We start from the raw sequence: 112,510 nt of genomic DNA, 5'->3' as shown, positions 1-112,510 counted from the left end.
GGGAACATCACTTTTTGCAGCGGCGCCAGCAGCATGCTGCTGGGGAACGCGATGCGCTCCGGATACAGGGCGGCAAAGGTTTTCGGCAGCACCTCGGCGAACAGCAGGACGGCGAAGGTGAGTACGCCGGTGGAAATGGCCACGCCCAGATCGCCGTACAGACGCATCCCGACGATGGTCGCCAACGCCGAGGCCAGAATGTTCACCAGGTTGTTGCCGATCAGCACTAGTCCGATCAGGCGGTCAGGCTTTTGCAGCAGCTTCTCTACCCGGCGGGCAGATCGGTTGCCCTGTTTGGAAAGGTGACGAAGACGATAGCGGTTGAGCGTCATCATGCCGGTTTCGGAAGCTGAAAAATAAGCGGAAACCACAATCATGATCACCAGAATGATGATTAGGGTGGCTGTCGAAACGTGCTCCAACGCGAGATTCCTTATATATGGAGAAAGATTGCCTCATGGGTGAATGAGGCATGGCGTGCTCAGCGCACCATGATTTCCTGAATGAGTCGGCTGCCAAAATAGGCCAGCGTGAGTAAGAACGCCCCGGCGAAACTGAACCAGACCACGCGGCGACCGCGCCAGCCTTCATGGTAATGGCCCCACAGCAGAACGATATAGACAAACCATGCCATGATCGACAGCACCGCCTTGTGCACGTTCTCTTTGCTGAACAGATTATCCATATACAGCAGCCCGGTGCACAGGGTCAGCGTCAGCAACACCACGCCGATCTGCGTGATATGAAACATTTTACGTTCAATGCTCATCAGCGGCGGCATATCTGCGCTGAAACTGAGCTTTTTGTTCTTCAGCAGATAATCGAGCCACGCCAGCTGCAGCGCGTACAGCGCGGCGATAATCAACGTGGCGTAGGCGAACAGCGCCAGGCCGATATGCACCATCAGTTCGGGGCTGGCCTCCAGGTGAGTGATAAACTCTCCGGGCAGCAGGCTGGCGAAGGCCAGATTAATCATGGCGAAGCTGTAGACGATCGGCAGCAGGAACCAGCCACGGTTGCGTGAAGCGACAATCGTCATCACGGTGCAGATGATCAGGCTGACGATGGATCCAATATTCAGCAGGCTCAGGTTTTGCCCGGTGCTGACGTCGAATACCCGCTGTTGCAGCGCAATGGCATGGCTGACCAGCGCCACCACGGCGGAAATGATGGCAAGCCGACGGTATGCGCTATTCTGCCGCAACAAGCTGGGAATGATCAGTCCAAGGCTGAGCAGGTAGGCTATCAAAGCCACGATGGAAAATACTGGCATAGCGTTATTTTAGGCATCGGCGTGGTTAATCGAACGGTCAGTATAGCGTTGAGCGCGCCGCACTCCAACCGATCTCCAACGCTGAGGCAGAGATCGTTAACGCTTCGTGTTATAATCGCCGCAATTGTGTCGCCATGGCGGCCTGTCATTACGTTGAGCCTGAGACGATGTTTGAAAATTTAACCGATCGATTATCGCGCACACTGCGCAATATCAGCGGCCGCGGGCGGCTGACAGAAGAGAATATCAAGGAAACCCTGCGCGAAGTGCGCATGGCATTGCTGGAAGCCGACGTGGCGCTGCCGGTGGTGCGGGACTTTATCAATCGCGTGAAAGAGAGCGCGGTCGGTCATGAAGTCAACAAGAGCCTGACGCCGGGGCAGGAGTTCGTCAAAATCGTCAAGGGCGAGCTGATCGCCGCGATGGGCGAGGTGAACACCGAACTGAACCTGGCGGCACAGCCGCCGGCGGTGGTGCTGATGGCGGGTCTGCAGGGCGCCGGTAAAACCACCAGCGTCGGTAAGCTCGGCAAATTCCTGAAAGAGAAACAGAAGAAGAAAGTACTGGTGGTGTCTGCCGACGTTTATCGCCCTGCGGCGATCAAACAGCTGGAGACCCTGGCCGAAAACGTCGGCATCGACTTCTTCCCGTCCGACGCCAAAGACAAGCCGATTGATATCGTCAACCGCGCGCTGCAGCAGGCGAAGCTGAAGTTCTATGACGTGCTGATCGTCGATACCGCCGGCCGTTTGCACGTCGACGAAGCGATGATGGACGAAATCAAACAGGTGCACGCGGCGATTAACCCGGTGGAAACGCTGTTTGTGGTTGACGCCATGACCGGTCAGGACGCCGCCAATACCGCGAAAGCCTTTAATGAAGCGCTGCCGCTGACCGGCGTGGTGCTGACCAAGGTTGACGGCGATGCACGCGGCGGTGCCGCGCTGTCCATTCGTCACATCACCGGCAAACCGATCAAATTCCTGGGCGTCGGCGAGAAAACCGAAGCGCTGGAGCCGTTCCACCCGGATCGCGTTGCCTCGCGCATTCTCGGCATGGGCGACGTGCTGTCGCTGATCGAAGATATCGAGAGCAAGGTTGACCGCGAGCAGGCTGAAAAACTGGCCAGCAAGCTGAAAAAGGGCGACGGCTTCGATTTGACCGACTTCCTGGATCAGCTGAAGCAGATGCGCAATATGGGTGGTATGGCCAGCATGCTGAGCAAACTGCCGGGCGCGGGCCAGCTGCCGGATAACGTCAAATCGCAGATGGACGACAAGGTGCTGGTGCGTATGGAAGCGATCATCAACTCGATGACGCAGAAAGAGCGCGCCAAACCGGAAATCATCAAAGGCTCGCGCAAGCGCCGCATCGCGATGGGTTCCGGCATGCAGGTGCAGGACGTTAACCGTCTACTCAAGCAGTTTGACGAAATGCAGCGCATGATGAAGAAGATGAAAAAGGGCGGCATGGCGAAGATGATGCGCAACATGAAAGGCATGATGCCGCCGGGCTTCCCGGGCCGCTAAGCGTCGCGATCTCCTGGAGATCTCGGCGCTGACCGTATTGCCGCTTGCGGCAAAAAAATGCCCGAAAGTGTGATGGCGCCAAAACGAATTAGCGGTGATCTACGCTTTAGATTGCTTTTTGCGCCAAAATGAGTAAAATTTTCGGGCTTTTTATATTGCAACCGGGCCCCGTCCCTCAATGGGGCCCGGCTGTTTTATTAACTAAAGAGGATGTTATGGTAACAATTCGTTTGGCACGTGGCGGCGCTAAAAAGCGTCCGTTTTATCAAGTAGTAGTGACCGACAGCCGCAACGCTCGTGACGGTCGCTTCATCGAGCGCGTAGGCTTCTTCAACCCGATCGCTTCTGGTCAGGCTGAAGCACTGCGTCTGGACCTGGACCGTATCGAACATTGGGTCGGCCTGGGTGCAACCGTTTCTGATCGCGTTTCTGCGCTGATCAAAGACGCTAAGAAAGCAGCTTAATCTGTCGCGGTGGTGGCAATGAGCAAGCAACATAAACCGCTGGTGCCTGAACAGCCGATTGTACTCGGCAAACTGGGTTCCAGTTACGGCATTCGTGGTTGGCTCAGAGTGTTTTCATCCACCGAAAACGCCGAAAGCATTTTTGACTATCAGCCCTGGTTTATCCAGAAGGCGGGTCAGTGGCAGCACGTTGAGCTTGAGAGCTGGCGTCGTCACAATCAGGATCTGATCGTTAAGGTGAAAGGCATTGACGATCGGGATGAGGCGAATCTGCTGACCAATTGCGAAATTGTCGTGGATTCCAATCAGCTTCCGCAGTTGGAAGAGGATGATTACTACTGGAAAGACCTGATGGGCTGCCAGGTAGTCACCGCCTCCGGCTACGATCTGGGCAAAGTCATCGATATGATGGAAACCGGATCAAACGACGTAATGGTCGTGCGGGCAAACCTGAAAGATGCATTCGGTATGAAGGAAAGGTTGATTCCGTTCCTTCATGGGCAGGTTATCAAGAAAGTCGATCTCGCTGCCAAGGTGATCGAGGCAGATTGGGATCCTGGTTTTTGACCTCCGGATCATGTGGTCGAAGCAAGCGGAATAACGGTACGGAGATTGGCTTGTGTTTATTGGTATTGTAAGCCTGTTTCCTGAAATGTTTCGCGCAATCACCGATTACGGAGTGACTGGCCGGGCAGTAAAGAATGGCCTGCTGAGCGTCCAGTGTTGGAGTCCGCGTGACTTCACCTACGACCGGCATCGTACCGTGGACGATCGCCCATACGGCGGCGGCCCGGGAATGCTGATGATGGTGCAACCTTTACGGGAAGCCATCACGGCTGCGAAGGCAGCGGCAGGCGAGGGTGCAAAGGTGATTTATCTTTCACCTCAGGGGCGCAAGCTGGATCAAACCGGCGTTTGCGAACTGGCGGCCAACCAAAAGATGATTTTGGTGTGTGGCCGCTACGAAGGGATCGATGAGCGCGTGATCCAAACCGAAATTGACGAAGAGTGGTCAATCGGCGATTACGTTCTCAGCGGCGGGGAACTGCCGGCAATGACCCTGATCGACTCTGTCGCCCGATTTATTCCGGGCGTGCTGGGACGTCAGGCGTCAGCAGAAGAAGACTCTTTTGCCGACGGATTGCTGGATTGCCCGCACTATACCCGGCCTGAGGTGTTGGAAGGGATGGAAGTACCGCCGGTTTTGCTGTCGGGCAACCATGCCGAGATACGTCGCTGGCGCTTAAAGCAGTCGCTGGGCCGAACCTGGCTTAGAAGACCTGAACTTCTAGAAAGCCTAGCTCTGACTGACGAGCAAGAGGTGTTGCTGGCCGAGTTCCAACGGGAACACCGGGCTTCGCAACAGGACTATGAAGGCAACGTCTAAGACGACGCCGATATATCAGTTTACCTAGGGTAAGAGACATATTATGAGCAACATTATTAAGCAACTTGAACAAGAGCAGATGAAGCAAGACGTACCTGCGTTCCGTCCGGGTGATTCCGTGGAAGTTAAGGTATGGGTCGTTGAAGGTAGCAAAAAACGTCTGCAGGCATTCGAGGGCGTGGTTATCGCTATCCGTAACCGCGGTCTGCACTCTGCATTCACTGTTCGTAAGATTTCCAACGGCGAAGGTGTTGAGCGCGTATTCCAGACTCACTCCCCAGTAATCGACAGCATTACTGTGAAACGTCGTGGTGCCGTTCGTAAAGCCAAACTGTACTACCTGCGTGAGCGTACTGGTAAGGCTGCTCGTATCAAAGAGCGTCTGAACCGCGTCGGCTAACGCTGCATCCGAAAGTTAATAGTGAATAAAGGGTCTGCCTTGCTGGCAGACCCTTTTTTTATCCTTGCATGAACACCACCTCCTATGGAGGTGATGTTCATGCAGGTTTTGGCTTTGCCTTATTGTCTTTGGAATTAAATCGTTCAGAACAGGCAGAGACTAATTGTAGGGCTTTTAGTACGCCCCTCTGGGGCGCTGTCAATGCCACCTGCTATGCAGGTGGTTTTTTTACGGATTTGGCGCATGAGGCCAGTCGATAGAGGGGGCATCCTGCGGATTGATACGCGCCAGCATCACGCGATATTTTCGCCATGCCGGTAGTGCGGTTTTTTCTTCCTCTGTTGCCATTTCCAGTTCTACGGCATCGCTAAGAACCTGTACCTGATAATTTGCCTGCTGCATTAATGAGTCTTTTTGATTAGCCGCCTGGCGTGCAACTGCGCCATCTGCCAGTTTTACGCTGCCATTTTGGTAAACCCAATCGCCGGAAATATCGCACCCGTCTGGCAATGTATCGATATCGACAACCGACAAGCCGTTTGGGAATAACGCAGAAACGTCTTCAGCTATGCAGCGGATGGTGCCGCTATCTGGACTGATCGCCAGTTTATAAGCTTTCGTGAACTTGTTTTGCGATGTGTACCAATCGTTCCCTTTATCGTCTTGTAAATAAAGCGCTGACGGGCCGAATGCCGGCTCTTTTGGTGTATAGCGGGTAAAGTGATTCATGCGCATGATTAAACTCCCATTGTGATCCAGTTGCCGCCGATGAGATATTGCAGTGGTGCAGCGTAGCCGTAACCGTTTGATGCCCCGAAGTCACCAAGACCGGTGACGACGTATCCCGATGGCGGGAATACATCGCCGTCACCGCCGCCAAATTTCACATTGGCACCAAGGCGCATCTGTCTGACAAATGTGTTATTAACGTAATCGACCGTGGCCCTTGTGTTAAGTTGGGCCACAATTTCATCCCATAACCATCCACCGTTGGGATTCCATCGTGTGCCCCATATATTGCCATCACCCTGTAAGCGTGCATTTGCAAGATAAATCAGCCCGGTAGACAATGTTTTCGCGTTGATATCGCCATTTACATCCATTTGCACACTGTTATCTTTACGTCTGTAAAGCGACATTAACCAGTTAACAGCATCGCCGAACTCTACAATGTTCGGTCGTTCCTCATTACCCCAAAAACCCAAAGTCATTTTATCCCGGTGCGAACCTGCTGAACTGACAGTTGCTGTCTTTTTTCGGGTATTAAGGATGAGTGAACCATTATTTAGATTTGCATTACCACCGATAGTAGCTTCTTTTGCTATGGACAGTGAGTTGGCACCGAGCGAACCGCCGATGCTTACCATGCCATCCACATCCATGTCGTTCTGTATGTGCAGTTTGCCGGTCATGGTATCGCCGTTTTTTGCGACGGCTCCTACATCACTGGCTGTTGGAGGATTATTCGGCGAATATACGCGTTTACCGGCTTCAATAATTTGTCCATCTGCGGTAATTCTCCCTGCCATTTGCAGGCTGCCGAAACGCACATTAATAAAACCCGATATCCCTTTGATGCCAATTGACGTACAGGTATTATAAAATCCGACTCCCTGCCAGCTCTTCAGCAATAAATTATTGCTGAGATAATTGGCGCCATCTTCTCCACCCTCAATACGCGTTATCTGTTCACCGAAATCGATCCCTGCATGAAAACTGGTTTTACCGGTTACTGAGCCGCCGCTGAGTTTTAGATAGCGCTTATCCCCTTCACTGGCTGCCAACAATTCTCCGCTGGCTGTACCTACGTTACGCGTTGCTGCCGTGCCCAGAGCCAGATTGCTGCGGGCTGCCTCTTTGTTTTGCAGGTCGCTCAGATTTGATGCTTTCTTTAATCCTGCATCACTGACCTGTTTCAGCGCTGCCGGTGTTACCGCCTTGCTTTCGCTCGGGCTGTTGGTTGCGTTTGACAACATCACGAAGCCTTTCACCGTGGTGGTGGCGTCAGGATGATTGCGTGAGCCTTCATGCTCCAATATGGCTTTTTCGACAAAGTCCCTGCTTGCCAGCACGGTATCACCACCGGCAATGATCTGGATGGCATTGATGCTGCTGACAACCAGGACCATGCGCAGCGTTTGCGTACGCCCGCTGCCTTCTTCCAGCTTGGGTTTGTAGCTTTCGGCCATATTGCCGACGGCGATCAGTTCGCCCGACTCATCGAACAGCCCCATCTCGCGCAGCCAGAAACCGCCGACGTTTGCCGGGATGATCAGTTCAGCGACAATATGGTTTTGTGACGCATTGGCAATATCCAATGCGTTTAGCGCAGCGCGGTATTGCTCGTTAATCAGCTGTGTCTGTTCTGGCGTTGGTTCGGGCAGTGTGCCATTGCCGTCGCCGACGGCCATGTGTGTAATCTTTAACTGTGCCCCGCCGGCCGTTGCTGCGGCAATTTTTGCCGCGCCGGCAGTGGTCACTATCGCTTTATATTTTGTCATACGGGTTATCTCTATCCGGGGTAAACGGTGGTGACATCACCGTCAATAGCCGCCGCGCCTGTATAGGCATATCCTGTCACGGCTTGTGAAATCGTCAGGCCAATCAAATGCCGGCTTACGGGTTTGGCATCGGCGATCATGCGTTCCATCTCAAGGTACATCTCTTCGCTGATGCCACTTTCCAATACGCCGATATTGAGCCGGAAAGTACCGGGTGGGTCATCGCCGCCGTGCCACCATTCGTCAACGTTAATCAGGTAACCCAGCGGTTCAACCACGCGGCGTATCGCGCCGATCGTTCCTTTATGCCGGTGGACAAAAAAGGATGATGCGATGACGCTGCGTTTTGTCTCCTCCGGCCATGCTTCATCCCAATGATCGACGGAAAAGGCCCAGGCCAAATAAGGCAATAAATTGGCTGGGCAGGTTGCCGGGTTCCATAAATCGCGCAGCGATACCGATATGTGTTCCAGTTCGGCGCAGGCCTGTGCGGCGGCGACTTCGAGCGGTGCTGAACCAACCGGCAGCAGCCGGTTGGTTGCCGGAGTCGGCAGTAAATCGGAGTCAAACGGCAGCATGGTTTACCTCTTGGCCGCAGTCTGCGCCGCTGGGCGTGCCTTGCCCGTGGCTACCCCCGCCGGCACTTGTGGATTATCACCGCGCTTAACGATGACACGTGCAACCGACTCATGCGTGGCAAACGTACAGCTGCAGTTGATGTTTTGACATTGGTGATAGCGTTCTTTGGTTGATTCGCTCAGGTAACGGCTGGAACGGGTGTGAGCGACGTTACCGCATACAGGACAGTGCATCATAATTAAATCCCTCTAGTGTTTATTCAAACAGTAATATTCATATTACACCTCAATCTTGTAAATGCAAGTTATGAGCTCAAATTTGAGTTCGCGTTTCTGTTGTGTGGTACGTGACGTCATCAAGCATCACCTGTAAGTCCAAGGTGCAGGTGTAGCCGCTGCTGCTCAGGTTGTGAGTGATTGCGTTGATGAGCCATCGCTGACTATCAATCTGTGATTTGAAGCCGCGGACGATGATTGGCGTGTCTGGCACCAGGTCTGGCCGCCCGATAGCCAGGTTGATGGTGAACTTGGCCAATCCTTGCTGTATTCGTTTGAATACGGACTCGGCGCCACGCATCGCAGCATTTTTATCCCGAAATAGTTTAGGGATATTGAATACATTGTCTGCAGCACCAAGCAGGTAGTTATTTGGCGATTTCTGAGCGTTTGACGTCGCCGGCGGTGATGCAGAGGCTGTTTTTTGAGCTCCGGGCAATTGACGGTCGAGACGAATTTTTTTACTCGCTTCGTCAGGATTGTCGGTGTTGAGCCAGACGGCGCTGACGCCGGTATAGGCGTTTTTATCCGCAATATTGAAGGTATGCCGATCGCCATCATTGCGGGTAAGAACGCTTACGGGCAGCGGCTGACCATTGCTGACGCCGCCCGCTCCCGGTTTGCTAAATGAAATTTTCTGGAAGCGAATACTCACCTTGGCGCCGTTGAGCGTCGCCAGCCGCACCAGGAACTGCAGGTCTGACTCATTGCTCTGATCGATATGCGGAATGGTTATTGTGCTTATCTCGGCATCTACATTAGGGGCGCGCAGTTGGTTGCGCTCCGATATTTGTTTAATGATGTCTCCCAGCTCGATATCTGAATAAGACTGGCTGCGTAATTGGTTAAGTGAGCGCCTAAAATCAGCGCTGTTAGCCGATATTGTCAGCTGGTCCGGTGCGCCGGTGTGGGTAATGGTGTCAATGACGAATGAGCCATGTCCAAATAACGCCGAACCTTGCCAGCCGATATAAAGTGTTAACAGCGCGCCGCGTCTGGGCATGATGAGCTGGCCGTCGCTATCGTCCAAAGTGATGCTCAGAGAGTCTGCGGCAAAGCCGCTGACGTCTTTCAACGTCAGCGAAATCAGCCGGGGTGCGATTGACGCGGTAATATCCTTGTCGTCCAGCGTGATAATAAAATCAGGGGCAATCTTGCCCCCCATTGGCAGAGAGGTGTCGGTTATCATGGATTAATCCCCGCTGCCTGCTGCGCCTTATCCAGCAACGCTCCGGCTTTGTGTAACACGCCTTCCATCTGCGTACGCAGGTCGCCAAACATGGCGTGCAGAGACTCATCCACGCGTTTCAGCGTGATATCAAAATTGATTTGTCTTGGCTGGCCATCAGGGAACAGCTGCGTACCGGTCTGACTTAATCGTTGAATCACAAACATGCCGTAAATCGTTCCGCTCCCTTCAATCAGCGGCCAGGCGCGCCCCTGATCCGCCATTGCCTGCAAAGCGGCGAGCGAGACGCGGCCTCCCGTCAGTTCCGGCATTAACTGTCCCGCCAGGGTGATGGTTTCGACGTCGGGGCCGAGAAACTGCGAGGTCGCACGTTGGCCCACGCGTTTGTTTTCCGGCCACTGATAGGCGACGTCACGTTTGATGGTTTGATAGGGGAGAGTACGCAGCATAAATACGTAGATCCCAAGGGTTAGCATCATAGTGTTGGTTCCTTAAATATTGGCGAATTGGGATTGCGCTACACGCTCCTGTTCCCGCTGCTGCTGTTGATTCAGTTGATGATAGATATTCTGTATTTCCTCGCGGTCCATGCCCGGCGTGGTATGGATCGTCACGTTATTGGTCACCGTTCGATGATTGGCCGTGACGGCGGCGCCGGGCGTTAGGGCCGGTTGATAAGCCGTCAACGGGGAGCTTTTCGATACGCTGAGTTGGCTATTGGTATTTTCTGGCTCTGATGTTGATGCCGTTGGTGGCGCGATGGCTGCTTCCTGTTCAGGCGTTTTTTTAATGATCCCGATACTTTGCAGTAGCTTGGAAACGGCGCCGCTAACTTGTTGCAAGACCCAAATTGAGCTCCTTAGCGTTATGGTCAGGACTTCTCCTACCTTTTTTCCCGCTGCTGAAACTTTATCTAAACCTTCTTGCGTCATTTTTACCGGAGTAAGGAACTCCTTGATTTTGCCAACCACGAAGCTGAACACCTGACCGATAGGCTCGAAGAGGGTTTTAAACGGCGCCAGCGCCTCAAGAACGCCGTCGATAATGCCGCCGATAAATGCAGAAATCGGCTGCCAATATTTATAAATTACCGCCGCGCCCGCGACGACGGCGGCGATGACAGCGATAATTGGGAGGCCAAGCGCGGCGAATGCGGCGGCGATGGCGCTGCCGACACCGGTGAAAATACCGCCGAGCAGTGCGGCGCCGCTCATCAGCATATTGATGGCGCCGAGGGCCGGAACAATAAAGGTACCGATGGAACCCAGGCCGCCTAGCAGCACGGATACGGCGCCGGCAACGGTTATCAGCGTTGCGGTCAGATCCGGATTATTGGTAACCCACTGCTGTAGCGTATCCAGCCACTTGGTCGCCGTTTGCGTTAGTGCCCGCAGCGCGGTGTTCTGTCCGTCAAAAAGGTTGATACGAATGCGGTCCCAACTGGCGAACAGCTTTTGGATATCGCCGTCCAGATTGTCGCCACGTACCGTCACGATGGCCTGAGCGGCGCCCGCGACGTTGCCCAGCTGTTTGTCGGCCGGAGCCAGCTGCGCCGCCGTTTGCTCCAGGCCTGTCCCTCGGCGGAGCGCGTCGGGCGCCGCCGATAACAGCTGTTTGTTCAGATCCGTCAGGGGAAGTGCATAGCTGTTGCTGGCTTTGGCCATGACATCGGCGATGTTGTTGGCCTGATCGACGGGCAGCTTAAAGGCCTGTTGCACGCCGGTGAGTGCTTTTACCGCATCTTTAATGCTGCTGCCGCTCGCCCTGGCCAAATTCAACGCGGCCGGCGTGGCGGCCAGCACGGCTTCGGCGTCATAACCGCTGTTTGCCAGCGCCGCCTGCGCCTGCTGTATATCGGCTGGCGTATTCGCGCCGTTTTGTCGTTGGCTGGCCTGCTGCTGTAGCGCCAGCAAGTGAGGATCGTTTTGCTTTAATCCCAACCGTGCCTGCAGAGCGGAAAGCTGCTGCTCGAATTGCGCGCCGGGCGTGAACAACTGCTTACCGCCGGCAAACAGCTGATTGCTGATTGCGGCGGCAGGTTCGGTAAATTTGCCCAGCGCATCAATACGGCCCTGACGACGGTCGTGATTGGCAAAAATTTGCGCACGATGTTGCTGGCGCAGGCGGCTTTGTTCAGCTTTGTTGGCGCCCAGAGATGCCTGCGCATTATTCAGATGCTGGCTTTGCTGTTGCTGCGCCTCGTCCAGCCGTGCGGTGTTGAAACCTTTTTTTTCGAGCTTTTTACTTAACTGCCCCTTTTGGAAGGCGAGGAGTTTACGGTGTGCCCGTTGGAGCACGTCGTCGAAGTTTAATTGTTGGACGGTTTGAATATCCTCGATAGAGGAAATCGCGGCGGGCAGCGATGTACGCACCGCCCGGTTGTTATTTAACTGTTGCTGAATATCGTCAGTCTGACGCTTCAGTGCCGCCAACTTTTTCAGCTGTGCGAGCTGTCGTTGCGCATAGTGGACCTGTTTGGTCGACAGGATCACATTACGATTGGCGGTCTTGATGGTGCTATCGTTGACTGCCTGTTGATTACTCATTGGTCTCTGCTCCACTACGTTGAAGGGCTCGGCGACGCCAGTCGATCAACTCCCCCAGCCCCATACCGTTCATCTCTGATGGCGGCCAGTGAAAAATCACTGCGATATCCGCCATCAGATCGTCCACGGTCAGCGCCGGGTCGATGCTTACTCCGCCGACTTCGGCGCTAAAAAACCGATCACCATGCCTGCCAGCGCGATCAGATCCGGCAGTTCCAGACGGGCGCACTCTTCTTTGGTCAGGTTCGGATAGGTGACGCGCGGTAAAATGGTGATCAGCGCATCCACGTCGGCATTGGCCAGCGCAGCCAGGCCGATGCCGCGCAGGCTGCCGGCGTTGGGCTTGGTGACCATGACTTCGCTAATTTCGCTGTCGCCGCGTTTGATTGGGGTATCGAGTACGACGCTGGTATCCTGAGAGGTGATCATTTCCATTGTTTTTTCCTTAACTGTGTTGGCTATGGGGTAAAGCGGCCAGCGTACGGCTGGCCGTGGGTATAACGATTACAGGCCGATGGCCTTGCGGTGTGCGGCCAGCAGGTCGACGCCGTCCACTTTCTCGATCATGTTGACGGTATCGATCTCAATCAGTTCTTTGCCGTCGATGCTCAGCTTGAAGTAGGTGCAGTCGGTCGAAACCTTGGTTTCAGTGTCTTCACCTTGCTTGAAATCGCCGCTGTCGATCTCTTTGTGGCGGCCGCGCATCACCACTTCCAGCGCGGAAACGTCGCCGCTGTCATCGCGTTGGAACGAGCCGGTGAAACGCAGCGGAACTGCATCGACCTGACCCCATTGCTTCAGCACCAGTTCATCGATACCGCCCATGGTCCATTCGACCACCAGCGCATCGTCGTCCAGGCCAAAGTCGACCGATGCCGCGCCGTTCATGCCGCCGCCGCGGTATTTCTCCAGCTTGCGGGTCAGTTTTGGCAGGGTCAGCGAGGAAACCACGCCCATATAGTTGAAACCGTCGTTAAACAGGTTCAGGTATTTCAATTTCTTTGGTAATGCCATTTTGTTGTTCTCCTTAGCCGTTTACGGACGCGGCGAAGTTCGCCAGGTAGCGGTCGGTGATGCGTTGACGCAGGGTGAGGTCTTCCAGCGGCGGCACCGGGGTGTAGTCATAATCGATAAACAGCTTGCCGGCTTTCAGGGTTTCCTGATCGTTGGCGCTTTCGTCGTACCAGCAGTCGCCGTCGATAATCAGACCGGCGGATTTCAGTTCGCGGAATTTGGCTTTGATGCCGTCGATCATGTCGCGGATCAGCGTTGGCGTCAGGGGGCGATCCACCGCCCACAGATGCGCTTCGGCCATGGTGTCCGCCAGAACCTGCGCGGTGCGGGTGTAGTTTTCAAACTGGAACAGCGGATCGTCGGCGCAGGTGCGCGAACCCCAGAATTTGAAGCCATCTTTGCGGATCAGCGTGGTTACGCAGGCTTCATTCAACAGATCGGCATCGGTGCCGGCAGTTTGCAGATCCCAGAATACGCTGGCGGAAATACCGCTGACGCCGTTAACGCCGACGTTGGACAGCGACTTATGCCAGCCGGTCTCCTGGTCGATTTTGGCGCGCAGGCCGAGCGCACGGGCGGTCGCGTAGGCAATATCGCTGCTGTTGGTGGCGGTGTTCCAACTGACGAAGTCAGGCCAAATCAGCATCAGTTCACGCTGGCTGAAGTTTTTACGGTAGGCAATGGCTTCCGTAACGGTTTTGCAGCCGTAAGCGCTGATGTAGCCGAAGGCGCGCAGCTGCTGGCAAATGGTTGCCAGCGCCGTTGCTACCTGCAGGTTATCGAGGCCGGGTACGCCGAGAATGCGTGGTTTTACGCCCAGTTCGGCCTGTGCTGCCAACAGGGCTTTCATGCCGGTGTATTTGCCGCTCTCATCGGCACCGCCGATGATATTGGTGGTGGTTTCCGCTTCGTCCTGACCTTCGGCGACGCGTACGACCACGGTGACCGGTTTGGCCTGTTCGGCGATGGCCAGCAGCGCGGCGGACAGCGTGCCTTTTTTACCGGCTTTGCCGCTGGCGGCCAGTACGTCGGTGATCAGCACCGGTTGGTTAAGTGGAAAAACGCTGGTATCGGCATCTTCTGCGGTACAAACCATGCCGATGACCGCCGTTGAGACGGTGGAAATTACGCGAGTGCCTTCATTGATTTCAAGAACACGTACGCCGTGGTGATAGTCACCCATAGTATTACTCCGTTTGTTGGTTGGTAGGAGTAGGATGCGCTTCTCAAGGCGGGCGTGCACGTCATTGGGTATGTACTAAATCTGACACAACATCAGGAAAAATAAGATAAAAAAACGCCCCAAAGGGGCGTGTCAGTAGGTGGTGTAGCGGTGGAAAAAGTAATTATTCATCCGACCCCCCGATTTTCAGTACGTAGCTGTTGCAGTAAGAAGCCTGAGTTTTGTCCAGCACGATGTCGTTTTTCGGGCTGGCCAGCTCGACGCGCTGTACCCCTTCGGCATGTAGCGCGGCGTAAATGGCCGACAGGCGGATATCGCGTCCCAGACGGTGTTGGGCGCTGATGTATTTTTTGAGCTTGGCTTCGGCCGCCTGACGAATCGGCTCGGCTTCCGGGCCGGGATACAGGTATAGCGTCGCGTCGATGGCGTAACTGACAATATCGGCGGAGCGCACCGTCACGCGGTCGGCGACCGGTCGCACGTCTTCGTCGTTCAGCGCGCGTTCGACAACGGCCAGCAGATCGTCGCTGGCGGTGCCGTCGCCTTCACGGGACAACACGGCGATAACGACGGTTGCCGGGCTGGGGCTGGTGGCGGAAACGTCGGCGATGCGCCCGTCCGCCGAGCGGCCGTGATATTCATAGGATCCGCTGGATCCCGCCACGCTCAATCCTTCAAATGCCTGCTGGATGCGAACGCGGAAATCGCTGTCGGACTCCATAATCGCCGGCACCGGCGGCACGACGCTGTTATCGGGTTTTTGCACCACTAAGCGCTCAACCTGGAAATTGGCGCCGATCTGATCTAGATCGCTGCCGGTGGCGTAGCCGAGCATTACCGCCTGTGCCGCTTCATTTACGCGTTGGCGCAAAATCATCTCGCGGTAGGCGTTTTCCTGCAGCAGTTTGACCAGCGGTTCCGATTCCAGCGCCAGGGTGCGGGCAATGGCGTCGCGTTGATCTTCGGGGTAAAGGGCGATCAGCCTGGCCTTACGTTCGGCCAGTAAACTTTCGTAATTTAACGGTTCCACCACCGTCGGGGCGGGCAATAAACTCAAATCAATCGTAGGCATAGCGTTAGCTCACTGAAACTGAAAGGGAAAAATTATCCGGGGTGTCGGTACGACTGCCGGTCAGGTCGACCACCATTTTTCCGTCGAAGGTGGTGTTGACCGCGATCTCGGTCAGACGGATCCTTGGTTCCCACTGCAGCAGGGCGCTGTAACAGGCGGCCATGATTTGCAGGCGCAGCGCATCGTTTTGCGGTTGATCCAGCAGTGCGGAAAGCAGCGATCCGTACTGGCGACGCATCACGCGTGAACCTATCGGGGTGACCAGAATGTCGCTCACCGACTGGCGAATATGTTCGATATCGTTAATGGCGCGGCCGGAGTTGCGGCCCATGCCAATATATTTTGCGTTGTTCATAAGGGTTTATCCGTTTGGCCTCCGCCGTTTTGTACGCCGCCGTGGGTGTGGGTATGCACCACAATGCCGTTAGACGTGATGCTGCCGCCGGAGTGGGTGACATCACCGGTCATTGAACCGCCCTGACGGACGGCGAGTGAACCGGTAACCAGGTGCTGGGTGCACTCCACTTCCGGGGCATCCAGGGTGATTTTGCTGCTGGCGCGGCAGACGATATTGGCGGCGCTGACCGTCGCCGTCTCCGTCGCCTCCAGCGTGGCGCTTTTCATGCCGCTGGCTTTCAAAGCGCCTTGCGCCGGCTCGTACTCAATGACTGCGCCGTCGGCAAAGGTAATATGCAGCGCCTCGGCCGAATGCGACGGCGGCGGGAAGGCATTGGAAAAAATGCCGGGCAGCACGAAAGCGGTATCCAACTCGCCGCCCAGCGACAGCACCAGCACCTGTTCGCCAAGGCTCGGCGCCCACCAGCTGCGGGCGCTGCCGGCACGGCTGGTCATCCAACACAGCCAGTCGGTATGATTGCCGCCGGTCCTCACGCGGCAGCGTCCGCGTTCGAGATCGATGTCGCTGACGGTGCCAATGCGGATTAGGTTGCGCACCAGGCGCTGAATATCAGGGTTATATGTGTTCATGTGGTTACCATGCCGGTAAGAGAAAAGGGCGGCAACGCGGCGGGGTTTGACGGCTGACAGCACAACAAAACCCGCCGCCTGCCCGGGGTTAAGAGCGTTGCCAGTGGCTGATCAACTCCCCATGCAGGTAGACGTCGGTAAAACGCAAAACGTCTTGCGGCTCCGGCGGTTCCGGCAGCGGCGTGATATGCAACGTCTCCTCACGCTGTTCCACCAAGATCCGTTCGGTGAGCTGCAACTGAATGTCGAGCTGGCCGTGCGCTTCGTCGTGCAGGGCAAAAGCAAAATCACCGTTGCGTTTTTCCACGTTAGCCAGCAGATCCGGCTGGTGGCTGCGCAGCCATGCCAATAGGGTGACCATCACCAGCTCGCAGTCGGCCGCGCGATCGGCCAGCGTTAACCTCAACGAGTAGCGGTATTCAAATGACAACGATGGGCCTGGCGTGGCGACGACGCGGCCGTCCGTCAGTTTCATCGTCAGTTTTTCCGGCTGGGCCTGTAGGTCCGGTAACGCCTTGAATAAGGCGTCACGCAGCTGGTCGGGTTTTAACATCGTGTTCCTCCTGACACTGTTTAATCGCTTCTATCTGTAATGCGCACTGTATGAGCGCATGCTCAAGCTGGCGGATGTCGGCGCTGAGATCGCCGTTGGTGGCGAGGTGATTACCGGGAATGGGGCAACTGCTGACTTTCGGACAGCCAGCGTAGGTAATCTCCGGGCCTGGCGAAGGCGGGGCGCTGCTGCAGCCGGATAACATCATCAGGCAACCCAGTGCGATACCAGTCGCGCAGTTTCTTGTTTTCATTGAGTAACTCCTGTAATCGTTTTTCTCGCTGCAGCGTTAAATCCTGCGCGCTGCTCAGCGCCTGACGCAGCGCCAGTTCAGCGCGTTCACGCCGTTGGCGCTGTTGTTTCAGTTGGTTGATCTGGGCGTCGCGTGTCGTTAGCGTGGCCTGCGCCTCGCCAAGGCGTTGCTGTTGATGCGCCAGCGTTTGTTGCAGACGCTGGTTCTGCCACTGCGACGCCGCGAGCAGGGTCAATAGCAGCGCGCCAAGGCTGAGCAGCCAGCGATTCATGGCGACACCCCCTGCAAACACAGCGCACGTTCGGCCTGACGACGACGCTCCAGCCCTTTGCTCTTTACGCCGTTGACGTATACCCAGCGCGGCAGTTGATCGCAGGCTTGTTGCCAGCGACGTTGTTTAATGAAACCGGCCAACGTAGAGCGGCAGGCGGCGCCGACGCCGACGTTAAAGGCAAAAGCGCTGACCGCGTCGTAAACCGGCTGCGGCATATCCACACTCATACAGCGCGCGATGCCTTTTTCCACATTGCGTACGTCGTCCAGCAGGTTGGCTGCCGCCTGACGCTCGGTGATCGCCGTATTGGGTTTCACGCCCGCGGTATGGCCGATGCCGTTGGTCCAGACGTTGGCGCTGCACTGGTAGGGGGACAGTTGGCAACCTTCGAAGTCGGCGATCAGGCGCAGTCCCCGTTCGGAGGTATGCAGTTGGCCAAACTGCGGCAGAGTAGCGGCCAGCGCCAAAATGGCGACGGCGCTGCAGCGTTTAAGGAGTGGGTTCATCGTATTTCCCCCGTTTGAGAATTTTCTTTCTGAGCGATTTCAGTAACTGGTAGCTCTTATGGCGGTAGTACCAGTTCACCGCAAAGGTGCCTACGCCTACCGCAGCGCCGACCATCATGGCTATGTCTTCCGTCGAGTGACGGCCGAACCAGGCCAGGCAGGCGGCGATAAGGTAGGAAAGTGTTGAGGTAAATTTTTCCATCGTTTAGTCCCACAGTTTCACCGTTTCCCGCCTGGCGGCGGCGTTGAGTTCGGGCATTTCTACCGGGCAGCCGTGCGGCAGCAGCGCTCCGTATGCCGCCAGCCCGCGATTGGCGCGATAAACCTGTTCCACCACGTTTTCTGTGCTGCCGTAATAGCGCCAGCACATCGCGTCAATGGTGTCGCCTTGTTGTGCATAAATTTTCATCATTACCATCCTGCGATGCGGTTGTTGGTTGAGGACGCGGGGAGTGCGCCCGGTTAGCAGTAGTTTCCTGATGACGGCCTGCCGCCACAATGCAATAGGGTTGTGGTCGTTGTGGCACAACGGATCGGGATAAATCCCCGGAAGGCGGATAAAAAAATACCCGCCGGATGGCGGGTAAAAATCGGTATTAAGAAGCGGGGGGCGGTGCTAGCGGGAGTGTTGTTGGTCTGCCGGATAGTAGACGGCTTGGTAGTCGTGCTCGGGGAGTTCCTGAGCGGCCAGATCGGAAATCAGTGACAGTGCGATCAGGTATTCGGACGGACTGCACTGGGCTGCCTGTGATACATCGGCGATGAACTGGATGCGTGACAGTGTTAGTTGTTGTTTATCCGTAATTTCCACCGTGTTTGCCCTCGCTTAAATATACTGTGTATTTATACAGTATTAAGCAAAACGCTAAATGGGTCAATGGTTCTCGACGCCATTTATTGGTATGGCCGAGCGGCACAAACGGACAAGCCTGGCAGGATAACGTCGGCTCGGCCCGTAGAGGGCGGCGTTGTTTGCTGCTATGCCTTGTGCGTCTGGGAAGGGGGAAATGTCATAAGTTTTTTATTTTTCTCGCAAATTCAAGTTTTGTATTTTTCCCTTAATTATCATTGTGAAGTAGATGCATCACGTGATTTTTCAGTGCTGAACAATGTTTGTGGCAGGTATCGGCATTTGTATTTTCGGCGACTATATTGCATCATTTAACCATAGGTTAAATAGCAGGCGAGCCTGGCGTTAATAACGAATCCTATGTGCGTTAAGTCGAAAAGTACGGCTTGCTTCTGCAAGTTTTAATGATGACCGGGGAAAATATGGCTGAAGATACTGTGAATGGGCGGGCTGCGGCGCATGGTAAGGCGTTGTATGAGCGCGTACTGGCGTCCGGCGGCAAGGGCGTGCTGCGTAGGATTCTGGATGCCTATGGTTTCAGCTTGCAGAAGGAGCTAGGGGATTTACTGGGTATTTCATCCGGCACCATGAGCACCTGGGTGCGCCGTAATTACTTCCCGGGGGATATTGTGGTGACCTGCGCGTTGGATACCGGCGTTTCTCTGCAGTGGTTGGCTACCGGGCAGGGGGAAATGCGCGCGTCCGATCCGCTGGATATGGTACCGCCAGCACGTGCCGTGCCGCTGTATCGACTGATTGCCGGCCAGCTGAAAGATGGCGGTGAATGGCTGGCCGATCGAACGTTGATTCCATCAACGGCCGAGCAGCCCGCATACGTGGACGGTGGGCGTGTAGCCTGGCTGGTGGATTTGTCGGTAACGAACATTGCCAACGGACGCTGGCTGCTCGATATCGACGGCAACCTGGACGTATATGATATTGCCCGTTTGCCGGGCAATCAGCTGCAGGTCAGCGGCAACGGGACAGATTTTCAGTGCAGTACCGATGCCGTAAAAGCGCTGGGTATGGTGTGGCTGACCTTGACGCCGCAGGCGTAAGCGGCCCGTGTCGGGCCGCAGCATCCTCTTACAGCAGGGTCGTAACCAGCAGGTAGCCGGTTACGCAGGCGGATGAAACGCCAATCAGCCCCGGCAGGATAAAACTGTGGTTGATGATAAATTTCCCGATGCGCGTCGTCCCTGAGCGGTCGAAGCCGATACAGGCCAGATCGCTGGGGTAGGTCGGCAATACGAAGTAACCGTAGGCCGCCGGAAAAAACGCCAGCAGCATTTTCGGCTCGACGCCCAACTGCAGCGCCATCGGTGCAACGGCGGTCAGCGCGGCGGCCTGGCTGTTAACCAATTTCGATACCAGAAACAGCACAATGGCGTAAGTCCAGGGCTGGCTTTTAACCACGTCTTCAAGCAGCAGTTTTAAATCTCCCATATGCGCCTGGAAGAAGGTGTCGCTCATCCAGGCGACGCCGAATACCGAGAAAATGGCGACCATACCCGCCTTGAACACCGCGCCGTTGGCGATATCGCCTGGCTTGACCTTACAGCCGATCAGCATGACGGCGCCGGCAATCAGCATCATCATTTGAATTACCAGGTTCATCGATAGCGGCTTCATCACGCCTTTGACGGCGAAGGCCGGACGCAGTTCAGAGAAGGCACCGAGCAAGACCACGACGGCGATTGCGGCAAAAAAGATCAGGGTTGATGCATAGGCAGATTTGGCAAAACGCTGGTCCAGTAGGGTTTCGCCGGCGCCGTAAATATAGGCGCGCTGTTCAGGATCGCTGATACGCGCCTGAAAATCGGCGTCGTGCTCCAGATCTTTACCGCGGCGCAGGCTCCAGAGCGCCGCGATCAGCACGCCAACCAAAGACGAGGGAATGGAAACCGCCAGGATTTCCACCAGGGAGTAGGCGCGGCCGATACCGTGCCCGGCGGCGATAATCGATACCAGAGACACGACGGCGACGGAAACCGGCGAGGCGGTGATGGCCATTTGTGAGGCGACCGAGGCCACGGCCATCGGGCGTTCCGGGCGGATGCCTTTTTTCAGCGCGATATCGCCGATGATCGGGAACATGGTGTATACCACGTGGCCGGTACCGCACAGAAATGTCAGCATCCAGGTGGTGAACGGCGCGAGCAGCGTAATATGCTGAGGGTGCCGGCGCAGAAGACGTTCGGCATATTGCATCAATACGTTCAGTCCTCCGGCGGTTTGCAGTACCGAGGCACAGCCGATTACCGCCAGAATGGTCAGCATCACATCAATAGGCGGCTTGCCCGGCTGCAGCCCAAAGACAAAGCACAGCACAAAGATACCGACACCGCTGATTAATCCCAGCCCCATACCGCCATAGCGCGTGCCGACCAATAAACAAGCAATGATGATGCCGAATTCCAGAGTTATCATGCGGGTTCCTTCGCTGAAAAAGAGAGGCCCGGCTTATTACCTTTGCCGCCGACGTTAGCGTTGACCGCAAGCTAACCGGAAAGAGGTATTGGCCGTTTCTGCCATCATTCATGAATTGCGCAGACAGAACCCTGAGATAGCTCAATATTTATAAGGGAATAGCGCGATTTTTATCAGTGTAATAATGTGTAATTATTGAAAATCAACGGGTTGTTGTTTGTGGCGCCAGTGTTTTTACATTGTCTGAAATGGCGTGGCGGGGCTATGGCATTTAAGTGCCGTCTGAGCGCTCGGTCTTAGAAAAGGTGTAATTTTTTATTTACATTATGGTGTTTTTATTCTTGTCCTATGTCATTTGTTGTTTTGTTTTTATTTTTTATTTTGTTGTTATTTATGTATTTTTTATTGATTATCTCGCGCCAATCTGGGTGGTAATTTTTTATTTACACGCAATGGATTGAAAACTTTACAATGCGTGGTAAGGTAGTCCTCGAAACGCTCAATGTTTTACTTCATTTATGCATAACGGCAAACGACAGGACATATCACCATGCAAAAAGACGCGCTCAACAACGTGCACATCAGTGCAGAACAGGTTTTGATTACGCCGGAAGAACTGAAGAATCAATTCCCGCTTAGCGTGGCGGATGAGGCCCAAATCGCCACGGCGCGCAAAACCATCGCCGATATTCTGCAGGGGCGCGACCCCCGTTTGCTGGTGGTCTGCGGGCCGTGTTCTATCCATGATCCTGATGCGGCGCTGGACTACGCCCGTCGTTTGCAAGCACTGGCGGCCGACTTGAGCGATCGGCTGTATATCGTTATGCGCGTCTACTTTGAGAAACCGAGAACCACCGTCGGCTGGAAAGGCCTGATCAACGATCCTCATATGAACGGTTCGTTTGACGTTGAAGCCGGTTTGCATATTGCACGTCGTCTGCTGTTGGATCTGGTGGAAATGGGATTACCGCTGGCGACCGAAGCGCTGGATCCGAATAGCCCGCAATACCTGGGCGATCTGTTCAGCTGGTCGGCGATTGGCGCACGCACCACCGAATCTCAGACCCACCGTGAAATGGCCTCTGGCCTGTCGATGCCGGTCGGCTTTAAGAATGGCACCGACGGCAGCCTGAGTACGGCCATTAACGCCATGCGCGCTGCTGCAATGCCGCACCGCTTTGTCGGCATCAATCAGGCCGGACAGGTGTGCCTGCTGCAGACGCAGGGTAATCCGGACGGCCATGTGATTTTGCGCGGCGGTAAAACGCCGAACTACGGCCCGGAGGACGTCGCCGCCTGTGAAAAACAGATGCGCGATGCGGGACTCCGCCCGTCCCTGATGATAGATTGCAGTCACGGCAACTCAAATAAAGATTACCGTCGTCAGCCTGCGGTTGCCGCTTCCGTGGTTGAGCAGATTAACGCGGGTAACCGCTCAATTACTGGCATTATGCTGGAGAGCAACCTGCATGAAGGCAATCAGTCCTCCGAACAACCGCGCGCGGAGATGCGCTACGGCGTGTCCGTGACCGATGCCTGCATTGACTGGGAAAGCACGGAAACGCTGCTGCGTGATATGCATCAGCAACTGGGCGCCGCGCTGATGGCCCGCACTGGAGAGTAGCAAGTTATGGTGGCTGAACTGACCGCATTACGCGATCAAATCGACGAGGTGGATAAGGCGCTGTTGGATCTGCTGGCAAAGCGCCTGCATCTGGTGGCGGAAGTGGGAGAAGTAAAAAGCCGCTACGGCTTGCCGGTCTATGTTCCCGAGCGGGAGGCGGCCATGCTGGCGTCACGCCGGCAGGAGGCGGAAACGCTCGGCGTACCGCCGGATTTGATTGAGGATATTTTGCGCCGCGTGATGCGTGAATCCTACACCAGCGAAAACGACAAAGGCTTTAAAACGCTGTGCCCGCAGCTGCGGCCTATCGTGATTATCGGCGGTAACGGGCAGATGGGGCGTTTGTTCAACCGCCTGCTGACGCTGTCCGGCTATCAGGTCAAAGTACTGGATCAGCAGGACTGGCCGCAGGCGGAAAGCCTGCTCAGCGATGCCGGGATGGTGATCGTCAGCGTGCCGATCCACGTAACGGAGCAGGTGATTGGCCGTCTGCCCAAGCTGCCGGATGACTGTATTCTGGTGGATTTGGCCTCGGTGAAAAATCCGCCGCTGCAGGCGATGCTGACGGCGCATAGCGGGCCGGTATTGGGATTGCACCCGATGTTCGGGCCGGATGTCGGCAGCGTAGCCAAGCAGGTGGTGGTGTACTGCGACGGCCGTCAGCCGGAGGCGTACCAGTGGCTGCTGGAACAGCTGCAGGTCTGGGGCGCCAGACTGCACCGCATCAGCGCGGTGGAGCACGACCAGAATATGGCGTTTATTCAGGCGCTGCGTCACTTCGCCACCTTTGCTTACGGACTACATCTGGCAGAAGAGAATGTGCAACTGGAGCAGTTGCTGGCGCTGTCATCACCGATTTATCGCCTGGAACTGGCGATGGTAGGGCGGCTGTTTGCGCAGGATCCGCAGCTGTACGCTGACATTATTATGTCTTCAGGCGACAACCTGCAGCTGATTAAACGCTACTACACCCGGTTTGGCGAGGCGATCAAACTGCTGGAGCAGGGCGATAAACAGGCGTTTATCGACAGTTTCCGCAAGGTTGAGCACTGGTTTGGCGATTACGCCCAGCGTTTCCTGGTTGAGAGCCGCTCACTGCTGCGTCAGGCGAACGACAGCCGTCGCTAAACATCTTGGTGAAAGAACAAGGTCTGGCATTCGCCAGACCTTTTTTATCCCTGCATGAACACCACCTCCTATGGAGGTGGTCAGCAACAGGTTTTGGCTTTGCCTTATTGTCTTTGGAATTAAATCGTTCAGAACAGGCAGAGACTAATTGTAGGGCTTTTAGTACGCCCCTCTGGGGCGAAATCAATGCCACCTGCTAAGCAGGTGGTTTTTTACGCGTATCAGGAAGGATTGACCGGTACCACGTTTTCGCTGGGGTAACAGCCGAGCACCTTCAGCGAGCGGGTGATTGGCGTCAGATCCTGCAGCGCTTTCTGCATCGCCTCTGAGCGGATATTTGCCTGCACATCAAGATAAAACATCTCTTCCCACGGATTACCGTTGATCGGGCGCGACTCCAGCTTGGTCATGATGATGCCGTTCTCGCGCAGCACCAGCAGCGCCTCCACCAAAGCCCCGGATTGCTGGCCGGTCGCCATGATCAGCGTGGTTTTCGCCGGCACCTGCTCGGAGACATCAATGGCCTTGCGCGCCAGCACGATAAAACGCGTGATATTTTGCTGTTGATTGGCCAGGTTATGTTCCAACACCTGCAGGCCATACAGCGCGCCGCCGGCTTCGCTGCCGAGCGCGGCGGCCGTTGGTGAATTGAGTTTGGCGACCTGCTCCATCGCCGCGGCGGTGCTTTCACAGTATTCGATTTTCCAGTGCGGATAACGGCTGATGAACTGGCTGCATTGCTGGAACGGCTGCGGGTGGCTGTAGACGGTTTCAATCTGATCCAACGTGCCGTTGCCGGTGGTCAGTACGCAATGGTCTATCGGATTGGTGAGTTCGCCGACGATCGACAAGCTGGTGTGCTGCAGCAAATCGTACACGTCGTTGATGGAGCCGGAGCTGGTATTTTCAATCGGCAGCACCGCGTAGTCCGCCTGGCCGGTTTCAACCTGGGTGAAGATGTCCTGGAATTTCTGGCAGCCGTGTTCGATTAACTGGTCGAAATGGCGCGCGGCGTACTGGCGTGCCGCCAGATGCGAATAGGAGCCTTTAGGACCAAGGAAGGCGATGCGCGCGGAATGCTGGCTGGTTTGGTTCAGCTGATGCTGCAACAGCGCCTGCTGGGTCAGCACCGAGTCTTCGATAATCAGCTGGAACAGGCGGGTGACGTAGAAGCCGTCGAGGTCATAAGGCTTGGCGGCGGCAATCAGCGCATCCAGCAGATCGCGCTCGCGTTCTTTATCACGGATCGGGCGGTGAGAGTGCAGTTTGCTTTTTCCTACTTCCAGTGCCAGCTCACGGCGCTCTGCCAGCAGCGCCAGCAGCTTCAGATCCAGCGCGCTGATGCGTTCGCGCAGCACCAGTAACGGGTTATCGGTCATAATCAGTTGTGCCTTATGTTTTTCTAATAGTCATAAAAAAAGCCCCCTGTCTCCAGGAGGCTTTGCTGTTCGTCTTCGCATTCTTTATCACACGACGAAACGCCTCCCAATCAGGGGAAGGTAAAAAAGAATGCGAAGAAAAACGGTGTGCGTTGCATTTGGGTATCCAAGTCTGTTGCCAACAGGTTTTAAAGTAACCGCAGGCTTTTCCCTGTGTCAATAAAAACCGGCAGACAAAAAACGCGCCGGGAGGCGCGTTTGATGTGGCACAGGCCTGATATTAGGATTCTTGCTCCGGCGCCGCTTCCGGCACGATATCTTTCACGCTGGCGTAGGCGCGGCGTGCTTCACCCTTGTGCTGCACCTTGTTCAGTTGGCGTTCCAGCTTGGCGATCAGCTCGTTGATGGCGGTATACATATCTTCATGTTTGGCGCTGGCAACCAGCGGGCCATTCGGCGTGGTGATGGTGGCGTCGGCCACAAACCCTTTCGGCTCTTTGGACAGCACGATATGCGGGTTAATCAGTTGGGCCTGCCATTTATCCAGTTTGGTGAGACGGTCTTCGACATGACTACGGATTGCGGGGGTGATATCCATTTGTTTGCTGGTAATGTTGATTGTCATATGACTTACCTCTCTTGTCTTTCCGTCTTTGGATAAATTCAGCATACCCCCGTTTTGGCGTAAATGGGCGACGAAAATCGCCTTTTTTTGTCACTTTTTGCAAAGTTAGTTCAATCTGTGATTTGCTTTCGGAAACTGTTAACTGGCGCTTGAGTCTTGGTGCGTAATGGCGCATTATCGATAGGTTAACCGATGAAAGTTCTTTGCTAACGCCGTGTTTTGACTGGCGTATTTGTCATCATCCGTTAAGAGTACGCCAAAAAAACGGCAGCCCTGGGCTGCCGTTTTGTCTTTCTGCTGTGCAGGAAGCATCAGGCGCGGTTGGCGGCGATGATTTTCGCCACTTTGTCCGCCTGGCTGTTCAGCTGCAGCTGCTTATACGCATTTTCCATCAGCGGCAACGCATCGCGGGTCGCTTTGGTATCCGGGTATTCACGCATCATCTGCTCGACGCGATTAACAACCGCGACGTACGCACCGCGTTTAGTGTAGTATTCCGCCACTGACAGCTCATACTTGGACAGACGGTTCTTCAGGTACACCAGACGCTTTTGCGCGTCGGTCGCATACTGGCTGTTCGGATACTGTTGAATCAGCTGGCTGAAGTCGCGGAACGCGGCACGGGCGTGCTGCGGATCGCGGTCTGAACGATCGACCCCGAAGAAGCCCTGCAGCGCGCTGTCATCCAGCGCCATATCCGTCAGCCCGCGCATATACATCACATAGTCGATGTTCGGGTGCGTCGGGTTAAGGCGGATAAAGCGATCGATAGACGCCTGCGCCAGCGGCAGATCGGCCGATTTATAGTAGGCATAGATCAGATCGAGCTGTACCTGCTGGGAGTAAGGCCCGAATGGATAGCGGTTGTCTAACGCTTCGAGTTGCGTAATCGCGCCCTTGAAGTTACCGTCCTGCAGTTTTTGCTGGGCGTTAGCATAGATTTCCGAAGGCGGGTTGTCGGGAACCGCATCCTTGGAACTGGAGCAACCTGCCAGCGCCAGGCTCAACGTGGCTGCAGCCACCAGATATTTCATACGCGTCATGACGTTTTGATTATCCTCAGGGTGTTATTCCGGGAGACTGTCCGTTAAGCTCCCGACAAAGACCAGTTACAATAGCACATTATATTAAACGGCATCGCCGTGAAAACCCAACGTTAACGAAGAAGCTGCATATGGCACAACAAGTACAACTCACCGCAACGGTGGCCGAATCTCAACTCGGACAACGTTTAGATCAGGCTTTGGCCGAATTGTTCCCTGATTATTCAAGATCTCGCATAAAAGAGTGGATTTTGGAAGATCGGGTGCAGGTCGACGGCAAAACGATAAACAAACCGAAAGAGAAGGTGCTGGGAGGAGAGACGGTCGCCATTGATGCGCAGATTGAAGAAGAAGCGCGTTGGGAGCCGCAGAACATCCCGCTGGATATCGTCTATGAAGACGGGGATATTCTGGTGATCAACAAGCCGCGCGATCTGGTGGTGCACCCGGGGGCAGGCAACCCGGACGGCACGGTGCTTAATGCCTTGCTGTACCACTATCCCGAGATTGTTGACGTACCGCGTGCTGGCATTGTGCACCGTCTGGATAAAGACACCACCGGCCTGATGGTGGTCGCCAAAACCGTCCCGGCGCAGACGCGCCTGGTGGAAGCGCTGCAGGCGCGTGATATTACCCGCGAGTATGAAGCGGTGGCGATTGGCACCATGACCGCCGGCGGTACGGTGGAGGAGCCGATTGCGCGCCACTCCACCAAACGTACCCACATGGCGGTGCATCCGATGGGGAAACCGGCGGTAACCCATTACCGCATTATGGAGCACTTCCGCGCGCATACGCGGCTGCGGCTGCGGCTGGAAACCGGGCGTACGCACCAGATTCGCGTACATATGGCGCATATCAGCCACCCGCTGGTAGGCGATCCGCTGTACGGCGGCCGTCCGCGTCCGCCTAAAGGCGCATCGGACGCGTTTATCCATACCCTGCGCGGTTTTGACCGTCAGGCGCTGCATGCCACCATGCTGCGTTTGTATCATCCGATCAGCGGCATCCAGATGGAGTGGCATGCGCCGCTGCCGCAGGATATGGTCGACCTTATCGACGCGCTGAAAGCGGATACCGAAGAATTTAAAGACCAGATGGATTGGTGATGGAGACGTTGATTCTGCCCGACTGGCCGTTGCCGCAAGGCGTTCAGGCCTGCAGCACCACCCGCCGGGGCGGAGTCAGCCTGCCGCCTTATGATTCCCTGAATCTCGGCATGCACGTCGGCGACCGGCCACAGTCGGTACAGCAAAACCGGGAATGCCTGGTGAGAGTCGCCGGCCTGCCGCAGATGCCGCACTGGCTGGACCAGGTGCATGGTACGCGGGTGGTACGCCTTAACGGGCAGACGCCGGACGATCTGCAGGCCGATGCGGTGTATACCCGTGAGCCGGGGCAGGTGTGTGCGGTGATGACGGCGGATTGTCTGCCGGTGCTGTTTTGCTCCCGTCGCGGCGACGAAGTGGCCGCCGCCCATGCCGGCTGGCGCGGGTTGTGCCATGGCGTGCTGGAGCAGACGATCGCCGAGTTTTATGCCGAGCCGGGCGAGATCAGCGCCTGGCTGGGGCCGGCGATCGGCCCGCGGCAGTTTGAGGTCGGTGCTGAGGTGCGGACGGCGTTTATCGCTGCGGATGCGCTTGCCGAGCGGGCCTTTACCCCATTCGGGGAGAAATATCTTGCCGATATTTATCTGCTGGCGCGCCAGCGACTGCAACGCGCCGGCATCAACGCCGTTTACGGCGGTGACCGCTGTACCGTTAGCGAAAAGAGCGATTTCTTTTCCTATCGGCGCGATGGCATAACCGGACGTCTGGCAAGTTTAATCTGGCTGATATAACCTATTGAATTAGGACGATCCACTGACGCATAACGTAGTACCGATAATATAGTGTCGAAATAACCTTGAAAATTTGAGGAATGACCTCATTTAATCTCCAGTAGCAATTTTGACCATATTGGAGGTGTTATGCGTCTGGATCGTCTTACCAACAAATTCCAGCTGGCCCTCGCCGATGCCCAGTCTCTCGCCCTTGGGCACGACAATCAATTTATCGAACCGTTACATCTGATGAGCGCGCTGCTCAATCAGGAAGGGGGCTCGGTTCGTCCTTTATTAACGTCTGCCGGTATTGATGCCGGTCGCGTGCGTGTTGACATCGAACAGGCACTATCGCGCCTGCCGCAGGTTGAAGGTACCGGTGGTGACGTACAGCCGTCCCATGAACTGGTGCGTGTACTGAACCTGTGCGACAAACTGGCGCAGAAGCGCGCCGACAAATTTATCTCTTCCGAATTATTCGTTCTGGCGGTGCTGGAAGATCGCGGCACCCTGACCGAACTGCTGAAAGCCGCCGGCGCAACGGGCGACAAAATCAGCAAGGCAATTGACCAAATGCGGGGTGGTGACAGCGTGGAAGACCAAGGGGCTGAAGATCAGCGTCAGGCATTGAAAAAATACACTATCGACCTTACCGAACGCGCTGAGCAGGGCAAGCTTGACCCGGTAATCGGCCGTGACGAGGAAATCCGCCGCACCATCCAGGTGCTGCAGCGCCGTACCAAAAACAACCCGGTGCTGATTGGTGAGCCAGGCGTGGGTAAAACCGCGATCGTCGAAGGGCTGGCACAACGTATTGTGAACGGTGAAGTGCCGGAAGGTCTGAAGAACAAACGCGTGCTGTCGTTGGATATGGGCGCGTTGATTGCCGGCGCCAAATACCGCGGCGAGTTTGAAGAGCGCTTAAAAGGCGTACTGAACGATCTCGCCAAACAGGAAGGCAGCGTCATTCTGTTTATTGATGAACTGCACACCATGGTCGGGGCCGGTAAGGCCGACGGCGCGATGGACGCCGGTAATATGCTGAAGCCGGCGCTGGCGCGCGGTGAGCTCCACTGCGTTGGGGCCACGACGCTGGACGAATACCGTCAGTATATAGAGAAGGATGCGGCGCTCGAACGTCGTTTCCAGAAAGTCTTTGTGGCGGAACCGAGCGTGGAAGACACCATTGCGATCCTGCGTGGCTTGAAAGAGCGCTATGAACTGCACCACCACGTACAGATCACCGACCCAGCGATCGTGGCCGCGGCAACGTTGTCGCACCGCTATATTTCTGACCGCCAGTTGCCGGACAAGGCCATCGACCTGATCGATGAAGCCGCTTCCAGCATCCGTATGCAGATGGATTCCAAACCGGAATCGCTCGACCGTCTGGAGCGCCGCATTATCCAACTGAAGCTGGAGCAGCAGGCGCTGAATAAAGAGTCGGACGACGCCAGTAAGAAACGGCTGGAAATGCTCAGCACCGAACTGGAACAGAAAGAGCGTGAATATTCTGAACTGGAAGAAGAGTGGAAAGCGGAAAAAGCCTCCCTCTCCGGCACGCAGAATATCAAGGCTGAGCTGGAGCAGGCGAAGATCTCGCTGGAACAGGCGCGTCGCGTCGGCGACCTGGGCCGGATGTCCGAACTGCAATACGGCAAGATCCCTGATTTGGAAAAACAGCTGGCGGCGGCAACGCAGGCTGAAGGCAAGACCATGAAGCTGCTGCGTAACCGCGTGACGGATGCGGAAATCGCCGAGGTGTTGGCCAAAGCGACCGGTATTCCGGTGGCGCGCATGCTGGAAGGCGAGCGCGATAAGCTGCTGCGTTTGGAGCAAGAGCTGCATTCACGGGTGATTGGTCAGGATGAAGCGGTCAGCGCGGTATCCAATGCGATTCGCCGCAGCCGTGCCGGCCTGTCTGACCCGAACCGGCCGATCGGTTCCTTCCTGTTCCTCGGCCCGACCGGGGTGGGTAAAACCGAACTGTGTAAAGCGTTGGCATCGTTCCTGTTCGACAGCGACGACGCGATGGTGCGTATCGATATGTCCGAGTTTATGGAGAAACACTCGGTCTCTCGGCTGGTGGGTGCGCCTCCGGGCTATGTTGGTTATGAAGAAGGGGGCTACCTGACGGAAGCCGTCCGCCGTCGTCCTTATTCCGTCATCCTGTTGGATGAAGTGGAAAAGGCGCACCCGGACGTGTTCAATATTCTGCTGCAGGTGCTGGATGATGGTCGCCTGACGGATGGTCAGGGGCGTACCGTCGACTTCCGTAATACCGTGGTGATCATGACCTCTAACCTGGGTTCTGATTTGATTCAGGAACACTTTGGCCAGATGAACTATGCGCAGATGAAAGAATCGGTGATGGAAATGGTGGGACATCACTTCCGTCCTGAATTCATCAACCGTATAGATGAGGTTGTGGTATTCCACCCGCTGGGGCAAAAACACATCGCCGCTATCGCCAAGATTCAGTTGGATCGTCTGTATCAACGTCTGGAAGAGCGCGGTTACGAAGTCACCATCACCGAGCCGGCGTTGGAGCTGCTTGGCAAGACCGGTTACGATCCTGTCTATGGCGCACGTCCGTTGAAACGCGCTATCCAGCAGGAGATTGAGAATCCGCTGGCGCAGCAAATCCTTTCCGGTGAGCTGGTGCCCGGCAAACCGGTGACGCTGGACGTGGAAAACGACCATATTGTCGCCAAACAGTAAAGGGCGTGAGTGGTATCTATAAAGAGGAGCGGGTAACCGCTCCTTTTCTTTTTGGCGGTTTTGTCGGGGTTGTCACTGAAGAGGGGCAAAAAAGTCCCTTTTTTGCCTAATAAATATCCTAAAATGGCAATATCGCGTGTTTTTTGTGCGGTTGGCATTTTTTTTGAAATTAGGGGTTGCGGCGTTCTGAGAACTCCCTATAATGCGCCTCCACTGACCGGGAACAACGACTGACAAGCCGCCGGGTCAGCGAGAAGAAAGCGAAATAAACGCTTGACTCTCCGGGCGAAAAGCGTAGTATACGCAGCCCGCGCCGATGAGAATTATCTCCGGCGATGCTCTTTAACAATTTATCAGACAATCTGTGTGGGCACTCACAAGGCGATATCCAGCATCCTCGGATGCAAAAAATATCAAGTCTTGAAGAGTGACTAACTGAAGTAAAATTCATGCAGTAAATCTTTGAGCAACAGCTATTAACTTAGCGAATCAAGCTTTTAATTGAAGAGTTTGATCATGGCTCAGATTGAACGCTGGCGGCAGGCCTAACACATGCAAGTCGAGCGGCAGCGGAAAGTAGCTTGCTACTTTGCCGGCGAGCGGCGGACGGGTGAGTAATGTCTGGGAAACTGCCCGATGGAGGGGGATAACCACTGGAAACGGTGGCTAATACCGCATAACGTCTTCGGACCAAAGTGGGGGACCTTCGGGCCTCACACCATCGGATGTGCCCAGATGGGATTAGCTAGTAGGTGGGGTAATGGCTCACCTAGGCGACGATCCCTAGCTGGTCTGAGAGGATGACCAGCCACACTGGAACTGAGACACGGTCCAGACTCCTACGGGAGGCAGCAGTGGGGAATATTGCACAATGGGCGCAAGCCTGATGCAGCCATGCCGCGTGTGTGAAGAAGGCCTTCGGGTTGTAAAGCACTTTCAGCGAGGAGGAAGGGTAGTGTCTTAATACGGCACTACATTGACGTTACTCGCAGAAGAAGCACCGGCTAACTCCGTGCCAGCAGCCGCGGTAATACGGAGGGTGCAAGCGTTAATCGGAATTACTGGGCGTAAAGCGCACGCAGGCGGTTTGTTAAGTCAGATGTGAAATCCCCGAGCTTAACTTGGGAACTGCATTTGAAACTGGCAGACTAGAGTCTCGTAGAGGGGGGTAGAATTCCAGGTGTAGCGGTGAAATGCGTAGAGATCTGGAGGAATACCGGTGGCGAAGGCGGCCCCCTGGACGAAGACTGACGCTCAGGTGCGAAAGCGTGGGGAGCAAACAGGATTAGATACCCTGGTAGTCCACGCCGTAAACGATGTCGATTTGGAGGTTGTGCCCTTGAGGCGTGGCTTCCGGAGCTAACGCGTTAAATCGACCGCCTGGGGAGTACGGCCGCAAGGTTAAAACTCAAATGAATTGACGGGGGCCCGCACAAGCGGTGGAGCATGTGGTTTAATTCGATGCAACGCGAAGAACCTTACCTACTCTTGACATCCAGAGAACTTAGCAGAGATGCTTTGGTGCCTTCGGGAACTCTGAGACAGGTGCTGCATGGCTGTCGTCAGCTCGTGTTGTGAAATGTTGGGTTAAGTCCCGCAACGAGCGCAACCCTTATCCTTTGTTGCCAGCGGTTCGGCCGGGAACTCAAAGGAGACTGCCAGTGATAAACTGGAGGAAGGTGGGGATGACGTCAAGTCATCATGGCCCTTACGAGTAGGGCTACACACGTGCTACAATGGCGTATACAAAGAGAAGCGAACCTGCGAAGGCAAGCGGACCTCATAAAGTACGTCGTAGTCCGGATTGGAGTCTGCAACTCGACTCCATGAAGTCGGAATCGCTAGTAATCGTAGATCAGAATGCTACGGTGAATACGTTCCCGGGCCTTGTACACACCGCCCGTCACACCATGGGAGTGGGTTGCAAAAGAAGTAGGTAGCTTAACCTTCGGGAGGGCGCTTACCACTTTGTGATTCATGACTGGGGTGAAGTCGTAACAAGGTAACCGTAGGGGAACCTGCGGTTGGATCACCTCCTTACCTAAAGATATCCTGACTGTGCAGTGTCCACACAGATTGTCTGATGAAAAGAACGAGCAAAGCGTCGATGCGTTGGGGGTACGGTGACAAATAACACTGTCGCTCGATTTTCCTGGGAAAATCTCGCCCTTACACGAAATTAGCGAATCAGTGATTCGCTAAGCAAATTTCGTGTCCCCTTCGTCTAGAGGCCTAGGACACCGCCCTTTCACGGCGGTAACAGGGGTTCGAATCCCCTAGGGGACGCCACTTGCTGATATCGGGTGAAAGACGGTATCAAACGATATCTCAAAACTGGCTTGCGAGTCATGTTTGAGATATTTGCTCTTTAACAATCTGGAACAAGCTGAAAATTGAAACATGGCAGCTGAAACTTGTCCCCCGTAGACGTTCGGGATGAGGAGTAACCTGTCATAGAGTCTCTCAAATGTAGCAACACGACGATGTCGGAAGACACCTTCGGGTTGTGAGGTTAAGTGACTAAGCGTACACGGTGGATGCCTAGGCAGTCAGAGGCGATGAAGGGCGTGCTAATCTGCGAAAAGCGTCGGTAAGGTGATATGAACCGTTACACCCGACGATACCCGAATGGGGAAACCCAGTGTGTTTCGACACACTATCATGTCATGAATACATAGTGGCATGAGGCGAACCGGGGGAACTGAAACATCTAAGTACCCCGAGGAAAAGAAATCAACCGAGATTCCCCCAGTAGCGGCGAGCGAACGGGGAAGAGCCCAGAACCTGAATCGGCTTGTGTGTCAGTGGAAGCGTCTGGAAAGTCGCACAGTAAAGGGTGATAGTCCCGTACACGAAGATGCACAGGTCGTGAGTTCGATGAGTAGGGCGGGACACGTGTTATCCTGTCTGAATATGGGGGGACCATCCTCCAAGGCTAAATACTCCTGACTGACCGATAGTGAACCAGTACCGTGAGGGAAAGGCGAAAAGAACCCCGGCGAGGGGAGTGAAATAGAACCTGAAACCGTGTACGTACAAGCAGTGGGAGCACCTTCGTGGTGTGACTGCGTACCTTTTGTATAATGGGTCAGCGACTTATATTTTGTAGCAAGGTTAACCGAATAGGGGAGCCGTAGGGAAACCGAGTCTTAACTGGGCGTCTAGTTGCAAGGTATAGACCCGAAACCCGGTGATCTAGCCATGGGCAGGTTGAAGGTTGGGTAACACTAACTGGAGGACCGAACCGACTAATGTTGAAAAATTAGCGGATGACTTGTGGCTGGGGGTGAAAGGCCAATCAAACCGGGAGATAGCTGGTTCTCCCCGAAAGCTATTTAGGTAGCGCCTCGTGAACTCATCTTCGGGGGTAGAGCACTGTTTCGGCTAGGGGGCCATCCCGGCTTACCAAACCGATGCAAACTCCGAATACCGAAGAATGTTATCACGGGAGACACACGGCGGGTGCTAACGTCCGTCGTGAAGAGGGAAACAACCCAGACCGCCAGCTAAGGTCCCAAAGTCATGGTTAAGTGGGAAACGATGTGGGAAGGCACAGACAGCCAGGATGTTGGCTTAGAAGCAGCCATCATTTAAAGAAAGCGTAATAGCTCACTGGTCGAGTCGGCCTGCGCGGAAGATGTAACGGGGCTAAACCATGCACCGAAGCTGCGGCAGCGACGCTTATGCGTTGTTGGGTAGGGGAGCGTTCTGTAAGCCGTTGAAGGTGTGCTGCGAGGCATGCTGGAGGTATCAGAAGTGCGAATGCTGACATAAGTAACGATAATGCGGGTGAAAAACCCGCACGCCGGAAGACCAAGGGTTCCTGTCCAACGTTAATCGGGGCAGGGTGAGTCGACCCCTAAGGCGAGGCTGAAAAGCGTAGTCGATGGGAAACAGGTTAATATTCCTGTACTTGGTGTTACTGCGAAGGGGGGACGGAGAAGGCTAGGCTAGCCGAGCGACGGTTGTCTCGGTTTAAGCGTGTAGGGGGAGTGACCTGGTAAATCCGGTTGCTTGTTAACCCTGAGGCGTGATGACGATGCACTACGGTGCAGAAGTAGTTGATGCCAAGCTTCCAGGAAAAGCCTCTAAGCTCCAGGTAACACGAAATCGTACCCCAAACCGACACAGGTGGTCAGGTAGAGAATACCCAGGCGCTTGAGAGAACTCGGGTGAAGGAACTAGGCAAAATGGTGCCGTAACTTCGGGAGAAGGCACGCTGGCGCGTAGGTGAAGTCCCTTGCGGATGGAGCTGAAGCCAGTCGCAGATACCAGCTGGCTGCAACTGTTTAATAAAAACACAGCACTGTGCAAACACGAAAGTGGACGTATACGGTGTGACGCCTGCCCGGTGCCGGAAGGTTAATTGATGGGGTTATGGGTAACCAGAAGCTCTTGATCGAAGCCCCGGTAAACGGCGGCCGTAACTATAACGGTCCTAAGGTAGCGAAATTCCTTGTCGGGTAAGTTCCGACCTGCACGAATGGCGTAATGATGGCCAGGCTGTCTCCACCCGAGACTCAGTGAAATTGAACTCGCTGTGAAGATGCAGTGTACCCGCGGCAAGACGGAAAGACCCCGTGAACCTTTACTATAGCTTGACACTGAACATTGAGCCTTGATGTGTAGGATAGGTGGGAGGCTTTGAAGTGTGGACGCCAGTCTGCATGGAGCCAACCTTGAAATACCACCCTTTAATGTTTGATGTTCTAACTCGGCCCCCTAATCGGGGGTGAGGACAGTGTCTGGTGGGTAGTTTGACTGGGGCGGTCTCCTCCCAAAGAGTAACGGAGGAGCACGAAGGTTAGCTAATCACGGTCGGACATCGTGAGGTTAGTGCAAAGGCATAAGCTAGCTTGACTGCGAGAGTGACGGCTCGAGCAGGTGCGAAAGCAGGTCTTAGTGATCCGGTGGTTCTGAATGGAAGGGCCATCGCTCAACGGATAAAAGGTACTCCGGGGATAACAGGCTGATACCGCCCAAGAGTTCATATCGACGGCGGTGTTTGGCACCTCGATGTCGGCTCATCACATCCTGGGGCTGAAGTAGGTCCCAAGGGTATGGCTGTTCGCCATTTAAAGTGGTACGCGAGCTGGGTTTAGAACGTCGTGAGACAGTTCGGTCCCTATCTGCCGTGGGCGTTGGAAGATTGAGAGGGGTTGCTCCTAGTACGAGAGGACCGGAGTGAACGCACCACTGGTGTTCGGGTTGTCATGCCAATGGCATTGCCCGGTAGCTAAGTGCGGAAAAGATAAGCGCTGAAAGCATCTAAGCGCGAAACTTGCCTCAAGATGAGTCTTCCCTGGGCCTTTAAGGCCCCTGAAGGAACGTTTAAGACTAAGACGTTGATAGGCTGGGTGTGTAAGTGCAGCGATGCATTGAGCTAACCAGTACTAATGAACCGTGAGGCTTAACCTTACAACACCGAAGGTGTTTTAGAGACGGATGACAAAATCGTCGGGAACGATTTTGAACAACGCGGAGCGTTGGCCCCGAAGGGGTGAGTATCAGGATGATACGAATAATTTTCAGCGAAGTTCCGAGATTGGATTGACTGGCGACGTGGAAGCGTTGCGGGTTGATTGAAACAGAATTTGCCTGGCGGCAATAGCGCGGTGGTCCCACCTGACCCCATGCCGAACTCAGAAGTGAAACGCCGTAGCGCCGATGGTAGTGTGGGGTCTCCCCATGCGAGAGTAGGACACTGCCAGGCATCAAATAAACGTTATCAGAGTGACGCCTGATAATTGCAAGGCTCAGAAGAAGCCTTGCTGCTTTGAAAAAAGCAACGTAACAGAATCGGTGGAGCGGTAGTTCAGTTGGTTAGAATACCTGCCTGTCACGCAGGGGGTCGCGGGTTCGAGCCCCGTCCGTTCCGCCACTTTATTGATAAGCCCTGAGTCTCTGACTCAGGGCTTTTTCATGTGCAAAAATCACACCTAATAAAACTCTTAGTACCTTACCCTGGAAAGAACGCTGCGGTTATCAGCCTATTTTATTCCTGTCTCGTTCGGCTTTAATGCGTTAGCACAATGCGACACTGGCAGGTTGATATATAGTTAACTGACTAATAAATAAAATTTATTTTCACTAAAATAAATGCAGGCTATAAAATCAGACTTTTAGCCATGTTATCCGGGGGTAAATATCATAAATTTATGCACGATATATTCTGGTGACAAGCGGGTCGCATGAAGATACTCAATTGGTGGGCGTTGGCCGACGGGCGTGAAACTGCAGATAGCTGGCGTCAGTGGGCCAGACAGCCACATGGCGAGATAACCACGCAGACTTTGCCTCCTTGCCCACATATTCCCATGATGTCTTTACGACGCATGAGCGCAGGCACACGCTTGGCCGTCGAATGTGGTCTGACATTGTTGGAGCAGCAGGCTGTGGATATGGCCATCTTTACCAGCCGCCACGGCGAGCTGGAGCGCACCCATAAGATCCTGCAGCACCTGAACCAGCAACAACCGCTGTCGCCGACCGATTTTGCCATGTCGGTGCATAATACCGCCGCAGGCTGGTTAACCATCATTGCTAAAAATACCTTACCCACCACCTCTCTGGCCGCTGGCGAAGACAGTTTTCAACAGGGAATACTGGAAGCGCAGGGGATATTGGCCAGCGGCGCGGCGGAACGGGTTTTGTTGGTGGATTTTGACGGTGCGCTGCCTGAGGACTACCAGCCTTTTGTCACGTTAACCGCTCGCCCCTATGCGCTGGCGCTGCTGTTGGCGGCGGGGGAGTCATTACAATGCGTGCCGGTCGCCAGGCAAGCGACCGCTGAGTCTTTACCACAAAGTTTATCCTTCCTGCGCCACTGGTTAAGCGGGCAAACAGAGTTTATCGTGCCGGGTCCGCGACACGATTGGCGCTGGACGTATGATGGCTAGGAAAGCTAACCCCACGCCACCCTCATCGTGGCTGAACCGCAGCTGGCGCGTGGTTGCGACCGGCGGATTATTCGCCCTGTTTGGCGTCGGCGGCCTGCTGCTCTCCTGCGTTTGGTTCAATCTGCTGCGCCTGCTGGTGCGTGATTCGGCCCGGCGTCATCAGCTAACTCAGGATTCTATCCGTCACAGCTTTCGCGTTTTTCTGGCCGCCTGCCGTTTTTTCGGCGTACTCGATTATGCTTTCGAGCATGAAGAACGTCTGCAAGAGGATGCCGGCTGTCTGGTGATCGCCAATCATCCCAGCCTATTGGACTATGTGCTACTGGCTTCGCGCATGCCGCGTTGCGACTGCATCGTTAAACAGGCGCTTTTGCGCAATGTATTCGTGCGCGGCGTGATTAAGGCGGCCGGTTATCTGGCGAATGCCGAATCTGAGCGTTTACTGGAGCAGTGCCGGCAACGTCTGGCCAGCGGCGGCACGATTCTCATCTTCCCGGAGGGGACGCGCACCACGCCGGGAACCATGCTGACGCTGCAGCGCGGTGCGGCGAATATCGCGATTCGCAGCCAATGTCCCATCCGACTGGTGCAGATCCACTGCGAGCCGCCAATGCTGACGAAACAGGGCAAATGGTATAATATCCCGGCGACAAAACCGCAGTTTCGCGTAACTGTTCTGGATAAGATCGATACGCGCACTTTTATGCGCGAGGACGATGTTTCTCCTGCCCGCGCAGCAAGACGTTTAACCCAGCATTTAACTGACGCCTTACAGTCAGATTCTATAAATAATGAGAAATAGTGGAATGCATTTATTGAGCACCGAAATCAAGCAATTGATTATTGATTCGCTCAATCTTGAAGGCATGACGCCGGATGAGATTGACACACAGGCGCCTTTGTTCGGCGAAGGATTAGGACTGGATTCCATTGATGCGTTGGAATTGGGGCTGGCGTTGAAAAACCGCTATGGCGTTGTGCTGTCGGCCGAAAGCGACGATATGCGTCAGCATTTTTATTCTGTGGAAACGTTGGCCGCGTTTGTTTCCGCACAGCGTAGCAAATAAGGGGTTTTCATGGATAAGCAGCAGATTTTTGTAGAGGTTCAGACGCTGATGGCGAAGCTGTTTGAGCTTAATGCCCAGGATATTACGCCGCAGTCCGGCCTGTATGACGAGCTGGATCTGGACAGCATCGACGCCGTAGACCTGGTGGTGCATCTGCAAAAGATCACCGGTGAGAAGATCAAACCGGAAATGTTCAAATCGGTGCGTACGGTACAAGACGTGGTCGATGCTATCGATCAATTGCTTAACCCTGGAAACTGATACAGGTGGCGCACGGTGAGACGCTGGCTGGCGCATAGTCGGACGCTGTTACAGGCGCTGACCTGGCTGCTGCTGGCGCTGTATCCGTTTGCGGTATGGTTTGGCGTCAGCCGTTGGGGTACGCAGCTGCTGGCGCCATTGCTGGCTTTACTCTTCACCCTGCGCCTGCTGTCGCTGCGCGGCGGATGGCGTCAGCATGGCGGCCTGGCGAAAATGCTGGCTCTGGTGGGCATCGTGTTGGCCGTGAGCAGCTGGTTGCTGGGGCAATCCCGCTGGCTGCTGTACTACCCGGTGTTGGTCAGCCTGCTGTTGCTGGCGTTATTCGCCTATTCCTTGTGGTTTCCCCCGACGGTGGTCGAGCGGTTGGCGCGTCTGCGCGAACCGGCGCTGTCTGCCGCGGGCGTGGCTTATACGCGCCGGGTCACCCAGGTTTGGTGCGGGTTCTTTATTGTCAACGCCTCAATAGCATTAATCACCTGCCAACTGGGGGATATCAAGCTATGGACGTTATACAACGGCGGGATCAGTTACCTGCTGATGGGCGCCCTGATGGGGGGAGAATGGATCGCGAGACAAAGGGTAAAACGCCGCTGACCTTGCCGATGAGCCGCTGGTTGGCGCAGGAGCGAGCGCCTGATACCGTGGTCGCCTGGCGCGGTGAGCTGCGGATAACGCTGGCTCAGCTGCGTCGCGATGTCGCCGGTCTGTATCGCGAGCTTAACGCGCATAGGGAAAAGCGTTGGGCGCTCTGCTTCGATGACTGCTACCGTTTTACGGTCGCGTTGTTAGCGTCGCTGTACTGCGGCAAAGTGCCGATTATCTTCGGCCATCAGCGAGAAGCCATTTTGCAAGAGCAGCGCGCGGATTTTGATGCGTTGTTGAGTGATTTGCCGCTGATGCTTGGCGTACCGAGGCTGACGGTCGAAGAAGGCGCCGCAGGCAGCGCCGCGTTGCCGGACTGGCCGGATGCCGCCAGCCTGGTTCTCTATACCTCCGGTTCGACGGGGGAGCCGCAGAAGGTACATAAGCCGGTTACGGCGCTGGATGAAGAATGCGCGTTACTGGCAACCCGCTGGTTGCCGCAGTTTCAGGGGCGCTGGATCGCGGCCTCCGTTTCTCATCAGCATTTATATGGCCTGAGCTTCCGGATTTTTATGCCGATGGCCTGCGGCGTGCCGTTCGATGCGCAACTTACGGAATATCATGAACAACTGATTGCCAAACGTCAGGTGGGGCAACTGCTGTTTATCAGCAGCCCGGCCTGGCTAACACGGCTGGACGCTGCGTTAAGCCCGCTGGATTGCGCGCTGGTGTTCTCCGCCGGCGGCCCGTTGCCGTTCGCAGAGGCGCAGCGCGCGCAGCATCTGCTGGGGACGTTACCGCTGGAGATTTATGGTGCGACGGAAACCGGCATTATCGGCTGGCGGCAGCAGCATCAGCCAGAGACGGCGTGGCGCCTGTTTGACGGCGTCACCCTGCAGCTTGATGCGCAGGGGCAGCCGCAGATTGACTCACCGCTGCTGGATGCGCCGCTGTCGCTGAATGATATTTTGCAACCGGCGGCGGATACGCGTTATTTTCACCTGCAGGGGCGCAGCGACCGCATTATTAAAATCGAAGAAAAGCGCCTGTCGCTGACTGAAGTGGAACGACGCTTGCGGGCGCTGCCGGCCGTCAGCGATGCGGCGGTATTGCCGTTGCGGCGTAAAGGGCGCATCAGCCTGGGGGCGGTGATTGTCCTGTCGGCACAGGGCCGCGCCGAACGGCAGACGCTGTCGGAAGGTCTGTTCACCCGGCGTTTACATCAGGCGCTGCGCCCGTGGCTGGAGCCGGTGGCGCTGCCGCGCAGCTGGCGGATTGTCACGGCGATCCCGCGCAATCCGCAGGGGAAACGCGCCTACGCTGAATTACAGGAACTCTTTTTATGATGCATCCCGAGGTGCTGCAACAGCAGACAACGGATACGACCCACGCCACGGTGACGATGCGGCTGCCCGCAGAGCTGTCGTGGTTTCGCGGTCATTTCCCCCGGCACCCTATCTTGCCCGGCGTGGCGCAGGTTAACTGGGCGATGCAGTTCGCCGCCGCGCTGTTGCCGATTGACGGTGATTTCTGCGGTATGGAAGTGCTGAAGTTTCAGCGGCCGATTCTGCCGCTGGAGACGGTGACGCTGTTGCTGGAGTGGCAGCCGGCCCGGCAGAAACTGCTGTTCAGCTATCGCGTCGGTGAGGTTATCGCCAGCAGCGGGAAGATTGCACTATGCCGCTGAATCGTGAGTTTCTGCCCTGCCTGATCGTCCCCTGTTTTAATCACGGCGCGATGATGGCCGGTGTCCTGGAGCAACTGGCGGCCTATCAACTGCCGTGCCTGGTGATTGACGACGGCAGCGATGCCGAGACGGCGACGGAATTACAGCGTCTGGCGGCGCAGTGGCCGTGGATGACGCTGCAGCGGCTGGAACAAAACCGCGGTAAAGGCGGCGCGGTAAGCGCCGGCCTGCAACTGGCACAGCAGCGTGGCTTCAGCCATGCGCTGCAGCTGGACGCCGACGGCCAGCATCAATTAAGCGATATTCCAGCCATGCTGGATGAGGCCCGCCGTTATCCGCATACGCTGATCTCCGGCCGCCCGGTATACGATGAATCGGTACCGAAGGCGCGACTGTATGGCCGCTATATCACCCACTTTTGGGTATGGCTGGAAACGCTCTCCTTTTCTCTGCAGGACAGCATGTGCGGCTTTCGCGTCTATCCGCTGGCAGAAACGCTGGCACTGCTGAACAGCCGCCGGCTGGGGCAGCGCATGGATTTCGATACTGAAGTGATGGTGCGCCTGTATTGGCGCGGCGTACCCAGCCGCTTTTTACCGACCCGCGTGATCTATCCGGCGGGCGGCATTTCCCACTTCGACGCGCTGCGTGACAACCTGCGTATTTCCTGGATGCATACCCGGTTGTTTATCGGCATGCTGCCGCGCATTCCGCGTTTATTACGCCAGCGCCGGCGGCAGGCGGAACCGCAGCACTGGTCGGCGGCGCGTGAGCGCCAGGGGCTGTGGGGCATTCGCCTGATGCTCAGGGTGTACAAGCTGTTCGGCCGCCGGGCGTTTCAGCTGCTGCTGTATCCGGTGGCCGGCTATTTCTGGCTGACCGGACGCGCGCAGCGCCGGGCATCGCGCGATTATTTACAGCGCCTGCGGCGTTTTGCGCAGCAGCGTCAACAGCCGTTACCGCAGCCGCTGAACAGCTTTCGCCACTTTATGCGTTTTGGCGATGCCATGCTGGATAAGCTGGCCAGCTGGCAGGGCGATCTGCAGGGGATCCGGCTGATGGATCGCCAGCGTTGTCGGCAGCAGATCGACTCGGGCAAAGGCACGCTGATTCTGGCATCGCACCTTGGCGATATCGAATCGTGCCGCGCGTTGGGCGAATTGGGCGACGCGGTCAAGGTCAATGCGCTGGTGTTTACCGAACACGCCGAACGCTTTAACCAGGTGATGCAAGAGGTAAATCCGCGCGCCAACCTGAACCTGATCCAGGTTTCCTCACTGGGACCGGAAACGGCCATGCGGCTGATGGATAAGCTGAACGCCGGCGAATGGGTGGCCATCGTCGGCGACCGCACCTCCGCCGGACAGTACCAGCGCGGCGAACAGCCGCGCGTAGTCTGGAGCGACTTTCTCGGCCAGGCGGCGCCTTTTCCCCAGGGGCCGTTCGTGCTGGCCGCGGCGCTGCGCTGCCCGGTCTTTCTGATGTTCGGCCTTAAACAGCAGGGCGAGCTGCGGGTCTACTTTGAACCCTTCGCCGACCCGCTGCCTCTGCCGCGTGGCGATCGGCAGCGGGCGCTGCAGCAGGCGGTGGATCGCTATGCGGCTCGGCTGGAGCACTATTGCCTGCAGGCGCCGCTCGACTGGTTTAATTTTTTCGATTTCTGGCACTTGGCGGCCACGCCGCCTGCACGACAGGAGCCTGAGGTATGAATCTGCAAGACGATCCGCGTTTTTCCGTACGGGTGGAGATGACCGTGCCGTTCCACGACGTTGATGCGATGGGCGTAGTCTGGCACGGCAACTATTTTCGCTACTTTGAAGTGGCGCGCGAAGCGCTGCTGAAACAGTTCGACTATGGCTATCGGCAGATGCAGGCTTCCGGCTATATCTGGCCGATCGTGGATACGCGGGTGAAATATATCGCGCCGCTGCGTTTTGAACAGCGGGTGATTGTCTGCGCGATGCTGCAGGAGTATGAGAATCGCCTGCGTATCGGCTATCAGATCCTGGATGCGGAAAGCGGCCAGCGTACTACCAGCGGTTACACCATTCAGGTGGCGGTGGAGGCGAGCAGCCAGGAGATGTGCTTTGCTGCGCCGCAGGTGCTGTTGGACAAGCTGGAGGGTAAGCGATGAAAATGTGGCTCTTGCTGACGCTGTGCCTGTTTGCCGTGGGGGCGCAGGCCGTCACGCTGCCGCAGCTGCAACAGCGCTTCAGCCAGCAGGCGGTGCTGCGCGCCGAATTTGAGCAACAGCGCAGCATCAGCGGCATGGCCAAGCCGCTGTACTCAGGCGGCGAGTTGCTGATCTCCCAGCAGAAAGGGCTGTGGTGGGCGCAGCAGCGCCCCTTCCCGCTGACGCTGTTGCTGGATGACAAGCGCATGGTGCAAACCGTGGGCGGGCAGGCGCCGCAGGTGATAACGGCGGAAAATAACCCGCAGATGTTTCAGTTCAACCATCTGCTGAGCGCGCTGTTTCATGCGGACGGTCAGGCGTTGGAGCAAAACTTTACCCTGCAGTTCAGCGATCGGGGTGATGAAAACTGGCGCCTGGTGCTGACGCCGAAAACCACGCCGCTGGACAAGCTGTTTACCCGCATCACGCTCAACGGCGCCCAATTCCTGAACACCATCGATATCGATGATAAACAAAACGACGCCACCCATATTCGCTTCTTTAATCAGCGTACCGTGCCGGCGACGCTGACCGCCGAGGAGCTGCAACGTTTTGCGCCCTAATATTCACCGCCGCCTGGCTTATGGCTGGCTGGTGGTTTGCCTGTCGCTGATCGCGGCGCTGTGCGTACTGGCGCCGCGCAGCCAGATTAACAGCAGCGTGCTGGCGCTGTTGCCGCACGCCTCGCCGTCCCAGGTGCCGAAGGCGCTGGCGGACGGTTTCAGCCAGCGTTTGGATCGCCAGCTGATGTGGCTGGTCAGCCCGGCGCCGGGGCAGGATGACGCCGCGGTGACCTGGTGGTATCAGCAGTTGCAGGCGCTGCCGGCGCTGCAGCAGGTCGCCGGCCCGCTGGATGCCGGGCGTCAGCAGCAGTGGGGGCAGTTCTTTTATCAGCATCGCAACGCGTTGCTGGATGACGCCACCCGCCAGCGCTTGCAGCAGGGCGCGGAGGCGCAAAGCCAATGGATCCTCGGCCAGCTCTATTCGGCGTTCGCCGGGGTCAGCGGCAAGGAACTGACGCACGATCAGCTGCTGTTGGTGCGGGGCGCGCAGCTGGCGCAGCAGCAAAACGGCGGCGCGCTGCGTCTGCAGGACGGCTGGCTGACGGCGCAGGATCGGCAGGGGCGCAGCTGGTACCTGCTGCATGGCGAATTACGCGCTTCTTCTTATGATATGCGCAGCGCGCGGCAGATGGTAGAGACGTTGAACGGACTGCAACAGCAGCTGCAGCAGCGTTTTCCGGGCAGTGAGGTGTTAAAGCGCGGCGCGCTGTATTACAGCGATTATGCCAGCCAGCAGGCTGAGCACGATATTTCCACCATCGGACTGGCCTCTGTAGCCGGCGTATTTCTACTGGTGCTGCTGATGTTCCGCTCGCCGCTGCCGTTGCTGCTGTGTGCGCTGTCGATCGGCGTCGGCGCGCTGGCGGGAACGGTTGCCACCTTGCTGGCGTTCGGCGAAGTTCATCTGATGACGCTGGTGCTGAGCATCAGCATCGTCGGCATTTCTGCCGACTATACGCTGTATTTCCTCAGTGAGCGCATGGTGCATGGCCGGCAGTCGACGCCGTTGCAGAGCCTGCGTAAGCTGCTGCCGGCGCTGTCGATGGCGCTGCTGACGACGGTGGTGGCCTATCTGGCGCTGTTAATCGCCCCGTTCCCGGGCTTACAGCAATTGGCGGTGTTCGCCGCCGTGGGACTGAGCGCGGCGTGCATGACGGTGATCTGCTGGTACCCGCAGCTGTCACGGCGTCTGCCGGTGCGCAGCGCGCCGGGGCTGACGCTGATAATGCGCTGGCTGCGGGCCTGGCGTCGGCCGCTGCTGCGTTTTGGTCTGCCCGGTGCGATCGCCGTGGTGGTGGTCGTGGGCATCAGTCAACTGCGTGTTGACGATGATATTGGTCAGCTGCAGTCGCTGCCCGCCGGGCTGCAGCAGCAAGAACGGCAGATCGCCGCCTTGACCGGGCAGCATAACGATCAGAAATGGCTGGTGATATACGGGCAGAATGCGCAGCAGACGCTGCAGCGGCTGGAAATGTTGCGGCCTAAACTGCAGCAGGCGCAGCGGCAGGGGCTGCTGGGTGATTATCGCCTGCTGCCGCTGCCTTCTCTGCGTCAGCAGCATGCAGACGCGGCGCTGCTGGCGCACGTGGCCCCGCAGGTGACGGCGCAGCTGCAGCAGGCCGGCGTCGCGGTCGTTCAGCCCGATCTGCAGGCGCGCTGGGTGAAGCCGGAGCAATGGTTAACCAGCGTGGTCAGCGAAGGGTGGCGGCTATTATGGCTGTCGCTGCCGGACGGTCGCAGCGCGGCGCTGGTTCCCGTCAGCGGCGTGCAGGACAGCGCCGCGATGCTGAAGCTGGCGCAGCAGGTGCCGGGCGGCGGCTGGATCGACCGCAAAACGGAGTTCAGCGAACTGTTTGGCCACTACCGGCTGTATCTGTCCTACCTGCTGATGCTCTCGGTGGCGGCGATTGCGGCTATCTATCTGTGGCGCTTCGGTATCCGCCACGCGCTGCGCTGCATGGTGCCGACCCTGCTGTCGCTGGGCGGCGGCATTGCGGCGCTGGCGCTGAGCGGCCATACGCTGAATCTGTTTTCGCTGCTGGCGCTGGTGCTGGTGCTGGGGATTGGTATCAACTACACGCTGTTTTTCACCAATCCGCGCGGGACGCCGACCACCTCGATGTTTGCCATTTTTATGGCGGTGTTCACCACGCAGCTGACCTTCGGCATGCTGGTATTCAGCCATACGCAGGCGATCGCCAGTTTTGGCATCGTCCTGAGCGGCGGCATTGCGGTGGCGTTTTTGCTGGCGCCGCTGACCCTGAGAAAAACGTTAAGAGGTAATGTCTGATGCGCGGCCTATTGCTCCCGATCGTGCTGCTTGGCGCGTTGCTGACCGGCTGTGCCGGTTCATCTTCCGCGCCCGATGCGCCCAGCGCCTGGCTGAAGCCCGGCACACGGGTTGCCCTGCCACCGCCGACGTTGGCGCAGCCGTTCAGCCAGCAGCAGTTGCTGAACGCGCAGGTAAAAGGACAACGGCACACGATGATGGTGCTGTTGAACGCCGACGGTCAGCGTCTGACGCTGGTGGGCATGTCGCCGCTGGGTATTCGTCTGTTTAATCTGGTTTATGATGAACAGGGTATCCGCAGTCAGCAGTTTATCAAGCTGGGTGAGCTGCCGCCGGCCGCCCAGGTGCTGGCGGATATTATGCTGAGCTACTGGCCGCAGGCGCAGTGGCAGGCTCAACTGCCGACGGGCTGGCGGCTGGAGGATCGCGGCGATCGCCGTCGTCTGTATGACGATCGCGGGGCGCTGATCAGTGAGATCCGCTACCAGACGAGTGCGCGCCGCCAGCCGGTATCCATCAGTCAGTCGGCGTTCCACTACCGGATCGCCATTGAGAATCTGGATGAATAAGCGATGATTTATTTCTCCGCATTGGGCATGGTCAGCGCCCTGGGCACAACTCTGGCGCAAACCGCGCATAATCTGCGTTCGGGTCATGCGCCGGGCATGCAGCCGCAAACCCAGTGGCTGCTGGGCGATGAGCCGTCATGGTATGGCGCGGTGGAAGACAGCTTGCCGGCGGTGCCGGCGACGTTGCGCCGTCATGATTCGCGCAATAACCGCCTGCTGCTGGCGGCGTTGGCGCAGATTGCGCCGCAGGTTGAGGACGCGATAGCGCGCTACGGCGCGGATCGCGTGGCGGTGATCCTCGGCACCAGCACCTCGGGGATCCACGAAGGAGAGCTGGGGCTGCAGTATTACCAGCAGCACGGCGTCTGGCCGCCGGGCTATGATTATGCCCAGCAAGAGCTGGGCGATCCGGCTCAGTTTCTTGGCGTGCTGCTTGGCGTACAGGGGCCGGCGTATACGCTGTCGACCGCCTGTTCTTCCAGCGCGCGGGCGATCATCAGCGGTAAACGGCTGATCGACGCCGGGCTGGTGGATGCGGCGATTGTCGGCGGCGCCGATAGCCTGTGCCGGATGGCGATTAATGGTTTCCGCAGCCTGGAGTCGCTGTCGGCAACGCGCTGTACGCCGTTTGCCCAAGGGCGCAGCGGCATCAATATCGGCGAAGGCGCGGCGCTGATCCTTCTGAGCTCAGAGCCGGCGCCGGTGGCGCTGCTGGGCGTGGGCGAATCGTCCGACGCCTGGCATATGTCGGCGCCGCATCCGCAGGGGCTGGGGGCGGAACGGGCGATGGCGATGGCGCTACAGAGCGCCGGGCTGCAGCCGCAGGATATTGGCTACATCAACCTGCACGGCACCGCGACCCGCTTGAATGACGCGATGGAAGCGCAGGTGGTGCAGCGTATCTTTGGCTCCGCCACGCCGTGCAGTTCGACCAAACATCTGACCGGCCATACGCTGGGCGCCGCCGGCGCGGTGGAGGCCGGGCTGAGCTGGCTGCTGCTGACGGAAGATCTGCCGCTGCCAGCGCAGGATTTCAGCCAGGCACCGCGCGATGACGAGCTGGCGGCGATCGATCTGCTGACCGCGCCGCAGGCGCTGACGCGGCGGACGATTTTATCGAATTCATTTGCTTTTGGCGGCAATAATGCCTGCCTGCTGTTAGGAGCGCTGCCATGAGTGGTTATCAGGCTGCTGAATACTATTTGCCGCATGCGGCGCCGATGGTGCTGTTGGAGCGGGTCATCAGCGTGGATAAAGAGGGCGCCTGCTGCGCGGTCAGCGTCTGCGATCGCGGCGTGCTGGCGCCATTTCTCGATGCACAGGGCGCACTGCCTGCCTGGTATGCGGTCGAACTGATGGCGCAAACCATCGGCGTCTGGAGCGGCTGGCACGGGCGCCAGTCCGGCCGGCCGCCGGCGCTGGGCATGCTGTTGGGCGGCCGCGCCATTCACTGCGAGCAGCCGGCGTTTGCCGCCGGCAGTGAGCTGGTGGTCAGCGCCCGGCTGCTGTTTCAGGATGAGAAGCTGGCCTGTTTCGAATGCGCGCTGACGCTGAATGGGCGGCAGGTTGCACACGGCAGACTTAATACCTACCAGCCCGACCAACAGGAAATTACTCAACTCACCAATCCAGGGGGCAACGCATGACGCGTTCCGTTTTAGTTACCGGCGCCAGCAAAGGAATCGGGCAGGCGATCGCCTGCCGTCTGGCGGCCGATGGTTTTTATGTGGTGGTGCACTATCACCGCGACAGGGCCGGCGCAGAACAGACGCTGCAGCACATTACGGCGGCCGGCGGTCAGGGGCGGCTGATTCAGTTTGACATCAGCGACCGCGTCCAGTGCCGCGAGCGGCTGGAGCAGGACATCGAGCGCCACGGTGCCTACTACGGCGTGGTGAATAACGCCGGTATCACCCGTGACGGCGCGTTTCCGGCGCTGAGCGACGGGGACTGGGACGGCGTGATCCACACCAATCTCGACAGTTTTTATAACGTGCTGCATCCGTGCGTGATGCCGATGATCGGTCTGCGTAAAGGCGGGCGGATTATCGCACTGTCGTCGGTGTCCGGCGTGATGGGCAACCGCGGGCAGGTCAACTACAGCGCCGCCAAGGCGGGGGTGATCGGCGCCTGCAAGGCGCTGGCGATTGAACTGGCGAAGCGCAAAATCACCGTTAACTGCATTGCTCCCGGACTGATTGATACCGGCATGATTGATATGGAGCCACTGGCGCGGGATGAGGCGATGCGCGCCATTCCGTTAAAACGGATGGGCACGGCGGAGGAGGTTGCCGGGCTGGCCAGCTACCTGATGTCAGATATTGCCGGCTATGTGACGCGGCAGGTGATTTCCATTAACGGAGGCATGGTATGACGCAGCGGGTGGTGATCACCGGCATGGCGGGCATCACCGCCTTCGGCAACGACTGGCAGCAGATTGACGCGCGTCTGCGGCAGGGGAAAAGCGCGGTGCGCTATATGGCTCAGTGGGAAGCGTATCGGGGGCTGAATGCGCGGTTGGGCGCGCCGGTAGAGGACTTTACCTTGCCGGAGCACTACACGCGTAAACGCATTCGCTCCATGGGGCGGGTGTCGCTGCTGGCGACCCGCGCCACCGAGCTGGCGCTCGGACAGGCGGGCCTGCTGGAGGACGCGGTGCTGACCAGCGGCGCGACCGGCATCGCCTACGGTTCGTCGAGCGGCAGCACCGACTCGGTGAGCGAGTTCGCCACCATGCTGACCGAAAAGCACACCCACAATATTACCGGCACCACCTATGTGCGGATGATGCCGCACACCGCCGCGGTCAACACCGGCCTGTTTTTCGGCCTGCGCGGCCGGGTGATCCCGACCTCCAGCGCCTGCACCTCCGGCAGCCAGGCGATTGGCTATGCCTATGAGAGCATCCGCCACGGTTACCAAACGGTGATGGTGGCGGGGGGCGCGGAGGAGCTGTGCCCGTCAGAGGCGGCGGTGTTCGATACCCTGTTCGCCACCAGCCAGCAGAATCAGCGGCCGGATTTGACGCCGCGACCGTTTGACCGTCAGCGCGACGGGCTGGTGATCGGCGAAGGCGCGGCGACGCTGATCCTCGAATCGCTGGAACATGCGCAGGCGCGCGGCGCGACGATTTACGGCGAGATTGTCGGCTTTGCCACCAACTGCGACGCCGCACATATTACTCAGCCGCAGCGTGAAACCATGCAGATCTGCATTCAGCAGGCGCTGGATGCCGCCGGTCTGACGGCCGCGGATATCGGTTATATCAGCGCGCACGGCACGGCTACCGATCGGGGCGATATTGCCGAGAGTCTGGCGACCGCGGCGATCTACGGCAACCGTACGCCAATTTCGTCGATGAAAAGTTATTTCGGCCATACGCTGGGCGCCTGCGGTGCGCTGGAAGCCTGGCTGGCGCTGGAGATGATGCGCGACGGTCGGTTTGCACCGACGATTAACCTGAGCGAGCCGGACAGCGCCTGCGGCGATCTGGACTACATCATGGGGGATTACCGCGCCATTGAGACCGAATTTGTTCAGTCGAACAATTTCGCCTTCGGCGGCATTAACACCTCGCTGGTTCTGCGCCGCTGGCCGTAGCCATATCCGAGCGGAACCGCCGCTCATCATGACGCAGGCGCCGTAAGGCGCCTGTTTTATGGCTGAACCGGGCCGAGACGTGCGCTGATAAAATCGATAAAGCTGCGCAGCCGGTTACTGACCGCGCTGTCGCTGTAGTACACCGCATTTATCGGCATGGCGAGCGGCAGCGTCTGCTCGGTCAGGATCGGCACCAGATCGCCGCGCTTCACGTCTTCACCAATCATAAAGTCGGACAGGCAGGCGATGCCGTTGCCATACAGGCACAGATGGCGATGGGTTTCACCGCTGTTGCTGGTCAGCTCCGGTTCGATCTCCAGTTGACGGCCGTCGGCGCAGGAAAGCGGCCAGCGGTTGAGCGCCACCAGATCGTTAAAGCCGATGCAGCAGTGCTGATGCAGCTCCTCCACGGTGGTCGGCGTGCCGTATTTTTCCAGATAGGCCGGCGAGGCCAGCACCTGACGGTAGCTGTTCATCAGTTTGCGCGCCTTCAGGCTGGAGTCGGTGAGTTCCCCCACGCGAATGGCGATATCCACCTTGCGTTCGATCAGATTGATAAAGGTTTCCGACGAGACCAGCGACAGCGACATGTCGGGATACAGCATGCGGAACTCGGCCACCAGCGGCGTCAGGACATGCAGCACCACCGGCGTGGCGGCATCGACGCGCAGCAGCCCCTGCGGCCGCTGGCGGCTCTCCATCAGCGTATTTTCCGCCGCCGCCATCTCTGTCAGCACCTTCTGCACCTGGCGGAAATAGCTTTCTCCTTCCTGCGTCAGACTGATTTGCCGGGTGGTGCGGTTGAGCAGGGTCACCCCCAGCTTGTTTTCCAGTTTTTTTACCGTGCGGCTCACCACGGAGTTGGCCTGGCCCAGGCGTTCCGCCGCGCGGCTGAAACTGCCGTTTTCCACCACCGTGACAAAGGTGATCAGTTCATCCGAATTCGCTTTCATTGTTGCTCCGCTAGCAAGGCTGACTTAAAACTTTGAGCATTTTTATCAGTTAAGCATAAAGGGGATAACGGGCGTCATCAATCTGAACCGGCGTGGCGGGAACTGAATGCGGCAGCAAATAAGCGACTATCTTTACAGACGTGGGACGCCTTTATGATTGAAAACCCGCAGCGTCGCCCCTATAACATTTAAGGTTATGCAGCGGAAAGCCTAACAAGCGGGCAGGAGCGGCGTATAATCAATTCATTGTTGGCGGGAATAATTACCGCCCTTTCATCCAACGGGAAATAGGCGAATAGCGTGCCGAAACGAACTTACGCCATGCGGTATGTCGCAGGCCAGCCAGTAGAACGCATTTTCCCTGGCACCCACAATGCCCCGTTGCCGCCGGGCGCCGCGTTGCCTACCGGCGGCGCGCTGCGGGTGATGGTCTGGAATATCTTCAAGCAGCAGCGCGCCGACTGGCTGTCGGTGCTGAAAAGCTTTGGCAAAGACGCGCAGCTGGTACTGTTACAGGAGGCGCAAACCACGCCGGAGCTGGTGCAGTTCGCCACGTCGAACTATCTGGCGGCCGATCAAGTGCCGGCTTTTTCCCTGCCGCAACATCCCTCCGGCGTGATGACGCTGGCGGCGGCGCACCCGGTGTATTGTTGCCCGCTGCGTGAAAAAGAGCCGCTGCTGCGTCTGGCGAAATCGGCGCTGATTACCGTCTATCCGTTATTTAACGATGAATTGCTGATGGTGGTGAACATCCATGCGGTGAACTTCAGCCTGGGCGTGGACGTTTACAGTAAACAGCTGGGGCCGATTGGCGAACAGATTGCCAGCCATCAGGGGCCGGTGATTATGGCGGGGGATTTTAACGCCTGGAGCCGCAGGCGCATCAATGCGCTGTATCAGTTTGCCAGCGATATGGCGCTGCGCGAGGTGAACTTTACTGACGATCATCGGCGCAAAGCCTTTGGCCGTCCGCTGGATTTTGTGTTCTACCGCGATTTGGGCGTGGCGGAGGCGTCGGTATTGGTGACGCGCGCTTCGGATCATAATCCGCTGCTGGTGGAGTTCCAGCCGGCGCGTTAGTCTTCTGGCGGCAGGCAATAAAAAAGCACCTCGAAAGGTGCTTTTTTACGTTTACGCGCGGTCAGGTATCCGGCGAGGCATTGTTGTCCACAAACAACGTCAGCGTCAGGCCCGGCTGCAAGCTGCTGTTCTTGCGTTCGAGCGCGCTGTTCCAGCGCATCACGTCGTTAATTTCAACGCCGTGACGACGCGCAATGCTGGCCAGTGAGTCACCTTTGCGTACGCGGTAGGTGATGCTGCTGTTACTGCCGCCATTGCGGGCTACCTGCAGCGTTTGTCCAACCTTCAGCGTGCTTTTGCTGCGCAGGTTGTTCCAGCTCTGCAGATCGCTGGTGCTGAGGTTCAGCCGCTGGGCAATGCCCGATAAGGTGTCGCCGGAGCGCACTTTATAGGTACTGCCGCCGGTCAGGCCGCTGTTTTTCGCCAACTGGGTGGTTGGCTGTGTCACGGCAACCTCGCGGTTAGCCAGCGACCCTTTCAGCTGATCGGCATGCCCTTGGGGAACCATGATGTAATGAGGCCCGTTAGGCGCGGTCACACCTTTTTTGTAACCCGGATTAAACGCTTTAATCTTGGTCAGCGACAGCCCGGACAGCTCGGCCGCCTGGGTCAGACGCATCTGCTGGCCGACGTCGATACGCGCCAGCGCCCGGCTTTCATCCGTTTTCGGCAAACGCACGCCATACTTTTTGCTGTGCTTGATAATCTCGCTCAGCGCCAGCATTTTCGGGACATAGATTGACGTTTCACGCGGAAGCGACAATGCCCAGAAGTTGGTCGGTTTACCCTGGCGGCGGTTCGCCTTGACGGCGCGCATCACGCGACCTTCGCCGCTGTTATAGGCGGCAACGGTCAGCAGCCAGTCGCCCTTAAACATGCGGTTCAGGTATTCCATCATGTTCAGCGCCGCCGTGGTTGAGGCGACGACGTCACGACGTCCGTCATACCATTTGTTGTTCTTTAAACCATAGTTACGACCCGTTTGCGGCACGATCTGCCAAAGCCCTGCGGCGTTAGCGCTCGAGGTCGCGTGTGGGTCAAAAGCGCTCTCCACTATGGGTAGCAGTACCAGTTCCATCGGCATATTGCGTTTTTTAATCTGCTCGACTATCCAGTACATGTACGGCTCAGCCCGTAATGTTACATCGTGGAGATAGCTCTTACTTTTTAAATACTTTCTTTTTTGTTCACGGATCCGGGAGTTTTCCGGAACCTCCATCTTCAGCTCGTCGCTAATGAAGTTCCACAGATCTTGCTGCTGGGCGCTGTTGCCGTTTTTATTCAGCCACTGCGCCGAGCTCGCTCGACTATTTGCTGTGTACTTTCCTGCTTCACTTTCTTGACCTGCCGAAGACAAACTCTGTGCATGCTGTTCTGGAGCCGGCGCGTCCTGCTTGGACGACTGGCAACCAACAAGCAAGACTGAGGCGAGTAATATCGCTTTAGCCTTCATGTGTGTGTCAATGTGGTTGCTTAAAAGACGAGCAATAATACTGTGCTTCGCCAATCAACACAACCAAAAGCTTCAAAAGGTATCCTTCCGGCGGCGTAATTCGGAAAAAGCCGAAGCAAGGTCGTCCGGTGGAGAGTTAAAGCCTAATTCTTTTTGTAAATCAGTGTCATGGCAACGTAAGAATACGTTTATTTTTCGCTCTAATTGCAGGGTTGTCGGCAGGCTGGGTTGGCCTTTTGCCCGTAATGCCTCAACCTGTTGCTGATATGTTTCTATTTGTCGATCTTGCGGCAGAATAGCCCGTGCAAACTTAAGATTTGCCAGCGTATATTCATGAGCGCAGCAAATTAAGGTGTTATCGGGAAGTTGCATGAATTGTTGCAATGAGTGGTACATCTGCTCTGCGGTGCCTTCAAATAAACGTCCGCAGCCGGCGGAAAACAGCGTATCGCCGCAGAACAGATAAGGAGCGCTGTAAAAGGCGATATGGCCCAGCGTATGGCCGGGAACCGCCATCGCCTGATAGTTTCTGCCGCCGACATCGATCGTATCACCGCCTTTAACCACCTGCGTCGCGCCTTTATCGGCGGTTTCCTGCGGGCCGTATACCGGCAGGGCCGGATATTGCGCGACAATTTGCGCGACGCCGCCCACGTGGTCGTGGTGATGATGGGTCAGCAGGATGGCGTCCGGCGTCAGCTGCAGGCGCTGCAATGCCGCCAGCACCGGCGGCGCCTCGCCCGGATCGACAATGACGCAGCGGCCTTGCTGGTCGTCTAATAACCAAATGTAATTGTCCTGGAAGGCAGGAATGCTGATAAGATTCATGGGACACCTCTCGTTGGCAACGGCTTGAAAGAAGATAATAAATCATGAAACCAGCCCACACTCTACAAAAGCTTCATAGTCCGCAGTCGTGGGCCGAGTTGCCATGGGGGGAATATTATCGTGCAGCGCTGGAGCAGCAGTTGCAACCCTGGTGGCCGAAACTGTTTGGTTTTCATCTGTTGAAAATCGGTAGCCTGAGCGCGGAGCTGACCACTGACAAGTGCGCCATCTCCCACCAGGTCAACGTGGGGATGAGCGGCGCGGCGCTCCAGGTGCGCGCCGACGTCTACCAACTGCCGTTTGCCGCCAAGTCGGTGGATGCCTGCCTGCTGGCCCACAGCCTGCCCTACGCCGACGATCCGCACCGTATGCTGCGTGAGGTGGACCGCATTCTGGTTGATGACGGCTGGCTGGTGATCAGCGCCTTTAACCCGTTCAGCCTGCTGGGGCTGGCAAAACTGGTGCCGCGGCTGCGTCAGCGTCAGCCGTATGCCAGCCGCATGTTCACGCAGATGCGGCTGTTGGACTGGCTGAGCCTGTTGAATTATGAAGTGCTTTGTCAGACGCGCTTCCACGTGTTGCCGTGGCATCGCAAAGGGGGGCAGTTTCTCAGCACGCATCTGCCAGCGCTGGGCTGTATGAGCTTGATAGTGGCGCGTAAGCGCACCTTGCCGCTGACGCCGACGCCGCTGAAAATGGGGGCGCGTAAACCGTCCCTTGGCCGCGCGGTCGGCGCGACCAAGAGCTACCGCAAACTGCCGTAATCAGGCGTCCGGCTGATAGCCGCTGTCTTCCTGAGTCGGGTTGCTGGCCGCCTCGCGCGCCAGCACGTCGCAGCGTTCATTCTCTGGATGGCCCGCATGGCCCTTGACCCATTCCCACTGCACGGTATGGCGGGCGATCGCCAGATCCAGCCGTTGCCACAGATCGACATTCTTGACCGGCTTTTTGTCGGCGGTTTTCCAGCCGCGCTTTTTCCAGTTGTGGATCCACTGGGTGATCCCCTGACGGACGTACTGGCTGTCGGTGCTGAGCACCACCGCACAGGGGGCGGTCAGGGTTTCCAGCGCGACAATCGCCGCCATCAGCTCCATGCGGTTGTTGGTGGTGAGCCGATAGCCGGCGCTGAGGCTTTTTTCCGTCTGCTTGTAGCGCAAAATAGCGCCGTAACCACCGGGGCCGGGGTTGCCAAGGCATGAGCCGTCGGTGAAAATTTCTACCTGTTTGAGCATCTCTGGTAGACTCTTCCTAATTAGGTTTTAAAAGCCAAGTCTGACATAAACGAGCGCGATGAGCACTGCAATATGATCACTACACCAACCAGACAGATCGTTCTTGATACCGAAACCACCGGTATGAACAAGCTAGGGGTTCACTATGAAGGGCACCGCATCATCGAAATCGGTGCGGTAGAGGTGATCAACCGGCGTTTGACCGGCCGCCACTATCATGTGTATGTCAAACCCGATCGGCTGGTGGATCCGGAAGCCTACGGCGTTCACGGCATCAGCGATGAATTCCTGGCCGACAAGCCCACCTTCGATCAGATTGCCGACGAGTTTCTCGACTTTATCCGCGGCGGCGAACTCGTTATTCATAACGCATCGTTCGATATCGGCTTTATGGATCACGAATTCCGCATGCTGCAGCGGGATATCCCGAATACCGATACCTTCTGTACCATCACCGATAGCCTGATGATGGCGCGCCGCCTGTTCCCGGGCAAGCGCAACAACCTGGATGCCTTGTGCAGCCGCTACGAAATCGACAACAGCAAGCGTACGCTGCACGGCGCATTGCTCGATGCCGAGATCCTGGCGGAAGTCTATCTGGCGATGACCGGCGGCCAGACCTCGATGGCGTTCCAGATGGAAGGGGATACCCAGCAGAGCGACTCGGTGCAGGAGGTGCAGCGTATCGTGCGTCCGGCTAATGCGATGAAAGTGGTGTACGCCAGCGATGAAGAGCTGGTTGCCCATGAGGCGCGCCTGGATCTGGTGGCGAAAAAGGGCGGCGGCAACTGCCTGTGGCGCGTAGAATAACGGCGTTTCGCGGCGAAAAAAAGCGCAATAAAATCACTCGCTTGTCCGGTTAGCTGAAAAACTGTGCAAACGGCGTTTTTCCCGAAAAAAAGGCGTTGACGGAATGCGCGCTCATCCGTAATATTCGCGTCGTTCCCCCGCAAGAGGGAACGACGCGGAGCGGTAGTTCAGTTGGTTAGAATACCTGCCTGTCACGCAGGGGGTCGCGGGTTCGAGCCCCGTCCGTTCCGCCACTATTCAGGCCCGATGTTATTAACAAATAACATCGGGCCTTTTCGTTTCTGCGATTCAGCACATCCTGCGCCGCGCGGTGTGCGCAGCGCCGGGTTCAGCGCGTCAGCAGCCAGCGGGCGCTGTGCTCGTCGGTCACCAGCCCATTGATCCAGCCGCCTTTCAGCGCCGCCAGTATCGCCGGCCGTTTATCTTCACCGCAGGCTGCGGCGATGCGCGGGCAATCGCTGCGGCGGATATCGTAGCTGGTATTGCGCCGGTTGATCGCACAGTCGAGCACTTCCCCGTCACCGTCGATAAAGCGCCCCAGAATTTCACCGACCCCACCGAGAGCGGTCAGCTCGGCGAGCTGCGGCTGGTCGATAAAGCCGTCTTTGAAGATCGGGCTTTGCGTGCCCAATGCGCCGATGCCGACAAAGATCACGTCCGAGTTTTCCGCCACCGCCGAGACGTTGCGGTACAGCCGGCTGCCGCTCCACATGGCGTGTTCCTGCGTGGTTTGCGCGTAGCGCGGTGCGGGCCATTGGTAGTACTTCGCCTGGATTTTCCGCGCCAGCAGCAGCGGCACATCGTCGTAATAGTTACACTCGCCGTTTTCGTTCATGGCGCTGATCAGGGCGACGCAGCGGGCGTTCTGGCTGCTGAAGTCGATGCGGTGGATGGTTTTTTTCAGCGTCAGCCCGGAGCCGATGCCGATCACCTTGGCCTCGGCGTCACGCAGGTAGCGCGCCATGATTTGCTGGCAGCCAAAAGAGACGCTGTCCAGCGTTCCCTCGCCGCCGTAAGCCGGCACCACGTTACACTCCAGCAGGCGATATTTTTCCTGCAGCAGCTGCGCATAGTCCAGACAGTTGGCCACCGGGTGATGCAGCCCGATCGAGACAATGCCTTCTTCCTTTGCCGCCGCGATCAGCCGCTGCACTACCGGCCGTGATGTGCCGAGCTGGCTGGCGATTTCGCTCTGGTTAAGACCGGCGATGTAGTACATCCACGCGGCGCGGACCTTCTGATCCAGCCGGATATCATCTTCTTTACTCACGAACTTTGCCTCAGGTAAAAGCCGCACGCCCGCCCCCGGTAGCGGCGTCATGCGCGCGGGGGAGCCTCTGCCAGCGCGCTGTCCGCATGTGAATGAAAGCGGAAAAGCGCCTGTCGGAATAAGGCCTTCATTGTGTCGTCAGCTATGTCTTCAGGCAAGTTATTTGCTCACTATCGGTCATATGTAATTTTATTGGTCTTTTGCTCTTTTGTGATCCATGGCTCTTATTCAACTCAAATGATCATCTACAGTGGGCGGCATAACCGTACTGGGGAGTTGAACCATGAACAACGATCAAAACACGTGGCTGCATATCGGTCTGGGATCTTTTCACCGCGCGCATCAGGCGTGGTATCTGCACCGTCTGATCGCCGGCGGCGACCGGCGCTGGCATATTGCCGCCGGCAATATCCGTAATGATGCGGAACAGGTGGTGCAGGCGCTGGCGGCGCAAGACGGGCGCTATGTGCTGGAAACCGTCAGCCCGGACGGCGAGCGCGAGTATGAAGAGATTACTTCGATTCAGACGCTGTTGCCGTGGCAGCCGGATCTGCAGCCGCTGATTGAGGAGGGCGCCCGGCCGCAGACGAAAGTGATCGCGTTTACCGTGACCGAAGGCGGCTACTACCTGAATACCCGCCACAAACTGGACGTGGAGAATGCCGATTTGGCGGCCGACCTGAACGGCGACTGCAAAACCATTTACGGCGCGATTACCAAAATTCTGGAACAGCGGATGGCGCAGAATGCCGGGCCGTTAACGCTGCTGAGCTGCGACAACGTGCGCCACAACGGCGATCGCTTCCACGACGGGCTGACGGAATTCCTGCAGCTGACCGGCAAAAGCGCGGTCAGCGACTGGCTGGCGGCCAACGCCAGCTGTCCGAATACCATGGTTGACCGCATCACGCCGCGTCCGGCGGCGGATCTGCCGGCGCGCATCAAGGCGCAAACCGGGATCGACGATCAAGCGCCGGTGATGGGGGAGAGCTTTATCCAGTGGGTGGTGGAAGATAATTTCCGCGCCGGATGCCCGGACTTGGCCGCCGTGGGCGTGGAGCTGGTGGAATCGGTGATCCCTTACGAAGAGGCGAAAATCCGCATTCTTAACGCTTCGCACAGCTGCATCGCCTGGGCCGGTACGCTGCTCGGTCAGCAATATATCCATGAGAGTACGCTGACCGCCGCGGTTTACGCCATTGCCGACCGCTATGTCACACAGGACGTGATCCCAAGCTTAGGGGACAACGGCATCGATCTGCCCACCTACCGCGACGTGGTGCTCAAGCGTTTCACCAATCCCCATATTCAGGATACCAACCAGCGGGTGGCGGCGGACGGCTTCTCCAAGATCCCGGCGATGATTGCACCTACCCTGCAGGAGTGCTACCAGCGCGGCGCGCGGCCGGAGGCCACCGCCATGCTGCCGGCGCTGTTCTTTGTCTTTATGGAGCGATGGCATCAGGGGGGGCTGCCGTACGACTATCAGGACGGCATTCTCAATGCGCCGGCGGTGCATGCGATGTTCGAATCGGACGATCCGATCGCCGCCTATGCGCAGGACAGCGCGCTGTTTGGCGAACTGACGCAGCGGGCGGATTTTGTCGCGCTGCTGCGCGAGAAGATTGCCGCGGTTTACGCGCTGATTAACTGAGGGGCGGCTATGTATTTAGGCATCGATCTTGGCACATCCGAAGTCAAGGCGCTGATCGTGGATGAAAATGGCGCGATTGTCGCCAGCCACAGCGCGCCGCTGACCATCCAGCGGCCGCAGCCGCATTGGTCGGAACAAGCGCCGCAGGCCTGGTGGGAAGCGACGGACTATCTGATGGCCACGCTGCGTGAAAAGTGCGGCCAGCACTGGTCAGCCATCAAGGCGATAGGGCTGTCCGGGCAGATGCACGGCGCGGTGTTGCTGGATGACAACGATGAGGTTATTCGGCCGGCTATTTTGTGGAACGACACCCGCAGCGCGCAGGAGTGCGTGGAACTGGAAGACATCGCGCCGGAACTGCATCAGGTGGCCGGCAATCTGGCCATGCCGGGCTTCACCGCGCCGAAGCTGCTGTGGGTGCGCCGCCATGAACCGGACAATTTTGCCCGCATCGCGACGGTACTGCTGCCGAAGGATTATCTGCGCTACCAAATGACCGGTAAAAAAATCTCCGATATGTCGGACGCAGCCGGCACGCTGTGGCTGGACGTGGCGCGCCGCGACTGGTCGGACGCGCTGTTGGATAAGTGCGGCCTGTCGCGGCGTCATATGCCGGCGCTGGTGGAAGGCTGTGAGGTTTCCGCCACGCTGGAGCCGCAGCTGGCCGCGCGCTGGGGGCTGAACCCATCGGTGCTGGTGGCCGGCGGCGGCGGTGATAACGCCGTCAGCGCCATCGGCGTCGGCGCGGTGTCGCCGGGCGATGCGTTTATTTCGCTGGGCACCTCCGGCGTGCTGTTTGTGGTGACGGAGGCTTACCGGCCGGCGCCGCAGTCGGCGGTGCACGCTTTTTGTCACGTGCTGCCGAATCTGTGGCACCAGATGAGCGTGATGCTCAGCGCCGCCAGCTGTCTGCAGTGGTTCTGCCGGCTGGTGGGGGTCACGGAAAACGCGCTGCTGGAGGAGATCGCCCAGCTGAGCGAGGAAGAAAAAGCCGCCGCGCCGCTGTTTCTGCCGTACCTGTCCGGCGAACGCACGCCGCATAACGACCCGGATGCGGTCGGCATGTTCTGGGGGCTGAACCATGCCAGCCAGCGCGCATTGATGGGCTACGCGGTGCTGGAAGGCGTGAGCTTCGGCATGGCGGACGGACTGCGGGTGCTGCAGGAGAGCGGCACCCGTATCGAACAGTGTTCGCTGGTGGGCGGAGGCGCCCGCAGCCCGTTCTGGGCGCAGCTGCTGGCGGACATCCTGAATTTGCCGGTGGTGACGCATAAAGGCGGCGAAACCGGCGGCGCGCTGGGCGCGGCGCGTCTGGCCTGCCTGGCGGCCGGCAAGCCGCTGGCGGCGGTGTGTGAAAAGCCGGAAATCTTCCGCACCTGGCGGCCGGAGGCGGCGCGCCATCAGCGGCTGATGACGCGCTATGCGCAGTTCAATGCGCTGTATGTCAACGACCTGAATTACCGTAAGCACTGATTTTAATAACAATAATACATCGCGGCCGCTCGCAGGGCGGCCCTCGGTACCCTGAAAACGAGGTCATTATGTCGGTAAACAACAAACAGTGGCTCGGACTGCCCCTGAACCTGATATGGGGATATATCGCCATTGCGGTCTTTATGACCGGCGACGGTTTCGAGCTGGCCTTCCTGTCGCACTACATTAAAGAGCTGGGCTTTACGCCGGCGCAGGCCTCTTTCGCCTTCACCCTTTACGGGCTGGCGGCGGCGCTGGCCGCCTGGATCTCCGGCGTGGTGGCGGAGATTATCACTCCGCAGAAAACCATGATGATCGGCTTTGTCATGTGGTGCATTTTCCATGTGCTGTTCCTGGTGTTCGGCCTGGGCGATGCCAACTATCCGCTGATTCTGCTGTTTTACGGCATTCGCGGCCTGGCCTATCCGCTGTTCTTGTACGCCTTTATCGTCGCCATCGTGCATAACGTGCCGAGCGACAGGGCGAGCTCGGCGCTGGGCTGGTTCTGGGCGGTGTATTCCATCGGCATCGGCGTGCTCGGCAGCTATATTCCGAGCTTTACCATTCCGCAGATCGGTGAGTTGGGCACCCTGTGGCTGGCGCTGGTGTTCTGTGTGATCGGCGGCATTATCTCGATGGTGGCGCTGCGCAATACCGAAACGCCGCGCCATATGCGCAACCTCACCACCCGCGAGAAGTTCGGCGAACTGAGCCGCGCGGTGACGCTGCTGTACACCAACCGCAGCATTCTGCTCTCCAGCATGGTGCGTATTATCAACACGCTGTCGCTGTTCGGCTTTGCGGTCATTATGCCGCTGATGTTCGTCGATGAGCTGGGCTTCACCACGCCGGAGTGGCTGCAGGTATGGGCGGTGTTCTTCTTTACCACCATTTTCTCCAACGTATTCTGGGGCATTGTGGCGGAGAAGATGGGCTGGATGAAGGTGGTGCGCTGGTTCGGCTGCGTAGGCATGGCGCTCTCCAGTCTGGCGTTTTACTACATCCCGCAGCATTTCGGCCATAACTTCGCCATGGCGTTGATTCCGGCGGTTGCTCTGGGGATCTTCGTCGCGGCGTTCGTGCCGATGGCGGCGGTGTTCCCGGCGCTGGAGCCGAAGCATAAAGGCGCGGCGATTTCGGTGTATAACCTGTCCGCCGGCATGTCGAACTTCCTGGCGCCGGCGATTGCGGTGGTGCTGCTGCCGTACTTCAGCACCATCGGCGTGGTGGTGGCGTACACGGCGCTGTATGTGCTGGCGTTTTTCCTCTGTCCGCTGATTCGCGTCGAGCAGCCGGGAATTGGCCGGCAGACAAGCGGCGAGGGCGAAACCGCCGGGATATCGTCATAAGGGAAAAGCGGGGGCGCGGCGCGCCCCCGTTCGGGCAGGGATCAGAACAGTACCGAGTAGTTCAGACCAAAGGTGCGGCCGCGGCCTTTGTAGCTATACAGCTCAGGCGCGCCGTAGGTCGGGCTGTACAGGTACGGCGCCCGCTGGCCCCAGGTGGTGGTGTAGTCTTTGTCCAGCAGGTTCTCGATGCTGAAGCTGATTTTCCCCACCGGCAGCATGTAGCTGCCCAGGAAATCGACGGTGTTATAGCCGTCGATTTTTTTACCGTCGGCATCGGAGACGTCAAAGGTCTGCTGCGACTGCATGCGCAGGTTCCAGTCGCCCGGCGCCCAGGCGACGTAAGCGGTGGCTTTTGACGGGCTGGCGGTATCGACCGTCAGTTTCTCCCACTTGCCGTCAACCTTGGTCTGCGACTTGATCAGGTTGAAGGTTGCGCCGGTGCTCCATTCGCCGTCGTCGAAGAAGTAATCCACCGCCCCTTCCACGCCGTAAATCCGGCGCTTATCGTCGTCGAGGTTGATGGTCATATCGGTCTTGTTGATCGAAATGGTCTTGTCGGACAGCGAGTAGTAAGCCGCCACCTGCGTGCGCAGGTTATCGCCGGTGTAGCGCCAGCCCAGCTCGTAAGCGTTGACCTTGATGCCGTCGAGCTTGGAGTCATTGACGTTGACGCTGTTTTTCAGCTGATAGTGGCCGTTAACCAGATCATAGTTGCCAGAACCGTAGTATTTGGCGATATCCGGGATCTCGAAGCCCTGCGAGAAGTTGAACCACAGCTGCTGGCGTTCGGTCAGGTGCGCCAGCAGGCCGGCGTTGAACAGCGCGTTGTTGTAGCTGGTTTTACCGCCCGGCACGGCGTCGGCGGAGTTGGCCAGGCCGTTGGCGATGCCCTGCTGCTGCGCGTAGCCGACGAAATCATCCACCTTGTTCTCGGTGTACTGATAGCGCACGCCGCCGCTCAGGGTGAAGATTGGGTTGATGTCGTAGCTGGCCTGCAGGAACGGCGCCAGGTTGGTGGTGGTGTAGCTGGGGTAACGGCCGACGTTGTAGCTGTTCTCCAGGTGCATGCCGCCGGACTGCTTCGCCTTATCCAGATCGAAGAACTGCTGGTTGGCGTTAAAGCTTTCATGCTCGGCGTCGACGCCGTAGGTCAGCGTCAGGCCGTCGACCGGCTTGCTGTTCAGCGTCAGCTTGCCGCCGTAGAAGTCGGTTTTCTGCTGCGACGCGCCGATGCTGGTGACGTCGCCCTGTTTGCTCAGGGTCGGGAACGGGTAGAAGGTCAGCGACTCATCGCGGTAATAGACCTGCGCCACCAGATCCTGGCCCCAGAAATCGGTGTTGGAGTACTGCAGGTTGATCAGATGACGTTCGGTGCCGGGAATACGGTCGGAGTCGAGATTGCCGCTGTTGGAGGCGGTGCCGTTGCCGGTGACCGCCGAGAAATTCTCCCCCAGATACAGGCCGTGGTCGCCGTCAGACTGGCTTTTGTAATATTGGGTGGTCAGCTGCAGCTGCTGGTGGTCGTCAATATTCAGGGTGCCGGTGCCCATCACGTCGATGCGGTCGGAATATTGCAGGCCGGTTTGGGTATTGTCGATCAATACCTCTTTGCCCTTGCCGTCATACCAGCCGCCGTAGCGCTGATAGGAGACCGACAGGCGCCCGGAGGCGTGTTCGTTACCGCCGCTGACCGCCGCCGCCACGTTTTCATCGTGGTCGTTATGGCCGCCGAAGCCGGTTTTGCCGCCGATTTGCAGCTCCACCTGTTTTTCCTGCTGGCCTTTTTTGGTGACGATATTCACCAGGCCGCCGGTGCTGCCGCCGCCGAACAGCGACGTAGCGCCGGAGATCACTTCAATATGGTCGATATTGAACGGGTCGATCGAATCGAGCTGACGGCTGTCGGTGCGCGAGGAGTTCTGGCGCACGCCGTCAATCATTACCAGCATCGAACGGCCGCGCATGTTCATGCCGTAGTTGGTGCGCCCCTGGCTGCTGACGTCCATCCCCGGGATCAGCTGGGCGAGGATCTCTTTGATCTCTTTGCCGCCCTGCACCTGCTGTTCAATTTCCTGGCTTTCAATCACCCAGGTTGTCTGCGCCATTTCCGTCGCGCTGCGGTGCATACGGTTGGCGGAAACGACCAACTGGTCTTCATTTTTTTGATCGTCCGCCCAGGCGGTCGGCGCCAGCATGGCCAGCAGGCAGGGATTCAGTATCCAGAGGTGCTTGCGTTTCATCGTTATTCTCAATCTTTCCCGTTGTTGTGATTATTGCGCATCCCGGCGGCGGACGCGGCTTCGCGCGCCTTGCTCGCCGCAGGGATGAATATTAAAAACTAAAATTCAGAATAATTCAGCATAGATTGCTCATTTCGTGCTGTCGCCCCGGATTGTTGGCTACGCCACTGAATCAGCGACGGGCTTGAGGTTAAATCAAACGCTTCCTGCCCCAGCGCCCGGTTGAGAATGCGCGCCGCGCGCCAGGCCATCAGGCTGAGCTGCGGTTCGGCGATGCCGTGGCTGTGCATGCCGGCATTGACGGCAAACAGGCAGTTTTCCGCCGGCCCGTCCCATTCCAGGGTAAAGTCCGGCGCCACGCGATAGTTATCGTCGTCGGTCAGCCGCAGCCGGTCGGCCAGCGGCGCCAGAAACGCCGGGCGCTCCGGCTGATAGCCGGTGGCGAAAATCACCACGTCGCTGTCAAAGGTCTCTTTGCCCTGATCGAGGTGGTGGTGGGTGACCAGCTGGTAGCCGTTGCCCTGCGGCTGCATCGCCGCCAGCGAACGGCTGGGCAGCAGGCGCGCCCAGGGCGTTTCGCGCAGCACTTCAAAGCGGTGATACATGGCGCGGTAAATCGCCAGCAGCGACTCGGCGGTGATGCCGTCCGAGGTCATCTTCTGCTCCGTCAGCATGCGCTGCTTGGCGCTGTCGTTCAGGGTATAGAAGCTTTCCACGTAGTCCGGCGTAAAGTACTCGTTGGCGAACGCCGCTTCGTCCAGCGCATTGTAGTTGTTGCGGCGCGATACCCAGTTGAGCTGTACCGGCTGGCCCCACTCGCCGCGGAAAATATTCAGGAACAGATCGGCGCCGCTCTGGCCGCCGCCGACCACGGTGACGCGTTTGCCGGCCAGATCCGGGTTGCGCAGCGCCATTTCGCTGGCGTGGAAGCAGCGATCGTTCTGCTCGCTGACGCACTCCGGCAGCAGCGGTTTTTTACCGATGCCAAGGCACACGTGGCGCGCCCGGAAGGTGCCGCGCTGGGTGGTGACCTCAAACAGCCGCTGCGTATCGTTGAATTCCACCCGTTGGATCTCCTGGCTGAATGCCAGCGAGCTGAGTCCGTTGGCCGCCCAGTCAAGGTAGTCGGCAAACTCTTCGCGCGATACGGTGCGCTGTTCGGTGGTCAGGAAGCGGTAGAACTTTTTACGTTTTACCAGATAGTTGAGAAAGCTGTACGGGTTGGTCGGCGCCACCGCACTGACCAGATCCTTGAGAAAGCTGGTTTGCATATGGCAATCTGGCACCATCATGCCCGGGTGCCAGGAGAAGTGCGGCTTGCGTTCGAGAAACAGGCTGTTGAAACCGTCGACTTCGCTGCCCAACGCGGCAATGCTGAGGTTGAACGGACCGATACCGATGCCGATGAAATCGAGGGGCTGATTCATTGGGCAGACTCCTTGGAGACCAAATAAAGCGGGTTATCCAGATCCTGCAGATAGTTCGGCAACATGCGGCTGCCGCCATCGTGTTCTGAATAGGTAAGTTTCACCGGGTTGAGCACCACGCGAATAATTTGTGGTTTAAACAGACTGAAAAGTGCAAAGCGTTCCGCCATGTCCGGGTGCTGCGCCATATAGTCTTGCAGCACCGTCGCCAGCAGTTGATAAAAACGTTCTTCGCTGATTTGGCAACTGGCCATCAGCGGGGAGATAAAGCGCAGCACGGTGACAAAGTGTCCGGTCTGCAGATCGTGAATCAGGTAGTCGGCCGGCAGGCGCACGGTGACGTCCTTCACCGACTGCGGCAGCGACGCCGCTTCGGCAAATTCCTGCTCCACCAGGCGCATATCGCCCTGAAAATCCTTCAGCAGCACGCGCTGCGGCACGTAATCCTTCATCACCAGCGTGATGTTCTGGCCGTGGGCGATCAACGCCACGCCGTAGCGGCACATCAGGTGGTACATCGGGATCACCACCGCCCGGAACATCTGCGTCAGCCAGGCCTCGGCGCTGAGGCCGGAGCGCTCAATATAGGCGGCGATCAGCGGTTGGCCGTGGTTGTCGGTTTCCATCAGCGTCGCCATCAGTATCGCCTGCTCACCTTCCTGCAGATAGCCGGACGGATTTTCACGCCAGATCACGCCGAGCATCTCCTGATAGCGGTAGGGCGCCTGCGGCAGGCTGGCGTAGGTCTGGTGCGCCATGTAGCCGGCCGCCGGTTCGCCCAGAATCTGGGCGCCGCTGGCGCGCAGCGTGGCGTCGCCGGCGAAGATCTGCTGCAGCCAGCGGGAGGCCGCCGGGCCGGCGCCGATATGTTTACCGGGAATGCCGCGGTAGCAGGAGGTGTTGTAAATGGTCAGCGGCAGCTTGATATCAAAGGCCGAGCGGCGGCTGACGTTGGTCAGCGTGCGCAGCGATTGCTGGGCCAGATAGCGATCGCCGAATTCCCCCAGCTCCACCAGTTCGCCGCTCGCCAGCTGCGGCAGGAAGTGCAGGGCGACTTTCTGCTGCCACTGCCACGGATGCAGCGGCACGGGAATCCAATCCTGCGTCAGCTTCAGTTCCTGCCAGCGCCGGTCGAAACGCTGACGCTCACTGACGTCCATGGCGCTGTCCAGCAGGTTATCCAGCGGATAGTCGTCATCGGCGCACCAGACGAAGCTGTCGCGCCGCGCCGCCACCCAGTGCAGGCAAAACTGCCCCTGATACTCCGGCGCATAGCGCTGCAGCGCCTCCAGCCCCCAGCCGCGCCGGCCTTTATTGAAGATAAACTTCGGGTGGCCGGCCAGCAGGCACTGCTGCTCATCAGGATCCAGTGCGATCAGATCCTGCGCGCTCATGCCGTGGCGCGCCGCCCGCAACTGCAGATCGCCGCGCAGGGTGGCGTACAGATCTTCCAGGTGCTCGGCGATTTGCGCGTCGCTCATGGTCAGCACCTGCGCCAGCTGGCGCAGTGTCTGGTCTGCCGCCAGCGGCTGGTCGCCGCAGGAGAGCGAATCGGCGTCGATATGCAGCCAGCCCCAGATGCCGCGCCGGGCGCGGAAGCGGTAGACCGTATCCCCCAGCGCGATGCGCTGCCAGCCCTCGGCTTCGGCTTCGGCGCGCAGCGTGCGTTCATACTCAAGTTCCGCCAGGATCTTGGCGATCATCTGGCGGTTGACGTGCTGCCAGTCCGTGTATTCCGTGAGATTCATACCGCTTGCCCCTGGAAGAAATCGTGACGTTGGTTGACGATCAGGCGTGAGCGCTTATGCGGGAAATCAAACTCCTTCACCGTCTGGTAGCCGGCCGCCGGCAGATGGCGGAACAGGCGCTGATTGTCGGCGCGCGGCTCGGCCACCACGCGGGTGGTGCGCGGCTCGTCCAGATAGAGATAGTGGGTCAGCCCGCGCAGCCAGCTGCGGATAAACTGCGCGCCGCGCCACGCTTCTTCGCCCACCAGCATATGCAGGCCGCGGTCGAACGGCTGCCAGCGGTAGTGGCGGCCGATGCGGTCTTCCGCCGCCCAGTAGACTTCGAAATAGCCGAACGGCTGGTCGTCGAAGCAGCCCAGCAGCGGGTAGCAGTAGCTGGAATCCAGCTGACGCTGCAGATAGGCCGCCTGTTGTTCCTGCGGACCGGTCATCTCCCAGAATGCGGCGACGCGCGGGGCGTTCATCCAGCGGGTGAAGCGCTCCGCATCCTGCGCCACTTCCGGCAGGCGGAAGCTCAGCGTGTGCTTGATCTGCGGGTCGAAACGGCGGTAGACCTCGCCCTGCGGACGCGCCGGGCGCTGCGGAAACCACAGCTCGCGCTCGGCGTCGTATTGCATCTGTCCGCCGGCCGGCGCGCGCGGTGCCGTCAGCCACAGCGGCAGCTGGTAAAAGACTTCACGCGCCAGATAGTCGCCGTGCGCCAGGGCGAACAGCGCCTGCGCCTGCGGCTCTTCACGCCATGCGGCATACGGCAGGGCGATGCCCGTCAGCTGCGGCGCGGCGACCAACAGCTGATCCAGCGCCTGCACCAGCCAGCCGTCGGGCAGGGCGACGCCCGGCGGGTGCAGTACCGCGCTGCCGTCCAGCCCGAGGCTCAGCGGCAGGTTTTGCGCCAGCATTTCGCAGCGGAAGCCGCCGGCGGCATGCATCAGTTTGGCGATCGACATTATTTATCCTCCTGCGTGCGCAGCGGGTTGGTGAAATCAAAGTAGATCACCGCAGGGTCGACGATGGTGTTTTCGTTATGGTCGTGCAGGTAACAGAAGAAGTTGCCCTTGCAGTTCCAGTGGCTGCTGTCCAATACGTAGTCCAGACAGCGGGTGTCGAGCGCCGTAGCGCGCAGGCCGGCCAGCGCGTCGCGCACCTGTCCCATCAGGTTTTGTTCACTGTCGAAACCGGCGGCGGCCATCGCGGCGGTGACCGCCAGCGTGGAGTTCACCAGCAGGTAGTAGGGGAAGTAGCGCAGCAGTTGCTGTTCGCTAAAGCGGTTTTCCGCTTCGGCTTCGCCGATCTGATCGAGCCACGGCGTCGCGCTGTGGGTAAAACCGCTGCCCTGACAGTCGCGGTACAGCATGCCGACCGGCAGATCCTGCTGCATCTCCACCAGAATATTTTGCTGGTGCGCCAGCAGCACCAGGCCGTAGTCCGCTTCGGTACTGAACAGCGGCAGCAGCACGTGGTTGCAGTAAGCGTCCAGCCAGCAGCGCGCGGCCTGCGCCAGCGGCAGATCAAGGCGTGCGGCCAGGCGGCGCACCGCCGCCGCCAGCAGGCTGTCGCCGCCGTCCGGCGCGGCCTGGGTCAGCGTCACCAGCACGTTGGTTTGCGTATCAGGGCGATCGAACAGCAGGTTGACCCGCAGCGCCATCAGGCTCTCTTCCTGAATCTCGCCGTCTGCGGAGCGCAGACCGGCCCAGCCGTCTTCCTGCATCACGCGCATGGTGGGGTAGCGCGCCTGCAGCGTCTGCCAGCGCTCGGTTTGCGCCAGCCGCGCCAGACGCATGCCGCGTTTGACTTCTTTGACCGACAGCGTACGCACCGAGTTGGTCAGGCGCACGCTGAGGGAGAATTTGATCATGTCGCGGTTGCTTTCGCTGTACAGCGAGCGGGAGGAACTGGTCGGCAGCCAGCGTGCGCCGGCCTCGCCCAGATCGCGCAGCAGCCCCTGTTCAACCAGCGATTGGCACCACGGCTGGGCCAGCAGATGGTCGGCCTGCCACGGATGCATCGGCAGCAGCCAGACGTCATCGGTAAAATGCGCCAGCAGCTGCGGCGCGCTTTCAGCGGCAAAGCGCTGCAGCCGCTGTTGCAGCGTCAGAGTCAGGCTGTCGCCGCACACCACGCGCTTGTCGGCGGCAAACCAGCGCAGCGGGAAGCGCGCGCCGAAGTCCGGCAGATAGCGCCGTGCCTGCTGCGGATCGAACGGTTCGTGGGATTTCGGCGCCGGGTGGAACGCGTGGCCGACCAGCAATCCCTGTTCCGCCTGCGCGAAGTTCAGCGGCCGGTCGCGCAGCGTCGGCCAGTCGAGACGCACTGCGATCGCCTGCTGCGTATTGTCGTGGCTCTCCAGCACGCGCTGGCGGAAGCGCGCCACGGTCTGGTCGTTCAGTTCGCCTTTTACCGCAGGCTTGGCCAGCAGCAGATCCACCAGTTGCTCGACGCTGAGCGCCGTCGCCTGACCGTCGTCTGACTGATGCAGATAGGCCGGGAACAGGTAGTGGTGGTGCTGCGTCGGTGAGGTGTAGCGCAGATTAATGCGGATAGCCTGATGGTGATTAAGAGGAATATGGAGCTGAGGATGTTGCTGGTGGTCGGTGGCCGGAAGAACTTGCCAATCCCGGGTTTCGCGCATTAATGCGTTGAGAAAACACTGCGCAGCCACATCGTTCTTTGCGGTTGCAAACTGAATAGTCATGATCCCAGATTCACTATGAAACAATTGAGAATGATTCTTATATCAAGAATGGTTCACATTCACAATAATCCCGTGGTACAATTTTTAGCATAAATCGCACGTAAAACTCTTATTTTCTTAACGGTTACTTTACTTTTCATGAGCCTATCCCCACAACCGGACGTTCTTGCAGGCGACAACATTGCGCCTGCCAACTGGCCCCTGGCGTTCTGTGCTGGCTTATTGGGCATCGGGCAAAATGGTTTATTGGTGGCGCTGCCGGCATTGGTCAGCATGACCCACCTGTCTCTGTCGGTCTGGGCAGGATTATTGACGCTCGGTTCGATGCTGTTTTTAGTCGGTTCCCCCTATTGGGGACGGCAGTGCGAAGTGCGCGGCTGTAAATATGTGGTGCTGATGGCGCTGGGCGGCTATCTGCTCAGCTTTGCGCTGCTGGCGCTGGCGGTATGGGGGTTGGCGGCAGGCTGGCTGCCCCCGCTGGCGGGCCTCGGCGCGCTGGTGGCGGCGCGTATTCTGTACGGCCTGACGGTGTCCGGCATGGTGCCCGCCAGCCAGACCTGGGCGCTGCAGCGCGCCGGCCATGAGCGTCGCATGGCGGCGTTGGCCACCATCAGTTCAGGGCTGAGCTGCGGCCGTCTGCTGGGGCCGCTGTGCGCGGCGCTGGCGCTCTCCCTACATCCGATGGCGCCGCTGTGGCTGATGGCCCTGGCGCCGTTGCTTGCCCTGCTGGTGGTGTGCCGCCAGCAGAACGATCCGCCGCTGCCGCCGGTGGCGCAGCAGCAAAACCGTTTGCAATGGCATATGCTGCCGTACCTGCTGTGCGCTCTGCTGCTGGCGGCGGCGGTCAGCCTGATGCAGTTGGGGCTGGCGCCGCATCTGACCCCGCTCTTCCAGAATTCGACAACGCTGGTCAGCCACCATGTGGCGATCCTGCTGAGCGTGGCGGCCGGCTGTACGTTGCTGGCGCAGTTTCTGGTGGTGCGGCCGCAGCGTTTTCCGCCGGCGCAGTTGCTGCTAATTGCCGCGCTGCTGATGGTGGTAGGGTTGGCACTGATGTGCGCACAGCCGCTGGCGCTGTTTTATCTGGGCTGTGCGCTGACGTCATTTGGCGCAGCGATGGCCACGCCGGGTTACCAGCTGCTGCTGAATGACAAACTCTCTACCGGCAAAGGTTCCGGGGTTATCGCCACCAGCCACACGCTGGGCTACGGGCTGAGCGCTTTGATGGTGCCGGCGGTGGCGAAATTTTACGGCGAGTCGCAGCTGATTGCGGCGGCGCTGGCGATGGCCGTCCTGCTGGGCGGCGTAAGCGGCTGGCTATGGCGCCGGCGAGAAAAATAAATAAGCGGGAGAGGCCGTCAGATGTCCGCGAGCTATCGTATTTTTGATGTTCAGTTAACCGAGAAACGCCAGATTTCCCCGTCGCTGGTGCGTTGCGTCTTCAGCGGTCCGCAGGTGAGCCGGATGAAGCTGGAAGCGCCGGACCAGCGTATCAAGCTGCTGTTCCCGAGTGCGGAAGGGCAGTCGTTGCAGCTGGCGAACGGCGATGACTGGTATCGCGACTATATGGCGATACCGAAGGCGCAGCGGCCGGTGATGCGCACCTATACCCTGCGTGCGCTGCGCAGTGAGCGGCAGGAGATGGACGTTGAGTTTGTGCTGCACGGCGACAGCGGCCCGGCCTCTGCCTGGGCAACGCATGCGCAGGTGGGCGACGCCATTCAGATTGTGGCGCCCAACGCCGATTTTGCCGGCGACAGCGGCGGTTATGAATGGGCGCCGCCGGCGCAGATGAACCAGGCGCTGCTGATTGCCGATGAAACCGCGCTGCCGGCGGCGATGGGCATTCTTGAACGTCTGGCGCAGCAGGACAACCCGCCGCGGGTGCAGGCCTTTTTTGAAGTGCCGCTGGCCGGCGACTGCGTCAGCGTGGCGCAGTTCCCGTTTGCCGAGGTGTTCTGGCTGCCGCGTGACGTCGGGCCGCAGCAGTTGCACGGCACGCTGCTGCTGGAGTCGGTGCGCCGCCGGGTGACGATTCCCGATTCTGCGCGCGCCGAAGCGCAGTCGCTGGCGGAAAACAGCCTGGGCGGCGAGGTACTGTGGGAAAGGGCTGAGGGCGCCTGCAGCTTTTACGCCTGGGTCGCCGCCGAATCGTCGACGGTGAAATCGCTGCGCCGCTATCTGGTTGGTGAATGCGACCTGGATCGTTCCACGGTCAACTTTATGGCCTACTGGTGCTGATAGCGTAAGCCGCCAGGTTAGTGGCTTAATAAGTTATTATTTTCACAATGGGCTTGCTGCTTAATAAGGCTGATAACTTAATGGGTTATCAGCCTTTTTTAGTTATTAATTAAATAAGCTATTAAGTTAATAATTTATCGATTTAATCACGACGATTGCGTTGATGTTAGCTTGTTAAGCTAATATTTTGTTGGCTTGTTGGCTTGTTGGCTTGTTGGCTTGTTGGCTTGTTGGCTTGTTGGCTTGTTGGCTTGTTGGCTTGGCAGGCCGCTGCCGTCGTCAGGAAGGCGGGCGCGCCTGAGCGCGCCCTGGGGATTAATCGTGGCGCAGAAAATCGTCGGCATCGCGCCAGGCGGGGAAGGCGGTGTGATAGATCTGCAGATTCTCCAGCGACAGATCGGCGTCCAGGCGCGCGGCAGCACCGGCATCGGCGCTGGCCAGCGTCTCTCCCTGCGGGCTGATAATCAGGCTGTCGCCGCTGTAGCTCAGCCCGTTGCCGTCTTCGCCGACCCGGTTGCAACCGGCCACGTAAGCCTGGTTTTCAATGGCGCGCGCCGCCAACAGCGTTTGCCAGTGCTGGCTGCGCGCCGCCGGCCAGTTGGCGACGTACAGCGCCAAATCATAATCCTGCTGGCAGCGCGACCAGACCGGGAAGCGCAGGTCGTAACAGATCTGCGGTAAAATCCGCCAGCCGCGCCATTCAAAGATTTCCCGTCGTTTTCCCGCTTGATAATGCAGGTGTTCGCCGGCCATGCGAAACAGATGGCGCTTGTCATAAGCGTGCACCGTGCCGCCCGGCTCCACCAGCAGAAAACGGTTCACCGCCGCTTTGTCGGTTTTCAGCGCCACGCTGCCGGCGATGGCCGCATTGGTTTTGATCGCCCAGCCGTGCAGCCAGTTAATCACCTGGCGTTCGGGCAGCGCGCTTTCGCCGGCGTCCATAGCAAAACCGGTGGTGAACATCTCCGGCAGCACGATCAGATCGCGGCCGTGAATATCGGCCAGCAGCCGGTCGAAATGCTGCAGGTTGGCCTGCCCGTCGCGCCATACCAGCGGTTGCTGCAACAGGGTAATTTTTAAAGTCGACATAACCGCTCCGCAGCCGCATCCAGCGTGTCATCCTGTTTGGCAAAACACAGCCGGATCAATTTATGAGGGAAAGGATCGGCGCAGAACACCGACAGCGGGATCGCCGCTACGCCCACCTGTTCCGTTAACCAGCGGCAGAACGCCACGTCGTCCAGATCCGACACGGCGCTGTAATCCGCCAGTAAGAAGTATGTACCTGCACACGGCAGAATTTCCAGCCTGCTGCGGCTTAACGCCTGCACAAAGCGGTCGCGCTTGGCGCGGTAAAACGCCGGCAGCTGACGCCAGTGCTCTGGCTCGGCGCGCAGCATGTCCGCCAGCGCCAGCTGGGCCGGGGTATTGACCGCAAAGGTCAGATACTGGTGCACCTTGCGCACTTCGGCGCTCAGCGCGGCCGGCGCGACGCAGTAACCCACTTTCCAGCCGGTCATATGGAAGGTTTTACCGAAGGAAGAGACGGCGATCGCCCGCTGGCGCAGCTGGGGATGGGCCAGTACGCCGGCGTGGCCGTTATCGGCAAAGCAGATATGCTCGTACACTTCATCGCTGAGCACGTAGATCTCCTGCCCGGCAATGGCCTGCCACAGCTGCTGTAAATCTTCGGCCTGCCAGACGGTGGCGGACGGGTTGTGCGGCGTATTGACGATCACCAGCCGGGTGCGCGACGACAGCTGTTCGCGGAACTGCCGCCAGTCGACGTTAAACGCCGGCGGCTGCAGAGCGATGCGTTTGAGAATGCCGCCGCACAGCTGCACAGCCGGGGCGTAGCTGTCATAGCTCGGGTCGAAGCAGATCACTTCATCGCCCGGCCGCACCAGCGCGCTGATGGCGGCGAACAGCGCTTCGGTGGCGCCGGCGGTGACGGTCACTTCCGTCCCGGCGTCCGGCCGCCAGCCATAAAGCTCGGCGGTTTTGTCGGCGATGGCCTCGCGCAGCGGCGCGACGCCGGTCATCGGCGCGTACTGGTTGGCGCCCTGTTCGACGTGCCAGGCCAAACGCTGCTTTAAATAGCCCGGGCCGTCGAAGTCGGGGAAGCCCTGCGACAGGTTAATCGCCTGATGCTGCTGCGCCAGCGCGCTCATCTGGCTGAAAATGGTGGTGCCGAGGGCGGGCAGTTTACTGTCGGGAGTCGGTGCGGAAAGCGTCATAAGCGATGTGGTGTCCCATTATGCTGATGTTGCTGACAATATAGCACGATGCTAGTATCTGGCAATCAAGACGTTTAGATGGCTATATCTGTGAGGCGGTCGCCGAATCGCATCGGCGCTGCCATCCGTACCTTTCACTGCGGGATACTCATGAGCGAAAACGAGCAACTCAGCGCGCTGCTGGCCGTTTGCCACTGGATTGGCGACAAAGGCTGGTGCCCGGCTACCGGCGGCAATATGTCGCTGCGCCTGAATGACGAACACTGCCTGGTGACCGAATCCGGCAGGGATAAGGGCAGCCTGCGCGAGCAGGATTTTCTGCGGGTGGAGATCGCCAGCAATGCCGCGCCGGACGGGCGCACCCCGTCGGCGGAGACCGGCCTGCATACGCTGCTGTATCGTCTCTATCCGCAGGTGAACGCCGTCTTGCATACCCACTCGGTCAATGCCACGGTGTTGTCGCGGGTGGAAAAGGGCAGCGCGCTGCGGCTGCAGGGTTATGAAATGCAAAAATCGCTCAGCGGCCAGCGCAGCCATCAGGACGAGGTATGCATCCCGATCTTCGACAACGACCAGGATATTGCCCGGCTGGCGGCGCAGGTGTCGGCCTATGCCGAACAGACGCCGCTGGCGTACGGTTTTCTGGTTCGCGGCCACGGGCTGTACTGCTGGGGGCGGCAGGTGCAGGAAGCGCGCCGTCACCTTGAAGGGCTGGAGTTTTTATTCCAGTGTGAACTGCAACGTCGTTTACTGGAGGCGCAATGATTCGCGCGATTGTTACCGATATTGAAGGCACCACCAGCGATATCCGCTTTGTGCATCAGGTGCTGTTTCCCTACGCCCGCCAGCATCTGGCCGATTATGTACGCCGCCATGCGGACGACGGCGAGGTGGCCGAGGCGCTGGCGGCGCTGCGGGCAGAGATCGCGCAGCCGCAGGCCGATGCCGAGCAGCTGATCGCCGCTCTGTACCGTTTTATGGATGAAGATCGCAAATCCACCGCGCTGAAGGCGCTGCAGGGCATCGTCTGGCGCAGCGGTTACCACAACGGCGACTTTCGCGGCCATCTCTATCCGGAGGTGGCGACGCAGCTGGCGGCGTGGCAGCGGCAGGGTATCGGACTGTATGTCTACTCCTCCGGCTCGGTTGAAGCGCAGAAACTGCTGTTCGGCTACAGCGAAGCCGGCGATCTGCAGCCGCTGTTCAGCGGTTATTTTGATACCCGCGTCGGCGCCAAACGCGAGGCGGGTTCATACCGCAATATCGCCGCGGCCATCGGCCTGGCGCCGTCCGAACTGCTGTTCCTGTCGGATATCCGCCAGGAGCTGGACGCGGCGCACGACGCCGGCTGGCACGGTTGTCAGCTGATTCGCGGCGAGGACGATCCGCACAGCCGCCACCCGCAGGTTAACCGTTTTGATCGTATCGACTTAGGGGAGTTTTGCTGATGAGCGCCTTGACCATTTATAGCGATGAACAGCCGCAGCAGCCGCTGTGGCAGAGCCGCGACGGCGAGCAGATCCGCCAGCAGCTGGAGCAGGTCGGCGTGCGTTTCGAACGCTGGCAGGCGGATCGCGTGCTGGAGGACGATCCGCAGCCGGAGGCGGTGATCGCCGCCTATCAGCACGCCATCGATCGGCTGGTGGCGGAAAAGGGCTACCAAAGCTGGGATGTGATCGCCATGCGCCCGGATCATCCGCAGCGCGAGGATCTACGGCAGAAGTTTTTATCGGAACATACCCACGGCGAAGATGAGGTGCGTTTCTTTGTCGAGGGCGCCGGGCTGTTTTGCCTGCATCTGAACCAGCGGGTGTATCAGATCCTGTGTGAAAAAAACGATCTGATCTCGGTGCCGGCCCATACGCCGCACTGGTTTGATATGGGCGCCGCGCCGCATTTTACCGCCATTCGCGTGTTTGATAATCCGCAGGGCTGGATCGCGCAGTTTACCGGCGATCCGATCGCTGACGCGTTCCCGCGTCTGGATTAACGCGCCGGGTGATCAACAGGGCTGCATAATCAGCCCTGTTACAGCGTTACCCCAGCGCCCGCTGGAAAATCCCCGCCTTGACCTGCTGCGGCGTAATCACGCCGCTGTCCAGCACCCAACCGCTAATCAGCGCTGACGGCGTTACGTCAAACGCCGGGTTATACACGTCGGCGTCTTCCGGCGCCCAGCGGCACTGGCCGAAGCTGCCGCTGACGCCGGCCACTTCCTCGGCGGCGCGCTGCTCAATCGGAATGGCGGCGCCGTCGGCGCAGGCCGGATCGTGCGTGGTGTGCGGTGCGGCGACGTAAAACGGAATGCCGTGATAGTGTGCCAGCACCGCCAGGCTGTAGGTGCCGATCTTGTTGGCGACGTCGCCGTTGGCGGCGATGCGATCGGCGCCGACCCACACCGCATCGACCTGTCCCTGCGCCATCAGGCTGGCGGCCATCGAATCGCAGATCAGCCGGTAGGGGATGCCCAGCTCGCCCAGTTCCCAGGCGGTCAGCCGGCCGCCTTGCAGCAGCGGACGGGTTTCATCCACCCACACGCGTTCCACTTTGCCCTGCTGGTGGGCGCGCAGCAGCACGCCAATCGCCGTGCCGATGCCGGCAGTGGCCAGCCCGCCGGTGTTGCAGTGGGTCAGCAGCCGGCTGCCGGGGGCGACCAGCGCAGCGCCGTGGTCGGCGATGCGGTCGCACAGGGCGCGATCTTCTTCCACCAGCCGCCAGGCTTCCGCGCTTACCGCCGCGCGCCACGCCGGCTGCGCCAGCGCCTGCTTAATGCGATCCAGATTATTCATCAGATTAACGGCGGTCGGCCGCGCCGCCCGCAGCGTGCTCAGCGCCTGCATGACGTCGTCGCGGGCGAGGCCGCGCTCGGCCAGCAGAGCCAGCAGCAGGCTGGCGGACAGCCCGATCAGCGGTGCGCCGCGCACGCGCAGGGCGTGGATATGGCCGACGAGTTCTTCAACGCTGTCGCTGGCAAGCCAGCGTTTTTCCTGGGGCAACGCCTGCTGATCGAGGATCCACAGCCGGTTGTCGCGCAGTATCAAACTGGTGGTGTTAAGAGGGCGCATAGCAGTTAAATCCTTGTTACGAGCGTATTGCATCTGTAGCGCTATTCTGCCAACATGATTTTCGGATGTATAGATGTCCAAATGCCTTTACGTCTAAAAAAATAATATCCTGTTTGTCAGTGATACCAGAGGGGTTGAGATGTCGCTTTACCGTACCTTTACGGCAGCCGATGCCGTTGAATACGCCCGCCAGTTCGGACAACTGGCCGATCCGCACACGCTGGTCAGCGCCGAGGAGATCGGCGACGGCAACCTGAACCTGGTGTTTAAAATCCGCGACCGGGAAGGCGTCAGCCGGGCGATCGTCAAGCAGGCGCTGCCGTACGTACGCTGCGTCGGTGAGTCCTGGCCGCTGACGCTCGACCGGGCGCGCATTGAGGCCCAAACGCTGCTGACCCATGGCGAGTTCTGCCCGCGCCATACCGTGCGCGTACTGCATCATGACGCGGAGCTGGCGGTGATGGTGCAGGAAGATCTCTCCGACCACCAAATCTGGCGCAACGCGCTGATCGCCGGGCATTACTATCCGTTGGCGGTCGGCCAGCTGGCGGAGTATCTGGCGCAGACGCTGTTTCATACCTCTGATTTTTACCAAAATGCGCAGCAGAAAAAGGCGCAGGTCAGCCGCTTTACCAACCCCGAGCTGTGCCAGATTACCGAAGATCTGTTTTTCAGCGATCCTTACTGCGACCACGAACGCAATCAGTTTGACGAAGCGCTGCTGCCGCAGGTACGCGAGCTGCGCCACGACGCGGCGCTGAAGCTGGCGGTCGCCGGGCTGAAGCACCGTTTTCTCAGCAAAGCCGAAGCGTTATTGCACGGCGATATTCACAGCGGATCGATATTTGTTGCCGAAGGGCGGCTGAAGGCGATTGATGCCGAATTCGGCTTCTACGGGCCGATCGGCTTCGACGTGGGTACCGCGCTGGGCAACCTGCTGCTGAACTACTGCGGGTTGCCGGGGCTGCTTGGCCCGCGCGACGCCGCCGCCGGCCGCGAACAGCGGCTGCAGGACGTGCGCGAGCTGTGGCTGATTTTCGCCGACCGCTTCCTGGCGCTGTGTCAGCAAAAGACGGAAGATGCCGCGCTGGCGACGTCCGGCTATGCGGAGCGCTTCCTGCAGCAGGTATGGCAGGATGCGGTGGGCTATTGCGGTACCGAACTGATTCGCCGCACCATCGGCCTGGCGCACGTCGCCGATCTGGATGCTATTGAGGATGCTGATATGCGCGCCGAATGCCAGCGTAACGCGCTGAGCCTGGGACGGGCGCTGATCGTTAATGAGCCGCAGATGGCCAATGTCGATGAGCTGCTGGCGCGTATTCGCCAGCACAGTTAAATCGCGGCGGGTTGCGGCGATCAAAAAAGGGGCGAAGATCGCCCCTTAATGATTACCGCGTGTGTTTACGCCGCTTCAGTATGCGGACGGCGTTTCTCCTGCGGCTGCGGCTTTTCCGGCTGCTGCGCCGCCAGCGCCTCCGGTGCGAAGTCATCCACGTTGATCGAACGCAGACGGCTCTCTTCGGCCTTGGTCAGGATGCGCGCTTCCTCATCGCTGATCTTGCCTTCTTCCAGTGCGCGCTGCGCCAGACGATCCAGCCGGGTGAACGGCAGGTTTTTACCGGCCTCTTTACACAGGCGGGCATGAATCGGCTCGGCGGCGATCACATCCACCAGCGCCTCTTCCAGCAGGCCTATCGGGTTGTGCTCGCTGGCGGCCAGGTACTGCCCGCGTCCCAGACGGCTGCGGGTGGCGGACGGTTGCTGCAGGATCTTCGCCAACTGGTGATCCAGACGATCGGACGGCGCCTGATGCACGCGGCCGAACGGCAGGATCACCAGCCGCAGCGCCCCGGCGATAAAGCGGTTCGGGAAGTTGCGCAGCAGATCGTCCAGCGCCTGCTCGGCCTGATGCAGACAGTCCTGCACGCCCCAGTGCACCAGCGGCAGATCGTCCTTCTGACGTCCTTCATCTTCAAAACGTTTCAGCGTGGCGGAGGCCAGATACATCTGGCTGAGAATATCCCCCAGGCGTGCGGAAATGCGTTCGCGACGCTTCAGATCGCCGCCCAGTACGCCCATGGAGACGTCCGACAGCAGCGCCAGGTTGGCGCTCAGGCGGTTCAGCTGCTGATAGTAGCGGCGGGTGGCGTCTTTGGTCGGCGAGGCGCTGGTGCGGCCGTTGGTCAGGCCGAGCCAGAAGCTGCGTACTTTGTTGCTGCCCACGTGGCCGAGGTGGCCGAACAGCGCCCGGTCGAAATCGGCCAGATCGTTGTTCTGCGCCGCCGCCATTTCCTGCAGGACGTAAGGATGGCAGCGGATCGCCCCCTGACCGAAGATCATCATGGTACGGGTCAGGATATTGGCCCCTTCCACGGTGATGGCGATCGGCGCGCCCTGATAGGCGCGGGCCAGGAAGTTGGATTCGCCCAGCATAATGCCCTTACCGCCGGCGATATCCATGGCGTCAATCGTTGACAGCTGACCGCGGTGGGTACAGTGGTATTTGACGATCGCTGACAGCACCGCCGGTTTTTCGCCCTGCACCAGCGCATAGGTAATCAGCGAGGCGGCGGCATCCATCACATAGGTGTTGCCGGCGATGCGCGCCAGCGGTTCTTCGATCCCTTCCATCTTGCCGATGGCGATTTTGAACTGACGGCGGATATGGGCGTAGGCGCCGATGCCCAGCGCCAGCGATTTCACGCTGCCGGTGGAGTTGGAAGGCAGCGTGATGCCGCGACCGACCGACAGACACTCAACCAGCATGCGCCAGCCCTGACCGGCCATTTTCGGCCCGCCGATAATGTAGTCGATCGGGACGAAGACGTCGGTGCCGCGCGTCGGGCCGTTCTGGAACGGAATGTTCAGCGGGAAGTGGCGGTTGCCGATCTCCACGCCCGGCGTGCTGGTCGGGATCAGCGCGCAGGTGATGCCCGGCGCTTCGTCGTCGCTCAGCAGGTGATTCGGGTCGTACAGTTTAAACGCCAGGCCGAGCACGGTAGCCACCGGCGCCAGCGTGATATAGCGCTTGTTCCAGGTCAGGCGCATGCCCAGAACCTGTTCGCCTTGCCACTCGCCCATGCACACGGTGCCGACGTCCGGAATGGCGCCGGCATCCGAACCGGCCTCAGGGCTGGTCAGCGCGAAGCACGGGATCTCTTCGCCGCGCGCCAGGCCCGGCAGATAACGGTTTTTTTGCTCTTCGGTGCCGTAATGCTGCAGCAGCTCGCCCGGGCCGAGGGAGTTCGGTACGCCGACGGTGATCGCCAGAATGCCGGACACACCCGCCAGTTTCTGCAGCACGCGCGCCTGGGCGTAAGGTGAGAACTCCAGCCCGCCGAACTCTTTCTTTATGATCATGGCAAAGAAGCGGTGTTCTTTCAGGTATGCCCACAGCTCCGGCGGCAGATCGGCCAGCTCATGAGTGATCTGGAAGTCGTTGGCCATACGGCAGGCTTCTTCCACCGGGCCGTCGAGGAACGCCTGCTCTTCGGCGCTCAGCTGCGGCTGCGGATAGTTATGCAGCTTGTTCCAGTCCGGCGCGCCGCGGAACAGATCGCCTTCCCACCAGGTGGTACCGGCGTCGATCGCCTCTTTCTCGGTGGTGGACATCGGCGGCATCACTTTACGGAACGCTTTTAACGCCGGTGCGGACAGCCAGCCGCGACGCAGTGACGTCACGTTCAGCGGCAGCAGGATCACGGCCAGCGGCAGCAGCATCCAGAAACTCCACAGGCCGATAACGCCCATGACGGCGGTATAGGCCAGCAGCAGCAGGCTGCTGAGGGTCAGGTTTACCCGGTGGTAGAACAGCACGCTGATAAGCGCCAGTAGCACAACAATACTAAGAACCATCATGATTACAGCTCCTAAGTCGTAAGAGGTCTGACCTGTTTAGTGTATAGATTGGTTTTAGTTCAGGCGATTGTTTTTATCAATGCATTTACACTTTAATTACAACTCAGGTCACAAACTGACAGCACCAAAGGTCAAAAAACGCAGGCGCTCCTCAACCGATGCGTAGTTTCGCGCGCAGTGCTTCTCGGTTTTTCCCCGATCCGTTACACTGCAAGGCGGAAGATTGACGATAAAAAGAGGCTATCTCATGTACCACGACCTGATTCGCAGTGAACTGAATGAAGCGGCGGATACGCTGGCGAAATTTATCAGCGATGACGCCAACATCGACGCCATTCAGCGCGCCGCCGTATTGCTGGCCGATTCCTTTAAAGCCGGCGGCAAGGTGATCTCCTGCGGCAACGGCGGTTCGCACTGCGACGCGATGCATTTCGCCGAAGAGCTGACCGGCCGCTACCGCGAGAACCGTCCGGGCTACCCGGCGATTGCCATTTCCGACGTGAGCCACCTGTCCTGCGTCAGCAACGACTTCGGTTATGACTATGTGTTCTCCCGCTATGTGGAAGCCGTGGGTCGCGAAGGCGACGTGCTGCTGGGCATCTCTACCTCCGGCAACTCCGGCAACATCATCAAGGCGATTGAAGCAGCGCGCGCCCAAGGGATGAAGGTGATCACCCTGACCGGCAAAGACGGCGGTAAAATGGCCGGTTCCGCCGATGTGGAAATCCGCGTGCCGCACTTCGGCTACGCTGACCGCATTCAGGAAATCCATATCAAAGCGATTCATATCTTGATTCAGCTGATCGAAAAAGAGATGGTTAAGGCTTAAGGCCGACGGGGGCCGCGCGTCCCCGTCTTCATGATGTAGGGGCGCAGGGCGCCCACTATGAAGGAGTGGTTTTCGATGTGTGAACTGCTCGGGATGAGCGCGAATGTGCCGACCGATATCTGTTTCAGTTTTACCGGCCTGGTGCAGCGCGGCGGCCGCACCGGTCCGCATAAAGACGGTTGGGGCATCACCTTCTATGAAGGCAACGGCTGCCGCACGTTTAAAGATCCGCAGCCCAGTTTCAATTCGCCGATCGCCCGTCTGGTGCAGGACTACCCAATCAAGTCCTGCGCGGTGATTTCGCATATCCGCCAGGCCAACCGCGGCGAGGTGGCGCTGGAAAATACCCATCCGTTTACCCGCGAGCTGTGGGGACGCAACTGGACTTACGCGCACAACGGCCAGCTGAAAGGCTACCGTAACCTGGAAACCGGCACCTTCCGCCCGGTCGGCCAGACCGACAGCGAATATGCATTCTGCTGGCTGCTACACCAGCTGTCGCTGAAATACCCGCGTACGCCGGGCCGCTGGCCGGCGGTGTTCCGCTATATCGCGCTGCTGGCGCAGCAGCTGCGCAGTAAAGGCGTGTTCAATATGCTGCTGTCGGACGGCCAGTACGTGATGGCCTTCTGCTCGACCAATCTGTACTGGATCACGCGCCGCGCGCCGTTTGGCAAAGCGACGCTGCTCGATCAGGACGTGGAGATTGATTTTCAGCGGCAGACCACGCCAAACGACGTGGTCACGGTGATTGCCACCCAGCCGCTGACCGGCAATGAAACCTGGCACAAGATTGAGCCAGGCGAGTTTGCCTTATTTCACTACGGTGAGCGGCTGCTGTGACGGGCTGAACGGGTTGCCTGACTGCGCGCCGGAGGTGGTTGCCGGCTGCGTTGTCGACGCGAACAGCGTATTCGACTGCCCGCCGTTCATCAGCGGTTTGCCCAGCACATACTGGCCGTTGGCGACCTGCATGGTCGGCGGCTGGTGGTTTTTGACAAAGTAGTCATAGCCCGGCTTCAGCTGACGCCAGAAGCTGGCGTACACCGAGGAGCGGTGGCGTATCATGTTCTGTTCGGTCATGCGGAACGGGTAGATGCTGATATCTACCAGACGCTGGCCGTTGTTGAACGCCGCCGCCACATAGCGGTAGATCTCATCCATATAACCGTTGGTCATGGCGTAGCAGCCGATGGATTTACATTCGCCGTGGATCATCAGGTAGGCGCCGGAATAGCCCTGCGCGCGGTCGTACGCATTCGGGAAGCCGATATTAATCGCCCGATAATAGCGGCTGTCGGGTTTCAGATGGCGCACGTCGACGCTATAAAAGCCCTCGGGACTCTTAAAGTCGCCCTGGACGCGTTTCGGCCCCAGTCCGCCGGAATAGTTACAGATCGGAAAACTATTCACCAGACGGAACTCATTGCCCATCTTGGCGTAAAGTTCTAACGTCCGCTCTTCTTTAAATATCTGGATATAGACGGGCGAACCCATTAATTGCTGTTTAACAACCGGTGTTTCAGGCACCTGCTCGCTGGCGCTACAGGCGGTGATCATCGGCATAGAAACCAGCATCGCAAATAACAGCGCGATTCTGCTCATTAAATTATTCCTGCTATACCCCGTCATAATCCCGCGCCATACCCGTGTCGGCCATAGTGCCGCGCTTCCCGCCGCAGGCCATGGCCTGTTGCGGAACCGATGCCCGGTCGCCGTCCTGGTGTGACTTGAATTATTCAGGATAAATATTTATGTGCCGACGGTGATTAACCGTCCGCGTGCCACTGACTTTTTGTTGCATTTACGCCACGCCAGATTACCAGCGTGTTTATATTTAGCAATATAGGATATGTATAAAAAAACTACAAAGCTCGATAAAAGTGAATTAACTGCCAATTTTTAACGATTCATGCAGGAAATAAGCAACAACTTAATTCCGTTTGCTTGACTCAGGTCACTGACGAATGGAGAAAAATGTTGCGAAAAATGTTACCATCTTCGGCTTGATACCGCTGGGCTGTGGCCAGCAGGTCGGGTATTGGCAAGCAAACAAACCGTTCGCGTTCAGCGGCCGTTTCGCCAGTGGCGAAGCAGCGTTGCGCCGGTTGAATTGTGGGTGAGGGAAGGGGGCGTCAATAACAATGGAAGTGCTGTTCTCTACTCATAGCGTCAATACGCGAGAATTCATGTTGAATACGGCGTTGGAGTATTCAACCCGGAGGCGACGTGTGGCGTCTCATCATCCTGGCATTGTCCGTACTGGCCCTGGCCACGACGACATGTGAAACCATAAAAACATCGTATAAATCCTATGATTAAAATCAGAAAAGGGTTAGACCTGCCGATAGCCGGAGCACCGACTCAGGCGATTCAGGACGGCCCGCATCTCAAGCACGTGGCACTGCTGGGGGAGGAGTATATCGGTATGCGTCCCTCCATGCTGGTGCAGGAGGGCGACAGCGTTAAGCTTGGTCAGGCGCTGTTCGAAGATAAAAAGAACCCCGGGGTCTTATTCACCGCGCCGGCCGGCGGCAAAATCGTCGCCATCAACCGCGGCGAGCGTCGCGTCCTGCAATCGGTGGTGATTGCCGTTGACGACGACGCGCAGCAGGAAACGTTCGCCCATTACTCACCGGCCGATCTGGCGCAGCTGGAACGCGGCATGGTAGAAGGCGAGCTGCTGAGCAGCGGCCTGTGGACCGCGCTGCGCACCCGTCCTTTCAGTAAAACGCCGCGTCCGGGCAGCACGCCGCGCGCCATTTTCGTCACCGCTATCGACACCCAGCCGCTGGCCGCCGATCCGCAGGTGATCATCGCCGAGCAGCTGGCGGCGTTTAACGCCGGCCTGACGGTGCTGACGCGTCTGACCGACGGCAAGGTGCACGTCTGCCAGGCGGCCGGCGGCAAACTGTCCGGCGCCGATAACGCGCAAATCACCTACAACGAGTTCGCCGGCCCGCACCCAGCAGGGTTGGTAGGCACTCACATTCACTTTATCGAGCCGGTAAGCATCAAGAAAACCGTGTGGCATATCGGCTATCAGGATGTGATCGCCATCGGCACGCTGTTCACCACCGGCAAACTCGACACGCGTCGCGTGGTTGCCCTGGCCGGGCCGCAGGTTGAACAGCCGGCGCTGCTGCGCACCCGTCTGGGCGCCAGCCTGGATGAGCTGACCGCGGGCCGCCTGAAAGACGGCGAAAACCGTGTGATCACCGGCTCAGTGCTGAGCGGCACGCACGCCGTCGGCCCGAAGGCCTACCTCGGCCGCTTCCACAGTCAGGTGTCCGTGCTGGAAGAAGGGCGTGAAAAAGAGCTGCTCGGCTGGGTGCTGCCTTCGTCGAACAAGTTCACTATCACCCGTACCACGCTGGGGCACTTCCTGAAGAACAAACTGTTCGCCTTCTCCACCAGTACCAACGGCGGCGAACGTTCCATGGTGCCGATCGGCAACTACGAGCGGGTGATGCCGCTGGATATTCTGCCGACGCTGCTGCTGCGCGATCTGCTGGCGGGCGATACCGACAGCGCGCAGTCTCTGGGCTGCCTGGAGCTGGATGAAGAGGATCTGGCGTTGTGCACCTTTGTCTGCCCGGGTAAGTATGAATACGCTCCGGTGCTGCGCGACGTGCTGACCAAGATTGAGCTGGAAGGATAACCCATGGGCCTGAAGAACTATTTTGAGAAAATCGAGCATCACTTCACGCCGGGCGGCAAGCTGGAAAAGTGGTACCCGTTATATGAAGCCACCACTACGGTCTTCTACACGCCGGGCACGGTGACGCACGGCGCTTCGCACGTGCGTGACGCCATCGACCTGAAGCGCATGATGATCCTGGTGTGGATGGCGGTATTCCCGGCGATGTTCTGGGGCATGTACAACGTGGGGCAGCAGGCGATCCCCGCGCTGCACCAGATGTACAGCGGCGATCAGCTGCAACAGGTGCTGGCGGGCGACTGGCACTACGTGCTGGCGCAGTGGCTGGGCGCCTCGCTGGCGCCGGACGCCGGCTGGGTCAGTAAAATGGTGCTGGGGGCAACCTACTTTGTGCCGATTTACGCCGTGGTGTTTATCGTCGGCGGCTTTTGGGAAGTGTTGTTCTCCATCATCCGCAAGCATGAGATTAACGAAGGTTTCTTCGTCACCTCGATTCTGTTTGCGCTGATCGTACCGCCGACGCTGCCGCTGTGGCAGGCGGCGCTGGGGATTACCTTCGGCGTGGTGATTGCCAAAGAGATCTTCGGCGGCACCGGGCGCAACTTCCTCAACCCGGCGCTGGCAGGGCGCGCGTTCCTGTTCTTCGCCTACCCGGCGCAGATTTCCGGCGATCTGGTGTGGACCTCGGCGGACGGCTTCTCCGGCGCAACCCCGCTGGCCCAGTGGAGCGCCGGCGGCGCGCAGGGCCTGAGCAACGTGGCGACCGGCCACTCCATCACCTGGATGGACGCCTTCCTCGGCAACATTCCCGGCTCTGTCGGTGAAGTCTCCACGCTGATGATCCTGATCGGCGGCGCGATTATCCTGTTTGCCCGCATCGCTTCCTGGCGCATCGTCGCCGGCGTGATGCTCGGCATGATCGCCACCGCCTATCTGTTTAACGCAATTGGCTCCGACACCAACCCGATGTTCGCCATGCCGTGGTACTGGCACATGGTGCTGGGCGGTTTCGCCTTCGGCATGATCTTTATGGCGACCGACCCGGTTTCCGCCGCCTTCACCAACAAAGGGAAGTGGTGGTACGGCATCCTGATCGGCGTGATGTGCGTGTTGATTCGCGTGGTCAACCCGGCCTATCCGGAAGGGATGATGCTGGCGATTCTGTTCGCCAACCTGTTCGCGCCGCTGTTCGATTATCTGGTGGTGCAGGCTAACATCAAGCGGAGAAAAGCCCGTGGCGAGTGAAGCAAAAAATGACAGCATCGGTAAAACGCTGCTGGTAGTACTGTTGCTGTGTCTGGTGTGTTCAGTGGTGGTGGCGGGCTCCGCCGTCGGCCTGAAGTCCAAACAGCAGGAGCAAAAGCTGCTGGATAAGCAGCGCAATATCCTGGACGTGGCGGGGCTGCTGCAGCCGGCGATGCCCGGCGAGCAGGTGAAGCAAATCTTCGACAAACGCATTGAGGCGCGGCTGGTGGATCTGAACAGCGGCGATTTCGTGCAGGGCGATGCGACATCGTTCGATCAGGCCGCAGCGCTGCGCGATAACGCCAAGAGCATCGCCTTGCCGGCGGCGCAGGATCCGGCGGGCATCAAGCGTCGTAGTAACCAGGCTGAAATTTACCTGGTGCGCGACGACGCCGGCGCGGTCAGCAAAATCGTGCTGCCGGTATACGGCACCGGCCTGTGGTCGATGATGTACGCCTTTGTCGCCGTCGACGGCGATGGCGACACGGTCAAAGGCATCACCTACTACGACCAGGGGGAAACCCCGGGGCTGGGCGGTGAGGTGGAAAATGCGTCCTGGCGCCAGCAGTGGGTGGGCAAGAAGCTGTTTGACGACAGCGGCAAGCCGGCCATCCGCGTGGTGAAAGGCGGCGCGCCCGCAGGGGATATTCATGGCGTGGACGCCCTGTCCGGCGCGACCCTGACCTCCAACGGCGTACAGCACACTTTTGATTTCTGGTTGGGCGAACATGGTTTTGGCCCGTTCCTGAAAAAAGTTCGTGAAGGAGCGCTGAAAAATGGCTGATTCCAAAGAGATTAAACGGGTCCTGCTGGGGCCGCTGTTTGACAACAACCCGATTGCCCTGCAGGTGCTGGGCGTCTGTTCCGCGCTGGCGGTGACCACCAAGCTGGAAACGGCGGTGGTGATGACCATTGCGGTCACGCTGGTGACGGCGTTCTCCAGTTTCTTTATTTCACTGATCCGTCATCACATTCCCAACAGCGTACGCATTATCGTGCAGATGGCGATTATCGCCTCGCTGGTGATCGTGGTTGACCAGGTGCTGCGCGCCTACGCGTTTGAAATCTCCAAACAGCTGTCGGTATTCGTCGGGCTGATCATCACCAACTGTATCGTGATGGGACGCGCCGAAGCCTATGCGATGAAGTCGCCGCCGATCGAAAGCTTTATGGACGGCATCGGCAACGGGCTGGGCTACGGCGTGATTCTGATCCTGGTCGGTTTCCTGCGCGAGCTGATCGGTTCCGGCAAGCTGTTCGGCGTGTCGGTGCTGGAAACGCTGCAGAACGGCGGTTGGTACATGCCGAACGGCCTGTTCCTGCTGGCGCCGAGCGCATTCTTTATTATCGGCCTGCTGATTTGGGCGCTGCGCACGCTGAAGCCTGCGCAGGTTGAAAAGGAGTAATCGGCGATGGAACATTATATCAGTCTGTTTGTCCGCGCCGTTTTCGTTGAAAACATGGCGCTGGCGTTCTTCCTCGGCATGTGTACCTTCCTCGCGGTGTCGAAGAAGGTCTCTACCGCCTTTGGTCTGGGGATTGCCGTCACCATCGTGCTGGGCATTGCGGTGCCGGCGAACAACCTGGTCTACAACCTGATTCTGCGCGACGGCGCGCTGATGGACGGTGTGGATCTGAGCTTCCTCAACTTCATCACCTTTATCGGGGTGATTGCGGCGCTGGTACAGGTTCTGGAGATGATCCTCGATCGCTTCTTCCCGTCGCTGTACAACGCCCTCGGCATCTTCCTGCCGCTGATTACCGTGAACTGCGCCATCTTCGGCGGCGTGTCCTTCATGGTGCAGCGTGACTACAACTTCGCGGAATCTGTGGTGTACGGCTTCGGCTCCGGCACCGGCTGGATGTTGGCGATTGTCGCGATGGCGGGGATCCGCGAGAAACTGAAGTATGCCGATGTGCCGGCAGGGTTACGCGGTCTGGGCATCACCTTTATTACCACCGGGCTGATGGCGTTGGGCTTTATGTCCTTCTCCGGGGTTCAGTTGTAATAACCCAGAGATAAAGGCGGAAAATTTATGGAAATTATTTTAGGCGTAGCGATGTTCACCTGCATCGTCATGGTGCTGGCGCTACTGATCCTGTTTGCCAAATCTAAACTGGTGAACACGGGCGACGTGGCCGTTGAAGTCAACGGCGACAAGGATAAAAGCTTCCACGCGCCGGCGGGGGACAAGCTGCTCAATATGCTGTCCGGTCAGGGGATTTTCGTCTCCTCGGCCTGCGGCGGCGGCGGCTCCTGCGGCCAGTGCCGGGTAGTGATCAAAGAAGGCGGCGGCGATATCCTGCCGACCGAACTGTCGCATATCACCAAGCGCGAAGCGAAAGAGGGCTGCCGCCTGGCCTGCCAGGTCAACGTGAAGCAGAATCTGAAAATCGAGCTGCCGGAGGAGATCTTCGGCGTGAAGAAATGGGAATGCGAAGTCATTTCCAATGACAACAAAGCGACCTTTATCAAAGAGCTGAAGCTGAAGATCCCGGACGGCGAAGACGTGCCTTTCCGTGCGGGCGGTTTTATTCAGATTGAAGCGCCGGCGCACGATATCGGCTATGCCGATTTTGACGTGCCGGAAGAGTACCGCGGCGACTGGGACAAGTTTAACCTGTTCCGCTACCGCTCCAAGGTTGACGACACCACGGTGCGTGCGTATTCCATGGCGAACTACCCGGATGAAAAAGGCATTATCATGCTGAACGTGCGTATCGCCACGCCGCCGCCGAACAATCCGGATGTGCCGCCGGGCATCATGTCGTCTTATATCTGGTCGCTGAAGCCGGGCGATAAGGTGACGATCTCCGGGCCGTTCGGCGAGTTCTTCGCCAAAGAGACCGACGCCGAGATGATCTTTATCGGCGGCGGCGCGGGTATGGCGCCGATGCGTTCGCATATTTTCGACCAGCTGAAACGCCTGCACTCGAAGCGCAAGATTACCTTCTGGTACGGCGCCCGCTCGCTGCGTGAAATGTTCTATGAAGATGACTTCAATCATCTGCAGGAAGAGAACGAAAACTTCACCTGGCACGTGGCGCTGTCGGATCCGCAGCCTGAGGATAACTGGACCGGCTACACCGGCTTTATCCACAACGTGTTGCTGGAGAACTACCTGAAGAACCATCCGGCGCCGGAAGACTGCGAGTTCTACATGTGCGGGCCGCCGATGATGAACGCCGCGGTGATCAAGATGCTGAAGGATTTGGGCGTTGAAGATGAAAACATCATGCTTGATGACTTTGGTGGCTAAATGCGCGCGTCAGCAATGAAAGGCTGGCTAACACTGGTGGCGCTTGGCGCCACCTTGTTATTAAGCGGATGCGGGCCGGCGCAGGTGAGCCTCGAGGGTAAAACCATGGGGACCTCCTATTCGATCCGCTATCTGCCCGGCGACGATACGCCGTCGGCCAGCGAGATACAGACGGAGATCGACAAACGTCTGGAGTTGGTAAATGACCAGATGTCGACCTACCGGCCGGATTCAGAGCTAAGCCGCTTTAACCGCAGCCGCGCGGTCGATACGCCGTTCCCGGTGTCCGCCGCGACGGCGCAGGTGGTCAGCGAGGCGCTGCGTATTAACCGCGTGACCGACGGCGCGCTGGACGTCACCGTCGGGCCGCTGGTCAACCTGTGGGGCTTTGGCCCGGAAGGGCGCAGAACCCAGGTGCCGGAGGCCGCAGAACTGGCGCAGCGCCGCGCCTGGACCGGCATCGACAAGCTGGCGGTGCAGGGCAATGCGCTGGTGAAGCATATCCCGGAACTGTATGTTGACCTGTCGTCGATCGCCAAGGGGTACGGCGTCGACGTGGTGGTGAACTACCTGCAATCCCGGCAGGTGCGAAACTACATGGTGGATATCGGCGGCGAAGTACGCACCCGTGGTCTGAACGGCAAGGAGCAGCCGTGGCGGATTGCCATCGAGCGGCCCAGCGACGACGCGCAACAGCGCGCACAGCTGGTGATTCAGCCCGGCAATATGGCGATCGCCACTTCGGGCGACTATCGCAACTACTTCGAGCAGGACGGCGTGCGCTATTCGCATACCATCGATCCGCGCAGCGGCCGGCCGGTTGAGCACCGCCTGGCGTCGATTACCGTCATCAGCCCGACCTGTATGACCGCCGACGGCCTGTCGACCGGGCTGGACGTGATGGGGCCGGAACGCGGCATGGCGCTGGCCAACCTGCTCGGGATCCCGGTCTATATGATCGTGAAAACCGACGACGGTTTTGAAGAGCGCTATTCCGCAGCCTTTGAACCGTATATGAAGAAAATCCTGTGAGGCCGCTATGCTGACGGTATTTGTTGCCACCTTCGTGTTATTTCTGCTGATTATCGGCGGCATGTCGCTGGGCTATGTGTTTAAACGCAAAAGCCTGCAGGGCAGCTGCGGCGGCATCACCGCGCTGGGGATGGAGAAAGTCTGCGACTGCCCGGAACCCTGCGATGCGCGTAAAAAGCGCCTGGCGAAAGAGGCGCAGCGCCGGGAACAGTTGGAAAAGCACCGTATTTTATAGTCGTTGATATCATTCCGGGGCGCGGCTGACCGCGCCCTGATTTTTCTCCCGCCACCGTTGCGCCTGTTTGGGCGAATCCACCATTACCGCGTCTGCGCCTAATATCTGCGCCTGCCGGTAAGCCTGCGGCGAGTTGACGCCGAATAAGACAATCTGCGCCGGCCCTTGCGAGCGGAAACAGGCCATCGATTCATCGTCCCAACTGAGCTGTGCCTTGGAGCGTCCTTCGCCCAGCGTGTATTTTTCCACCACCTCGACTTCGCGCGTCAGTTCCAGCCCGTACCAGCGGGGCGCATTACCGTGCGGCTGCAGCTGGCAGCGGTGCGCCATGGTGACGTTAGCCAGCAGGCTGCGGGTTTCATCGCGGCTGACAAAGCGCGCAATCTGCGGCGGCAGCGCTTGCAGGTAACGGGCATCGGTGGAATAGACCCGGGTGCGCGTCAGCGCGTGCTGCGTTTCCAGCGTCGTCAGCAGCGCGCGGGCGAAGCGGGCCGGATCGGCGTCCGGCGACTTGATGTCTAGATAGAAGGTGGCGTGCGGAAAAGTTTGCAGCACCGTTGCCAGTCGGGGAATGCCGATGCCCTGCGCGCGGTACGGGTGGTTGCCGCTGCGGGCGTAGGCCCAGCCGGCGTCCGTCTGCGCCAGCTGTTCGGCGCTGTAGGCGGAGACCGGGCCGCGGGCGTTAGTGAGTGCTTGCAGATCGGCGGGGCGATACAGCACGATGACGCCGTCTTTGGCCTGCTGCAGCGTGATCCACACGGCATCGGCGCCGTTGTCCAAGGCGCTGCGGATGGCCGGCAGGGTATTTTCCGGCGCGTCGGCGGTGCCGCCGCGGTGGGCGATAATCGCCGGCTGCGGCGCGGCAACGGCGTTCAACAGCGGGGTGCACAGCAGTAGCAGCAGCGCGGGCAGAGCGCGTAGTGGCAACATAATAACCTTCCTGAATTTGACCTGGCGTTATCATACGGCTGAAAAATGACGCTTTTTTTACTCCCCGCCGCCTGTATTCAGATATTGCCCAGGCCCCGTATTGAGTACCGATAATTTTGCTGTATACTTATACAGTGTTACCGGAGGGCGCGATGCGTAAAATCATTCATGTCGATATGGATTGCTTCTTTGCCGCAGTGGAAATGCGCGACAATCCCAGCCTGCGGGATATTCCGCTGGCGATCGGGGGCAGTGCCGAACGGCGTGGCGTGATCAGCACCGCCAACTATCCGGCGCGTCGCTACGGCGTGCGCAGCGCGATGTCGACCGCGATGGCGCTGAAGCTGTGCCCGCAGCTGACGCTGCTGCCGGGGCGCATGGCGGCCTATAAAGAGGCCTCGCAGCATATTCGCCAGATCTTTGCGCGCTATACCTCGCTGATTGAACCGCTGTCGCTGGATGAAGCCTATCTGGACGTGACCGACAGCCCGCAATGCAACGGCTCGGCCACGCTGATGGCGGAAGCAATCCGGCAGGCCATTTTTGATGAACTGCAGCTCACCGCCTCGGCCGGCGTGGCGCCGATCAAGTTTCTTGCCAAGATCGCCTCCGATCTGAATAAACCTAACGGACAGTATGTGATCCCGCCGGCGCAGGTGGCGCCTTTTCTGCAGCAGTTGCCGCTTGGCAAAATTCCCGGCGTGGGTAAGGTGACCGCCAAGCGGCTGGAAGAATTGGGGCTGCACACCTGCGCCGACGTGCAGCGTTACGATCTGGCCGCGCTGTTAAAGCGCTTTGGCAAGTTCGGCCGGGTGCTGTGGGAGCGCAGTCAGGGGATTGACGAACGTCAGGTCTCCTCGGAGCGGCTGCGTAAATCGGTCGGCGTGGAACGCACGCTGGCAGAGGATATTCACGACTGGTCGCAGTGCGAGACGCTGATTGTCGACAAACTCTACCCCGAGCTGGAAGCGCGTCTGCGCAAAGTAAAACCCGACCTGCATATTGCCCGTCAGGGGGTGAAACTGAAGTTTCAGGATTTCCAGCTGACCACGCAGGAGCACGTCTGGCCGGTGCTGAACCGGGAGGACTTGCTGGCGGTAGCGCAGCAGGTGTGGCGTGAGCGGCGTGAAGGGCGCGGCGTCCGGCTGGTGGGGTTGCACGTCACCTTACTGGATCCGCAGATAGAACGGCAGCTGCTGCTGCCGTGGGACGGTTAAGGGCCGGATGAACCCGGCCCTGATGCGTACTTAGTCGCGTTCCGGGATGGCTTTCAGCAGTTCGGTCAGCAGCTGCCAGTACAGGCCGACGCTTTCGATCTGCACCTGCTCATCCGGTGAGTGCGGCCCGGTGATGGTCGGCCCGATAGAGACCATATCCATATCCGGATATGGCTTCTTGAACAGCCCGCACTCCAGACCGGCGTGGATCACCATGATGTTCGGCGTCTTGTTAAACAGACGCTGATACAGCTCGCGCACCAGATGCATCACCGCTGAATCGGCGTCCGGCTGCCAGCCCGGGTAGCCGCCTTTCGGCGCCACTTTGGCGCCCGCCAGTTGGCCCAGCGCGGTCAGCATGTCGACCACGTAGTCTTTGCCGCTGTCGATCAGCGAGCGGATCAGGCAGATGATTTCTGCTTCGCTGTCGCTGGTAGTGATCACACCGAGGTTCAGCGAGGTTTCCACCACGCCCTGCACCGCGTCGCTCATGCGGATTACGCCGTTTGGCGTGCCGTTCAGCAGTGCCAGGAAGCGCTGCTGGCTGTCGGCGGTCAGCGCCTGCTGCGCGCTGTCGCTTGGCTCCAGCAGCACGGTGATGTTTTTCTCTTTTGCCGCCAGTTCGTTCTGCAGCGTTGCCAGGAACTCCTGGCTCAGCGCTTTCAGCGCTTCAACCTGGTCCGCGGCGACCGCCACGGTGGCGAAGGCTTCACGCGGGATAGCGTTGCGCAGCGTGCCGCCGTTCAGCTCCAGCAGGCGCAGGCCGAGCTGCGAGGCGTGAGCGAACAGGAAGCGGGCCAGCAGCTTGTTGGCGTTGCCGAGACCCAGGTGGATATCCGCGCCGGAGTGGCCGCCTTTCAGGCCCTTGATGGTCAGTTTCAGCGTCTGATAACCGGCCGGCAGCGCTTCACGCTGCAGCGGCAGGGTGGTGATAAAATCAATCCCGCCGGCGCAGCCCATGTAGATCTCGCCTTCTTCTTCCGAATCGGTGTTGATCAGGATATCCGCCTGCAGCCAGTTCGGCTGCAGACCGAACGCGCCGTCCATGCCGGCTTCTTCGGTCATGGTCAGCAGCACTTCCAGCGGGCCGTGCTCAACGCTGTCATCCGCCAGCACCGCCAGCGCGGAAGCCATGCCGATGCCGTTGTCCGCGCCCAGCGTGGTGCCGCGCGCTTTGACCCATTCACCGTCGATATACGGCTGGATCGGATCTTTGGCGAAGTCGTGCACGGTGTCGTTGTTCTTTTGCGGCACCATATCCAGGTGCGCCTGCAGCGCGACCGGCTTACGGTTTTCCATGCCTTTGGTGGCAGGCTTGCGCAGCAGAATATTGCCGACCTGGTCGCGCTCGGCGTGCAGGTTTTTCTCTTTGGCCCAGTCGAGGATATGCTGCGCCAGCGCTTCTTCATGATAAGAAGGGTGCGGAATCGAGCAGATTTTGGCGAAAATGTCCCACAGCGGCTGTGGTGAAAGTTGAGACAATTCAGACACGTTGAGTCTCCTGTTGACGGCGCTTCCGGCTCAGACGGCGGAGGCCGTGCGGTTAAGTTAAGGGCAATGCCCGGCGGAGATAAACGCGTGGCCGGGGCGGCTGCCGTTAGCGTGGCTAGCTATGTGCCGCGTCGGCACGATAGTCAGAGAATATCATTTTATTTGCGCCGGTGCGCGTGCCGTATCACGCTGCATAATCGGTAAAAGGGCGCGGTTTTATAGGAAGTTGCCGGCTTTTTCAGCATGAATCGCCAGAGGCGGGCGGTAACGAATTCGCGATCAATTCCTCGGTTCAACTGGTATTCAGCGCGCCCAATCTCTATAATCTCGCGCAACCTTTTTTCCCCTGAACATTTAGTAAGCCGATTTTACACTGGCTGGGACACCTTTTATGAGCGAAAAATACGTTGTTACCTGGGATATGTTGCAAATGCAAGCGCGCAAACTGGCGCATCGCCTGCTGCCTGCCGAAAAATGGACCGGCATTATCGCGGTAAGCCGCGGCGGCCTGGTGCCGGCAGCGCTGCTGGCGCGTGAATTGGGGATTCGCCACGTCGATACCGTCTGCATTTCCAGCTATGACCACGACAACCAGCGTGAGATGAAAATCCTCAAGCGCGCTGAAGGTGACGGCGAAGGTTTCATCGTAGTTGACGATCTGGTGGATACCGGCGGCACCGCGAAAGCCATCCGCGACATGTACCCGAAAGCCCACTTCGTCACCATTTTCGCCAAGCCGGCCGGTCGCCCGCTGGTGGACGACTACGTGGTCGACATCCCGCAGGATACCTGGATCGAACAGCCTTGGGATATGGGCGTCAGCTTCGTCCCACCGATCGGCGGCCGCTAAGCGTCACGCTGTTGAAACGCCCGGTGATGCCGGGCGTTGGCATTTTCAGGCCTCCTGCCGCTTTATTTTTGTAAATTCCCGCCGTTTTTTCCCCTGCCGTCCGGCGCTTTTTTCCGCCGCTATTAGCGATAAACGGATTAGTTATCAGTGCGCTAGCGGGCGCTTTCGCCGCATTGATGAGTAAAATTAACGCATGTTTAACAATGAGATAGTTTGGTTTCCGCCGCCGGAGTTAGGTACACTACAGGCAATCATCAGGCCGTTTTTCGCCTGCGCCAGATTTACGGAGGCTGTTGTTACCATGGCACAAGCCAACCTTTCTGAGATTTTATTCAAGCCCTCATTCAAGCACCGCGAGACGTCGACGCTGATTCAGCGTGCGCCGCACGCCCGCTCTGCCAGCATGCACTCGCCGCTGGAAGGCGACACCGCCAATAACTGGTACCGCATGCTGAACCGCCTGTTGTGGTCGTGGCGCGGCGTGGACGCGGTGGAGATTGTCGAGGTGCTGTCACGCATTGCGGCCTCCGCGGCGGAACACAGCGACGAGCGCCTGCTCGATACCGTGGTGGGCTACCGCAACGGCAACTGGATTTACGAGTGGGTGCATCAGGGCATGCAGTGGCAGCAGCGCGCGCTGGAACAGCAGGACCCGCTGCAGGCGGGCAGGCACTGGCTGCGTGCCGCCAACTTTTACAGCATCGCCGGCTATCCGCACCTGAAGGGCGACGAGCTGGCGGAGCAGGCCGAAGTGCTGGCCAACCGCGCTTATGAAGAGGCGGCGCTGCTGCTGCCTTATCAGCTGAAGGAGCTGGAGTTCAAGATTGAAGGCGGCAGCCCTATTACCGGCTTCCTGCATATGCCGGAGCAGGGCAAGGCGCCGTTCCCGACGGTGCTGATGTGCGGCAGCCTCGATACGCTGCAGACCGACTACCACCGCCTGTTTAACGATTATCTGGCCCCGCTGGGCATTGCGATGCTGACCATCGATATGCCGTCAATCGGCGCCTCCTCCAAATGGAAACTGACGCAGGATTCCAGCTTCCTGCACCAGCAGGTGCTGAACCAGCTGCCCGGCGTGCCTTGGGTCGACCATCAGCGGGTGACCGCCTTCGGCTTCCGCTTTGGCGCCAACGTGGCGGTGCGGCTGGCGTATCTGGAACCGCAGCGCCTGCGCGGCGTAGCCTGCCTGGGCCCGGTGGTGCACGGTATTTTGTGCGATGCCCGCAACCAGCAGCAGGTGCCGGACATGTATATGGACGTGCTGGCCAGCCGGATGGGCATGGCCGACGCTTCCGATAATGTGCTGAAAATGGAACTGAACCGTTACTCTCTGAAAATGCAGGGCCTGCTCGGCCGTCGCTGCTACACGCCGATGCTGTCCGGCTATTGGGAGCAGGACCCGCTCAGTGCAAAAGCGGAGTCACAGCTGATTGCCTCCTCGTCGCTGGACGGCAAACTGCTAGCGATTCCACGCGCGCCGGTTTACCGCAGCTTCCACAAGGCGCTGCAGCAGATGAGTAGCTGGCTGAATGACAAAATGCGTTAAAGAGTTGCTAATTTTTAACAGTTTGTTAAAAAGAGGGGTCTACATTAAGGAGGTTGCAGTATGACGTTACCGAGTGGTCACCCTAAAAGCCGACTAATGAAACGATTTGCCAGCTTGGGGCCGTACCTGCGTGAAGGGCAATGTGAGAACGACCGGTTTTTCTTTGACTGTCTGGCCGTATGCGTCAACGTGAAACCCGCGCCGGAGAAGCGAGAGTTCTGGGGTTGGTGGATTGAGCTGCAGGCGGATGATGCACGTTTTACCTATACTTATCAGTTCGGGCTGTTTAATAAAGAAGGCGTATGGCAGCCGGAAAAGATTAAAGATGCTGAAGTAAAAGACAAGCTGGAAACCACGCTGCGGGATTTCCATCAGCGTTTGGCGGAGCTGCTGAACGGGATGGAACTGTCGCTGGAACCTGCCGACGATTTTAACGAGCAGCCGATCAAACTTTCTGCTTAGGCGGTTTCCCCGGCAATTGCACTGAATTCGCGTTGTGCCTGTTGGCATAACGCGTCTCTCCTGTTACAAAGTCCTCTGCATTTCTTCTTTTTCAACGGCGAATGATTATGAACGGCAGCCAGACATTGGTTGTGAAATTGGGCACCAGCGTGTTGACCGGCGGATCGCTGCGTCTGAACCGCGCCCATATTGTCGAGCTGGTGCGCCAGTGCGCACAGCAACATGCTGCGGGTCACCGCATTGTTATTGTCACTTCCGGGGCGATTGCCGCCGGGCGTGAGCACCTGGGCTACCCTGAACTGCCCGCCACCATCGCCTCTAAACAGCTGCTGGCGGCGGTAGGGCAGAGCCGCCTGATCCAACTGTGGGAACAGCTGTTTTCGATCTACGGCATCCACGTCGGGCAGATGCTGCTGACGCGCGCCGATCTGGAAGACCGCGAACGTTTCCTCAACGCGCGCGATACCATGAATGCGCTGCTGGATAACCGCATCGTGCCGGTGATCAATGAGAACGACGCGGTTGCCACCGCAGAGATCAAAGTCGGCGACAACGACAACCTGTCGGCGCTGGCGGCGATCCTGGCCGGCGCGGACAAACTGCTGCTGCTGACCGATCAGCCGGGCCTGTTCACCGCCGATCCGCGCAACAACCCGCAGGCGGAGCTGATTCGCGAAGTGCACGGCATTGATGATGCGCTGCGGGCGATTGCCGGCGACAGCGTTTCCGGCCTTGGCACCGGCGGGATGGGCACCAAGCTGCAGGCGGCAGACGTAGCCTGCCGGGCGGGCATCGACGTGGTGATCGCCGCCGGCGGCAAGCCGGGCGTGGTGGCCGACGTGATTGACGGCCATCCGGTGGGCACCCGCTTCCACGCGCTGGAAGCCCCGCTGGAGAACCGTAAACGCTGGATCTTCGGCGCACCGCCGGCCGGCGAGATCACCGTGGATGACGGCGCCGTCGATGCCATTATGGCGCGTGGCAGCTCGCTGCTGCCGAAGGGCATCCGCGAGGTGAAGGGCGATTTTTCCCGTGGCGAAGTGATCCGTATCCGCAACCTAGCGGGGCGCGATCTGGCCCACGGCGTCAGCCGCTACAACAGCGATGCCATGCGCATGATCGCCGGGCACCATTCACAGCAAATCAGTGACATTCTCGGTTATGAATACGGCCCGGTGGCCGTGCACCGCGACGATATGATCGTAAGTTAAGGAGTAAGCATGCTCGAGCAGATGGGGAAGGCCGCCAAGCAGGCCTCCTGGCAACTGGCGGTGCTCAGCACGGCGAAAAAAAATCAGGTGTTGTCGGTGATGGCCGACAGACTGGAAGCCGACAGCGACATCATTTTACAGGCTAACCAACAGGATATGGCGCAGGCGCGCGCCAGCGGGATGAGAGAAGCCCTGCTGGACCGCCTGTTGCTGACGCCGGCGCGTCTGACGGCGATCGCCAACGACGTGCGGCAGGTGTGCCGCCTGAACGATCCGGTCGGCCAGGTGCTGGACGGCAACCTGCTGGACAGTGGGCTGAAGCTGGAGCGTCGGCGCGTGCCGCTGGGCGTGATCGGCGTGATTTATGAGGCGCGGCCCAACGTCACCATCGACGTTGCCAGCCTGTGCCTGAAAACCGGCAATGCGGTGATCCTGCGCGGTGGTAAAGAGACGCATCATACCAATCAGGCGACGGTTAAGGTGATCCAGCAGGCGCTGGAGCAGTGCGGCCTGCCGGCGGCGGCGGTACAGGCGATCGACAGCCCGGACCGGGCGCTGGTGAACGAACTGCTGCGGATGGATCGCTACGTCGATATGCTGATCCCGCGCGGCGGCGCCGGCCTGCACAAGCTGTGCCGCGAGCAGTCCACCATTCCGGTGATTACCGGCGGTATCGGCGTGTGCCATATCTACGTTGATGACAATGTGGATTACGACAAGGCGCTGACGGTGATTGAGAACGCCAAAATTCAGCGCCCCAGCGCCTGTAACTCGGTGGAGACGCTGCTGGTGAACCGCAGCATTGCCGACAGCTTCCTGCCGGCGCTCAGCGCCCGGATGGCGGCGGCCGGCGTGACGCTGCACGCCAGCGACAGCGCGATGCCGCTGCTGCAGGGCGGTCCGGCGCAGGTAACTGCGGTGAAGGCGGAAGATTACGAAGACGAATGGCTGTCGCTGGATCTGAACGTGACGCTGGTGGACGATATCGACCAGGCGATTGACCATATCCGCAGCCACGGCACTCACCATTCCGACGCGATCCTGACGCGTTCGCTGAGCAACGCCGAGTACTTTGTCCGCGCGGTGGACTCCTCGGCGGTTTACGTGAACGCCAGCACCCGCTTTACCGACGGCGGCCAGTTCGGCCTGGGCGCGGAAGTGGCGGTCAGCACGCAAAAACTACACGCCCGCGGCCCGATGGGGCTGGATGCGCTGACCACCTATAAGTGGATCGGCTACGGCGACGATCTGGTACGCGGCTGACACGTAGCTAGCGGGTAACTAAGTCGGCGGGGCGCAGCATGCTGCGCCCCGTTTATTTCTGCCGCCCGCGACGGATTTAGCCCACAATAAGTATACGGTTGATGAGATATTCAGCGAACGATTAGCCGCCTATTGACTCATCGCCGGCTTTTGCATAAGTTGTTCAACGCACGCCGATCTGCCCCGCAGATCCACCTCCCAAAGCCGATATAGCTCAGTTGGTAGAGCAGCGCATTCGTAATGCGAAGGTCGTAGGTTCGACTCCTATTATCGGCACCATATTTCTGCATAAAATCATTAAGTTATCGTTTCGGTGTTTTGCTTTGTTCAGCACCCAGTGCGTTTTCGTGTTGGGTGGCAAAAGCAAATGCGTCAGCGATTCATAGGCAAGATCAACATGTCACCACATTGCAAGTTTGACGAGCAGTGCCCTGGCTGATAAAGAATATGATTTCAAAGGTTGGTTGCTGAAACGCTTGGTCAGTACTCACTGTTGTTTGGCAGCATGGCTGAATCTGCTGTGCGCCAGAAACGGACATTGATACCTTAAGCCACTCAATAATCTCCATCCCGGTAACAGTGGGTTAGTCAATATCTTCAGCAGGACTGAATGTACGTGCTAGATTCATAAGTCAGGATGATAAATTGGGGATGACCGATGTTCTATATTTCAGAAGTAATCAAAGGTGATTCTGAGTTAGATTGTCTGGTGAGTGAGCTTGATGCTTTTCAAAGAGAGCTGTATCCAGATGAAAGTAATCACTGTCTGAATTTTTCCAGTGTCAGTGATAATAAACTGCGATGTGTAATTGCACGAGATAAGTATGGAGTTCCGGCAGGTTGCGGCGCTTTACTCCTTCAGGAAGAAGGCTTTGGTGAGGTGAAGCGGGTTTATATTCGTCCAGAATATAGAGGGCGTAAACTCGGAGAGCAAATTGTTACATCTCTTGAAAGTCTCGCGTTAGAAAATACTTGCCATCAATTACGCCTTGAAACAGGTATTCATCAGCAACCTGCTATAGCTCTATATCGCCGGTGCGGATATGTGGTTTGTGAGGCGTTTCCCCCTTATATCGCAGATCCTTTAAGTGTTTTCATGTACAAGAATATACAACTAACTTTATGAGATACACGGGGTCCGTTATAACGTCAGCTCCTCGCATAACAGACAAGTCACCTTCTTGATTGCCAACTTCAGCAGATCTTTATATCAGAGTAGCATCGTATTGAATTGCATCCACAACCATAAGCATTTCCTATCCTCACGACAGTTTCCAGACAGACACCGCTGAGATGGTTACTGCTGTCAGTGGTTGTCTGTGCTTTTAGATATCAAGAACACATTAACGTCGCTTAATGAGCACTCCTCGTCCGATGCGTCATTTTGCGTGATTACTTCGTACTTATTCCCATTTTTATCATGAAATACAAAGTGATAAATCTGTGTGTATTCTCCTTTGTCATGTTTCTCGATAGCCAGCAGTTTGGATTCTGTTTTTGCCTCGTCAATATCTGCGATATCAACAATTTTTTCATTTTTCATCCAGACTTCAGCCATGTTCATCGGCCATGATGTACAGCCGGGAGCTGCTGCTCCGGCGGAGATGGTGAACATCAGCCCGGCGATCAGTAAAAGTTTATTCATAGGATCACCTCTAGGTATCTGTCGTTGCTTGCCCATATTTCCTGTCGTGTTCGTAGTGGCATTATAATGCAACCGGTAGATGCTGTCCCTGGTCGGGCAATGCTATCACCATGAATCAAGAAGCCAGCTCGCCCGAACATTTCATTTGATGGGCATGGTTGCAGGCGAATGGAATATTTTCCTGTGGTGGGATGATGAAATGGGCGTCCGGTGATGATGTATTTTCCCCTCGGCAAGGGACCAACGTTGGTCACGTTCTGAAGCTCTGGATTGTTCTTTCCTTTATCCGCGCCCGCATACCCAATACTAACCAATTTTCCATTTCTAGATAATTTTCCTGTGCTTTGCTGATAAACCCAAGCCATATCAATATCCCTTTAAGTATAACCATGTTAAATACGAGCATAGTTCCATGCCTTAGATATCTTGCCATAGATTCTTGATGTTTCCTTTCTCTGCTTTAATAAATGTGCCATAGATCAAAGTATACATGATGTAACAGTGGGTTATAATTCTCGATAATATAAACTAGTCATAATGTTTTTATTATTAATAATAATTAATATGACTGTTCTTATGTGTTTTTTATGGTGTAAATATATTGGTTTTCTAGTTGTTTTTATAGATAAGATAAGGAAGTATTAACGAACTATGCTGCGACGCAGTTGTGAATTATTTGGTTGGTGAATGCAAGAAATTATCAGGAGGTTTTCTTAAGTGATTAAATATCCTTCTTTATTCGTTTTACTTGTATTTCTAACGGGATGTGCTGGCGATAGGCTTACTTTTCATCAAGAAGGGGATGCTACTGTAGATAAAAACCGTATATGTATAACTTCTTCTCCTGGGGATACACTGGAGTATTACTCATTAAGCTCATCAGAAAATAATCATAAAAAGCCACTGGCAATGGAGGACGGTATTGTAAAGCGATATCCTGATACTTGTATTCCCTTACCATTGAAGGGAGGTACGAATTATGAGCTGCTCTACGTGCTTAGCGGTCAGTATTACAGATTTGAATTTATAACCGATGACCATAAAAAGGTAACAAAAACTTACTAGTAAACCGTGACGTATATGTTGTCCGAATGATAATTGGATATATCATTTTTGTGTCGGTGCTATTGGTGAAGTTACCGGCGTTTAACGTATAGCTGCCACTGCCCTGAAAGGGTTATCATAAGGAAGAGGCAATTAATGAAAGAGTTTTTTATTATATGCTCCATTTTACTTCTCTCTGGTTGCCCTGGTTCTGGCGATCGTTTACCGGAAACGCTATACGCAGATGTTAAGATAGAGGGTAACGCACCATGCGTATTATACCCTGTTAATTTAGGCGATCGCATTACCTCAATTCAAATTACTAGCGAAAAAGAGGTGTCATTTAGGAAACTGTTTGATGATGTCCCTTTTAGAGTTGTGAGTGGTCAATGCTTACCTACATTTGGTTATCACTTCAAAAACTATAGGAACTACGTTGTCTATTATGGCTTGGATAACGATAAGTCGAAACGGCAAAAATTGATTCAAGCTAACTTTTACATCGGTAATTTAAATTATGCCGTCAATTAATATCATGATGGAGGAAATATTCCGTAGGCTAGATGAGTAAAGTATATAATACCATTAGCGAACAGTCGTCAGTTGCTTTCAAAGAATCATGGAGGACGCAATGAAAGAAAAAAATAAAACTATACGTTATGTGTCGCTATTGGTTGTATGCACATTTATCGTTTGTTTGTCCTGGATGTTGCTACGTCCGATTGAGATTATAGTAGTCCATAAAAATGACAACTTCAGCGATGTCTTGGTAACTAATTTCCCTTTAACAGATAAAGGTAAAATAAACTGGTGGTTGGAGAATAAGGATAAGTTAAGTAAAAACTATGGTATACCTAACCCATCCCTTGATTCTGGACGTTTCTCCATTACTTTTTGGGATTTTGGCGACGGCTATAAAAAGAAAGAAAAATACGACAGGATTTGTTTTCCTGAGATGAAGACAGATGTGAACTGCATTGAAAAAGATGCCGTACTTATTGTTAGCAATAACCGTGCTGGGAGCGTATTTTTCACCGTGGATAATGGGCGCTATATGGTGAAAGGTAATGGCGATATTGTGAAAACGAAAGGGTGGTAAAGCGATTTTTACGTCATGGACTTGACCTGGAGAGTGGTTTTTAACGGAATGAAATTAATGAATAAAAAGCTGCTCTATATACCGGCAATGATTACTTGTCTCCTTGTTGGGTCTTTCGTTTGGCTCTCGCTGTGTACGGTTGAAATTGTCGCAGTTTATGAGAATGATAATTTTAGCGATGTTTTGGTCAAGGACTTTCCTCTCACGGACCGTGGAAAAATAGACTGGTGGCTGAATAATAAAGATATGCTAAAGGAGCGCTATAGTATTCCCAAACCGGCAAGCTATGGTAGTTTTACCATAACTTTTTGGGATTTTGGCAGCGGCTATAAAGAGGAAGGGAAGTATGACAGGCTGTGTTTTGATGCCAGGAAAGCCAAGGATAATTGTATTGATAAGAACGCCGTGTTTTCCGTAAGACAGATAAAAAATGATCGTACGTTATTGATTACATATGACGGCCGCTATTTACTGCGAGATAACGGAGATGTGGTCAACGTTGAGCGTGAGTAATAGCGATGCCTATTGCATCTATAAAGGTCGGTTTGGCAGCCAGCAAGACTCTGCATCATCGTGGCGCCACCCGGCACGTTTGCCGAAGGGTAGGCACTTTCGCCCTGAGGTTGGCGTGTATCGTGCACAATCAGAGATAAAATACGCCCATTAGGCGCGAGCAGGGGTGTTGTTTCAGTCCTTCATTCTCTTCATATCCCGGTACTTTGACGGCGGCAGCTTATAATTCCTTGAAAATACTCTGGTAAACGTCTGCTGTGAATCAAAACCGTATTTACAAACAATGTCGATAATCGGGGCGTTGGTTTCAACAAGCTCCTTTTCTGCCAGTGCTAACCTTTTCTCCCTTATATATTTTCCAATACTGATTTTTTGCACCTGAGAAAAAATACGCTGCAGGTGCCATTTGGAATACCCGGCCCGGGATGCCACATCCTCAATTCGCAGGGGTTTATGAATGTTTGAGTCAATCCACAGGGTTATTTCTTCGATGATGTCTTCTGTTTTTATCATGATTTCACCCTTGATAGCCGCTGTCCTGACCAGGCGCTCGGCGCGTCTTCTCCTGCCATGGCGTTCAGTGCGCGGGGCCATGTGCTGAACCACTCAGTTAGGCCCATCGGGGCGGTATGAGTTTGATTATCTGCGCACGTTTTTCAATATGTGATATACACCGCCGCAAAAAATGCCAGCCAGTTCCGGTTTGTTGGCGATAGGGAAAGAATATCAATTATCATTATTGTTAGTAACGGGGCTAAAATGATTGCATCTATGAATGGCTTTCATGAGTGTTGTAAATAAGGAAACCGCTAATGCTGAAAGAGAACTTCAACGAACTGCAGAGCTTTCTTGTGGTTGCCAGGGAGAGAAGTTTTACCAAGGCGGCCGCTAAGCTTGGGGTTTCGCAGTCCGCGCTCAGCCATGCGATGAAGGCGCTGGAAGCGCGGTTGAATATACGCCTGCTGACCCGGACCACCCGCAGCGTTGCGCCAACGGAGGCCGGCGAAAGAATCATTGCCTGTCTGGAACCACGTATTACCGATCTGGAGCAGGAGCTGGAGGCGCTGATTCAGCTCAACGGCACCGCCTCCGGGAATATCCGCCTGTCGGCGGGGGAGCATGCCGCACGCAGCCTGGTGTGGCCAAAGTTGAAACCGTTCCTTCGGGAATATCCGCAAATCAATGTCGAACTGGTGGTGGATAATGGCTTTGTCGATGTTGTCGCCGGGCGTTACGATGCCGGCGTGCGGCTTGGTGAAAGCGTTGATAAGGACATGGTTGCGGTGAAAATAGGGCCGGATATGCGTCTGGCGGTCGTCGGCGCGCCGGAGTATTTTGCGGCCAAGCGCATTCCGCAGACGCCGCATGAGCTTCAGCATCATCGATGCATCAATATGCGTCTGCCCACCGCCGGCGGACTGTATCACTGGGAGTTTGAAAAGGACGGGAAGCCGCTGCGCGTCAGGGTTGAAGGGCAGCTGACGTTGAATCTGCTGTCGGAAAGGATGGATGCGGTGCTGTCGGGATTCGGCCTTGCCTGTGTGCCCGAAGATATGGTGCAGGAGCAGGTTGCATCCGGGGAACTCGTCCAGGTTCTGCAGGAATGGTGCCCCTCATTTCCGGGGTATTATCTGTATTATCCCAGCCGTAAGCAGCATCCGCCCGCCTTTGCGTTGATGATAGATGCGCTGCGCTATTCGGAGTAACCGGCCTGTGGTGTGCCGCAAGCCGGTTTAAGCCTTACCGGCCGACCCGAGCCTGCAGCGCGGCGGGGTAGCGCTCGCCGACGATTTTCACCGTCTCCAGCGCCTGGGACATTTTGCGCAAATCGTCCTGAGACAGGATGATGGCGGCAGCCCCCAGGTTCTCCTCCAGCCGGTGCAGTTTTGTGGTGCCGGGGATGGGTGCAATCCACGGTTTTTGCGCCAGTAGCCACGCCAGCGCAATCTGCGCCGGGGTCGCACTTTTTTCTGCGGCAAGTTCGCCCAGCAGCGTGAGCAGTTTTTCATTGGCTTCAATCGCTTCTGCCGTAAAGCGCGGTACTTTGCTGCGGAAATCGTCCGCGCCGAACGTCGTCCCGGCGGTGATGGCGCCGGTCAGGAAGCCCTTGCCTAACGGACTGAACGGCACAAAGCCAATTCCCAATTCTTCCAGCAGCGGCAGGATTTCCTGCTCGGGTTCACGCCACCACATTGAGTATTCGCTCTGCAGGGCGGTGACCGGCTGGACGGCATGCGCACGGCGAATGGTTTGCGCTCCGGCTTCGGAAAGGCCAAAGTGTTTGACCTTGCCTTCGGCAATCAGATCTTTCACCGTGCCTGCCACGTCTTCGATCGGGACGTCGGGATCGACGCGGTGCTGGTACAGCAGATCAATCACCTCGGTGTTGAGGCGGCGCAGTGAACCTTCCACCGCTTCACGGATGTGTTCCGGACGGCTGTTTAAAATCTGCTGCTTGTTATCATCACCAAAGGTAAAGCCAAATTTAGTGGCGATAACCACCCGATCGCGCAGCGGCTTCAGGGCTTCGCCCACCACCTCTTCATTCAGGTACGGGCCATAGACTTCAGCGGTATCGAAGAAAGTCACGCCGCGCTCAACGGCGGCGCGAATCAGTGCGACGGCCTGGCGGGTATCAGTCGCCGGGCCATAGCCGTAGCTCAGCCCCATGCAACCCAGTCCTAATGCCGACACTTCCAGGCCGGATTTACCAAGATAACGTTTTTGCATCGATAACTACCTCTTCTGTGGCGGGATTAAACGTCGAGTTTACGATTGGTCAGCCATTCCACTCTGGCCGGGTCATGGCGTGAGAAGAACGCGCTGGTTGCGGTATCAAGAGCGGTAATCTGCAGCATCTCTTCGGGGTTGAGCGCAACATCGAGGACGTTGATATTTTCTTCCATGCGCGCATGCTGATAGGCTGTTGCCGCATTCAATCAGGCGATACCCCGTTTCAATGGCGTCAGTAACGGCGTGCTCTCATTCGGCGGCATTTGTGATCGGGTACACGCCAAAGCCCGGCAGAGGCATATCAATATTGTTGTGCAGTTTTACTGTTTGCATGGCGTTACCCTTTCAGCGTGGAGTGGAAAGAGCATAACGCAGAGGGATTTATTTGATTAGATGGGGCAATTCGCTAGGGTTGATTAGAAGAATTCATTAATCTTGTCTGAACCTTGCTACGGCGTTTTTTCCTGCAGAGGCCGGGTAATCTGAACTTTATTCAGCGCTGAGAGGAGCGGCTCTGTCTTTCTGTCTCCAACACTGAAAACACCGGCCGATATGCCAGTGTTTTCAGTTTGTTATAAATTAGCCTGAGACCAGCCTCCATCTGCCGTCGTCTTTGATAAACTGTAACGGACTTATTGATTTTGATGTGCCTACCAGCGGCATTTTTGTTTCCATTTCGACTTCGCAGTTGTATTTCTTATCCCCTGATTTGGAACAGGATATTTTTCTGGCAGAAATAAGAGAGACTCTGTTTTCTTCTTTTTTTGCAATCTCACCAACGAGTTCTTCACGTTGTTTATTACTCTCGTCGAATGATGCTTGTATCGCTTTGGTGATATCGCTCTCTGAAGGTTCTGATGAACAGCCGGATAACAAAAAAGCCGTCCCCAATATGGCGGCGCTAATTATTTTATTCATTGAATATTCCCTTTTTTTATGATGCTTTTTGGATTTATTGATATTTTAAATGGCTACTGTCAATCCTGATGCATAGCCTGTCGTAGTATACTTGCTGTTAAACGTTTTTCACCGTGTTTTTTTCTGCGCCGTGGTTATTAATTTTATCTATGGCTTATAGTCTGATTGTTTTATTTTTCATGGTCGCCGGTAACGGATTCATATAATATGCTGCGGATGATTGATATATGAATGCTATATCTATTTTCCGCAGAACCGCTGACGCGTACCGGCGACGGCGAAGAACAAACGTAAGGACCCGCGGTTGAGCACCTTGCTCAGCCCATTTTTATGGAGATCTCACCGTTATGCATCGCCTCAAGCGCCCTGGCCGTGTCGGCCGTTATCTGCTGATTTTTTTCACACTGCTGGTGCTGTGTCCGCTGGCCTATAGCTGGCTGATGGCGCGCTTTGGCTACGGTGCGCCGCCGGCGCAGCGTACGGCGGCAGAGCAGGTTGACCAGGTGCTGATTCGCAAGGCGTCGCGTACGCTGAGCCTGCTGAAGGACAACCGGGTGGTTGCCAGTTACCCTATTGCACTAGGGGGAGCGGCAGACGGCGGGGCGAAAACGCGCGAGGGCGATCGGAAAACGCCGGAAGGCGATTACACCATCGATTGGCGCAACTCCCGCTCCAAGTATTTTCTCAGCCTGCATATCTCTTACCCGGATGCTGACGATATCGCGCAGGCCAAAGCGGGCGGTTATTCGCCTGGCAGCCATATTATGATCCACGGACAGCCCAACGGCTGGGGATGGCTGGCGCCGTTGCTGCAGCGTATGGACTGGACCGATGGCTGTATCGCAGTGACCAACGCCGAAATGCAGGACGTGTGGTCGCGGGTGCCGGCCGGTACGCCGGTACGTATTGAGCCGTAAACCAGCGGGGGCCTGCGGCGCTCCTTTGCCCGGTGACGAAAAATCTTGCCGGCTGTGGCATGATAGCGCGGATAACTTTGGAATCAGGGGATGAATGTGAAACCGGTCACGCTATACGATGTTGCAGCGCATGCGGGCGTCTCTTATCAGACCGTCTCCCGCGTGGTTAACCAGGCCAACCACGTTTCCGCCAAAACCCGTGAGAAAGTCGAGGCTGCAATGGCGGCGCTCAATTATATCCCCAACCGCGTCGCCCAGCAGCTGGCGGGCAAGCAGATGCCGCTGATCGGCGTCGTCACCGCCAACCTGGCGCTGCATGCGCCGTCGCAAATCGTTGCCGCCATTAAGTCCCGTGCCGATCAGGCCGGCGCCAGCGTGGTGATCGGCATGGTTGAACGCAGCGGCGTGGAGGCGTGCCGGGCGGCGGTGCATAACCTGCTGACGCAGCGGGTCAACGGGCTGATTATCAACTACCCGCTGGATGAAGACGATGCGCTCGCCGTTGCCAAGGCCTGCGGCAACGTGCCGGTGGTGTTCCTCGATGTTTCCGATAGCTACCCCGTTAACAGCATTATTTTCTCCCATGACGACGGCGCGCGGCTGGGGGTCGAACATCTGCTGCAGCACGGTCATCAACGCATAGCGCTGCTGGCGGGGCCGCGTTCTTCCATCTCGGCGCGGCTGCGGCTGGCGGGCTGGCATAAGTATCTGGCGCAGCATCAGCTGCAGCCCGTTGCGGAAATTGAAGGCGACTGGAGTGCGATGTCCGGTTTTCAACAGACGTCGCAGATGCTGAACGATGGCACATTGCCCACGGCGATGCTGGTCGCCAACGATCAGATGGCGCTGGGGGCGATGCGCGCGATAAGCGAGTTCGGCCTGCGCGTCGCGGCTGATATTTCGTTGATTGGCTATGACGATACTGAAGACAGCTCCTGCTATATCCCGCCGCTGACTACTATCAAGCAGGACTTCCCGCAGCTGGGGCTGAGCAGCGTCGACAGATTGCTGCAACTCTCCCGTGGCGAGTCCGTCACCGGCAACCAACTGCTGCCGGTCACGCTGGTCAAACGTAAAACCGTCCTGCCGTTCAACGCACAGGCCTCTTCACCGCAGGCGTTGGCCGAATCGCTGCTGCAGCTTGCGCGGCAGGTTTCACGTCTGTAAGCGCACGGTCGTGCGCTGTGGCGAAGCGCTCACATTTTTTCACTAAATGGCGCCATTAATGTGAGTCGGCTCACTCATTAAACAGCTACTCCTTTACAGAAATTGCCCCGTCTCCGTATGTTCTTTATCAATTGTGAGCGGATATCAATTTTTGATAGGACATAGCCATGACCCTGAATACGGATTCACTTGCCGCCGTTCTGGCGCGTCGTGACTGGGAAAACCCCGGCGTGACACAGCTTAACCGTCTGGAGGCCCACCCGCCTTTTTGCAGCTGGCGCAATGCCGATGAGGCGCGACATAACCACCACGCCGACCGAGTGCGCAG

At 57.7% G+C, this 112,510-nt stretch carries 114 protein-coding genes, 4 tRNA genes, 3 rRNA genes, 1 pseudogene and 1 other annotated feature (2 of these 123 only partly in view); of the genes and pseudogenes, 71 read left to right on the top strand and 51 right to left on the bottom strand.

From position 1 onward, the window contains the following. Together HF675_RS19310 and HF675_RS19305 are read right to left on the bottom strand one after the other, a co-directional pair. Positions 1-422 carry the start of an HlyC/CorC family transporter gene (locus HF675_RS19310; RefSeq protein ID WP_145961159.1) on the bottom strand. Its footprint begins 868 nt before the window's first position, so the window shows 422 of its 1,290 coding nt (coding positions 1-422); the start codon lies at positions 420-422; its stop codon lies beyond the left edge, outside the window. Between the two features lie 59 nt (positions 423-481). Further along, positions 482-1,273 carry an inner membrane protein YpjD gene (locus tag HF675_RS19305; RefSeq protein ID WP_015671002.1) on the bottom strand — a complete coding sequence of 264 codons (792 nt, stop codon included), beginning with the start codon at positions 1,271-1,273 and terminating at the stop codon, positions 482-484. Positions 1,274-1,440: 167 nt separating this feature from the next. Between HF675_RS19305 and ffh the strand changes: the two genes are divergently transcribed. The 5 genes from ffh to rplS all read left to right on the top strand — a co-directional run bounded on the left by ffh (position 1,441) and on the right by rplS (position 5,053). Next, the gene (gene ffh / locus HF675_RS19300; protein WP_105229849.1) at positions 1,441-2,802 is read left to right on the top strand and encodes a signal recognition particle protein; all 1,362 of its coding nucleotides are present in this window, start codon (positions 1,441-1,443) and stop codon (positions 2,800-2,802) included. A 215-nt stretch (positions 2,803-3,017) separates the two neighbouring features. Further along, positions 3,018-3,266 carry a 30S ribosomal protein S16 gene (gene rpsP, locus HF675_RS19295; RefSeq protein WP_004712517.1) on the top strand — a complete coding sequence of 83 codons (249 nt, stop codon included), beginning with the start codon at positions 3,018-3,020 and terminating at the stop codon, positions 3,264-3,266. A gap of 18 nt (positions 3,267-3,284) precedes the next feature. After that, the gene (gene rimM, locus HF675_RS19290; protein ID WP_105229851.1) at positions 3,285-3,833 is read left to right on the top strand and encodes a ribosome maturation factor RimM; all 549 of its coding nucleotides are present in this window, start codon (positions 3,285-3,287) and stop codon (positions 3,831-3,833) included. Positions 3,834-3,885: 52 nt separating this feature from the next. After that, positions 3,886-4,653, top strand: coding sequence for a tRNA (guanosine(37)-N1)-methyltransferase TrmD (gene trmD, locus HF675_RS19285; protein WP_105229852.1), 768 nt, complete (start codon positions 3,886-3,888; stop codon positions 4,651-4,653). Between the two features lie 43 nt (positions 4,654-4,696). After that, positions 4,697-5,053: a 50S ribosomal protein L19 gene (gene rplS, locus HF675_RS19280; protein ID WP_004932484.1), complete on the top strand. Its 357-nt coding sequence runs from the start codon at positions 4,697-4,699 to the stop codon at positions 5,051-5,053. Between the two features lie 228 nt (positions 5,054-5,281). Here rplS and HF675_RS19275 read toward each other — a convergent pair whose 3' ends face one another. From HF675_RS19275 to HF675_RS19180, 21 genes are all read right to left on the bottom strand, one after another. Further along, positions 5,282-5,788, bottom strand: a complete 507-nt coding sequence (locus HF675_RS19275; RefSeq protein ID WP_187043600.1) for a tail fiber assembly protein — start codon at positions 5,786-5,788, stop codon at positions 5,282-5,284. Positions 5,789-5,790: 2 nt separating this feature from the next. After that, positions 5,791-7,554, bottom strand: a complete 1,764-nt coding sequence (locus HF675_RS19270) for a phage tail protein (RefSeq protein ID WP_187043599.1) — start codon at positions 7,552-7,554, stop codon at positions 5,791-5,793. A gap of 11 nt (positions 7,555-7,565) precedes the next feature. Beyond that, entirely contained in the window at positions 7,566-8,132 is a 567-nt protein-coding gene (locus HF675_RS19265; protein ID WP_105229855.1) for a phage tail protein I, read from the bottom strand. Positions 8,133-8,135: 3 nt separating this feature from the next. Further along, a complete protein-coding gene (locus HF675_RS19260) occupies positions 8,136-8,369 on the bottom strand; it encodes an ogr/Delta-like zinc finger family protein (protein ID WP_187043598.1) in 234 nt (77 codons plus the stop codon). A gap of 76 nt (positions 8,370-8,445) precedes the next feature. Beyond that, positions 8,446-9,597: a contractile injection system protein, VgrG/Pvc8 family gene (locus HF675_RS19255; protein WP_187043597.1), complete on the bottom strand. Its 1,152-nt coding sequence runs from the start codon at positions 9,595-9,597 to the stop codon at positions 8,446-8,448. Further along, complete coding sequence (locus tag HF675_RS19250) at positions 9,594-10,076, bottom strand: phage tail protein (RefSeq protein WP_111737697.1); 483 nt, start codon at positions 10,074-10,076, stop codon at positions 9,594-9,596. The genes HF675_RS19255 and HF675_RS19250 overlap by 4 nt, the downstream gene beginning before the upstream one ends. A 12-nt stretch (positions 10,077-10,088) precedes the next feature. Continuing rightward, positions 10,089-12,143 (bottom strand): phage tail tape measure protein, encoded by a 2,055-nt coding sequence (locus tag HF675_RS19245; protein ID WP_187043596.1) that lies wholly within the window; start codon positions 12,141-12,143, stop codon positions 10,089-10,091. Further along, entirely contained in the window at positions 12,136-12,270 is a 135-nt protein-coding gene (locus HF675_RS19240) for a GpE family phage tail protein (protein ID WP_105229860.1), read from the bottom strand. The genes HF675_RS19245 and HF675_RS19240 overlap by 8 nt, the downstream gene beginning before the upstream one ends. Before the next feature lie 20 nt (positions 12,271-12,290). Next, positions 12,291-12,578, bottom strand: a complete 288-nt coding sequence (locus tag HF675_RS19235; protein WP_105229861.1) for a phage tail assembly protein — start codon at positions 12,576-12,578, stop codon at positions 12,291-12,293. A 69-nt stretch (positions 12,579-12,647) separates the two neighbouring features. Continuing rightward, positions 12,648-13,157, bottom strand: coding sequence for a phage major tail tube protein (locus HF675_RS19230; RefSeq protein WP_015671015.1), 510 nt, complete (start codon positions 13,155-13,157; stop codon positions 12,648-12,650). A 13-nt stretch (positions 13,158-13,170) separates the two neighbouring features. Beyond that, positions 13,171-14,340 (bottom strand): phage tail sheath protein, encoded by a 1,170-nt coding sequence (locus HF675_RS19225; RefSeq protein ID WP_187043595.1) that lies wholly within the window; start codon positions 14,338-14,340, stop codon positions 13,171-13,173. A gap of 163 nt (positions 14,341-14,503) precedes the next feature. Further along, positions 14,504-15,412 (bottom strand): baseplate assembly protein, encoded by a 909-nt coding sequence (locus HF675_RS19220; RefSeq protein WP_187043594.1) that lies wholly within the window; start codon positions 15,410-15,412, stop codon positions 14,504-14,506. A gap of 4 nt (positions 15,413-15,416) precedes the next feature. Continuing rightward, entirely contained in the window at positions 15,417-15,767 is a 351-nt protein-coding gene (locus tag HF675_RS19215; RefSeq protein WP_105229864.1) for a GPW/gp25 family protein, read from the bottom strand. Beyond that, positions 15,764-16,399, bottom strand: coding sequence for a phage baseplate assembly protein V (locus tag HF675_RS19210; protein ID WP_105229865.1), 636 nt, complete (start codon positions 16,397-16,399; stop codon positions 15,764-15,766). Before HF675_RS19210 ends, HF675_RS19215 begins: the two co-directional genes overlap by 4 nt. An 88-nt stretch (positions 16,400-16,487) precedes the next feature. Beyond that, positions 16,488-16,952 (bottom strand): phage tail protein, encoded by a 465-nt coding sequence (locus HF675_RS19205; protein WP_187043593.1) that lies wholly within the window; start codon positions 16,950-16,952, stop codon positions 16,488-16,490. Then, positions 16,927-17,160: an Rz1-like lysis system protein LysC gene (lysC, locus tag HF675_RS23715; RefSeq protein WP_105229867.1), complete on the bottom strand. Its 234-nt coding sequence runs from the start codon at positions 17,158-17,160 to the stop codon at positions 16,927-16,929. Before lysC ends, HF675_RS19205 begins: the two co-directional genes overlap by 26 nt. Further along, a complete protein-coding gene (gene lysB / locus HF675_RS23885) occupies positions 17,063-17,476 on the bottom strand; it encodes an Rz-like lysis system protein LysB (protein WP_105229868.1) in 414 nt (137 codons plus the stop codon). The genes lysC and lysB overlap by 98 nt, the downstream gene beginning before the upstream one ends. Next, complete coding sequence (locus tag HF675_RS19195) at positions 17,473-17,985, bottom strand: lysozyme (protein ID WP_105229869.1); 513 nt, start codon at positions 17,983-17,985, stop codon at positions 17,473-17,475. The genes lysB and HF675_RS19195 overlap by 4 nt, the downstream gene beginning before the upstream one ends. Continuing rightward, positions 17,969-18,187, bottom strand: a complete 219-nt coding sequence (locus HF675_RS19190) for an HP1 family phage holin (RefSeq protein ID WP_105229870.1) — start codon at positions 18,185-18,187, stop codon at positions 17,969-17,971. The genes HF675_RS19195 and HF675_RS19190 overlap by 17 nt, the downstream gene beginning before the upstream one ends. 3 nt (positions 18,188-18,190) lie before the next feature. Beyond that, positions 18,191-18,394 carry a tail protein X gene (locus HF675_RS19185; RefSeq protein ID WP_105229871.1) on the bottom strand — a complete coding sequence of 68 codons (204 nt, stop codon included), beginning with the start codon at positions 18,392-18,394 and terminating at the stop codon, positions 18,191-18,193. A gap of 207 nt (positions 18,395-18,601) precedes the next feature. Next, positions 18,602-18,796 (bottom strand): hypothetical protein, encoded by a 195-nt coding sequence (locus HF675_RS19180; RefSeq protein WP_105229872.1) that lies wholly within the window; start codon positions 18,794-18,796, stop codon positions 18,602-18,604. A 461-nt stretch (positions 18,797-19,257) separates the two neighbouring features. Here HF675_RS19180 and HF675_RS19175 point away from each other — a divergent pair, with 461 nt between their 5' ends. After that, positions 19,258-19,893, top strand: coding sequence for a phage repressor protein CI (locus HF675_RS19175; protein WP_232251630.1), 636 nt, complete (start codon positions 19,258-19,260; stop codon positions 19,891-19,893). A 28-nt stretch (positions 19,894-19,921) separates the two neighbouring features. Here the strand turns inward: HF675_RS19175 and HF675_RS19170 are convergent, their stop codons facing one another. After that, a complete protein-coding gene (locus tag HF675_RS19170; RefSeq protein ID WP_187043592.1) occupies positions 19,922-21,265 on the bottom strand; it encodes an anaerobic C4-dicarboxylate transporter in 1,344 nt (447 codons plus the stop codon). A 550-nt stretch (positions 21,266-21,815) separates the two neighbouring features. On the opposite strand from HF675_RS19170, the gene HF675_RS19165 reads away from it, so the two are divergent. Both HF675_RS19165 and tyrA read left to right on the top strand, forming a co-directional pair. Next, the gene (locus HF675_RS19165; RefSeq protein ID WP_105229874.1) at positions 21,816-22,889 is read left to right on the top strand and encodes a 3-deoxy-7-phosphoheptulonate synthase; all 1,074 of its coding nucleotides are present in this window, start codon (positions 21,816-21,818) and stop codon (positions 22,887-22,889) included. A gap of 6 nt (positions 22,890-22,895) precedes the next feature. Continuing rightward, entirely contained in the window at positions 22,896-24,017 is a 1,122-nt protein-coding gene (gene tyrA, locus HF675_RS19160; RefSeq protein ID WP_111737690.1) for a bifunctional chorismate mutase/prephenate dehydrogenase, read from the top strand. A 221-nt stretch (positions 24,018-24,238) separates the two neighbouring features. On the opposite strand, the gene pheA is transcribed toward tyrA, so the two are convergent. From pheA to bamD, 4 genes are all read right to left on the bottom strand, one after another. Then, positions 24,239-25,396 carry a bifunctional chorismate mutase/prephenate dehydratase gene (pheA, locus tag HF675_RS19155; RefSeq protein ID WP_105229876.1) on the bottom strand — a complete coding sequence of 386 codons (1,158 nt, stop codon included), beginning with the start codon at positions 25,394-25,396 and terminating at the stop codon, positions 24,239-24,241. Between the two features lie 32 nt (positions 25,397-25,428). Beyond that, positions 25,429-25,555, bottom strand: a sequence feature (Phe leader region). After that, entirely contained in the window at positions 25,507-25,554 is a 48-nt protein-coding gene (pheL, locus tag HF675_RS19150; protein WP_102024999.1) for a pheA operon leader peptide PheL, read from the bottom strand. Its footprint overlaps the feature before it by 48 nt. A 121-nt stretch (positions 25,556-25,676) precedes the next feature. Then, positions 25,677-26,021, bottom strand: coding sequence for a ribosome-associated translation inhibitor RaiA (gene raiA / locus HF675_RS19145; RefSeq protein WP_105229877.1), 345 nt, complete (start codon positions 26,019-26,021; stop codon positions 25,677-25,679). 311 nt (positions 26,022-26,332) lie between these two features. Next, on the bottom strand, positions 26,333-27,064 hold the full coding sequence (gene bamD / locus HF675_RS19140; RefSeq protein ID WP_015671036.1) for an outer membrane protein assembly factor BamD: 732 nt from the start codon (positions 27,062-27,064) through the stop codon (positions 26,333-26,335). A gap of 131 nt (positions 27,065-27,195) precedes the next feature. Between bamD and rluD the strand changes: the two genes are divergently transcribed. From rluD to HF675_RS19020, 24 genes are all read left to right on the top strand, one after another. Beyond that, entirely contained in the window at positions 27,196-28,173 is a 978-nt protein-coding gene (gene rluD / locus HF675_RS19135; protein WP_105229878.1) for a 23S rRNA pseudouridine(1911/1915/1917) synthase RluD, read from the top strand. Further along, entirely contained in the window at positions 28,173-28,904 is a 732-nt protein-coding gene (yfiH, locus tag HF675_RS19130) for a purine nucleoside phosphorylase YfiH (RefSeq protein WP_187043591.1), read from the top strand. Before rluD ends, yfiH begins: the two co-directional genes overlap by 1 nt. A 129-nt stretch (positions 28,905-29,033) precedes the next feature. After that, positions 29,034-31,607: an ATP-dependent chaperone ClpB gene (gene clpB / locus HF675_RS19125; RefSeq protein ID WP_105229880.1), complete on the top strand. Its 2,574-nt coding sequence runs from the start codon at positions 29,034-29,036 to the stop codon at positions 31,605-31,607. A 498-nt stretch (positions 31,608-32,105) separates the two neighbouring features. Then, a 16S ribosomal RNA gene (locus HF675_RS19120) occupies positions 32,106-33,647 on the top strand. Between the two features lie 173 nt (positions 33,648-33,820). Beyond that, positions 33,821-33,896: transfer RNA gene (locus HF675_RS19115), tRNA-Glu, on the top strand. A 221-nt stretch (positions 33,897-34,117) separates the two neighbouring features. Next, a 23S ribosomal RNA gene (locus HF675_RS19110) occupies positions 34,118-37,025 on the top strand. Positions 37,026-37,204: 179 nt separating this feature from the next. Further along, positions 37,205-37,320, top strand: a 5S ribosomal RNA gene (gene rrf / locus HF675_RS19105). The 16S, 23S and 5S rRNA genes sit together here with 2 tRNA genes alongside, the layout of an rRNA operon. A 91-nt stretch (positions 37,321-37,411) precedes the next feature. Further along, positions 37,412-37,488 (top strand) — tRNA-Asp (locus HF675_RS19100). Positions 37,489-37,798: 310 nt separating this feature from the next. Continuing rightward, positions 37,799-38,506, top strand: coding sequence for a beta-ketoacyl synthase chain length factor (locus tag HF675_RS19095; protein WP_187043590.1), 708 nt, complete (start codon positions 37,799-37,801; stop codon positions 38,504-38,506). Beyond that, complete coding sequence (locus HF675_RS19090; RefSeq protein WP_105233217.1) at positions 38,499-39,308, top strand: 1-acyl-sn-glycerol-3-phosphate acyltransferase; 810 nt, start codon at positions 38,499-38,501, stop codon at positions 39,306-39,308. The genes HF675_RS19095 and HF675_RS19090 overlap by 8 nt, the downstream gene beginning before the upstream one ends. A 4-nt stretch (positions 39,309-39,312) precedes the next feature. Beyond that, a complete protein-coding gene (locus HF675_RS19085) occupies positions 39,313-39,573 on the top strand; it encodes a phosphopantetheine-binding protein (RefSeq protein ID WP_105229882.1) in 261 nt (86 codons plus the stop codon). 9 nt (positions 39,574-39,582) lie between these two features. Then, positions 39,583-39,834, top strand: coding sequence for an acyl carrier protein (locus tag HF675_RS19080; RefSeq protein WP_187043589.1), 252 nt, complete (start codon positions 39,583-39,585; stop codon positions 39,832-39,834). Positions 39,835-39,849: 15 nt separating this feature from the next. Further along, positions 39,850-40,428, top strand: coding sequence for a hypothetical protein (locus HF675_RS19075; protein ID WP_187043588.1), 579 nt, complete (start codon positions 39,850-39,852; stop codon positions 40,426-40,428). Then, on the top strand, positions 40,395-41,762 hold the full coding sequence (locus HF675_RS19070) for an AMP-binding protein (protein WP_187043587.1): 1,368 nt from the start codon (positions 40,395-40,397) through the stop codon (positions 41,760-41,762). Before HF675_RS19075 ends, HF675_RS19070 begins: the two co-directional genes overlap by 34 nt. Continuing rightward, the gene (locus HF675_RS19065) at positions 41,759-42,103 is read left to right on the top strand and encodes a 3-hydroxyacyl-ACP dehydratase FabZ family protein (protein ID WP_105229886.1); all 345 of its coding nucleotides are present in this window, start codon (positions 41,759-41,761) and stop codon (positions 42,101-42,103) included. The genes HF675_RS19070 and HF675_RS19065 overlap by 4 nt, the downstream gene beginning before the upstream one ends. Next, positions 42,094-43,812 carry a glycosyltransferase gene (locus HF675_RS19060; protein WP_105229887.1) on the top strand — a complete coding sequence of 573 codons (1,719 nt, stop codon included), beginning with the start codon at positions 42,094-42,096 and terminating at the stop codon, positions 43,810-43,812. Before HF675_RS19065 ends, HF675_RS19060 begins: the two co-directional genes overlap by 10 nt. Continuing rightward, positions 43,809-44,237 carry a thioesterase family protein gene (locus HF675_RS19055; protein WP_105229888.1) on the top strand — a complete coding sequence of 143 codons (429 nt, stop codon included), beginning with the start codon at positions 43,809-43,811 and terminating at the stop codon, positions 44,235-44,237. Before HF675_RS19060 ends, HF675_RS19055 begins: the two co-directional genes overlap by 4 nt. Continuing rightward, positions 44,234-44,839 (top strand): outer membrane lipoprotein carrier protein LolA, encoded by a 606-nt coding sequence (locus HF675_RS19050; RefSeq protein ID WP_187043586.1) that lies wholly within the window; start codon positions 44,234-44,236, stop codon positions 44,837-44,839. Before HF675_RS19055 ends, HF675_RS19050 begins: the two co-directional genes overlap by 4 nt. Continuing rightward, positions 44,829-47,129 carry an MMPL family transporter gene (locus HF675_RS19045; protein ID WP_187043585.1) on the top strand — a complete coding sequence of 767 codons (2,301 nt, stop codon included), beginning with the start codon at positions 44,829-44,831 and terminating at the stop codon, positions 47,127-47,129. The genes HF675_RS19050 and HF675_RS19045 overlap by 11 nt, the downstream gene beginning before the upstream one ends. Beyond that, positions 47,129-47,698: a DUF3261 domain-containing protein gene (locus HF675_RS19040; RefSeq protein ID WP_105229891.1), complete on the top strand. Its 570-nt coding sequence runs from the start codon at positions 47,129-47,131 to the stop codon at positions 47,696-47,698. The genes HF675_RS19045 and HF675_RS19040 overlap by 1 nt, the downstream gene beginning before the upstream one ends. A gap of 3 nt (positions 47,699-47,701) precedes the next feature. Beyond that, a complete protein-coding gene (locus HF675_RS19035; RefSeq protein ID WP_187043584.1) occupies positions 47,702-48,874 on the top strand; it encodes a beta-ketoacyl-[acyl-carrier-protein] synthase family protein in 1,173 nt (390 codons plus the stop codon). Next, positions 48,871-49,344 carry a 3-hydroxy-fatty acyl-ACP dehydratase gene (locus HF675_RS19030; protein ID WP_105229893.1) on the top strand — a complete coding sequence of 158 codons (474 nt, stop codon included), beginning with the start codon at positions 48,871-48,873 and terminating at the stop codon, positions 49,342-49,344. Before HF675_RS19035 ends, HF675_RS19030 begins: the two co-directional genes overlap by 4 nt. After that, on the top strand, positions 49,341-50,072 hold the full coding sequence (locus HF675_RS19025; protein WP_105229894.1) for a 3-ketoacyl-ACP reductase FabG2: 732 nt from the start codon (positions 49,341-49,343) through the stop codon (positions 50,070-50,072). Before HF675_RS19030 ends, HF675_RS19025 begins: the two co-directional genes overlap by 4 nt. Next, on the top strand, positions 50,069-51,298 hold the full coding sequence (locus HF675_RS19020) for a beta-ketoacyl-ACP synthase (RefSeq protein ID WP_105229895.1): 1,230 nt from the start codon (positions 50,069-50,071) through the stop codon (positions 51,296-51,298). The genes HF675_RS19025 and HF675_RS19020 overlap by 4 nt, the downstream gene beginning before the upstream one ends. A gap of 56 nt (positions 51,299-51,354) precedes the next feature. Here HF675_RS19020 and yafC read toward each other — a convergent pair whose 3' ends face one another. Next, a complete protein-coding gene (gene yafC / locus HF675_RS19015) occupies positions 51,355-52,251 on the bottom strand; it encodes a DNA-binding transcriptional regulator YafC (RefSeq protein ID WP_187043583.1) in 897 nt (298 codons plus the stop codon). A gap of 300 nt (positions 52,252-52,551) precedes the next feature. Between yafC and HF675_RS19010 the strand changes: the two genes are divergently transcribed. Then, positions 52,552-53,331 carry an endonuclease/exonuclease/phosphatase family protein gene (locus tag HF675_RS19010; protein ID WP_105229897.1) on the top strand — a complete coding sequence of 260 codons (780 nt, stop codon included), beginning with the start codon at positions 52,552-52,554 and terminating at the stop codon, positions 53,329-53,331. A gap of 61 nt (positions 53,332-53,392) precedes the next feature. Here the strand turns inward: HF675_RS19010 and mltD are convergent, their stop codons facing one another. Both mltD and gloB read right to left on the bottom strand, forming a co-directional pair. Further along, entirely contained in the window at positions 53,393-54,784 is a 1,392-nt protein-coding gene (gene mltD / locus HF675_RS19005; protein ID WP_105229898.1) for a murein transglycosylase D, read from the bottom strand. Between the two features lie 72 nt (positions 54,785-54,856). Next, positions 54,857-55,612, bottom strand: coding sequence for a hydroxyacylglutathione hydrolase (gene gloB, locus HF675_RS19000; RefSeq protein ID WP_187043582.1), 756 nt, complete (start codon positions 55,610-55,612; stop codon positions 54,857-54,859). A gap of 44 nt (positions 55,613-55,656) precedes the next feature. Here gloB and HF675_RS18995 point away from each other — a divergent pair, with 44 nt between their 5' ends. Next, positions 55,657-56,376, top strand: coding sequence for a class I SAM-dependent methyltransferase (locus HF675_RS18995; RefSeq protein ID WP_187043581.1), 720 nt, complete (start codon positions 55,657-55,659; stop codon positions 56,374-56,376). Here the strand turns inward: HF675_RS18995 and rnhA are convergent, their stop codons facing one another. Next, on the bottom strand, positions 56,377-56,844 hold the full coding sequence (rnhA, locus tag HF675_RS18990) for a ribonuclease HI (RefSeq protein WP_187043580.1): 468 nt from the start codon (positions 56,842-56,844) through the stop codon (positions 56,377-56,379). Between the two features lie 72 nt (positions 56,845-56,916). Here rnhA and dnaQ point away from each other — a divergent pair, with 72 nt between their 5' ends. Then, positions 56,917-57,654: a DNA polymerase III subunit epsilon gene (gene dnaQ, locus HF675_RS18985; protein WP_105229901.1), complete on the top strand. Its 738-nt coding sequence runs from the start codon at positions 56,917-56,919 to the stop codon at positions 57,652-57,654. Positions 57,655-57,810: 156 nt separating this feature from the next. After that, positions 57,811-57,887: transfer RNA gene (locus HF675_RS18980), tRNA-Asp, on the top strand. A gap of 95 nt (positions 57,888-57,982) precedes the next feature. Here the strand turns inward: HF675_RS18980 and HF675_RS18975 are convergent. Next, the gene (locus tag HF675_RS18975) at positions 57,983-58,924 is read right to left on the bottom strand and encodes a sugar-binding transcriptional regulator (RefSeq protein ID WP_111737679.1); all 942 of its coding nucleotides are present in this window, start codon (positions 58,922-58,924) and stop codon (positions 57,983-57,985) included. 283 nt (positions 58,925-59,207) lie between these two features. Between HF675_RS18975 and dalD the strand changes: the two genes are divergently transcribed. The 3 genes from dalD (at position 59,208) to HF675_RS18960 (ending at position 63,400) form a co-directional block, all read left to right on the top strand. Further along, a complete protein-coding gene (gene dalD, locus HF675_RS18970; protein WP_105229903.1) occupies positions 59,208-60,578 on the top strand; it encodes a D-arabinitol 4-dehydrogenase in 1,371 nt (456 codons plus the stop codon). A gap of 9 nt (positions 60,579-60,587) precedes the next feature. Beyond that, entirely contained in the window at positions 60,588-62,051 is a 1,464-nt protein-coding gene (gene xylB, locus HF675_RS18965; protein ID WP_187043579.1) for a xylulokinase, read from the top strand. A 68-nt stretch (positions 62,052-62,119) separates the two neighbouring features. Then, the gene (locus HF675_RS18960) at positions 62,120-63,400 is read left to right on the top strand and encodes an RbtT/DalT/CsbX family MFS transporter (RefSeq protein ID WP_105229905.1); all 1,281 of its coding nucleotides are present in this window, start codon (positions 62,120-62,122) and stop codon (positions 63,398-63,400) included. A 41-nt stretch (positions 63,401-63,441) separates the two neighbouring features. Here HF675_RS18960 and HF675_RS18955 read toward each other — a convergent pair whose 3' ends face one another. The 5 genes from HF675_RS18955 to HF675_RS18935 all read right to left on the bottom strand — a co-directional run bounded on the left by HF675_RS18955 (position 63,442) and on the right by HF675_RS18935 (position 71,507). Then, on the bottom strand, positions 63,442-65,640 hold the full coding sequence (locus HF675_RS18955; RefSeq protein WP_187043578.1) for a TonB-dependent siderophore receptor: 2,199 nt from the start codon (positions 65,638-65,640) through the stop codon (positions 63,442-63,444). Between the two features lie 98 nt (positions 65,641-65,738). Then, entirely contained in the window at positions 65,739-67,067 is a 1,329-nt protein-coding gene (locus tag HF675_RS18950; RefSeq protein ID WP_187043577.1) for a lysine N(6)-hydroxylase/L-ornithine N(5)-oxygenase family protein, read from the bottom strand. After that, positions 67,064-68,815, bottom strand: coding sequence for an IucA/IucC family siderophore biosynthesis protein (gene iucC / locus HF675_RS18945; protein WP_187043576.1), 1,752 nt, complete (start codon positions 68,813-68,815; stop codon positions 67,064-67,066). Before iucC ends, HF675_RS18950 begins: the two co-directional genes overlap by 4 nt. After that, positions 68,812-69,762, bottom strand: coding sequence for a GNAT family N-acetyltransferase (locus HF675_RS18940; RefSeq protein ID WP_187043575.1), 951 nt, complete (start codon positions 69,760-69,762; stop codon positions 68,812-68,814). Before HF675_RS18940 ends, iucC begins: the two co-directional genes overlap by 4 nt. Continuing rightward, on the bottom strand, positions 69,762-71,507 hold the full coding sequence (locus HF675_RS18935; RefSeq protein ID WP_187043574.1) for an IucA/IucC family siderophore biosynthesis protein: 1,746 nt from the start codon (positions 71,505-71,507) through the stop codon (positions 69,762-69,764). Before HF675_RS18935 ends, HF675_RS18940 begins: the two co-directional genes overlap by 1 nt. A 138-nt stretch (positions 71,508-71,645) precedes the next feature. Here HF675_RS18935 and HF675_RS18930 point away from each other — a divergent pair, with 138 nt between their 5' ends. After that, a complete protein-coding gene (locus HF675_RS18930; RefSeq protein WP_105229911.1) occupies positions 71,646-72,848 on the top strand; it encodes an MFS transporter in 1,203 nt (400 codons plus the stop codon). Between the two features lie 21 nt (positions 72,849-72,869). Continuing rightward, complete coding sequence (locus HF675_RS18925; RefSeq protein ID WP_187043573.1) at positions 72,870-73,748, top strand: siderophore-interacting protein; 879 nt, start codon at positions 72,870-72,872, stop codon at positions 73,746-73,748. A gap of 315 nt (positions 73,749-74,063) precedes the next feature. On the opposite strand, the gene HF675_RS18920 is transcribed toward HF675_RS18925, so the two are convergent. Then, positions 74,064-74,837, bottom strand: a complete 774-nt coding sequence (locus tag HF675_RS18920; RefSeq protein WP_111737675.1) for an amidohydrolase — start codon at positions 74,835-74,837, stop codon at positions 74,064-74,066. Further along, on the bottom strand, positions 74,825-75,985 hold the full coding sequence (locus HF675_RS18915) for a pyridoxal phosphate-dependent aminotransferase (protein ID WP_111737674.1): 1,161 nt from the start codon (positions 75,983-75,985) through the stop codon (positions 74,825-74,827). Before HF675_RS18915 ends, HF675_RS18920 begins: the two co-directional genes overlap by 13 nt. Positions 75,986-76,135: 150 nt before the next feature. On the opposite strand from HF675_RS18915, the gene HF675_RS18910 reads away from it, so the two are divergent. Genes HF675_RS18910 through HF675_RS18900 form a run of 3 tightly spaced genes read left to right on the top strand, consistent with a single transcriptional unit; the run spans position 76,136 to position 77,975 of the window. After that, entirely contained in the window at positions 76,136-76,750 is a 615-nt protein-coding gene (locus HF675_RS18910; RefSeq protein WP_105229915.1) for a methylthioribulose 1-phosphate dehydratase, read from the top strand. Next, the gene (gene mtnC, locus HF675_RS18905) at positions 76,747-77,433 is read left to right on the top strand and encodes an acireductone synthase (protein ID WP_111737672.1); all 687 of its coding nucleotides are present in this window, start codon (positions 76,747-76,749) and stop codon (positions 77,431-77,433) included. The genes HF675_RS18910 and mtnC overlap by 4 nt, the downstream gene beginning before the upstream one ends. After that, on the top strand, positions 77,433-77,975 hold the full coding sequence (locus HF675_RS18900; RefSeq protein ID WP_187043572.1) for an acireductone dioxygenase: 543 nt from the start codon (positions 77,433-77,435) through the stop codon (positions 77,973-77,975). Before mtnC ends, HF675_RS18900 begins: the two co-directional genes overlap by 1 nt. Positions 77,976-78,021: 46 nt before the next feature. On the opposite strand, the gene mtnA is transcribed toward HF675_RS18900, so the two are convergent. Further along, positions 78,022-79,050, bottom strand: a complete 1,029-nt coding sequence (gene mtnA, locus HF675_RS18895; RefSeq protein WP_187043571.1) for an S-methyl-5-thioribose-1-phosphate isomerase — start codon at positions 79,048-79,050, stop codon at positions 78,022-78,024. A gap of 139 nt (positions 79,051-79,189) precedes the next feature. Between mtnA and mtnK the strand changes: the two genes are divergently transcribed. Beyond that, complete coding sequence (gene mtnK / locus HF675_RS18890; RefSeq protein ID WP_105229919.1) at positions 79,190-80,389, top strand: S-methyl-5-thioribose kinase; 1,200 nt, start codon at positions 79,190-79,192, stop codon at positions 80,387-80,389. A gap of 65 nt (positions 80,390-80,454) precedes the next feature. On the opposite strand, the gene fadE is transcribed toward mtnK, so the two are convergent. Beyond that, positions 80,455-82,911, bottom strand: coding sequence for an acyl-CoA dehydrogenase FadE (fadE, locus tag HF675_RS18885; RefSeq protein ID WP_187043570.1), 2,457 nt, complete (start codon positions 82,909-82,911; stop codon positions 80,455-80,457). Positions 82,912-83,158: 247 nt separating this feature from the next. Between fadE and lpcA the strand changes: the two genes are divergently transcribed. Both lpcA and HF675_RS18875 read left to right on the top strand, forming a co-directional pair. After that, the gene (lpcA, locus tag HF675_RS18880; protein ID WP_054306523.1) at positions 83,159-83,740 is read left to right on the top strand and encodes a D-sedoheptulose 7-phosphate isomerase; all 582 of its coding nucleotides are present in this window, start codon (positions 83,159-83,161) and stop codon (positions 83,738-83,740) included. Between the two features lie 75 nt (positions 83,741-83,815). Continuing rightward, a complete protein-coding gene (locus tag HF675_RS18875; RefSeq protein WP_111737669.1) occupies positions 83,816-84,583 on the top strand; it encodes a class II glutamine amidotransferase in 768 nt (255 codons plus the stop codon). On the opposite strand, the gene dpaA is transcribed toward HF675_RS18875, so the two are convergent. Further along, entirely contained in the window at positions 84,554-85,345 is a 792-nt protein-coding gene (dpaA, locus tag HF675_RS18870; RefSeq protein ID WP_105229922.1) for a peptidoglycan meso-diaminopimelic acid protein amidase, read from the bottom strand. The two genes, HF675_RS18875 and dpaA, sit on opposite strands and share 30 nt — an antisense overlap. Positions 85,346-86,054: 709 nt before the next feature. On the opposite strand from dpaA, the gene HF675_RS18865 reads away from it, so the two are divergent. Genes HF675_RS18865 through nqrM form a run of 8 tightly spaced genes read left to right on the top strand, consistent with a single transcriptional unit; the run spans position 86,055 to position 93,173 of the window. Then, the gene (locus HF675_RS18865; protein WP_111737668.1) at positions 86,055-87,401 is read left to right on the top strand and encodes a Na(+)-translocating NADH-quinone reductase subunit A; all 1,347 of its coding nucleotides are present in this window, start codon (positions 86,055-86,057) and stop codon (positions 87,399-87,401) included. A gap of 3 nt (positions 87,402-87,404) precedes the next feature. Continuing rightward, the gene (locus HF675_RS18860; protein ID WP_105229924.1) at positions 87,405-88,646 is read left to right on the top strand and encodes an NADH:ubiquinone reductase (Na(+)-transporting) subunit B; all 1,242 of its coding nucleotides are present in this window, start codon (positions 87,405-87,407) and stop codon (positions 88,644-88,646) included. Then, positions 88,636-89,430, top strand: coding sequence for a Na(+)-translocating NADH-quinone reductase subunit C (locus tag HF675_RS18855; protein WP_105229925.1), 795 nt, complete (start codon positions 88,636-88,638; stop codon positions 89,428-89,430). The genes HF675_RS18860 and HF675_RS18855 overlap by 11 nt, the downstream gene beginning before the upstream one ends. Beyond that, positions 89,423-90,052 (top strand): NADH:ubiquinone reductase (Na(+)-transporting) subunit D, encoded by a 630-nt coding sequence (locus HF675_RS18850; RefSeq protein WP_105229926.1) that lies wholly within the window; start codon positions 89,423-89,425, stop codon positions 90,050-90,052. The genes HF675_RS18855 and HF675_RS18850 overlap by 8 nt, the downstream gene beginning before the upstream one ends. Positions 90,053-90,058: 6 nt before the next feature. Beyond that, positions 90,059-90,655 carry an NADH:ubiquinone reductase (Na(+)-transporting) subunit E gene (gene nqrE, locus HF675_RS18845; RefSeq protein WP_105229927.1) on the top strand — a complete coding sequence of 199 codons (597 nt, stop codon included), beginning with the start codon at positions 90,059-90,061 and terminating at the stop codon, positions 90,653-90,655. Positions 90,656-90,682: 27 nt separating this feature from the next. Further along, the gene (gene nqrF / locus HF675_RS18840) at positions 90,683-91,906 is read left to right on the top strand and encodes an NADH:ubiquinone reductase (Na(+)-transporting) subunit F (protein WP_105229928.1); all 1,224 of its coding nucleotides are present in this window, start codon (positions 90,683-90,685) and stop codon (positions 91,904-91,906) included. Then, complete coding sequence (locus HF675_RS18835; protein WP_105229929.1) at positions 91,907-92,938, top strand: FAD:protein FMN transferase; 1,032 nt, start codon at positions 91,907-91,909, stop codon at positions 92,936-92,938. Between the two features lie 7 nt (positions 92,939-92,945). Then, entirely contained in the window at positions 92,946-93,173 is a 228-nt protein-coding gene (gene nqrM, locus HF675_RS18830) for a (Na+)-NQR maturation NqrM (RefSeq protein WP_105229930.1), read from the top strand. A 9-nt stretch (positions 93,174-93,182) separates the two neighbouring features. Here nqrM and HF675_RS18825 read toward each other — a convergent pair whose 3' ends face one another. Continuing rightward, complete coding sequence (locus HF675_RS18825; protein WP_370569846.1) at positions 93,183-94,085, bottom strand: glycerophosphodiester phosphodiesterase family protein; 903 nt, start codon at positions 94,083-94,085, stop codon at positions 93,183-93,185. 170 nt (positions 94,086-94,255) lie between these two features. On the opposite strand from HF675_RS18825, the gene dinB reads away from it, so the two are divergent. Continuing rightward, complete coding sequence (gene dinB / locus HF675_RS18820) at positions 94,256-95,320, top strand: DNA polymerase IV (RefSeq protein ID WP_105229932.1); 1,065 nt, start codon at positions 94,256-94,258, stop codon at positions 95,318-95,320. 30 nt (positions 95,321-95,350) lie between these two features. Here dinB and pepD read toward each other — a convergent pair whose 3' ends face one another. Next, positions 95,351-96,811, bottom strand: coding sequence for a beta-Ala-His dipeptidase (gene pepD / locus HF675_RS18815; protein ID WP_111737666.1), 1,461 nt, complete (start codon positions 96,809-96,811; stop codon positions 95,351-95,353). Positions 96,812-97,202: 391 nt separating this feature from the next. Between pepD and gpt the strand changes: the two genes are divergently transcribed. From gpt to HF675_RS18780, 7 genes are all read left to right on the top strand, one after another. Then, positions 97,203-97,661, top strand: coding sequence for a xanthine phosphoribosyltransferase (gene gpt, locus HF675_RS18810; RefSeq protein ID WP_105229934.1), 459 nt, complete (start codon positions 97,203-97,205; stop codon positions 97,659-97,661). Between the two features lie 301 nt (positions 97,662-97,962). Beyond that, the gene (frsA, locus tag HF675_RS18805; protein ID WP_105229935.1) at positions 97,963-99,210 is read left to right on the top strand and encodes an esterase FrsA; all 1,248 of its coding nucleotides are present in this window, start codon (positions 97,963-97,965) and stop codon (positions 99,208-99,210) included. 60 nt (positions 99,211-99,270) lie between these two features. Next, a complete protein-coding gene (gene crl / locus HF675_RS18800) occupies positions 99,271-99,672 on the top strand; it encodes a sigma factor-binding protein Crl (protein ID WP_105229936.1) in 402 nt (133 codons plus the stop codon). Between the two features lie 107 nt (positions 99,673-99,779). Further along, a complete protein-coding gene (gene proB, locus HF675_RS18795) occupies positions 99,780-100,883 on the top strand; it encodes a glutamate 5-kinase (protein WP_105229937.1) in 1,104 nt (367 codons plus the stop codon). Between the two features lie 9 nt (positions 100,884-100,892). Then, on the top strand, positions 100,893-102,146 hold the full coding sequence (gene proA, locus HF675_RS18790) for a glutamate-5-semialdehyde dehydrogenase (RefSeq protein ID WP_187043568.1): 1,254 nt from the start codon (positions 100,893-100,895) through the stop codon (positions 102,144-102,146). Positions 102,147-102,349: 203 nt separating this feature from the next. Continuing rightward, positions 102,350-102,425 (top strand) — tRNA-Thr (locus tag HF675_RS18785). 379 nt (positions 102,426-102,804) lie between these two features. After that, positions 102,805-103,272 (top strand): GNAT family N-acetyltransferase, encoded by a 468-nt coding sequence (locus HF675_RS18780; protein WP_105229939.1) that lies wholly within the window; start codon positions 102,805-102,807, stop codon positions 103,270-103,272. Between the two features lie 180 nt (positions 103,273-103,452). Here the strand turns inward: HF675_RS18780 and HF675_RS18775 are convergent, their stop codons facing one another. Both HF675_RS18775 and HF675_RS18770 read right to left on the bottom strand, forming a co-directional pair. Next, the gene (locus HF675_RS18775) at positions 103,453-103,791 is read right to left on the bottom strand and encodes a hypothetical protein (protein ID WP_187043567.1); all 339 of its coding nucleotides are present in this window, start codon (positions 103,789-103,791) and stop codon (positions 103,453-103,455) included. Beyond that, complete coding sequence (locus tag HF675_RS18770) at positions 103,788-104,156, bottom strand: tlde1 domain-containing protein (protein WP_105229941.1); 369 nt, start codon at positions 104,154-104,156, stop codon at positions 103,788-103,790. Before HF675_RS18770 ends, HF675_RS18775 begins: the two co-directional genes overlap by 4 nt. Positions 104,157-104,508: 352 nt before the next feature. Between HF675_RS18770 and HF675_RS18765 the strand changes: the two genes are divergently transcribed. The 4 genes from HF675_RS18765 to HF675_RS18750 all read left to right on the top strand — a co-directional run bounded on the left by HF675_RS18765 (position 104,509) and on the right by HF675_RS18750 (position 106,447). Continuing rightward, positions 104,509-104,856 (top strand): putative T6SS immunity periplasmic lipoprotein, encoded by a 348-nt coding sequence (locus HF675_RS18765; protein ID WP_187043566.1) that lies wholly within the window; start codon positions 104,509-104,511, stop codon positions 104,854-104,856. A 135-nt stretch (positions 104,857-104,991) separates the two neighbouring features. Continuing rightward, the gene (locus HF675_RS18760; protein ID WP_187043565.1) at positions 104,992-105,366 is read left to right on the top strand and encodes a putative T6SS immunity periplasmic lipoprotein; all 375 of its coding nucleotides are present in this window, start codon (positions 104,992-104,994) and stop codon (positions 105,364-105,366) included. Between the two features lie 100 nt (positions 105,367-105,466). Beyond that, a complete protein-coding gene (locus HF675_RS18755; protein ID WP_187043564.1) occupies positions 105,467-105,934 on the top strand; it encodes a DUF943 family protein in 468 nt (155 codons plus the stop codon). Between the two features lie 48 nt (positions 105,935-105,982). Next, positions 105,983-106,447: a DUF943 family protein gene (locus HF675_RS18750; RefSeq protein WP_187043563.1), complete on the top strand. Its 465-nt coding sequence runs from the start codon at positions 105,983-105,985 to the stop codon at positions 106,445-106,447. A gap of 174 nt (positions 106,448-106,621) precedes the next feature. Here the strand turns inward: HF675_RS18750 and HF675_RS18745 are convergent, their stop codons facing one another. After that, a complete protein-coding gene (locus tag HF675_RS18745) occupies positions 106,622-106,960 on the bottom strand; it encodes a helix-turn-helix domain-containing protein (protein ID WP_105233218.1) in 339 nt (112 codons plus the stop codon). Positions 106,961-107,259: 299 nt separating this feature from the next. Here HF675_RS18745 and HF675_RS18740 point away from each other — a divergent pair, with 299 nt between their 5' ends. Beyond that, entirely contained in the window at positions 107,260-108,153 is an 894-nt protein-coding gene (locus HF675_RS18740; protein ID WP_187043562.1) for a LysR family transcriptional regulator, read from the top strand. A 34-nt stretch (positions 108,154-108,187) separates the two neighbouring features. On the opposite strand, the gene HF675_RS18735 is transcribed toward HF675_RS18740, so the two are convergent. From HF675_RS18735 to HF675_RS18725, 3 genes and pseudogenes are all read right to left on the bottom strand, one after another. Further along, entirely contained in the window at positions 108,188-109,177 is a 990-nt protein-coding gene (locus tag HF675_RS18735) for an aldo/keto reductase (RefSeq protein ID WP_187043561.1), read from the bottom strand. 26 nt (positions 109,178-109,203) lie between these two features. Next, a pseudogene (locus tag HF675_RS23710) lies at positions 109,204-109,359 on the bottom strand (aldo/keto reductase); the annotation flags it as partial. 400 nt (positions 109,360-109,759) lie between these two features. Beyond that, complete coding sequence (locus HF675_RS18725) at positions 109,760-110,098, bottom strand: hypothetical protein (protein ID WP_145961157.1); 339 nt, start codon at positions 110,096-110,098, stop codon at positions 109,760-109,762. A gap of 347 nt (positions 110,099-110,445) precedes the next feature. On the opposite strand from HF675_RS18725, the gene HF675_RS18720 reads away from it, so the two are divergent. The 3 genes from HF675_RS18720 to HF675_RS18710 all read left to right on the top strand — a co-directional run. Next, entirely contained in the window at positions 110,446-111,015 is a 570-nt protein-coding gene (locus HF675_RS18720; protein WP_105229947.1) for a murein L,D-transpeptidase family protein, read from the top strand. Positions 111,016-111,111: 96 nt separating this feature from the next. Next, on the top strand, positions 111,112-112,182 hold the full coding sequence (locus HF675_RS18715; protein ID WP_111738105.1) for a LacI family DNA-binding transcriptional regulator: 1,071 nt from the start codon (positions 111,112-111,114) through the stop codon (positions 112,180-112,182). Between the two features lie 167 nt (positions 112,183-112,349). Continuing rightward, positions 112,350-112,510, top strand: the 5' end (the start) of a protein-coding gene (locus tag HF675_RS18710) for a beta-galactosidase (RefSeq protein ID WP_187043560.1). Its footprint extends 2,923 nt past the window's final position; only the first 161 of its 3,084 coding nucleotides appear in the window; it begins with the start codon at positions 112,350-112,352; its stop codon lies beyond the right edge, outside the window.

This window comes from Serratia sp. JUb9, assembly GCF_014298095.1.
GTDB lineage: Bacteria > Pseudomonadota > Gammaproteobacteria > Enterobacterales > Enterobacteriaceae > Serratia_B > Serratia_B rhizosphaerae.
Note: the sequence above shows the minus strand (reverse complement) of the source record. Positions and strands in the feature narration are given on the sequence as shown.

Bases quoted from the DNA above. Each gene is read 5' to 3' on its own strand.
- HF675_RS19030 (WP_105229893.1), top strand. From the start codon at position 48,871: ATGAGTGGTTATCAGGCTGCTGAATACTATTTGCCGCATGCGGCGCCG.
- mltD (WP_105229898.1), bottom strand. From the start codon at position 54,784: ATGAAGGCTAAAGCGATATTACTCGCCTCAGTCTTGCTTGTTGGTTGC.
- HF675_RS18935 (WP_187043574.1), bottom strand. From the start codon at position 71,507: ATGACTATTCAGTTTGCAACCGCAAAGAACGATGTGGCTGCGCAGTGT.
- rplS (WP_004932484.1), top strand. From the start codon at position 4,697: ATGAGCAACATTATTAAGCAACTTGAACAAGAGCAGATGAAGCAAGAC.
- HF675_RS18920 (WP_111737675.1), bottom strand. From the start codon at position 74,837: ATGTCGACTTTAAAAATTACCCTGTTGCAGCAACCGCTGGTATGGCGC.
- HF675_RS18835 (WP_105229929.1), top strand. From the start codon at position 91,907: ATGCGCGCGTCAGCAATGAAAGGCTGGCTAACACTGGTGGCGCTTGGC.
- HF675_RS19025 (WP_105229894.1), top strand. From the start codon at position 49,341: ATGACGCGTTCCGTTTTAGTTACCGGCGCCAGCAAAGGAATCGGGCAG.
- HF675_RS18865 (WP_111737668.1), top strand. From the start codon at position 86,055: ATGATTAAAATCAGAAAAGGGTTAGACCTGCCGATAGCCGGAGCACCG.
- HF675_RS18875 (WP_111737669.1), top strand. From the start codon at position 83,816: ATGTGTGAACTGCTCGGGATGAGCGCGAATGTGCCGACCGATATCTGT.
- HF675_RS18745 (WP_105233218.1), bottom strand. From the start codon at position 106,960: ATGATAAAAACAGAAGACATCATCGAAGAAATAACCCTGTGGATTGAC.
- dpaA (WP_105229922.1), bottom strand. From the start codon at position 85,345: ATGAGCAGAATCGCGCTGTTATTTGCGATGCTGGTTTCTATGCCGATG.
- HF675_RS18925 (WP_187043573.1), top strand. From the start codon at position 72,870: ATGTCCGCGAGCTATCGTATTTTTGATGTTCAGTTAACCGAGAAACGC.
- rimM (WP_105229851.1), top strand. From the start codon at position 3,285: ATGAGCAAGCAACATAAACCGCTGGTGCCTGAACAGCCGATTGTACTC.
- HF675_RS19035 (WP_187043584.1), top strand. From the start codon at position 47,702: ATGATTTATTTCTCCGCATTGGGCATGGTCAGCGCCCTGGGCACAACT.
- dnaQ (WP_105229901.1), top strand. From the start codon at position 56,917: ATGATCACTACACCAACCAGACAGATCGTTCTTGATACCGAAACCACC.
- HF675_RS19095 (WP_187043590.1), top strand. From the start codon at position 37,799: ATGAAGATACTCAATTGGTGGGCGTTGGCCGACGGGCGTGAAACTGCA.
- lysC (WP_105229867.1), bottom strand. From the start codon at position 17,160: ATGATGTTATCCGGCTGCAGCAGCGCCCCGCCTTCGCCAGGCCCGGAG.
- HF675_RS19225 (WP_187043595.1), bottom strand. From the start codon at position 14,340: ATGGGTGACTATCACCACGGCGTACGTGTTCTTGAAATCAATGAAGGC.
- clpB (WP_105229880.1), top strand. From the start codon at position 29,034: ATGCGTCTGGATCGTCTTACCAACAAATTCCAGCTGGCCCTCGCCGAT.
- bamD (WP_015671036.1), bottom strand. From the start codon at position 27,064: ATGACGCGTATGAAATATCTGGTGGCTGCAGCCACGTTGAGCCTGGCG.
- gloB (WP_187043582.1), bottom strand. From the start codon at position 55,612: ATGAATCTTATCAGCATTCCTGCCTTCCAGGACAATTACATTTGGTTA.
- HF675_RS19265 (WP_105229855.1), bottom strand. From the start codon at position 8,132: ATGCTGCCGTTTGACTCCGATTTACTGCCGACTCCGGCAACCAACCGG.
- HF675_RS19250 (WP_111737697.1), bottom strand. From the start codon at position 10,076: ATGATGCTAACCCTTGGGATCTACGTATTTATGCTGCGTACTCTCCCC.
- mtnK (WP_105229919.1), top strand. From the start codon at position 79,190: ATGTCGCTTTACCGTACCTTTACGGCAGCCGATGCCGTTGAATACGCC.
- HF675_RS19170 (WP_187043592.1), bottom strand. From the start codon at position 21,265: ATGATAACTCTGGAATTCGGCATCATCATTGCTTGTTTATTGGTCGGC.
- HF675_RS19190 (WP_105229870.1), bottom strand. From the start codon at position 18,187: ATGGAAAAATTTACCTCAACACTTTCCTACCTTATCGCCGCCTGCCTG.
- mtnA (WP_187043571.1), bottom strand. From the start codon at position 79,050: ATGCGCCCTCTTAACACCACCAGTTTGATACTGCGCGACAACCGGCTG.
- HF675_RS18775 (WP_187043567.1), bottom strand. From the start codon at position 103,791: ATGAATAAACTTTTACTGATCGCCGGGCTGATGTTCACCATCTCCGCC.
- HF675_RS19260 (WP_187043598.1), bottom strand. From the start codon at position 8,369: ATGATGCACTGTCCTGTATGCGGTAACGTCGCTCACACCCGTTCCAGC.
- HF675_RS19065 (WP_105229886.1), top strand. From the start codon at position 41,759: ATGATGCATCCCGAGGTGCTGCAACAGCAGACAACGGATACGACCCAC.
- proA (WP_187043568.1), top strand. From the start codon at position 100,893: ATGCTCGAGCAGATGGGGAAGGCCGCCAAGCAGGCCTCCTGGCAACTG.
- ffh (WP_105229849.1), top strand. From the start codon at position 1,441: ATGTTTGAAAATTTAACCGATCGATTATCGCGCACACTGCGCAATATC.
- HF675_RS19235 (WP_105229861.1), bottom strand. From the start codon at position 12,578: ATGGAAATGATCACCTCTCAGGATACCAGCGTCGTACTCGATACCCCA.
- HF675_RS19175 (WP_232251630.1), top strand. From the start codon at position 19,258: ATGGCTGAAGATACTGTGAATGGGCGGGCTGCGGCGCATGGTAAGGCG.
- HF675_RS18740 (WP_187043562.1), top strand. From the start codon at position 107,260: ATGCTGAAAGAGAACTTCAACGAACTGCAGAGCTTTCTTGTGGTTGCC.
- HF675_RS18995 (WP_187043581.1), top strand. From the start codon at position 55,657: ATGAAACCAGCCCACACTCTACAAAAGCTTCATAGTCCGCAGTCGTGG.
- HF675_RS18760 (WP_187043565.1), top strand. From the start codon at position 104,992: ATGAAAGAGTTTTTTATTATATGCTCCATTTTACTTCTCTCTGGTTGC.
- HF675_RS18930 (WP_105229911.1), top strand. From the start codon at position 71,646: ATGAGCCTATCCCCACAACCGGACGTTCTTGCAGGCGACAACATTGCG.
- HF675_RS19215 (WP_105229864.1), bottom strand. From the start codon at position 15,767: ATGAACAACGCAAAATATATTGGCATGGGCCGCAACTCCGGCCGCGCC.
- yafC (WP_187043583.1), bottom strand. From the start codon at position 52,251: ATGAAAGCGAATTCGGATGAACTGATCACCTTTGTCACGGTGGTGGAA.
- gpt (WP_105229934.1), top strand. From the start codon at position 97,203: ATGAGCGAAAAATACGTTGTTACCTGGGATATGTTGCAAATGCAAGCG.
- HF675_RS19165 (WP_105229874.1), top strand. From the start codon at position 21,816: ATGCAAAAAGACGCGCTCAACAACGTGCACATCAGTGCAGAACAGGTT.
- HF675_RS19085 (WP_105229882.1), top strand. From the start codon at position 39,313: ATGCATTTATTGAGCACCGAAATCAAGCAATTGATTATTGATTCGCTC.
- HF675_RS18915 (WP_111737674.1), bottom strand. From the start codon at position 75,985: ATGACGCTTTCCGCACCGACTCCCGACAGTAAACTGCCCGCCCTCGGC.
- HF675_RS19060 (WP_105229887.1), top strand. From the start codon at position 42,094: ATGCCGCTGAATCGTGAGTTTCTGCCCTGCCTGATCGTCCCCTGTTTT.
- HF675_RS18860 (WP_105229924.1), top strand. From the start codon at position 87,405: ATGGGCCTGAAGAACTATTTTGAGAAAATCGAGCATCACTTCACGCCG.
- nqrE (WP_105229927.1), top strand. From the start codon at position 90,059: ATGGAACATTATATCAGTCTGTTTGTCCGCGCCGTTTTCGTTGAAAAC.
- HF675_RS19305 (WP_015671002.1), bottom strand. From the start codon at position 1,273: ATGCCAGTATTTTCCATCGTGGCTTTGATAGCCTACCTGCTCAGCCTT.
- HF675_RS18910 (WP_105229915.1), top strand. From the start codon at position 76,136: ATGAGCGAAAACGAGCAACTCAGCGCGCTGCTGGCCGTTTGCCACTGG.
- xylB (WP_187043579.1), top strand. From the start codon at position 60,588: ATGTATTTAGGCATCGATCTTGGCACATCCGAAGTCAAGGCGCTGATC.
- HF675_RS18955 (WP_187043578.1), bottom strand. From the start codon at position 65,640: ATGAAACGCAAGCACCTCTGGATACTGAATCCCTGCCTGCTGGCCATG.
- tyrA (WP_111737690.1), top strand. From the start codon at position 22,896: ATGGTGGCTGAACTGACCGCATTACGCGATCAAATCGACGAGGTGGAT.
- rpsP (WP_004712517.1), top strand. From the start codon at position 3,018: ATGGTAACAATTCGTTTGGCACGTGGCGGCGCTAAAAAGCGTCCGTTT.
- nqrM (WP_105229930.1), top strand. From the start codon at position 92,946: ATGCTGACGGTATTTGTTGCCACCTTCGTGTTATTTCTGCTGATTATC.
- HF675_RS19185 (WP_105229871.1), bottom strand. From the start codon at position 18,394: ATGAAAATTTATGCACAACAAGGCGACACCATTGACGCGATGTGCTGG.
- HF675_RS18960 (WP_105229905.1), top strand. From the start codon at position 62,120: ATGTCGGTAAACAACAAACAGTGGCTCGGACTGCCCCTGAACCTGATA.
- HF675_RS19230 (WP_015671015.1), bottom strand. From the start codon at position 13,157: ATGGCATTACCAAAGAAATTGAAATACCTGAACCTGTTTAACGACGGT.
- HF675_RS19055 (WP_105229888.1), top strand. From the start codon at position 43,809: ATGAATCTGCAAGACGATCCGCGTTTTTCCGTACGGGTGGAGATGACC.
- crl (WP_105229936.1), top strand. From the start codon at position 99,271: ATGACGTTACCGAGTGGTCACCCTAAAAGCCGACTAATGAAACGATTT.
- rnhA (WP_187043580.1), bottom strand. From the start codon at position 56,844: ATGCTCAAACAGGTAGAAATTTTCACCGACGGCTCATGCCTTGGCAAC.
- HF675_RS19270 (WP_187043599.1), bottom strand. From the start codon at position 7,554: ATGACAAAATATAAAGCGATAGTGACCACTGCCGGCGCGGCAAAAATT.
- mtnC (WP_111737672.1), top strand. From the start codon at position 76,747: ATGATTCGCGCGATTGTTACCGATATTGAAGGCACCACCAGCGATATC.
- HF675_RS19220 (WP_187043594.1), bottom strand. From the start codon at position 15,412: ATGCCTACGATTGATTTGAGTTTATTGCCCGCCCCGACGGTGGTGGAA.
- dalD (WP_105229903.1), top strand. From the start codon at position 59,208: ATGAACAACGATCAAAACACGTGGCTGCATATCGGTCTGGGATCTTTT.
- HF675_RS18750 (WP_187043563.1), top strand. From the start codon at position 105,983: ATGAAATTAATGAATAAAAAGCTGCTCTATATACCGGCAATGATTACT.
- HF675_RS18950 (WP_187043577.1), bottom strand. From the start codon at position 67,067: ATGAATCAGCCCCTCGATTTCATCGGCATCGGTATCGGTCCGTTCAAC.
- frsA (WP_105229935.1), top strand. From the start codon at position 97,963: ATGGCACAAGCCAACCTTTCTGAGATTTTATTCAAGCCCTCATTCAAG.
- HF675_RS18755 (WP_187043564.1), top strand. From the start codon at position 105,467: ATGAAAGAAAAAAATAAAACTATACGTTATGTGTCGCTATTGGTTGTA.
- HF675_RS18900 (WP_187043572.1), top strand. From the start codon at position 77,433: ATGAGCGCCTTGACCATTTATAGCGATGAACAGCCGCAGCAGCCGCTG.
- HF675_RS18770 (WP_105229941.1), bottom strand. From the start codon at position 104,156: ATGGCTTGGGTTTATCAGCAAAGCACAGGAAAATTATCTAGAAATGGA.
- HF675_RS18780 (WP_105229939.1), top strand. From the start codon at position 102,805: ATGTTCTATATTTCAGAAGTAATCAAAGGTGATTCTGAGTTAGATTGT.
- yfiH (WP_187043591.1), top strand. From the start codon at position 28,173: ATGGAGACGTTGATTCTGCCCGACTGGCCGTTGCCGCAAGGCGTTCAG.
- HF675_RS18940 (WP_187043575.1), bottom strand. From the start codon at position 69,762: ATGTCGATCGCCAAACTGATGCATGCCGCCGGCGGCTTCCGCTGCGAA.
- lpcA (WP_054306523.1), top strand. From the start codon at position 83,159: ATGTACCACGACCTGATTCGCAGTGAACTGAATGAAGCGGCGGATACG.
- HF675_RS19070 (WP_187043587.1), top strand. From the start codon at position 40,395: ATGGATCGCGAGACAAAGGGTAAAACGCCGCTGACCTTGCCGATGAGC.
- HF675_RS18850 (WP_105229926.1), top strand. From the start codon at position 89,423: ATGGCTGATTCCAAAGAGATTAAACGGGTCCTGCTGGGGCCGCTGTTT.
- HF675_RS19205 (WP_187043593.1), bottom strand. From the start codon at position 16,952: ATGTTAAAACCCGACCAGCTGCGTGACGCCTTATTCAAGGCGTTACCG.
- proB (WP_105229937.1), top strand. From the start codon at position 99,780: ATGAACGGCAGCCAGACATTGGTTGTGAAATTGGGCACCAGCGTGTTG.
- HF675_RS19080 (WP_187043589.1), top strand. From the start codon at position 39,583: ATGGATAAGCAGCAGATTTTTGTAGAGGTTCAGACGCTGATGGCGAAG.
- HF675_RS19255 (WP_187043597.1), bottom strand. From the start codon at position 9,597: ATGATAACCGACACCTCTCTGCCAATGGGGGGCAAGATTGCCCCTGAT.
- HF675_RS19275 (WP_187043600.1), bottom strand. From the start codon at position 5,788: ATGCGCATGAATCACTTTACCCGCTATACACCAAAAGAGCCGGCATTC.
- lysB (WP_105229868.1), bottom strand. From the start codon at position 17,476: ATGAATCGCTGGCTGCTCAGCCTTGGCGCGCTGCTATTGACCCTGCTC.
- fadE (WP_187043570.1), bottom strand. From the start codon at position 82,911: ATGATGGTTCTTAGTATTGTTGTGCTACTGGCGCTTATCAGCGTGCTG.
- HF675_RS19195 (WP_105229869.1), bottom strand. From the start codon at position 17,985: ATGAACCCACTCCTTAAACGCTGCAGCGCCGTCGCCATTTTGGCGCTG.
- HF675_RS19210 (WP_105229865.1), bottom strand. From the start codon at position 16,399: ATGAACACATATAACCCTGATATTCAGCGCCTGGTGCGCAACCTAATC.
- iucC (WP_187043576.1), bottom strand. From the start codon at position 68,815: ATGAATCTCACGGAATACACGGACTGGCAGCACGTCAACCGCCAGATG.
- HF675_RS19040 (WP_105229891.1), top strand. From the start codon at position 47,129: ATGCGCGGCCTATTGCTCCCGATCGTGCTGCTTGGCGCGTTGCTGACC.
- rluD (WP_105229878.1), top strand. From the start codon at position 27,196: ATGGCACAACAAGTACAACTCACCGCAACGGTGGCCGAATCTCAACTC.
- HF675_RS18735 (WP_187043561.1), bottom strand. From the start codon at position 109,177: ATGCAAAAACGTTATCTTGGTAAATCCGGCCTGGAAGTGTCGGCATTA.
- HF675_RS19090 (WP_105233217.1), top strand. From the start codon at position 38,499: ATGGCTAGGAAAGCTAACCCCACGCCACCCTCATCGTGGCTGAACCGC.
- dinB (WP_105229932.1), top strand. From the start codon at position 94,256: ATGCGTAAAATCATTCATGTCGATATGGATTGCTTCTTTGCCGCAGTG.
- nqrF (WP_105229928.1), top strand. From the start codon at position 90,683: ATGGAAATTATTTTAGGCGTAGCGATGTTCACCTGCATCGTCATGGTG.
- HF675_RS19245 (WP_187043596.1), bottom strand. From the start codon at position 12,143: ATGAGTAATCAACAGGCAGTCAACGATAGCACCATCAAGACCGCCAAT.
- pheA (WP_105229876.1), bottom strand. From the start codon at position 25,396: ATGACCGATAACCCGTTACTGGTGCTGCGCGAACGCATCAGCGCGCTG.
- HF675_RS18720 (WP_105229947.1), top strand. From the start codon at position 110,446: ATGCATCGCCTCAAGCGCCCTGGCCGTGTCGGCCGTTATCTGCTGATT.
- HF675_RS19050 (WP_187043586.1), top strand. From the start codon at position 44,234: ATGAAAATGTGGCTCTTGCTGACGCTGTGCCTGTTTGCCGTGGGGGCG.
- HF675_RS18725 (WP_145961157.1), bottom strand. From the start codon at position 110,098: ATGAATAAAATAATTAGCGCCGCCATATTGGGGACGGCTTTTTTGTTA.
- raiA (WP_105229877.1), bottom strand. From the start codon at position 26,021: ATGACAATCAACATTACCAGCAAACAAATGGATATCACCCCCGCAATC.
- HF675_RS19020 (WP_105229895.1), top strand. From the start codon at position 50,069: ATGACGCAGCGGGTGGTGATCACCGGCATGGCGGGCATCACCGCCTTC.